Annotated in this window: 96 protein-coding genes and 2 pseudogenes (2 of these 98 running past the window's edge); 54 read left to right on the plus strand and 44 right to left on the minus strand. The window is 62.8% G+C overall.

The annotated features are described in order from the left end of the window. From FJ941_RS04955 to FJ941_RS04965, 3 genes are all read right to left on the minus strand, one after another. Positions 1–127 carry the 5' portion of a YaiI/YqxD family protein gene (locus FJ941_RS04955; protein WP_140503563.1) on the minus strand. It extends 341 nt beyond the left edge of the window, so 127 of the gene's 468 nt are visible here — the first part of the coding sequence; the start codon lies at positions 125–127; the stop codon falls past the left edge of the window. 64 nt (positions 128–191) lie between these two features. Beyond that, positions 192–761, minus strand: a complete 570-nt coding sequence (gene gfa / locus FJ941_RS04960; protein WP_140503565.1) for an S-(hydroxymethyl)glutathione synthase — start codon at positions 759–761, stop codon at positions 192–194. Positions 762–828: 67 nt separating this feature from the next. Next, positions 829–1,956 carry an S-(hydroxymethyl)glutathione dehydrogenase/class III alcohol dehydrogenase gene (locus tag FJ941_RS04965; protein WP_140503566.1) on the minus strand — a complete coding sequence of 376 codons (1,128 nt, stop codon included), beginning with the start codon at positions 1,954–1,956 and terminating at the stop codon, positions 829–831. A gap of 247 nt (positions 1,957–2,203) precedes the next feature. Here FJ941_RS04965 and FJ941_RS04970 point away from each other — a divergent pair, with 247 nt between their 5' ends. The 3 genes and pseudogenes from FJ941_RS04970 (at position 2,204) to FJ941_RS04980 (ending at position 8,708) form a co-directional block, all read left to right on the plus strand. Further along, positions 2,204–4,216, plus strand: coding sequence for an acetyl/propionyl/methylcrotonyl-CoA carboxylase subunit alpha (locus FJ941_RS04970; protein ID WP_140503568.1), 2,013 nt, complete (start codon positions 2,204–2,206; stop codon positions 4,214–4,216). 106 nt (positions 4,217–4,322) lie between these two features. Then, entirely contained in the window at positions 4,323–7,850 is a 3,528-nt protein-coding gene (gene dnaE, locus FJ941_RS04975; RefSeq protein ID WP_140503569.1) for a DNA polymerase III subunit alpha, read from the plus strand. Positions 7,851–7,905: 55 nt separating this feature from the next. Beyond that, a pseudogene (locus FJ941_RS04980) lies at positions 7,906–8,708 on the plus strand (potassium channel family protein). Between the two features lie 9 nt (positions 8,709–8,717). Here FJ941_RS04980 and FJ941_RS04985 read toward each other — a convergent pair. Beyond that, positions 8,718–9,599, minus strand: a complete 882-nt coding sequence (locus FJ941_RS04985) for a DMT family transporter (RefSeq protein ID WP_140503571.1) — start codon at positions 9,597–9,599, stop codon at positions 8,718–8,720. A 185-nt stretch (positions 9,600–9,784) separates the two neighbouring features. Here FJ941_RS04985 and FJ941_RS04990 point away from each other — a divergent pair, with 185 nt between their 5' ends. Beyond that, positions 9,785–10,291 (plus strand): hypothetical protein, encoded by a 507-nt coding sequence (locus FJ941_RS04990; RefSeq protein ID WP_140503573.1) that lies wholly within the window; start codon positions 9,785–9,787, stop codon positions 10,289–10,291. 6 nt (positions 10,292–10,297) lie between these two features. Here FJ941_RS04990 and FJ941_RS04995 read toward each other — a convergent pair whose 3' ends face one another. Beyond that, positions 10,298–11,626, minus strand: coding sequence for a DNA polymerase IV (locus FJ941_RS04995; protein ID WP_140503574.1), 1,329 nt, complete (start codon positions 11,624–11,626; stop codon positions 10,298–10,300). A 65-nt stretch (positions 11,627–11,691) separates the two neighbouring features. Between FJ941_RS04995 and FJ941_RS05000 the strand changes: the two genes are divergently transcribed. Both FJ941_RS05000 and FJ941_RS05005 read left to right on the plus strand, forming a co-directional pair. Continuing rightward, positions 11,692–12,267: a GNAT family N-acetyltransferase gene (locus tag FJ941_RS05000; RefSeq protein WP_140503576.1), complete on the plus strand. Its 576-nt coding sequence runs from the start codon at positions 11,692–11,694 to the stop codon at positions 12,265–12,267. Between the two features lie 260 nt (positions 12,268–12,527). Continuing rightward, positions 12,528–14,087 carry a hypothetical protein gene (locus FJ941_RS05005; RefSeq protein ID WP_246673698.1) on the plus strand — a complete coding sequence of 520 codons (1,560 nt, stop codon included), beginning with the start codon at positions 12,528–12,530 and terminating at the stop codon, positions 14,085–14,087. Positions 14,088–14,147: 60 nt separating this feature from the next. Here FJ941_RS05005 and FJ941_RS05010 read toward each other — a convergent pair whose 3' ends face one another. Together FJ941_RS05010 and FJ941_RS05015 are read right to left on the minus strand one after the other, a co-directional pair. Next, positions 14,148–14,810, minus strand: coding sequence for a hypothetical protein (locus tag FJ941_RS05010; RefSeq protein ID WP_140503579.1), 663 nt, complete (start codon positions 14,808–14,810; stop codon positions 14,148–14,150). Further along, positions 14,807–15,106, minus strand: a complete 300-nt coding sequence (locus FJ941_RS05015; RefSeq protein ID WP_140503581.1) for a DUF3572 domain-containing protein — start codon at positions 15,104–15,106, stop codon at positions 14,807–14,809. Before FJ941_RS05015 ends, FJ941_RS05010 begins: the two co-directional genes overlap by 4 nt. 202 nt (positions 15,107–15,308) lie before the next feature. Between FJ941_RS05015 and FJ941_RS05020 the strand changes: the two genes are divergently transcribed. The 9 genes from FJ941_RS05020 (at position 15,309) to ugpC (ending at position 25,609) form a co-directional block, all read left to right on the plus strand. After that, positions 15,309–15,725, plus strand: a complete 417-nt coding sequence (locus FJ941_RS05020; RefSeq protein ID WP_281405559.1) for a response regulator — start codon at positions 15,309–15,311, stop codon at positions 15,723–15,725. Between the two features lie 33 nt (positions 15,726–15,758). After that, a complete protein-coding gene (locus tag FJ941_RS05025) occupies positions 15,759–17,132 on the plus strand; it encodes a PleD family two-component system response regulator (RefSeq protein ID WP_140503583.1) in 1,374 nt (457 codons plus the stop codon). Between the two features lie 561 nt (positions 17,133–17,693). Further along, positions 17,694–19,247 (plus strand): FAD-dependent monooxygenase, encoded by a 1,554-nt coding sequence (locus FJ941_RS05035; RefSeq protein WP_181169715.1) that lies wholly within the window; start codon positions 17,694–17,696, stop codon positions 19,245–19,247. A gap of 85 nt (positions 19,248–19,332) precedes the next feature. Beyond that, on the plus strand, positions 19,333–20,061 hold the full coding sequence (locus tag FJ941_RS05040) for a FadR/GntR family transcriptional regulator (protein ID WP_140503585.1): 729 nt from the start codon (positions 19,333–19,335) through the stop codon (positions 20,059–20,061). A gap of 1 nt (position 20,062) precedes the next feature. Beyond that, positions 20,063–21,250: a PLP-dependent transferase gene (locus FJ941_RS05045; protein ID WP_140503586.1), complete on the plus strand. Its 1,188-nt coding sequence runs from the start codon at positions 20,063–20,065 to the stop codon at positions 21,248–21,250. 29 nt (positions 21,251–21,279) lie between these two features. Next, positions 21,280–22,557, plus strand: a complete 1,278-nt coding sequence (locus tag FJ941_RS05050) for a sugar ABC transporter substrate-binding protein (protein WP_140503588.1) — start codon at positions 21,280–21,282, stop codon at positions 22,555–22,557. A gap of 208 nt (positions 22,558–22,765) precedes the next feature. Continuing rightward, positions 22,766–23,689, plus strand: coding sequence for a sugar ABC transporter permease (locus FJ941_RS05055; protein WP_140503590.1), 924 nt, complete (start codon positions 22,766–22,768; stop codon positions 23,687–23,689). Next, positions 23,689–24,537, plus strand: a complete 849-nt coding sequence (locus tag FJ941_RS05060; RefSeq protein ID WP_140503592.1) for a carbohydrate ABC transporter permease — start codon at positions 23,689–23,691, stop codon at positions 24,535–24,537. Before FJ941_RS05055 ends, FJ941_RS05060 begins: the two co-directional genes overlap by 1 nt. Positions 24,538–24,541: 4 nt before the next feature. Beyond that, on the plus strand, positions 24,542–25,609 hold the full coding sequence (gene ugpC, locus FJ941_RS05065) for a sn-glycerol-3-phosphate ABC transporter ATP-binding protein UgpC (RefSeq protein ID WP_140503593.1): 1,068 nt from the start codon (positions 24,542–24,544) through the stop codon (positions 25,607–25,609). 105 nt (positions 25,610–25,714) lie between these two features. Here ugpC and rpmG read toward each other — a convergent pair whose 3' ends face one another. The 8 genes from rpmG to FJ941_RS05105 form a co-directional block, all read right to left on the minus strand. Next, a complete protein-coding gene (gene rpmG, locus FJ941_RS05070) occupies positions 25,715–25,882 on the minus strand; it encodes a 50S ribosomal protein L33 (protein ID WP_006201775.1) in 168 nt (55 codons plus the stop codon). A gap of 155 nt (positions 25,883–26,037) precedes the next feature. Beyond that, positions 26,038–26,496: a hypothetical protein gene (locus tag FJ941_RS05075; protein WP_027146692.1), complete on the minus strand. Its 459-nt coding sequence runs from the start codon at positions 26,494–26,496 to the stop codon at positions 26,038–26,040. A gap of 113 nt (positions 26,497–26,609) precedes the next feature. Beyond that, positions 26,610–27,788 carry an MFS transporter gene (locus FJ941_RS05080; protein WP_140503595.1) on the minus strand — a complete coding sequence of 393 codons (1,179 nt, stop codon included), beginning with the start codon at positions 27,786–27,788 and terminating at the stop codon, positions 26,610–26,612. 78 nt (positions 27,789–27,866) lie between these two features. Continuing rightward, a complete protein-coding gene (locus tag FJ941_RS05085; RefSeq protein WP_140503597.1) occupies positions 27,867–28,607 on the minus strand; it encodes an NUDIX hydrolase in 741 nt (246 codons plus the stop codon). Between the two features lie 73 nt (positions 28,608–28,680). Then, the gene (locus tag FJ941_RS05090) at positions 28,681–29,115 is read right to left on the minus strand and encodes a DUF983 domain-containing protein (protein WP_181165998.1); all 435 of its coding nucleotides are present in this window, start codon (positions 29,113–29,115) and stop codon (positions 28,681–28,683) included. Beyond that, positions 29,115–31,421 (minus strand): ribonuclease R, encoded by a 2,307-nt coding sequence (gene rnr / locus FJ941_RS05095; protein ID WP_140503601.1) that lies wholly within the window; start codon positions 31,419–31,421, stop codon positions 29,115–29,117. The genes FJ941_RS05090 and rnr overlap by 1 nt, the downstream gene beginning before the upstream one ends. Before the next feature lie 6 nt (positions 31,422–31,427). Beyond that, positions 31,428–34,064 carry a type I DNA topoisomerase gene (topA, locus tag FJ941_RS05100; RefSeq protein ID WP_140503603.1) on the minus strand — a complete coding sequence of 879 codons (2,637 nt, stop codon included), beginning with the start codon at positions 34,062–34,064 and terminating at the stop codon, positions 31,428–31,430. A 344-nt stretch (positions 34,065–34,408) separates the two neighbouring features. After that, positions 34,409–34,786 carry a hypothetical protein gene (locus FJ941_RS05105; RefSeq protein ID WP_140503604.1) on the minus strand — a complete coding sequence of 126 codons (378 nt, stop codon included), beginning with the start codon at positions 34,784–34,786 and terminating at the stop codon, positions 34,409–34,411. 170 nt (positions 34,787–34,956) lie between these two features. Between FJ941_RS05105 and FJ941_RS05110 the strand changes: the two genes are divergently transcribed. The 4 genes from FJ941_RS05110 to FJ941_RS05125 all read left to right on the plus strand — a co-directional run bounded on the left by FJ941_RS05110 (position 34,957) and on the right by FJ941_RS05125 (position 40,109). Further along, a complete protein-coding gene (locus FJ941_RS05110; RefSeq protein WP_140503606.1) occupies positions 34,957–35,703 on the plus strand; it encodes a cytochrome c biogenesis CcdA family protein in 747 nt (248 codons plus the stop codon). A 159-nt stretch (positions 35,704–35,862) separates the two neighbouring features. After that, entirely contained in the window at positions 35,863–37,239 is a 1,377-nt protein-coding gene (gene glmU, locus FJ941_RS05115; protein WP_140503608.1) for a bifunctional UDP-N-acetylglucosamine diphosphorylase/glucosamine-1-phosphate N-acetyltransferase GlmU, read from the plus strand. Positions 37,240–37,441: 202 nt separating this feature from the next. Further along, positions 37,442–39,265, plus strand: a complete 1,824-nt coding sequence (gene glmS, locus FJ941_RS05120; protein WP_140503610.1) for a glutamine--fructose-6-phosphate transaminase (isomerizing) — start codon at positions 37,442–37,444, stop codon at positions 39,263–39,265. A 91-nt stretch (positions 39,266–39,356) separates the two neighbouring features. After that, a complete protein-coding gene (locus tag FJ941_RS05125; RefSeq protein WP_140503612.1) occupies positions 39,357–40,109 on the plus strand; it encodes a DUF502 domain-containing protein in 753 nt (250 codons plus the stop codon). On the opposite strand, the gene recG is transcribed toward FJ941_RS05125, so the two are convergent. Continuing rightward, complete coding sequence (gene recG, locus FJ941_RS05130; RefSeq protein WP_140503614.1) at positions 40,061–42,169, minus strand: ATP-dependent DNA helicase RecG; 2,109 nt, start codon at positions 42,167–42,169, stop codon at positions 40,061–40,063. The genes FJ941_RS05125 and recG overlap by 49 nt on opposite strands. A gap of 93 nt (positions 42,170–42,262) precedes the next feature. Here recG and FJ941_RS05135 point away from each other — a divergent pair, with 93 nt between their 5' ends. The 3 genes from FJ941_RS05135 (at position 42,263) to FJ941_RS05145 (ending at position 47,650) form a co-directional block, all read left to right on the plus strand. Then, on the plus strand, positions 42,263–42,550 hold the full coding sequence (locus tag FJ941_RS05135) for a succinate dehydrogenase assembly factor 2 (protein ID WP_140503616.1): 288 nt from the start codon (positions 42,263–42,265) through the stop codon (positions 42,548–42,550). A gap of 71 nt (positions 42,551–42,621) precedes the next feature. Further along, on the plus strand, positions 42,622–46,119 hold the full coding sequence (gene mfd, locus FJ941_RS05140) for a transcription-repair coupling factor (protein ID WP_140503618.1): 3,498 nt from the start codon (positions 42,622–42,624) through the stop codon (positions 46,117–46,119). Between the two features lie 157 nt (positions 46,120–46,276). After that, positions 46,277–47,650 (plus strand): 3-deoxy-7-phosphoheptulonate synthase class II, encoded by a 1,374-nt coding sequence (locus FJ941_RS05145; RefSeq protein ID WP_127872585.1) that lies wholly within the window; start codon positions 46,277–46,279, stop codon positions 47,648–47,650. Positions 47,651–47,752: 102 nt separating this feature from the next. Here the strand turns inward: FJ941_RS05145 and FJ941_RS05150 are convergent, their stop codons facing one another. Beyond that, entirely contained in the window at positions 47,753–48,823 is a 1,071-nt protein-coding gene (locus FJ941_RS05150; RefSeq protein WP_140503620.1) for a diguanylate cyclase, read from the minus strand. Between the two features lie 397 nt (positions 48,824–49,220). Between FJ941_RS05150 and FJ941_RS05155 the strand changes: the two genes are divergently transcribed. The 3 genes from FJ941_RS05155 to FJ941_RS05165 all read left to right on the plus strand — a co-directional run bounded on the left by FJ941_RS05155 (position 49,221) and on the right by FJ941_RS05165 (position 50,703). Further along, positions 49,221–49,637: a GFA family protein gene (locus FJ941_RS05155; RefSeq protein ID WP_140503622.1), complete on the plus strand. Its 417-nt coding sequence runs from the start codon at positions 49,221–49,223 to the stop codon at positions 49,635–49,637. A gap of 78 nt (positions 49,638–49,715) precedes the next feature. Further along, positions 49,716–50,075, plus strand: a complete 360-nt coding sequence (locus FJ941_RS05160) for a diacylglycerol kinase (protein ID WP_140503624.1) — start codon at positions 49,716–49,718, stop codon at positions 50,073–50,075. A 40-nt stretch (positions 50,076–50,115) separates the two neighbouring features. Then, positions 50,116–50,703, plus strand: a complete 588-nt coding sequence (locus FJ941_RS05165; RefSeq protein WP_140503626.1) for a hemerythrin domain-containing protein — start codon at positions 50,116–50,118, stop codon at positions 50,701–50,703. A gap of 5 nt (positions 50,704–50,708) precedes the next feature. On the opposite strand, the gene FJ941_RS05170 is transcribed toward FJ941_RS05165, so the two are convergent. Together FJ941_RS05170 and FJ941_RS05175 are read right to left on the minus strand one after the other, a co-directional pair. Then, on the minus strand, positions 50,709–51,296 hold the full coding sequence (locus FJ941_RS05170; RefSeq protein ID WP_140503628.1) for a DedA family protein: 588 nt from the start codon (positions 51,294–51,296) through the stop codon (positions 50,709–50,711). Beyond that, entirely contained in the window at positions 51,293–51,853 is a 561-nt protein-coding gene (locus FJ941_RS05175; protein WP_140503630.1) for a DUF1003 domain-containing protein, read from the minus strand. The genes FJ941_RS05170 and FJ941_RS05175 overlap by 4 nt, the downstream gene beginning before the upstream one ends. Before the next feature lie 88 nt (positions 51,854–51,941). On the opposite strand from FJ941_RS05175, the gene FJ941_RS05180 reads away from it, so the two are divergent. From FJ941_RS05180 to FJ941_RS05200, 5 genes are all read left to right on the plus strand, one after another. Further along, complete coding sequence (locus FJ941_RS05180) at positions 51,942–52,658, plus strand: DNA-3-methyladenine glycosylase I (RefSeq protein ID WP_140503631.1); 717 nt, start codon at positions 51,942–51,944, stop codon at positions 52,656–52,658. 63 nt (positions 52,659–52,721) lie between these two features. Then, entirely contained in the window at positions 52,722–54,398 is a 1,677-nt protein-coding gene (locus FJ941_RS05185) for an NAD+ synthase (protein ID WP_140503633.1), read from the plus strand. A gap of 493 nt (positions 54,399–54,891) precedes the next feature. Continuing rightward, positions 54,892–56,697, plus strand: coding sequence for an ABC transporter ATP-binding protein (locus tag FJ941_RS05190; protein WP_140503635.1), 1,806 nt, complete (start codon positions 54,892–54,894; stop codon positions 56,695–56,697). A gap of 192 nt (positions 56,698–56,889) precedes the next feature. Then, entirely contained in the window at positions 56,890–58,071 is a 1,182-nt protein-coding gene (locus FJ941_RS05195) for a hypothetical protein (RefSeq protein WP_140503637.1), read from the plus strand. 197 nt (positions 58,072–58,268) lie between these two features. Next, a complete protein-coding gene (locus FJ941_RS05200) occupies positions 58,269–59,642 on the plus strand; it encodes a glutamate--tRNA ligase (RefSeq protein ID WP_140503639.1) in 1,374 nt (457 codons plus the stop codon). Here FJ941_RS05200 and FJ941_RS05205 read toward each other — a convergent pair. The 3 genes from FJ941_RS05205 to FJ941_RS05215 form a co-directional block, all read right to left on the minus strand. Next, positions 59,560–60,759, minus strand: coding sequence for a DUF2865 domain-containing protein (locus FJ941_RS05205; RefSeq protein WP_140503641.1), 1,200 nt, complete (start codon positions 60,757–60,759; stop codon positions 59,560–59,562). The genes FJ941_RS05200 and FJ941_RS05205 overlap by 83 nt on opposite strands. 69 nt (positions 60,760–60,828) lie before the next feature. Next, positions 60,829–63,153 (minus strand): NADP-dependent malic enzyme, encoded by a 2,325-nt coding sequence (locus tag FJ941_RS05210; protein WP_140503643.1) that lies wholly within the window; start codon positions 63,151–63,153, stop codon positions 60,829–60,831. A gap of 167 nt (positions 63,154–63,320) precedes the next feature. Continuing rightward, positions 63,321–64,100, minus strand: a complete 780-nt coding sequence (locus FJ941_RS05215) for an SDR family oxidoreductase (RefSeq protein ID WP_140503645.1) — start codon at positions 64,098–64,100, stop codon at positions 63,321–63,323. Between the two features lie 152 nt (positions 64,101–64,252). Here FJ941_RS05215 and FJ941_RS05220 point away from each other — a divergent pair, with 152 nt between their 5' ends. Together FJ941_RS05220 and FJ941_RS05225 are read left to right on the plus strand one after the other, a co-directional pair. Beyond that, on the plus strand, positions 64,253–65,035 hold the full coding sequence (locus FJ941_RS05220; protein ID WP_032936358.1) for a UDP-2,3-diacylglucosamine diphosphatase: 783 nt from the start codon (positions 64,253–64,255) through the stop codon (positions 65,033–65,035). 130 nt (positions 65,036–65,165) lie between these two features. After that, positions 65,166–66,380: an MFS transporter gene (locus FJ941_RS05225; RefSeq protein ID WP_140503647.1), complete on the plus strand. Its 1,215-nt coding sequence runs from the start codon at positions 65,166–65,168 to the stop codon at positions 66,378–66,380. Here FJ941_RS05225 and dgcA read toward each other — a convergent pair. Then, positions 66,351–67,334, minus strand: coding sequence for an N-acetyl-D-Glu racemase DgcA (gene dgcA / locus FJ941_RS05230; protein WP_140503649.1), 984 nt, complete (start codon positions 67,332–67,334; stop codon positions 66,351–66,353). The genes FJ941_RS05225 and dgcA overlap by 30 nt on opposite strands. 77 nt (positions 67,335–67,411) lie before the next feature. Here dgcA and FJ941_RS05235 point away from each other — a divergent pair, with 77 nt between their 5' ends. From FJ941_RS05235 to FJ941_RS05250, 4 genes are read left to right on the plus strand one after another with little or no spacing between them, the layout of a single operon-like run. Further along, positions 67,412–68,599 (plus strand): ABC transporter permease, encoded by a 1,188-nt coding sequence (locus tag FJ941_RS05235; protein WP_140503651.1) that lies wholly within the window; start codon positions 67,412–67,414, stop codon positions 68,597–68,599. Between the two features lie 4 nt (positions 68,600–68,603). Beyond that, positions 68,604–69,413 carry an ABC transporter ATP-binding protein gene (locus tag FJ941_RS05240; protein ID WP_140503653.1) on the plus strand — a complete coding sequence of 270 codons (810 nt, stop codon included), beginning with the start codon at positions 68,604–68,606 and terminating at the stop codon, positions 69,411–69,413. 14 nt (positions 69,414–69,427) lie between these two features. After that, the gene (locus tag FJ941_RS05245; RefSeq protein ID WP_140503655.1) at positions 69,428–70,801 is read left to right on the plus strand and encodes an MlaD family protein; all 1,374 of its coding nucleotides are present in this window, start codon (positions 69,428–69,430) and stop codon (positions 70,799–70,801) included. Positions 70,802–70,838: 37 nt separating this feature from the next. Further along, the gene (locus tag FJ941_RS05250; RefSeq protein ID WP_140503657.1) at positions 70,839–71,489 is read left to right on the plus strand and encodes an ABC-type transport auxiliary lipoprotein family protein; all 651 of its coding nucleotides are present in this window, start codon (positions 70,839–70,841) and stop codon (positions 71,487–71,489) included. A 38-nt stretch (positions 71,490–71,527) separates the two neighbouring features. On the opposite strand, the gene FJ941_RS05255 is transcribed toward FJ941_RS05250, so the two are convergent. Together FJ941_RS05255 and FJ941_RS05260 are read right to left on the minus strand one after the other, a co-directional pair. After that, entirely contained in the window at positions 71,528–72,142 is a 615-nt protein-coding gene (locus FJ941_RS05255) for a 3'-5' exonuclease (RefSeq protein WP_140503659.1), read from the minus strand. Positions 72,143–72,265: 123 nt separating this feature from the next. Continuing rightward, complete coding sequence (locus tag FJ941_RS05260; protein WP_140503661.1) at positions 72,266–78,430, minus strand: kinesin; 6,165 nt, start codon at positions 78,428–78,430, stop codon at positions 72,266–72,268. Between the two features lie 275 nt (positions 78,431–78,705). Between FJ941_RS05260 and FJ941_RS05265 the strand changes: the two genes are divergently transcribed. From FJ941_RS05265 to FJ941_RS05275, 3 genes are all read left to right on the plus strand, one after another. Next, entirely contained in the window at positions 78,706–79,074 is a 369-nt protein-coding gene (locus FJ941_RS05265; RefSeq protein ID WP_140503663.1) for an Hpt domain-containing protein, read from the plus strand. A gap of 145 nt (positions 79,075–79,219) precedes the next feature. Then, complete coding sequence (locus FJ941_RS05270) at positions 79,220–79,540, plus strand: 2Fe-2S iron-sulfur cluster-binding protein (protein WP_027144910.1); 321 nt, start codon at positions 79,220–79,222, stop codon at positions 79,538–79,540. Positions 79,541–79,629: 89 nt separating this feature from the next. Continuing rightward, positions 79,630–80,661 (plus strand): NAD(P)/FAD-dependent oxidoreductase, encoded by a 1,032-nt coding sequence (locus FJ941_RS05275; RefSeq protein WP_140503665.1) that lies wholly within the window; start codon positions 79,630–79,632, stop codon positions 80,659–80,661. Here FJ941_RS05275 and FJ941_RS05280 read toward each other — a convergent pair whose 3' ends face one another. Both FJ941_RS05280 and FJ941_RS05285 read right to left on the minus strand, forming a co-directional pair. Next, entirely contained in the window at positions 80,662–82,143 is a 1,482-nt protein-coding gene (locus tag FJ941_RS05280; RefSeq protein ID WP_140503667.1) for an MDR family MFS transporter, read from the minus strand. Between the two features lie 220 nt (positions 82,144–82,363). Continuing rightward, positions 82,364–82,984, minus strand: coding sequence for a DUF922 domain-containing protein (locus tag FJ941_RS05285; RefSeq protein WP_181169716.1), 621 nt, complete (start codon positions 82,982–82,984; stop codon positions 82,364–82,366). Positions 82,985–83,098: 114 nt separating this feature from the next. Here FJ941_RS05285 and folP point away from each other — a divergent pair, with 114 nt between their 5' ends. The 3 genes from folP to folK are packed head-to-tail and all read left to right on the plus strand — an operon-like array spanning position 83,099 to position 84,806. Next, the gene (gene folP / locus FJ941_RS05290; protein ID WP_140503671.1) at positions 83,099–83,947 is read left to right on the plus strand and encodes a dihydropteroate synthase; all 849 of its coding nucleotides are present in this window, start codon (positions 83,099–83,101) and stop codon (positions 83,945–83,947) included. 3 nt (positions 83,948–83,950) lie between these two features. Then, positions 83,951–84,310 (plus strand): dihydroneopterin aldolase, encoded by a 360-nt coding sequence (folB, locus tag FJ941_RS05295; protein WP_140503673.1) that lies wholly within the window; start codon positions 83,951–83,953, stop codon positions 84,308–84,310. After that, positions 84,294–84,806 carry a 2-amino-4-hydroxy-6-hydroxymethyldihydropteridine diphosphokinase gene (gene folK / locus FJ941_RS05300; protein WP_140503675.1) on the plus strand — a complete coding sequence of 171 codons (513 nt, stop codon included), beginning with the start codon at positions 84,294–84,296 and terminating at the stop codon, positions 84,804–84,806. Before folB ends, folK begins: the two co-directional genes overlap by 17 nt. Positions 84,807–84,918: 112 nt before the next feature. Here folK and FJ941_RS05305 read toward each other — a convergent pair whose 3' ends face one another. Then, positions 84,919–85,464 carry a DUF924 family protein gene (locus FJ941_RS05305; RefSeq protein WP_140503677.1) on the minus strand — a complete coding sequence of 182 codons (546 nt, stop codon included), beginning with the start codon at positions 85,462–85,464 and terminating at the stop codon, positions 84,919–84,921. Between the two features lie 16 nt (positions 85,465–85,480). Next, positions 85,481–87,316 (minus strand): monovalent cation:proton antiporter-2 (CPA2) family protein, encoded by a 1,836-nt coding sequence (locus FJ941_RS05310; RefSeq protein WP_140503679.1) that lies wholly within the window; start codon positions 87,314–87,316, stop codon positions 85,481–85,483. 160 nt (positions 87,317–87,476) lie between these two features. Between FJ941_RS05310 and FJ941_RS05315 the strand changes: the two genes are divergently transcribed. From FJ941_RS05315 to FJ941_RS05325, 3 genes are all read left to right on the plus strand, one after another. After that, on the plus strand, positions 87,477–88,466 hold the full coding sequence (locus FJ941_RS05315; protein ID WP_140503681.1) for an AraC family transcriptional regulator: 990 nt from the start codon (positions 87,477–87,479) through the stop codon (positions 88,464–88,466). A gap of 59 nt (positions 88,467–88,525) precedes the next feature. Next, positions 88,526–89,725, plus strand: a complete 1,200-nt coding sequence (locus tag FJ941_RS05320; protein ID WP_140503683.1) for an MFS transporter — start codon at positions 88,526–88,528, stop codon at positions 89,723–89,725. A 178-nt stretch (positions 89,726–89,903) separates the two neighbouring features. Beyond that, the gene (locus FJ941_RS05325) at positions 89,904–90,170 is read left to right on the plus strand and encodes a hypothetical protein (RefSeq protein ID WP_140503685.1); all 267 of its coding nucleotides are present in this window, start codon (positions 89,904–89,906) and stop codon (positions 90,168–90,170) included. Positions 90,171–90,275: 105 nt separating this feature from the next. Here the strand turns inward: FJ941_RS05325 and FJ941_RS05330 are convergent, their stop codons facing one another. The 4 genes from FJ941_RS05330 to FJ941_RS05345 all read right to left on the minus strand — a co-directional run bounded on the left by FJ941_RS05330 (position 90,276) and on the right by FJ941_RS05345 (position 94,091). Beyond that, positions 90,276–90,827 carry a hypothetical protein gene (locus FJ941_RS05330; RefSeq protein WP_140503687.1) on the minus strand — a complete coding sequence of 184 codons (552 nt, stop codon included), beginning with the start codon at positions 90,825–90,827 and terminating at the stop codon, positions 90,276–90,278. 123 nt (positions 90,828–90,950) lie between these two features. Continuing rightward, entirely contained in the window at positions 90,951–92,036 is a 1,086-nt protein-coding gene (locus tag FJ941_RS05335) for a TIGR01620 family protein (RefSeq protein ID WP_140503689.1), read from the minus strand. Beyond that, entirely contained in the window at positions 92,033–93,511 is a 1,479-nt protein-coding gene (locus FJ941_RS05340) for a YcjX family protein (protein ID WP_140503690.1), read from the minus strand. The genes FJ941_RS05335 and FJ941_RS05340 overlap by 4 nt, the downstream gene beginning before the upstream one ends. Before the next feature lie 76 nt (positions 93,512–93,587). Beyond that, positions 93,588–94,091, minus strand: a complete 504-nt coding sequence (locus tag FJ941_RS05345; RefSeq protein WP_027144925.1) for a histidine phosphatase family protein — start codon at positions 94,089–94,091, stop codon at positions 93,588–93,590. A 276-nt stretch (positions 94,092–94,367) separates the two neighbouring features. Here FJ941_RS05345 and dksA point away from each other — a divergent pair, with 276 nt between their 5' ends. Next, positions 94,368–94,784: an RNA polymerase-binding protein DksA gene (gene dksA / locus FJ941_RS05350; RefSeq protein WP_027144926.1), complete on the plus strand. Its 417-nt coding sequence runs from the start codon at positions 94,368–94,370 to the stop codon at positions 94,782–94,784. A 116-nt stretch (positions 94,785–94,900) separates the two neighbouring features. Here the strand turns inward: dksA and FJ941_RS05355 are convergent, their stop codons facing one another. Next, positions 94,901–95,638, minus strand: a complete 738-nt coding sequence (locus FJ941_RS05355) for a flagellar biosynthetic protein FliO (protein ID WP_140503692.1) — start codon at positions 95,636–95,638, stop codon at positions 94,901–94,903. A 329-nt stretch (positions 95,639–95,967) separates the two neighbouring features. Between FJ941_RS05355 and FJ941_RS05360 the strand changes: the two genes are divergently transcribed. Together FJ941_RS05360 and FJ941_RS05365 are read left to right on the plus strand one after the other, a co-directional pair. Further along, on the plus strand, positions 95,968–98,544 hold the full coding sequence (locus tag FJ941_RS05360) for an ATP-binding protein (RefSeq protein ID WP_140503694.1): 2,577 nt from the start codon (positions 95,968–95,970) through the stop codon (positions 98,542–98,544). 306 nt (positions 98,545–98,850) lie between these two features. After that, positions 98,851–99,553, plus strand: a pseudogene (locus FJ941_RS05365) (purine-nucleoside phosphorylase). Positions 99,554–99,637: 84 nt separating this feature from the next. Here FJ941_RS05365 and FJ941_RS05370 read toward each other — a convergent pair. Further along, entirely contained in the window at positions 99,638–100,045 is a 408-nt protein-coding gene (locus FJ941_RS05370; RefSeq protein ID WP_140503696.1) for a hypothetical protein, read from the minus strand. Between the two features lie 344 nt (positions 100,046–100,389). Here FJ941_RS05370 and urtA point away from each other — a divergent pair, with 344 nt between their 5' ends. The 6 genes from urtA (at position 100,390) to FJ941_RS05400 (ending at position 106,592) form a co-directional block, all read left to right on the plus strand. Then, positions 100,390–101,667, plus strand: coding sequence for an urea ABC transporter substrate-binding protein (gene urtA, locus FJ941_RS05375; RefSeq protein ID WP_246672598.1), 1,278 nt, complete (start codon positions 100,390–100,392; stop codon positions 101,665–101,667). Between the two features lie 120 nt (positions 101,668–101,787). Beyond that, positions 101,788–103,404 (plus strand): urea ABC transporter permease subunit UrtB, encoded by a 1,617-nt coding sequence (gene urtB / locus FJ941_RS05380; protein WP_140503700.1) that lies wholly within the window; start codon positions 101,788–101,790, stop codon positions 103,402–103,404. Beyond that, positions 103,401–104,636 (plus strand): urea ABC transporter permease subunit UrtC, encoded by a 1,236-nt coding sequence (gene urtC, locus FJ941_RS05385; protein ID WP_140503702.1) that lies wholly within the window; start codon positions 103,401–103,403, stop codon positions 104,634–104,636. The genes urtB and urtC overlap by 4 nt, the downstream gene beginning before the upstream one ends. 6 nt (positions 104,637–104,642) lie before the next feature. Beyond that, positions 104,643–105,389, plus strand: a complete 747-nt coding sequence (gene urtD / locus FJ941_RS05390; protein WP_140503703.1) for an urea ABC transporter ATP-binding protein UrtD — start codon at positions 104,643–104,645, stop codon at positions 105,387–105,389. Positions 105,390–105,458: 69 nt separating this feature from the next. Beyond that, positions 105,459–106,154 carry an urea ABC transporter ATP-binding subunit UrtE gene (gene urtE, locus FJ941_RS05395; RefSeq protein WP_140503705.1) on the plus strand — a complete coding sequence of 232 codons (696 nt, stop codon included), beginning with the start codon at positions 105,459–105,461 and terminating at the stop codon, positions 106,152–106,154. Between the two features lie 261 nt (positions 106,155–106,415). Continuing rightward, positions 106,416–106,592 (plus strand): hypothetical protein, encoded by a 177-nt coding sequence (locus FJ941_RS05400; RefSeq protein WP_084636783.1) that lies wholly within the window; start codon positions 106,416–106,418, stop codon positions 106,590–106,592. 46 nt (positions 106,593–106,638) lie between these two features. On the opposite strand, the gene FJ941_RS05405 is transcribed toward FJ941_RS05400, so the two are convergent. The 9 genes from FJ941_RS05405 to FJ941_RS05445 form a co-directional block, all read right to left on the minus strand. Continuing rightward, positions 106,639–107,787: a GGDEF domain-containing protein gene (locus FJ941_RS05405; protein ID WP_140503707.1), complete on the minus strand. Its 1,149-nt coding sequence runs from the start codon at positions 107,785–107,787 to the stop codon at positions 106,639–106,641. Between the two features lie 117 nt (positions 107,788–107,904). Next, positions 107,905–108,138 (minus strand): hypothetical protein, encoded by a 234-nt coding sequence (locus FJ941_RS05410; protein WP_140503709.1) that lies wholly within the window; start codon positions 108,136–108,138, stop codon positions 107,905–107,907. A gap of 156 nt (positions 108,139–108,294) precedes the next feature. Beyond that, positions 108,295–109,101 (minus strand): DUF72 domain-containing protein, encoded by an 807-nt coding sequence (locus FJ941_RS05415; protein ID WP_140503711.1) that lies wholly within the window; start codon positions 109,099–109,101, stop codon positions 108,295–108,297. Between the two features lie 28 nt (positions 109,102–109,129). Beyond that, positions 109,130–109,594: a GNAT family N-acetyltransferase gene (locus tag FJ941_RS05420; protein ID WP_140503713.1), complete on the minus strand. Its 465-nt coding sequence runs from the start codon at positions 109,592–109,594 to the stop codon at positions 109,130–109,132. Further along, positions 109,591–109,998 (minus strand): DUF302 domain-containing protein, encoded by a 408-nt coding sequence (locus tag FJ941_RS05425; protein ID WP_181169717.1) that lies wholly within the window; start codon positions 109,996–109,998, stop codon positions 109,591–109,593. The genes FJ941_RS05420 and FJ941_RS05425 overlap by 4 nt, the downstream gene beginning before the upstream one ends. Further along, complete coding sequence (gene uvrA / locus FJ941_RS05430; RefSeq protein ID WP_140503717.1) at positions 109,998–112,919, minus strand: excinuclease ABC subunit UvrA; 2,922 nt, start codon at positions 112,917–112,919, stop codon at positions 109,998–110,000. The genes FJ941_RS05425 and uvrA overlap by 1 nt, the downstream gene beginning before the upstream one ends. 697 nt (positions 112,920–113,616) lie before the next feature. Continuing rightward, positions 113,617–113,868, minus strand: coding sequence for a hypothetical protein (locus FJ941_RS05435; RefSeq protein ID WP_140503962.1), 252 nt, complete (start codon positions 113,866–113,868; stop codon positions 113,617–113,619). A 137-nt stretch (positions 113,869–114,005) separates the two neighbouring features. Further along, positions 114,006–114,611: an ATP-dependent Clp protease proteolytic subunit gene (locus FJ941_RS05440; RefSeq protein ID WP_140503719.1), complete on the minus strand. Its 606-nt coding sequence runs from the start codon at positions 114,609–114,611 to the stop codon at positions 114,006–114,008. A gap of 22 nt (positions 114,612–114,633) precedes the next feature. After that, positions 114,634–114,882 carry the 3' portion of an SRPBCC domain-containing protein gene (locus FJ941_RS05445; protein WP_140503722.1) on the minus strand. 219 nt of this gene lie beyond the right edge of the window, so the window shows 249 of its 468 coding nt (coding positions 220–468); its start codon lies off the right edge, out of view — the gene reads right to left on this strand; its stop codon occupies positions 114,634–114,636.

The raw sequence follows: 114,882 nt of genomic DNA on the forward strand, positions 1-114,882 counted from the left end.
CGCGCGACGGACGCAGGCCCCCATTGGAGACGTAAGTGACGACGACGCCAAGGCGTTCGGCGACCTTTTCTACCTCGGCCTTGACCGGGCAAGCGTCGGCGTCGACGTAGATGGCGGGTGAGGGCATTGTCTCTCCAGAAACGAGCAGGGGCCGGAAATGTATCCGGCCCCTGCCTGAAAATCTTTGGTGATCAGGCCGGCAAGGCGCCGGACTTCTTCGCCGTCCAGGTGGCAATGTAATCCATCAGGCCAGGGTTGAGGCAATCGTAAGGCTCCAGGCCGATTGTCTTCAGCCTGCCGCGAATGCCGTCCATGCGGCTCGGGTCGACACCCGATTCGATGATCGACGAGACAAAGGCGGTGAAGCCTGGAGGCGACCAGCCGTCTTCCTCGAAGCGCTCGGGGTGAATGAAGGACAGGCCCTTGAACGGATGATCGCGCTCGACCGGTCCATGCATGTGGACGCCGCATTGGGTGCAGGCATGACGCTGGATCAGCGCTGAGGGGTCGACCACCTTCAGCTTGTCGCCGTTCTCGGTGACCGTGACATCGCCGGTACCGGCAACCGCTACCACCGAGAACATAGCGCCTTCGGGCTTCCAGCATTTGGTGCAGCCGCAGGCGTGGTTGTGGGCGATCTGGCCCTTGACCTTCACCTTGACCGGCTTGCTGGTGCAGGCGCAGACCAGCGTGCCGCCGGCAAAGCTCGCGCTTTCCCTGGGCAGCCCATTGTCGATTTTCGGATGCAGTTTTTCCGCCATTTTTCTTTCCTCCCATGTTTCACCACAGGGGTCGCTGGCCGGATGGCCGGCGGCGTGTGGCTGTCTTTTAGTAAACCACGACACTCCTGATCGACTTGCCCTCATGCATGAGGTCGAATCCCTTGTTGATGTCCTCGAGCTTCAGCGTGTGGGTGATCATCGGGTCGATCTGGATCTTGCCGTCCATGTACCAGTCGACGATCTTCGGCACGTCGGTGCGGCCGCGCGCGCCGCCGAAGGCGGTGCCCATCCAGCTGCGGCCGGTGACCAGCTGGAACGGCCGGGTCGAAATCTCCTGGCCGGCGCCGGCGACGCCGATGACGACCGACTTGCCCCAGCCGCGATGCGAGGCTTCCAGCGCCTGGCGCATCACCTTGGTGTTGCCGGTGCAGTCGAATGTGTAGTCGGCGCCGCCGATCTGGTCGGCACCCCGCTTGGTCATGTTGACGAGGTGAGGGACGATGTCGCCGTCGATCTCCTTCGGATTGACAAAATGCGTCATTCCGAATCGCTCGCCCCAGGCCTTCTTGTCGTTGTTCAAATCGACACCGATGATCATATCGGCGCCGGCAAGCTTCAGGCCCTGGATGACATTGAGGCCGATACCGCCGAGGCCGAAGACCACTGATGTCGCACCTTGCTCTACCTTGGCGGTGTTGATGACCGCACCGATGCCGGTGGTCACGCCGCAGCCGATGTAGCAGATCTTGTCGAAAGGGGCGTCCGGATTGACCTTCGCGACCGCGATCTCCGGCAGCACGGTGAAGTTGGAGAAGGTCGAGCAGCCCATGTAATGAAAGATCTTGTCCTTGCCGATCGAGAAGCGCGACGAGCCGTCCGGCATCAGGCCCTGGCCTTGCGTGGCACGGATAGCGGTGCACAAATTGGTCTTGCGCGACAGGCAGGACGGACACTGCCGGCATTCCGGCGTGTAGAGCGGGATGACGTGGTCGCCCTTCTTGACCGAGGTGACGCCCTTGCCGACATCGACCACGACGCCGGCGCCTTCATGGCCGAGAATGGCCGGGAAGATGCCTTCGGGGTCGGCGCCTGACAGCGTGAACTCGTCGGTGTGGCAGATGCCGGTCGCCTTGATTTCGACCAGCACCTCGCCCTCGCGCGGGCCGTCGAGGTCGACCTCCATGATCTCCAGCGGCTTTCCGGCGGCGACAGCAACAGCGGCGCGGGTTTTCATCGGGCATTCCTCCAAAGGCGGTTTTTGCGCAGGCTTTCAGGTTTTGGCCCGCTCTTCAACAGTCAGATGAGACGAAATCGCGGCTTTGTTGGCGCAGATAGCACACCGCTCGACAACCAGCCCGGCTCGGCAGGGAGCGCGACGGCGCGTCGGGAGGGGCGCCCGTCATGTCGTCCACCGCGGTACTTGAGACCTGGCGACATAGTCCATAGAACTGAACCGTCTGCCGGAGGGGAATTCTACCCGCATGTTCACCAAGATCCTGATCGCCAATCGTGGCGAGATCGCCTGCCGCGTCATCAGGACGGCGCGCAAGATGGGCATCGCCACGGTCGCCGTCTATTCCGATGCCGATCGCGATGCCGTGCATGTCGAAATGGCCGACGAGGCGGTGCATATCGGGCCGTCGCCCGCCGCGCAGAGTTATCTCGTTCCTGAAAGGATCATCGCCGCCTGCAAGGCGACCGGCGCCCAGGCCGTGCATCCGGGCTATGGCTTCCTGTCCGAGCGAGCCGCGTTCTGCGAAGCACTGGAAGCGGAAGGCGTCGTCTTCATCGGCCCGAAGCCCAAGGCGATCAAGGCGATGGGCGACAAGATCGAATCGAAGAAGTTCGCCAACGCCGCTGAGGTTTCGACGGTTCCGGGCTGGCTTGGCGTCATCGAAAATGCCGACCATGCCGAAAAGATCGCCGGCGAAATCGGCTATCCCGTGATGATCAAGGCCTCGGCCGGTGGTGGCGGCAAAGGCATGCGCATCGCCTGGGATAGGTCGGAAGTGCGCGACGGGTTTGACCGGGCGCGCTCGGAAGCCAAGAGTTCCTTCGGCGACGATCGCGTCTTCATCGAAAAGTTCGTCGTCGACCCGCGTCATATCGAGATCCAGGTGCTGGCCGACGCGCACGGCAATGCGCTCTATCTCGGCGAACGCGAATGCTCGATCCAGCGCCGCAACCAGAAGGTGGCGGAAGAGGCGCCGTCGCCATTCCTCGATGCCAAGACGCGCAAGGCGATGGGCGAGCAGTCGGTGGCGCTGGCCAGGGCCGTCGATTACCAGAGCGCCGGCACCGTCGAATTCATCGTGGACAAGGACAAGAACTTCTATTTCCTTGAAATGAATACACGATTGCAGGTCGAACATCCGGTGACCGAGCTCGTCACCGGCATCGATCTGGTCGAGCAGATGATCCGCGTCGCCGCCGGCGAGAAACTCGCCATCAAGCAGAGCGACGTGAAGCTGAATGGTTGGGCGGTGGAAAGCCGGCTCTACGCCGAGGATCCCTATCGCAATTTCCTGCCGTCGATCGGCCGGCTGACGCGCTACCGGCCGCCGGAGGAAGGACAGTTCGGCGACATCGTCATCCGCAACGACACCGGTGTCACCGAAGGCTCGGAAATCTCGATGTTCTACGATCCGATGCTCGCCAAGCTGTGCACCTGGGCGCCGACGCGGCTCGAGGCCATAGATGCCATGTCGGAAGCGCTGGACAGCTTTGTCGTCGACGGCATCGAGCACAACATACCGTTCCTGGCGGCTCTGATGCAGCATCCGCGCTGGCGGCAAGGGGAGATATCGACCGGCTTCATCGCGGAGGAATATCCCGACGGTTTTGCCCCCGTCGTGCCGAACAGCGAGGAACGGGCCGTTCTGGCATCGATCGTCACCGCGGTGGAACTGCTGCGCCGCGACCGTCTCGACCGGCTGGGCGGGCGGCTGGCGCCGCATTCGGGAGCGCTCAAGCGCGATTGGGTGGTGAAGATCGGCGAAGATTATCTGCCGGTTTCTATCATTGAAGGCATGATTTCCATCCCGATGGAAATCGACCTGTCCATCGATGGCTGCAAGGCACTGACCGTTTCGTCCGACTGGCGGCCGGGTGACCTCATCTGGCGCGGCACGGTCGGCAAGCGCAGGGTTGCGGCCCAGATCCGGCCTGTCGCCAATGGCCTTCGCATCGCCTGGAAAGGCATGTCGGTGACCGCGCGCGCCATGCTGCCGCGCACCGCCGAATTGGAACGGCTGATGCCGGACAAAGTGGCGCCGGATACGTCGAAACTTCTGCTCTGCCCGATGCCGGGGCTTGTCGTGTCGATAGCCGTTGCCGAAGGCCAGGAGGTCAAGGCCGGCGAGACCTTGGCCGTGGTCGAGGCAATGAAGATGGAAAACGTGCTGCGCGCCGAGCGCGATCTGGTCGTGGCGAAACTCAACGCCAAGCCTGGCGATAGCCTGGCTGTCGACGCTGTGATCATGGAGTTCGCCTGAGCGGCTGGAAGCCTGTGGTCAGTAGTCGTTTGTGCTGGACTGGTATCGCCCGGTCCCGGACGATATATCTCCATCGACTCAAGTCTTACGGACAGCGCGACAAACCATGGCGGATGACAGACTTCCACGCGATCCCCTGAAGCGCGAAGCCGCGATCGCGGCCGCGCGGCCGGAGGTGCCGGCGCGGCCGTTCGTCCATTTGCGCGTGCACTCGGCCTATTCGCTGCTGGAGGGCGCGCTTCAGCTTGGCAAGATCGTTGGCCACGCGGTGAAAGACGAGGCGCCGGCCATCGCCGTCACCGACACCAACAATCTGTTTGGTGCGCTGGAATTCGCGCAAAAGGCGGTGAAGGACGGCATCCAGCCGATCATCGGCTGCCAGATCGCGCTCGCCTTCTCGGGCGAGAACAGCGATGGCCAGCGGGACCGCCGTAGGCAAGGCCCCGATATGCGGCCGGTCGTGCTGCTCGCGGCCACTGAAGCCGGCTATTCCAATCTCGTCCGGCTGGTCAGCCGCGTTTATCTCGAAACGCCGCCCAGTGAAGCGGTGCACCTGACCACCGAAATGATGGACGGCCAATGTGACGGCCTGATTTGTCTCAGTGGCGGGCCGCGCGGCCCGATCGGCATAGCCCTGAAGGAAGATCGCCGCGATCTTGCCGAGGCGCGACTAGTCACTCTCAAGACGATGTTCGGCGACCGCCTCTATGTCGAGCTGGACCGGGTTTCAGGCTACGACCGGATGATCGAGAAATCTTCGGTCGATCTCGCCTATTCCCATGAATTGCCGCTGGTTGCCACCAACGAGGCCTTCTTCTCTTCGCGCGATGAGTATGAGGCGCATAATGCGTTGATCGCCATCGCCGAGGGTTCGGTCGTCGCCGTCGACACCCGCCGCCGGCTGTCGCCGGACAATTTCCTGCGCAGCCAGGCCGACATGGCGAAATTGTTCGCCGACCTGCCGGAAGCGATCGACAACACGGTCGAGATCGCGTTGCGCTGCTCCTATTATCCGAAAACGCGCAGCCCGATCCTGCCGCGTTTCACCGGCGGCGATGCCTCCGACAAAGACGCGGCCGAAAAGGCCGAGGCCGAGGAGCTGGCCCGCCAGGCGCGCGAAGGGCTCGATGCACGGCTTGCCCTGCACGGACCTACACCGGGCTACACGGTCGAGCAGTATCGTGAGCGGCTCGAATTCGAGCTTGGCATCATCGAGAAGATGAAATTCCCCGGCTACTTCCTGATCGTTGCCGACTTCATCAAATGGGCCAAGGCGCAAGGCATTCCGGTCGGGCCGGGGCGTGGTTCGGGCGCCGGGTCGCTGGTCGCCTATTCGACGACCATCACCGACATCGATCCGCTGCGTTTCTCGCTTCTGTTCGAACGCTTTCTCAACCCGGATCGCGTGTCGATGCCCGACTTCGACATCGACTTCTGCCAGGATCGTCGCGAAGAGGTGATCCGCTACGTCCAGCAGAAATATGGCCGCGACCAGGTCGGCCAGATCATCACCTTCGGTACGCTGCAGGCGCGCGCCGTGCTGCGCGACGTCGGCCGCGTGCTGCAGATGCCCTATGGCCAGGTCGACAAGCTGTCGAAAATGGTGCCGCAGAACCCGGCCAATCCGGTCAAACTCGCCGACGCCATCGCCAACGAGCCACGCTTTGCCGAGGAGGCCGAGAAGGAGCCGATCGTCCAGACACTGCTGGACATGGCGCAAAAGCTGGAGGGCCTCTACCGCCATGCCTCCACACACGCCGCCGGCATCGTTATTGGCGACCGGCCTTTGTCGGAACTGGTGCCGATGTACCGTGATCCGCGCTCGGATATGCCGGTCACTCAGTTCAACATGAAATATGTCGAGCAGGCCGGACTCGTGAAGTTCGACTTCCTCGGCCTGAAGACGCTGACGGTGCTGGAGACGGCGGTGAAGTTGATCCGCCGCCGCGGCATCGACATCGACCTCGCGACGATTCCTCTCGACGATCCCGAGACCTACGCCATGCTGTCGCGCGGCGAGGTGGTTGGCGTGTTCCAGGTGGAAAGTGCTGGCATGCGCAAGGCGCTGATCGGCATGCGGCCGGACTGCATCGAGGACATCATCGCGCTGGTCGCGCTCTACCGGCCGGGCCCGATGGAAAACATCCCGACCTACAACGCCAGAAAGCATGGCGAGGAGGAGATGGCCTCGATCCATCCCAAGATCGACCATCTGGTAAAGGAGACGCAAGGCGTCATCGTCTACCAGGAACAGGTGATGCAGATCGCGCAGGAGCTGTCCGGCTATTCGCTTGGCGAAGCCGACCTTCTGCGCCGCGCCATGGGCAAGAAGATCCGCGCCGAGATGGACAAGCAGCGTGAACGCTTTGTCTCCGGCGCGGTCGAGCGCGGCGTGGCAAAGCCGCAAGCCGACTTCATTTTCGACCTGCTGGCCAAGTTCGCCGACTATGGTTTCAACAAGTCGCACGCCGCCGCCTACGCCGTCGTCTCCTACCAGACCGCCTATCTCAAGGCGCATTATCCGGTCGAGTTCCTGGCGGCGTCGATGACGCTCGACATGGGCAACACCGACAAGCTCGCCGACTTCCGCCAGGATGCGCTGCGCCTCGGCATCGAAGTCCTGGCGCCGTCGGTGATGACGAGTTTCCGTGCCTTCGAGGTCGGCGAGAACCGCATCTATTACTCGATGGCCGCGCTCAAGGGCGTGGGCGATGCCGCCGTGGAGCACATTGTAGCCGTTCGCGGCGAAAAGCCGTTCAAGAGCCTGGCCGATTTCTGCGAGAGGGTCGACCCGAAGATCGTCGGCAAGCGGGTTTTCGAAAGCCTGATCATGGCCGGTGCGCTCGACTGCTTCGGCCACGATCGCGCCCAGATGTTGGCTGGCGTCGAGCGGATGATGGGGCTTGCGTCGCTCGCCCAGCAGAACGCCGTTTCGGGTCAGGCCGATATCTTCGGCGCCTCCCTCGGCGCCCAGTCGCAGGCGCTCAATTTGCCGGCGACCGATCCGTGGCTCGCCGCCGACCGCCTGCACCGCGAATTCCAGGTCGTCGGCTTCTATCTCTCGGCGCATCCGCTCGACGAGTACAAGGCGGCGCTGCAGAAGATGCGGGTGCAGAACTGGGCGGAGTTCTCCGCTGCCGTCAAGCGCGGCGCTTCCGCCGGCCGGCTTGCCGGCACCGTCACCAGCAAGCAGGAGCGCAAGACGCGCACCGGCAACAAGATGGGCGTGGTTGCCTTTTCCGACACCTCCGGCCAGTACGAGGCCGTGTTGTTTTCAGAAGGATTGGCCCAGTATCGCGATCTCCTCGAAGCGGGCCGCTCGGTTGTCATCACTGTCGCGGCGGAGGACAGGCCCGAGGGTGTCAACCTGCGCATCAACTCCGTCCAATCGCTGGAGGACGAAGCAAGCCGCATCCAGAAGGCTCTGCGCATTTTCGTCAGGAACGAGGGGCCTGCCTCGATCATCCAATCCCAGCTAACCCAGCGCGGGGAAAGCCAGGTCAGCATTATCGTGATCAAGGAAGAGGCGCAGGGCGAGGTCGAGATTGCCCTGAATGGCGGCTACCGTGTCTCGCCGCAGATCGCCTCGGCGATGCGCGCCGTGCCGGGCGTGGTCGAAGTGGAGCTGGTGTGATCTGCGCGCTTGCCAGGCGGCAACCCGCGGGCCGGCACCTGCCGCTCATGCCTGCATGAAGGCCAAGGGGACGCGCGCATCGCAGGATCTTTCCGCGACGGCGCGTCTACGCGACATGCTGCGCAGGCTCTATCATGGGCGCTCGCCGGCCGCGTTCCGGTTCCAGCTGGTGGCCGTCATCATCGACCTCGCCATCATCGCCTTTTTCATCGCCACGCCGGTCATCCAGCAGTCGGCCTCGTTTCTGTGGCTGGACTATGCCGTGGCGGCTCTGGTCGCCGCCGATCTGATTGCCAGGCTGCTGGCCTCCAACGACATGCTGAGCCTGATGAAGCAGCCGACCTTCTGGGTGAATGCCTTCATCCTTCTGACGCTGCTGATGCCGGCGGCGCTCGCAAGTCTCGGCTTCTGCGAATTCTGCGGCTGTGGTCGCTGTCGCGCAGCGGTTCGACCTGGCGGCATTTCGAGATGCGTGGCCTGCGACCCTGGCGCGAGGCAAGCCACGCGGTCATCAACCTGTTGACCTTTCTCTTTGTCATCACGGGCTTCGTTTACACGTTCTTTTTCCGCAACGGTGCCGGACTGGAAAACTACATCGACGCGCTTTACTTCACCGTCGCGACCGTGACGACAACCGGCTTCGGCGACATCGTGCTGCCGGGCATCGCCGGCAAGCTGACGGCGATCGTGACCATGATCATCGGCATATCGCTGTTCGTCAGGCTGGCGCAGGCGATCTTTCGGCCGGCCAAGGTGTTCTTTCCCTGTCCGCAATGCGGGTTGCGGCGGCATGAGCCGGACGCCGTGCACTGCAAGGCATGCGGCCATGTCCTCAACATTCCAGACGAAGGGAACTGACCGGCAGTGCTATGACGCCGCGACCTCTGCCGGCTTTACAGCTTTGCGCTGCAAGTTGAGCAAATTGCCCATCAGGATCAGCAATGCGCCGCCGGCGGTGAACGCGTCGATCTGCTCCTGATAGAGCAGCCAGCCGATCAATGCCGACAGCGGTACGCGCAGGAAATCCATCGGCGAGATCACGGTCGCGTCGGCATAGGCCAGGGCGCGGGCGAGGCAGAAATGGGACGACATGCCGGTGAAACCGATCAGGATGATCCAAGGCCACAGTGCAAGCGAAGGGTTGCGCCATTCGTAGAGAGCCGGAACAAGGCCGACCACGGACTGGATGACCAGCATCCAGAAGATGATCCGCACGACGCTGTCCGTGCGCGTCAGCGACTTGACCAGCACCAGCGAAACGCCGAAACAGACCGCCGCGCCCAGCACGACCAGATGGCCCACATCGGCCGAGCCGACGCCTGGACGCACGACGACGACCACGCCGATCAGCCCAAGCACGATCGCCGCGAGCCGTGGCCGGCTCAGCCTTTCGCCGAGAAACGTGACCGCCAGGATCGCCGTCCAGATCGGCGTGGTGAATTCGATCGAGATCAGCACCGCCAGCGGAATGAGCGTCAACGCGTAGAGCCAGGCAGCCTGGCCGCTATAGTGGACGACATTGCGCGCGATATGGGCCAGCGGCCGCTGCGTGCGCATCGCGGCAAGCCCACCTGTCGCCATCACCAGCGGCAGCAGAATGAAGAAGCCGATGACCGAACGCAGTTCCAGCACCTGGAAGACATTGAGTTCGGCCGTGGTGGCGCGGCCGGCGACGGACATAGCCAGGAACGACGTGATCGACAGCGCCATCCAGAACGCGGCCTTGGGGATCGACGGGGTGGGTGCCATGTCCGCTATGTCGCAGGCCGTGGCTGTCGGAGCAATCGCTAGTCCATGTATTCTTCTGGGCCAGTCGCGGCGAAGGCTTTGGGAGCAGTCATGCTGCGGGCGGAACCCGATACGGCTAGGGGCGTTGAGCCCCCTAGTATCCGTGCTGTGCAAACGCGCATTCCCGTGTCGACAAGGAGGGTTTCATGAGACGATTCGCGCAAGTGGCGCTTGCTGGCTGCCTGGTGATTGCTGCGAGCGCGGCTCATGCCGACGAGACCAAATTTCTCCAGTCGTTCAAGGGCAATTTCGCTGGCAAGGGCACTGTTCAGGTAACCACGGATGTGCCGAACGTCAGTGTTTCCTGCAGCTTCAAGTCGAACGCGACCTCAACCTCGCTGTCGCTCGACGGCAACTGCCGCGGCCTGATCGTGGTGACACGCGCCATCAGCGCTCGTCTGAAGGTCAGCGGCGGAAAATACAGCGGCGTCTATGTGGGATCGCGCACCGGACCGGCGCAGCTGAACGGAAGCCGTTCCGGCAATGCGATAAACCTCGCCATTCGCTGGGCCAAGGAGGTCAATGGCGATCGCACCGCGCAGCTTACCGTACAAAAAAATGGGGCGGACGGCATTGTTTTGACGGTGGTCGACCGTGATCCCCAAACCGGCAAGAGCGTTGTGACCAGCCGCATCGATCTTCGGCGCAGCTGATCGGGTTCAATCTTCAAGCGGCTCCGGTGGATGGGCGTCGCGGCCGTTGCCGAAGGTGTAGCCGGTTTGCACAGCCTTGCGCCCGAACTTGTCGCGCAACGCATCGATGGCGCCTTCGGCCATGGCGCGCTTGCGCGACTGGACATCGACCAGATCCGGCGGGTCGGCCTTGTCGTCATCGGAGAGGTCGCTGACACCGATGCCGAGCAATCGAAATTTCGTTCCGTCCGTCTCCTTGCGAAGAAGTTCCACGCCAGTCGAAAAGATGCGGTCGGCGAGCCGGGTCGGGTCGCCGAGTTGGCGGTTGCGCGTGCGCAGCTTGAAATCCTGGGTCTTCAGCTTCAGCACGACGGTGCGCCCGGCAATGCCTGACTTCTTCAGCCGCGCCGAGACTTTCTCCGAAAGGCCCCTCAGCACGGAGACCAGCTCTTCCAGCGAGGCGATGTCGGTGTCGAAAGTGGTTTCGGCCGATACGCTCTTGGCGTCCTGGTCGGGGTCGACGCGGCGGACATCCTCACCGCGCGAAAGCCGGTAGAGCCGTTCGCCCATCACCCCATAGCGGCGCATCAGTTCGCCGCGTTCCATCTTCTGAAGCTGGCCGATGGTGCGGATGCCATCCTGTTCGAGCGTGGCGTTGAACGCCTTGCCGACACCCCAGATCATGGTCACCGGCTGCGTTGCCAGAAAGCCGACCGCTTCGGCCTCGCCAATGACGGAGAAGCCGCGCGGCTTGCGGAAGTCGGACGCGATCTTGGCGAGGAACTTGCAATAGGACAGGCCTGATGAAACGGTGATGCCGATCTCCTTCTCCACGGCCAGCGCGAAGCGCGCCAGCACCACCGCCGGCGGCAGGCCATGCAGCCGCTCGGTGCCGGCGAGATCGAGGAATGCCTCATCGATCGACAGCGGCTCGACCAGCGGCGTCAAGGCCTGCATCATGGCGCGCACCTCGCGGCCGACGGCCACGTACTTTTCCATGTTGGGCGCGATCACGACCGCCTCGGGGCAGGCCTCGAGCGCCTTGAACATCGGCATGGCGGAGCGCACGCCGCGGATGCGTGCGATATAACAGGCGGTGGAGACGACGCCGCGCTTGCCGCCGCCGATGATCAACGGCTTGTCCTTGAGCGCCGGGTTGTCGCGCTTTTCGATCGCCGCGTAGAACGCATCGCAATCGATATGGGCCAGATGCAGCCGGTAAAGCTCGGGATGGCGGGCAAGGCGAGGGCTGCCGCAGCGTTCGCAGCGGCGCGTTTCATCGCGCTGAAACATCAGGCAGTCACGACAAAAACCGTGATCGGGATTGTTGACAGGAGCCGCCATCGCTGCGAACATATAGAGAACAGAAGCAATGGTACGACAGCGCAAGGCCAGCGACAAGCCTGGCCTGGGGAGAACGCATGAGCACGACGGTAGTGCCGCTGGCGCCTGAGCTCTGGCCTGAGTTCGAGGACCTTTTTGGCAAGCAGGGCGCCTGTTACGGCTGCTGGTGCACGCATTTCCGGCTGGCGCCGGCGGCGCGGCGCGAGAGCAGCCGTGAACGCAACAAGGACCACATCAAGGCGCGCATCGAGGCCGGCCCGCCGCCCGGCCTGCTGTCTTTCGAGGATGGCAAGGCGGTTGGCTGGATGCAGATCGGGCCACGCGCCGACGTGCCCGAATGGAACAACAAGGGCAGGGGCTCGGCGCCGATCGATCCCGCCGACGCGTCCGATCCGGCCGTCTGGGCGATCTCCTGCTTTTTCATCCGCGCCAAGGCGCGCGGCAGGGGCATCACGCACCGCCTCGTCGAAGGCGGCATCGATTTTGCCCGCAGGAACGGCGCGCGGCTTGTCGAGGCCTGCCCGATCGACCTGTCCCGCGATTCGCGTTCGATCGGCCTGTTTGTCGGCTCATCTGGGGTCTTCGAGAAGGCCGGGTTCGAGAGGCTTGTGGAGCGCAAGGCCGGCCGGCCGCTGATGCGGCTGACATTGTAGGAAAACTTCAGCTTGCAGTTGCATAGTATTTTCTACGGCAAAGTGATTTTGCTCATGAGGAAATAAGGGAGCGGGACGAAACTGAATCCTTTATTCTGCAGCGGTGCCAGATTGCGCGGCTGGTCGACGAACCATTCGCCGCGGCTGGTGTTGAAGCCGAATGCCTGGCCGTCATCGTCTTGCAGTCGTGATGGTATTTCCCTACCAGAGATACGAAACGAATTTTGCCTTCGACCGAACGGAGAATTCCCGTGAACCGTATGTTGCCAATTGCCTTTACCGCGCTGCTACTCAGTGCGCCTGCTTTCGGCCAGACCGTCGACAGCCAGGGCGCCAAGCAATTGTCCGATGACCTATCCCGCTATGTCGGCAAACAGGCGCTCGATAAGGGTATCCTGAAGGTTTCGGCCGAAGGCGACGCCTACAAGATCGTGTTCGATTTCAAGGCGCTTGCCAGCAGCTTTCCCGACCAGAAGCTGATGAAATTCGACTTTGCGCCCTACGCCCTGCTGGTCAAGCCGCGTAGTGATGGGTCCTGGGATGTCTCGATGGATTTTTCGCAGAGCGCGTCCTTTGAATTCAACGGCCCCCAGGGAAAGCAAAGCACGCGGTTTTCGATCAAGGACGGCAAGGGCAGCGGCGTTTATGACCCCAAGCTGGCAGCCTTCACCAGCGCCACGAGCTCAATTGCCGGGATGACGATGTCGTCGCAGGATAGCAAGCAGCAGATGGAGGCGAGCGCTGGTGCCGGCACCGTGACGCTTTCCGCGACCAAGGCGGCCAATGGCGGCGTCGATTTCACGACGTCGCAAAAGATTTCGAACTTCGTCGAAGCGATAAAATTCAATGATCCCGAGAGCGGGCTGAATTTTCCCGTTACCGTGAAGTCGCCGGAATTTTCTGTGAACGCCGGCGGCAAGGGTGTTCAGACCAAGCCTCTGCTTGACCTCCTGGCGTTTGCCGTGGCCAATGAGGACGAGAAGACGCTGAAGGCGAACCAGGCGCAGCTCAAGTCGCTTCTGCTTGCAGCACTTCCCGTTTGGGAGCGTATCGACGGAACCTATGGCTTCAAGGATTTCGCGGTCGACAGCCCGATCGGCACGTTCGGGGCAACCCAGTTCGGCATAGCGTTCGGTTCCGACGGGGTCGCCCAGAACGGCAAGGTCAGCTATGGCATCAAGGCTTCGGGGCTGACCGTGCCGCAGCAGCTCTTGCCGAGCTGGAGCGTGGCGCTGCTGCCCACCGATATCGACCTGAACTTCGGCGGCGCCAACATCGATCTCGACAGCATGGCGAAGAAGGCGATCGAAGCCTTTGACCTCAATCAGAATCCGCCGCTGCCGGCCGAGTTCGGCGACCAGCTCAAAGCCGACTTCCTTGCCAAGACGCCGAAGGTCGTCATCGGCCACAGCACCGTGAAGAACAAGGACATGGAAATCGCGCTGGAAGGCGAGATGACAAGCTTCGGCCAGAAACCTGACGCAAATCTCACTGTCGACGTCGCCGGCTTCGACAAGATCATGGAACATCTGCAGGAAGCAGCGAAGGCGGAGCCGGAGGTCGGGCAGTACGTGCCTGTCGCTCTCATGGCGAAGGGTTTTGCCAAGACGCTGCCGGACGGCAAGCTGGAATGGGTCATCAACACCAAGGCCGACGGCTCGGTCGCCGTCAACGGCGTCATGCTGAAGCCTGCTGACCCAGCGGTGGACGACAGTGTCGACGGTGACGGCTCGGACGACGAGAGCGGCCGCAGCGACAATGGCGGCGGCGACAATGGCGGCAGCTCTAATGGCGGGGCAGGGGCTAAGCTCAATCCTTGAGGTTTCAGCCCTCGACCAATTCCAGGAAAAGTGTAAAGCGGTTTTCCGCGCGGGAGTGCGTCAAAGCGCCTGAAATCCCAGCGCGGTCGCGATCTTCGGCGCGGCTTGGTGCCAATCCTGGACGACGATGACATCGTCCGGGACCGACGGCAGGAACGCGCGCAGCGAATTGTCGGCCATCAGATGGAAAAGATTTGCGTCGGCGACAGATTCCCGCACCGACGCCAGATTGGCCGGTTGGTCGTCGACGAAGACCACCGGCCGCCCGGTATTGCCGCGGAGCCTGGCAACCGCCGGGCCCTTGGCCATTTCGGTGGTCAGCAGCGGATAGCTTAGCCCGAGGGCGTCGAGATGGGCGCGCCGCACGGCACGATGCCTGTGCGGCATGGCCGTCAGCAATATGATTTCCGCGCGGTCTCCAAGCCCCGTCAAAGCTTTCGCGGCTCCATCGGTGATGCTCTGCCAATCGGCTTGCGCATCGAAGAAATCACCCAAAAGTGCCGCGACTTCGGGTTGTTCGATCAGCCGGCCGCTGGCCGTTTCGGCAATGTTGCCGGTCAGCCGGAAGGATGCCAGCGTCAGGCCATAGCCACGCGCCTTGAGGAAATGCGGGAAAGGGCGGATGAATTCGAGCACCACGTCGTCGACGTCGAGCACGAGCAGCGGCCTGTCGTCAGCCGCCAGTTCCTCGATCTGGCGCGCGGTTTCGGGATCATCGCTCATGTGGAACGCTCGTGATTGTCATCGCCAAGCGGCAAGGCGCGCAACGCCTTGCCGACAGCCGCCGGTGGCGTGCCGGTTTCCACGGCGAAGCGCATCAAAGTCGGCTCGTGGGCGAGAATGAATTGCAGGACGCCGGCCAGGAACCCCGGCTCGCCGGCCGCCCGGCGGATCGAATGCGCCTCTATTCCGGTGATCGCCAGAAAGCGCGGTAAAAGCTCCGGATCGGCGGCAACGAAGCCCAATGCCTTCACGGCAATGGTTTCGGCCTCTTCGCGCATTGACGCTGCGTTTGCCATCACTACCTTCGGTGTGTGGAATGAGTCTCTCCCGCAGTAATGGCAAGAGTTGGCCGCGGCAAGCCATTAGAGCGCGGTGCGCCTTTTGGATGCGCGGGAGGCGCGGCGGAATTCGTGCTGCTTTGCAGGCTATGGGTTTCCGTTTCGTCAATCATATTGCCGTATCGTGAAGCATGGTTTGGTGCGTCCAAGGAAAGAGCGCATGACGGCCACCTCCGGGGCGGAGGACGGCCGGGACGGGATTTCGATGCCTAAGAAGGTCATGATCGTCGAGGACAATGAGCTCAATATGAAGCTCTTTCGGGACCTCATCGAAGCAAGCGGTTACGAGACGGTGCGCACCCGCAACGGTCTGGAAGCGCTCGACCTGGCGCGCCAGCACCGGCCGGACCTCATCCTGATGGACATCCAACTGCCAGAAGTGTCGGGGCTGGAAGTGACCAAATGGCTGAAGGAGGACGACGATCTGCACGTCATCCCGGTCATTGCTGTGACTGCCTTCGCGATGAAGGGCGACGAGGAACGCATCCGCCAGGGCGGCTGCGAGGCCTATATTTCGAAGCCGATCTCGGTGCCGCGCTTCATCGAAACCATCAAATCCTATCTGGGCGATGCCTGATGTTCCCTTCCAGCCGAGCCGGAGCCTTGTGAAATGACCGCGCGGATCCTCGTCGTCGACGACATCCCTGCCAATGTCAGGCTGCTGGAGGTCCGGCTGCTGGCCGAATATTTCGAGGTGCTGACCGCCACCAACGGGCCCGACGCGATCGACACCTGCGAGAACGGCAAGGTCGACGTTGTGCTGCTCGACGTGATGATGCCCGATATGGACGGGTTCGAAGTCTGCCGGCGGCTGAAGAGCGATCCGGCGACGTCGCACATTCCGGTGGTGATGATCACGGCGCTCGACCAGGTTTCCGATCGCGTGCGCGGGCTGGAGGCCGGCGCCGACGATTTCCTGACCAAGCCGGTCAACGACCTGCAACTGATGACGCGCGTCAAGAGCCTGGTCCGCCTGAAGTCGTTGACCGACGAGCTTCGGCTGCGCGCCTCGACCACACGCAACATCGGCATCGAAGAACTTTTGAGCCGCAATTTCGCGTCCGAGGACACGACGCCGAAAGTGCTTTTGATCGATGAGCGCAAATCGTCGGTCGAGCGCATCCAGAAGATGTTGCGCGACCGGGCCGACCTCGACGTCACCGGCGATCCGCATGCCGGGTTCTTTCAAGCCGCCGAAACGCCCTATGAATGCGTGATGATCTCGACGGCCTTCGCCGATTTCGATCCGCTCAGGCTCTGCTCGCAATTGCGCTCGCTCGACCGCACCCGTTTCGTGCCGATCATCCTTTTGGCGGAGGAGGGCGAGGAGGAGCGCATCATCCGAGGGCTGGAACTCGGCATCAACGACTATCTGATGCGGCCGATCGACCAGCAGGAACTGACGGCGCGGCTGCGCACCCAGGTGCGCCGCAAGCGCTACAACGACCAATTGCGCGCCAGCGTTACCCAGACCATCGAAATGGCCGTGACCGACGGCCTGACCGGTCTGCACAACCGCCGCTATCTCGACAGCCATCTGCAGACGCTGTTCGACCGCGCCGTGGCGCGGCGCCGGCCGCTGTCGGTGATGATCACGGATCTCGACCGCTTCAAGTCAATCAACGACACGCACGGCCATGACGGCGGCGACGATGTGCTGCGCGAATTCGCACGGCGGCTGCGCAAGAACGTCAGGGGTATCGACCTTGCCTGCCGGTTCGGCGGCGAGGAGTTCGTGGTGGTGATGCCGGACACCGACGGCACCGTGGCCGAGAAAGTGGCCGAGCGCATCCGTGCCGAAATCGCCCAGATGCCGTTCGCCATCGGTGCCGACGGCAAGACGATCGAGGTCACCGTCAGCGTTGGCGTGTCATCAGTGCTGAAGGGCGTGGATACGGTGGCGGCGCTGATGAAGCGCGCCGATCTCGCGCTCTACGAAGCCAAGAGCGGCGGCCGCAACCGCGTCGTTGCCAAGGCGGCCTAACGGTCCGGGCCTGATTATCCGGTCAAGCCAATAGGGTTACCCATTTACCTTAATCCAAGCGATTCGCGAGCCTTGGTTAAGAAACTGTTGATTTTCATAAGCTCTTGCGCAAATGTGCAGGCCAAGACGAAGCCGGCACGAGGTAGATCGCCGGCTCGGTCCCTCAGGAATACCCCATGATGCTCAGGTCCGCCGCATCTCCTGGGTCCGTGGGGTCGGCCGGCCGGCGCTGGCACATAGTGGCCTCCTCGTACCGCTGCCAAACGCCGACCGGCCCCCTTTGTCGATATGACATTAGGAATCTGTGTCAAGCCCCGGAAGTGCCGGGCTTTTTTGTGTGTGCGGCAAGGCCTGAAGAAGGCTTTCCTGGATTGTAACAACATCAGTTACATCTCGCGCGCGCTGTCACTTCACAACGCCGCGACTTTCCACTGCTGTTTGCATAGGGGAGGAGAGGAGCTATCCCCTCTATTTCATAGATATGGCGCACAAGGGGCTTGTGGCAAGACCCGGCTGTTCCCGTAAAACCGCGACCCAGGTTAACGGAAACGGGATGGCGAAATGCCGGAATTGTTGCCAAGAGGCCAGTTGCCAAGAGGCCAAGTGCGTCGGGACCATGCGGTGGTGATCGCCGGAGGCGGTCCGACCGGGTTGATGTTGGCCGGCGAACTCGCGTTGGCTGGCGTCGATTTGGCCATTGTCGAGCGGCGGCCAAATCAGGAACTCATCGGTTCGCGGGCGGGTGGCCTGCACGCTCGCACCATCGAGGTGCTCGACCAGCGCGGAATTGCCGACCGGTTCCTCTCGCAGGGACAGCCTTCGCCGTCCGTGGGATTTCACATGATCCGATTGGACATCAGCGATTTTCCCACGCGGCACAACTATCTGCTGGCGCTGCGGCAAAACCATATAGAGCGGATATTGGCCGACTGGATCAGCGAGTTGGAGGTGCCGATCTATCGCGGACAGGATGTCACGGGTTTCACACAGGATGATGGTGGCGTCGATGTCGACCTGTCTGGTGGCCGGTGCCTGAGGGCCCGGTATCTCGTCGGCTGCGACGGCGGACGCAGCATGATCCGCAAGGCGGCGGGCATCGCGTTCGACGGATGGGATCCGACGATGAGCTGGATGATCGCCGAGGTCGAGATGGCGGAGGAACCTGCATTGGGTTTTCGCAGCGACGCCTACGGTATTCATGCGATCGGCAAGATTGAGGAAAGTGCCCGGGTGGGTGTCGTGCTGACCGAGAGGCAACTGACCACTGGTGGCGAACCGACACTGCGCGATCTCAGCGAGGCGCTCGTCGCAGTGTACGGCACCGATTACGGGGTCCACAGTCCGACCTGGATTTCGCGGTTCACCGACATGACGCGCCAGGCTGCCGCCTACCGCGGCAGACGTGTGCTGCTGGCCGGTGACGCCGCGCACATCCATCCCCCAATGGGCGGACAGGGCCTCAACATCGGCGTGCAGGACGCGGTCAACCTCGGATGGAAACTGGCACAGGTGATCAAGCTGGTATCACCGGACAGCCTGCTCGACAGCTACCATGCCGAACGCCATCCGGTCGCCGCCCGCGTGCTGCGCAACGCGCTCGCACAGGTCGCGCTTCGTCGTATGGATGCACGCACCAAGGCATTGAGCGATACCTTTGACGAGCTGCTCGCCATGGACGGGCCACGCAAACGGATCGCCGCGGAGATGTCCGGCCTGGGTGTCCACTACGACCTCGGGGAAGGGCACGCGCTGCTTGGGCGGCGCATGCCCGATCTCGACCTGCTCACCGCCAAAGGGTCGTTACGGTTGTTTACCTTGCTGCACGACGCGCGGCCGCTGCTCCTCAATTTCGGTGAACCAGGCAGGCTGGACATTGCGCCTTGGGTCGACCGGATCCGGCAGATCGATGCCGGGTATGCCGGCGCCTGGGAGCTTCCTGTACTGGGAACGGTCGCTGCACCCGACGCGGTTTTAATCCGGCCCGATGGCTACGTGGCGTGGATCGGGGTTGGGACGCAACAGGGATTGGCCGATGCGCTGACCAGATGGTTCGGACCGGCTGCCGCGGCCGGGTATTCTTCTGAACGCAGCGCTTCACAACCTTCCATGGGCTGAAGGCTGACTGCCTCCTGACAAGTGATTGACAGGAGAGCCCATCTATGCAGAAATTGGTTGGACCATTGGACCACTTGGAGGAAGTGTGGACCAGAACAGCCTGCCACCCATTCAGACGACGGCGCGCGACGACGCCGTGCTGAAGGCATTGGTGGGTTTCGTTCGCGCCGAGGCCCTGCAGCCAGGCGAGCGACTACCGACCGAGCGCATCCTGGCCGAACGGCTCAAGGTCAGCCGCAACACGGTGCGCGAGGCGCTGACGCGGTGGGAGGGATTGGGCCTGGTCGAACGCCGGCAAGGCAGCGGCACCTATCTCAAGGCGGCCGTCTCGCCCGACATGCTGCATCTGCCGCTGACGCTGGCGGGCGGCAATGACTTCACCAGCCTGATGCAGACGCTGGAAATCCGCCGCGCGCTGGAAGCGGAAGCGGCGGCGCTGTGCGCCGAGCGGGCAAGCCCGGCCGACATTGCCGAGATAGAACACAAGCTCGATATCATGGAGCAGGCGTTTCGCACCCTTGACGGCATGTCGTCGGAAGAGGACTGGGAATTCCATCAGGCGATCTACAGGGTCTCCGGAAATCCGCTGTTCGAACAGATCATCGCCGCCATGCACGAACTGTTCCATCGCTTCTGGGAGCATCCGCTCGGCGTGCGCGATTTCGGCCATGCCAGCTTTCCCTATCACCGCACCATCTACGAATGCATCGCGGCACGCGATCCACGGGGCGCTCGCGCCGAGGCGCTGAAGCTCATCGCCACCGTCGAGGACGACCTGAAGCGCGGTGCGGCCAAACTCAAACTTCGGGCCTGAGATGAACGAGCAGCCAGCCGGTTTCGATCAAGACTATCTCGCCGAGGCGGCGACGCTTTTGGCGCATGACGAGCCGTTCCCAGGCGGCGCCGTCGTGCCGCCGATCTACCAGACCTCGCTGTTCACCTTCGCCAATTATGCCGAAATGGCCGATACGTTTGCCGGCAAACGAAAGCAGCCGATCTATTCGCGCGGCGACAATCCGACGGTGATGGAGTTCGAGTCGCGGGTCGCGGCGCTCGAAGGCGCCGAGGCCGCGCGCGGATTCTCCAGCGGCATGGCGGCGATCAGCGCCACCGTGCTTGCTTTTGTCGGGGCGGGCGAGCGCATCGTTGCGGTGCGCAATTGTTACGGCGATGCCTACCGGCTGTTCGAACGCCTCCTGCCGCGGCTCAACATCAAGGTCGATTATGTCGATGGCTCCGACCCGGATGCGGTCGCGGCGGCATTGCCCGGCGCCAAGCTGCTTTATCTGGAAAGCCCAACCTCGATGGTGTTCGAGCTCCAGGACCTGCCGCATCTGACCCGGTTGGCCAAGGAACAGGGCATCGTCACCACCATCGACAATTCCTGGGCGACGCCGGTGTTCCAGAAGCCGATCTCGCACGGCGTCGACCTCGTGCTGCACTCGGCCTCGAAATATCTCGGCGGCCATAGCGACACCGTTGCCGGGGTGGTGGCTGGCTCGGCCGCGCATATCAAGCATATCAACGAGCAGACCTATTCCTATCTCGGCGGCAAGCTGTCGCCGTTCGAGGCCTGGCTGCTGCTGCGCGGCCTGCGCACGCTGCCGCTGCGCCTGCCGCACCACATGAAGAGCGGGCTTGCCATCGCCGAGCGGCTGAAGGCGCATGGCAATGTCGAGCGGGTCAACCACCCTGTCTATTCGAACCATCCGGGCAAGGCGACGCTTGCCGGCTATGGCGGGTTGTTCTCGTTCGAGGTTACCGAGGATATCGACATTCCCGTCTTCGTCGACGCGTTGAAATATTTCCGCATCGGCGTCAGCTGGGGCGGGCATGAGAGTCTGGTCGTGCCGGCCAAGGCGTCGCTGGAACAGACGCCGGGACTGAATTCGATGGCGCGCTTCGGCGTCAGCCCCCGAACCATCCGCTTCAATGTCGGATTGGAAAGTGTCGAGGATCTCTGGGCGGATGTCGCCCAGGCCTTCGAAAAAGCCAGAAAATAACAAGCGGGTTCAAAATGGGAGTCTTGAACATGAAAAAACTGACCGTCATGCTTGCCACCGTCGCGGGGTTGGCGATTTCCGCCGGAGGCGCGCTGGCCGATTCGACCCTGAAAATGGTCGAAGTGATCACCAGTCCGCCGCGCACCGAATTCCTGAAAAAGCAGATCGCCGAGTTCGAGGCGGCCAATCCCGGGGTCAAGGTCGAGCTCGTCTCGCTGCCCTGGGGCCAGGCCTTTGAAAAATTCCTCACCATGGTGCAGGCCGGCGATACGCCCGATGTGGTCGAGATGCCGGAACGCTGGATGGGGCTTTACGCCAACAACGCCCAACTCGAGGATCTCGGCCCCTATATGGCCAAGTGGGACGACGCCAAGACGCTCGGCGACCGCGCCAAGCAGTTCGGCTCGACCGTGAACAACACCCAGTTCATGATCCCCTATGGCTACTATGTGAACGCGCTGTTCTGGAACAAGAAGCTGTTCAAGGAGGCCGGTCTCGACGGCCCGCCGGCAACGCTCGACGATTTCGTCGCCGATTCCAAGAAGATCTCCGCCATCCCTGGAAAGTATGGCTATTGCCTGCGCGGCGGGCCGGGTGCCTTCAACGGCATGCACATGTTCATGAACATCGCCGCCGGCAAGGGCGGCTATTTCAACGAGGACGGCACTTCGACCATCAATGAAGAGGGCTCGGTCAAGGGCCTGCAGATGCTGGCCGACATGTACAAGAACGGTCTTGCGCCGAAGGATTCCGTGAGCTGGGGCTTCAATGAGACCGTCACCGGTTTCTATTCCGGCACCTGCGCCATGCTTAACCAGGATCCGGACGCGTTGCTCGGCATCGCCGACAAGATGAGCGCCGACGACTTCGCCGTGGCGCCGCTGCCGGTCGGACCGAGCGGCAAATCCTACCCCACGCTGGGCTATGCTGGTTGGGCGATGTTCGCCAAATCCCAGCACAAGGACGACGCCTGGAAGCTGATGGCAACGCTGCTCTCGCCGAAGGACAATCTGGAATGGGCCAAGGAAGTCGGCGTCGTGCCGATCCACAAGGGCGCCGAGCAGGATCCCCATTTCAAGACCGAGCAGTTCAAGGGCTGGTTCACGGAGCTGAGCGACAGTTCCAAATATGAAATGGTGACACCGCCCACGCATCTGGAAAACCTCGGCAACTTCGTCGACCAGGTCGCCATCAAGAACTTCCAGGAAGTGCTGCTTGGCCAGAAGACGGCCAAGGACGTCGCCGACCAATGGGCTGCCTTCCTGACCAAGGAACAGCAGGACTGGCTGGCGAAGAACAAGAAGTGAGCGCCTCCTTCCTTCTCCCCGTTCACGGGAGAAGGTGGCCCGATAGGGCCGGATGAGGGGCAGCGCTGTGTTATGGGAAACTGGCGCCGCCCTTCATCCGCCTGCCCGTCCCCGCAGCAGCTGCGGCTGGACCGGCACCTTCTCCCCGTAAAACGGGGAGAAGGACGCTTGTCGCCAACGCCGTGCCCCCAGAGGACGTCCACAGCCAATGACCTATGCCGTATCCGAAATTCGATCCGCAGGGCGGCCGCGAAAGAGGCGGCTCTCCTACGCGACGATCGAGCCCTGGCTCTATCTCAGCCCGGCGATCATCCTGCTGATCGTGGTGCTGCTCGTGCCGCTGGTCATCGGCATCAGCTACTCCTTCCGCAAATTCTCGGCCTTCAAATCCGAATATGTCGGGCTCGGGCAGTACCAGGCGATGCTGTCGGATCAGGTGCTTGGCCAGGCGCTGATCAACACGCTGTGGTGGACGGTGACCAGCCTGTTCTTCCAGTTCTTCCTCGGCCTTGGCCTCGCGCTGCTGCTCGACAAGCCGTTTCGGGGCCGCAAGGCGGTGCAGGCGCTGGTCTTCCTGCCCTGGGCGGTGCCATCCTTCCTGTCGGGCCTGACCTGGGCCTGGCTGTTCAACCCGATCGTCGGTCCGCTGCCACACTGGCTGTTCGCCTTGGGGCTGAAGGCCGAACCGACCAACGTTCTCTCCGATCCCTCAACCGCCATGTGGGGGCCGATCATCGCCAATGTCTGGTTCGGCATTCCGTTCTTCGCCATCACGCTGCTGGCGGCGCTGAAGTCTATCCCCTCGGAACTGCATGAGGCGGCGGCGATCGACGGCGCTTCGCCGTGGCAGCGCTTCACCAAGGTCACGCTGCCGTTCCTGGCGCCGACCATCGCCATCACGGTGATGTTGCGCACCATCTGGATCGCCACCTTCGCCGACCTGATCTTCGTCATGACCGAGGGCGGACCGGCCGGCTCGACCAACACGGTTCCGGTCTACATCTATGTCAGCGCCTTCAAGTCGTTGGACAAGGGCTATGCCTCGGCTGTGGCTGTGCTGTTGCTCGTCCTGCTCATCGCCTACGCGATCGTGCTGATCGCCATCCGCCGCTCGCTTGTGAGACACGTCTGATGATCGCTGGACGCTCAGCCCCGCAGCGCTTCTTCGGCGGCATCGGCCTGTACGCCGCGATCGCCGCCTATGTGGTCTTCGCTCTGTTCCCGATCTACTGGACGCTGAAGATCTCGGTCACGCCGGAGCGGCTGCTCTATTCCGAAGGCATCACATTCTGGCCGTCGCACATGACGCTACAGAACTTCGTCACCGTACTCGAGGCCACCGACTTCCCACGCTATTTCCTCAACAGCGTCATCGTCTCGGTGTCGACGGCGGCCCTGGTCACGGTCATCGCCACGCTCGCCGGCTACGCCATGTCGCGCTTCACCTTTCGCGGCAAGGCTGCACTGGCGCTGATGCTGCTGTTGACCCAGACCTTTCCGCTGGTGATGGTCATTCCGCCGATCTACCGCGTGATGGGCCAGATTGGCCTGATCAACAGCCTTACCGGGCTGATCATCATCTACACCGCCTTCAACACCGCCTTCGCCACCTTCCTGATGCAGTCCTTCTTCGATGGCATCCCGAAGGATCTGGAAGAGGCGGCGATGATCGACGGCTGCACCCGCGCGCAGGCGATGCGCCGGGTGATCGTGCCGCTGACGCTGCCCGGCATGGGCGCGACGCTGGGCTTCGTCTTTACCGCCGCCTGGAGCGAGCTTCTGTTCGCGCTGATGCTGATTTCCAGCGACGACCAGAAAACCTTCGCCGTCGGCCTGCTCACCTTCATCGGCAAGTTCGCCGTCGACTGGGGGCAGATGATGGCGGCATCGATCCTGGCGTTGATCCCGGTCTGCATCTTCTTCGCCTTCCTGCAACGCTATCTCGTCACCGGCCTGACCGCCGGCGCCGTCAAAGGATAGATCGATGGCTTCTGTCACGCTCGAAAAGGTCCGTAAGGATTATGGCGCGGTGCGCGTCCTGCACGCGGTCGATCTTGAGATTGCCGACGGCGAGTTCGTCGTCCTGGTCGGACCGTCCGGCTGCGGCAAGTCCACGCTTTTGCGCATGATCGCAGGGCTGGAGGAAGCCTCTGGCGGAGAGATCCGCATCGGCGAGCGGCTGGTCAACGACGTGGCGCCCAAGGACCGGGACATCGCCATGGTGTTCCAGTCCTATGCGCTCTATCCGCATATGGACGTGTCGAAGAACATGGGCTTCAGCCTGATGCTGCGAAAGGCCGATAAGCCGGCGATCGATGCTCGCGTCGATGGTGCCGCCAAGCGGCTGGGGCTCGATACGTTCCTGCAACGCTTGCCCAGGCAATTGTCCGGCGGCCAGCGCCAGCGCGTCGCCATGGGCCGCGCCATCGTGCGCGATCCCAAGGTTTTTCTCTTCGACGAGCCGCTGTCGAACCTCGACGCCAAGCTGCGCGTCCATATGCGCGCCGAGATCAAGGCACTGCACCAGCAGTTGAAGACCACCTCTGTCTACGTCACCCACGACCAGATCGAGGCGATGACCATGGCCGACCGCATCGTCGTCATGCATGACGGGCTGATCCAGCAGGTCGGCGCGCCGCTCGATCTCTATGACCGGCCGGCCAACATGTTCGTCGCCGGCTTCATCGGTTCGCCTGGCATGAATTTCCTGCCGGCGGCGGTGAAGAAGGGCGGCAAGGTGGACGCCGTGCTGTCCGATGGCCAGAAGCTTCGGCTGCCGGACGGCCTGCCGCTCAGGGACGGTGACGTCATCACCGTCGGCCTGCGCCCCGAGCATATACGGCTGGCCGATGACGGAGCCCTGCAAGGCGAAGTGGGAGTGGTGGAGCCGCTCGGCCTGTCGACGCAGTTCTACGTCAAGCTGGCCGGCCAGCAACTTTGCGTCTTTGCCATGGGCCGCGCCGGCGTGAAGCCCGGCGACATGGTGCGGCTGGCGGCCGATCCCGCGTCGCTGCATCTGTTCGATCCGAAAAGCGGCGATCGCATCGGCTGAATGAATTCATCCAGGCCGAGGGAACTCAGCCCGGAGCCTTCCGCCTTGTAAACGAAAAACGCCGCCCGATGGGCGGCGTTTCGGCATTCCAGAGGAAAACCCAGATTACTTGATCTTGGTTTCCTTGAATTCGACGTGCTTCTTGGCGACCGGGTCATACTTGCGGAACGACAGCTTGTCGGTCTTGGTGCGGCTGTTCTTGCTGGTGACGTAGAAGAAACCGGTGTCGGCGGTCGACAGAAGCTTGATCTTGATGTTTGCGGCTTTGGCCATGATCTCAGTCCGTTACGTTCGTGGAGTTTTGGCCGCTGGAGCACGGGAAAACACCCGGACGCGGGAAACTTGGCGCGACACATAAAGAACGTGCCTGGAAAGTCAAGCCCGGCGGACGTGATGTGTCCCGCCCAAGCTGCACTGTATGCATATAATCAGGCGTTTTCCACCTCTGATACCGCAACCTTCTTCCAGTCTCCGGTCGTGTTCCACCAGCGATTCGGATTGGCGCGGTCGTCCAGACCCTTGGAGCGGCTGGCAAGGATCGGCTGGATGCGGATCACCGGCTCCTGATAGGAATGCGCCTGGAAAATCGCCTCGACGACGCGGGCCGCCAGCGCCTGGTCATCGGGCAATTCGAATGAAACCTCGACCGTGCCCGGGCGGCGGCGCAATTCGGTTTCGGCTCCGGCCGCGGCTCCTTCAAGCGGCCTGTAGCGTTCGATGCCGTGCGCCGACTGGTAGGCGTTGCGGTCATACTTGCCCATGGCCAGCGGTGCGATCGCGACGACCGCGTCCATGATGCGGTCGACATCGGCAGCCGGAGCCTGGAAGCTGACGAGCAGCAGGAGCGTCATTCGCAGCGAAGTGGTTTCAAAGCCGCTGTCGATCATCGGAGTGTCCTCGGTTCAGGATGTTTTAGGACACCCTTTTAACCGGCGGCTGCTGACACGGTTCTGTCAGCAGCCTGCCGCTGCACGGTGCCGATAAACGATCGGGTTGGGCTCTACAGGAGTATCTTGCGGACGAGCCTGAAGCAGACCAGGGCGATGTAGGCGGCGAAGAACAGGCCGAGCGACCAGCCAAAACCGGAGGGCCCGAAACTGTCCATGCCGATGCCGATCGCCTGCGGGCCTAGCACCATGCCGACGCCGTAGCACAGCACGAAAGCGGCATTGGCCGACGCCAGTTCGTGGCCGGAAAGCTGCGAACCGAGATGGGCGAGGCCAATCGTGTACATGGCGGCAACGACACCGCCCCAGACGAAAAGCAGGGCGGCCATCAGGTGCCAGTTCGCGGCAAAGAACGGCATGAACATCGTGCCGGCGAGACCGACCGTGGCGCAGGCGAGCAGCAGATAGCGCCGGTCCGTGACGCGGTCACTGATCATGCCGATCGGGATCTGCAACAGCACGTTGCCGAGCCCGATCATGGTCAGCAGCAGCGCCGCATCGGCCTCGGAGTAACCGATGCGATTGCCATAGATCGGAAACAGCGCGAAGCCGCCGGTCTCGACCGCGCCGAACACAAGCACGGCGAAAGTCGCGGTCGGCACCAGCCAGATGTAGCGAAGGAAGTGGCTGGTTTCACTGTCGGCCACGATGGTGGGGCTTTCGTTGCGCGCGGCCAGCACCGGTATCGCGGCCAGCGTCACCAAGGCGATGATGACGCCGAACGGCCTGAAGCCGGAACTGCCGAGATGGGCGAACAGCCACGGCCCCGCGGCAAAACCGAGCGACAGAACGGTGGCATAGATGCCAAGCACAAGGCCGCGTCGGTGTGGCGGCGCCGACGTGCTGATCCAGAATTCCGACAGGATGAACAGCACGGTCAACGCGATGTGCAGCACGATGCGCAGGGGAAACCACATCCAGAAATCAGGCGCGAAATGGAAACCGATGAAGGCCAGCGCGCCGGCGGCGATCATGGCGATCATCGTCCTGGCGACGCCGAAGCGCATGGCCAGCGGCGTAGCCAGTGGCGCCCCGGCGATCGAGGCCAGGCCGGCAACGGCCGTGTTGAGGCCGATCATCGAAGCAGAATGGCCGCGTGTTTCCAGGATGACGCTGAGCAGCGGCATGCCAAGGCCGATAGCAATGCCGACGACGCTGATCGACGAGATCGCCGCCACCATCGGCAGCCAGTGTACGCGTTCGTCGCCCTTTGGTTGGGTATCGACCGTCATGAGATGCTGAATACTCTGTCTGTTTGATCTTACGCAATTGCGGACGGAAAACCGCGTCACACTTTTCCTGGAATTGCTCTAGAGAAGTTCGCGGGTGAAGCGGTTGCGGACAAGCCTGTAGAAGGGGACAGGGCCGCCCGGACGCAGCAGTGGATCATTGGCGAGCCGCTTTTCCAATTCATCCAGGATCATTCGGGTGATGTCGGGTATATCAGCCTGCTTGGCCTTGGCGAGCGGCAGCCAGACCAATTCCTCCAGTTCGTTGGTCGGGCCGCCATCGGCCAATTCGACGGCGACGTCGTCACGCCAGGCGCTGAAGAAGCGGGTGTCGAAGCGGCGCACCCGGTTCGGCGGCGTGATGGCGCGCGCGACAAAGCGCAACGCCTCCAGCGACGGCGCCACGCCATGTTCGACGAAAGCCTGCCAATCGCGCCTGGTCGTGGCAAAGGCGCCTTTGCGGCCGATCAGCAGCCCGGCTTCCTCATAGGTCTCGCGGACCGCCGACAAAGCGATGGCACGGGCGCGGGCGTGGCTGGTGCGGCCGGGGCCGGCGCTCAGCTTGGCTTCTTCGTGCTGGTTAAGTGTGGTCGCCGTCGGGATGCGGCTGTCGGCAGGGTCGGTGCGGCCGCCGGGGAAGACGAATTTCCCGGGCATGAAGGCGTGCGCGGCGTGGCGGCGTCCCATCAGCACCAGGATGTCGTCGCCCTTGCGGTCGAGCAGGATGAGTGTCGCGGCGTCACGCGGACGCAGGGGCCGGCCGCCATGCGTGGCAAGACCGTTATCGAGCTTGTCGGCATCCGCCTTGGTCATTGCTTCCATGCGCAGGACCTAGCGGAAACTTCTTGCATGCGAAAGTAGCCCTAACGATTGGCATGTTGCGCCAGCCAACATTTCAGGCCCCGGGATGCGGCTCGATCACATCCTTTTCGCCACCAAACCCGTGCATATAGAACGCCCATTGCAATCCGATGACGGCGCCTTTGACCGGCTGCAGCAGCGCGACCGACAGAAGGATGGTCAAGGGCACCCAGATGAGGATGTGCTCCCCGGTGGACAAGGTCGAGGTCGCCTCGACACCCATGAAGGCGCCGAGCACGATGTGGCCGACGATGACGATGACCAGATAGGCGGGCAAATCGTCGGCGCGATGGTGATGAATCTCCTCGCCGCAGACGCTGCAGGTTTCGACGGTCTTGGTGAAGCCGCGGAAGAGCTTGCCTTCGCCGCAATTCGGGCAGCGGCCCAAGAAGCCCCGCTTCATCGCCGTCCACAATGGGCGGGCAACCCGGCCAGAGTGATGCTCGCCGCCAAAAACCTCTTGTTCCATCATCGTCTCCTGCCGCGCGGCCCCGGTCGCGATTGCGACGCACGGGCGCGGCCCTTAGCCTTGTGAAACGACCTGCTGGAGCCTGGCAGGGGCTTTGGGTCGGTCAACATCTCGAAGCGCATCGCTCCGGCCATTGGCGCCACCTCGACGAGCCGGACCTCGACGCGGTCCGCGAGCTGGTAGCCTTTGCCCGAGCGTTCTCCGAACAGGGAGCGAGCCGTTTCGTCGTATATGTAGTAATCGCCGCCCAGAGTTGACACAGGGATGAAACCATCGGCGCCATACTGCGGCAATTGGACAAAAAGTCCTGATTTGGTGACGCCGGAGATACGGGCATCGAAGCGGTCGTTGATGCGCTCGGCGAGATAGGCGGAGATCAGCCGGTCGACTGTGTCGCGCTCGGCAGCCATTGCGCGCCGTTCCGTGCCGGAGATCAGCACCGCAACGTCTTCGAGGCGAACCTCCTCATCTTGCGTCAGCCCTCCGGGACCAAGGTCGAGCGCGCCAATAAGCCCGCGATGGACGATCAGATCGGCATAGCGGCGGATCGGCGAGGTGAAATGCGCGTAGCGGCTGAGGTTGAGGCCGAAATGGCCGATGTTCTTGGGTGAATATTCGGCCTGGCTCTGCGAGCGCAGCACCACTTCGTTGACCAGCGCCTCGTTGTCGGCGCCGCGTACGCGCTCCAGAATGCCGTTGAACTGGCTGGGCCGCATCTGCGCACCACGCGCCAATGACAGGCTAAGCGTCTGCAGGAATTCGCGCAGCGATTCCTGCTTAGCCAGCGACGGCGCGTCGTGAATGCGATAGACCAGCGCCTGCTTCTTGCCCTCCAGCGTTTCGGCCGCGGCGACGTTGGCCTGGATCATGAACTCTTCGATCAGCTTGTGGGCGTCGAGTCGCTCCGGCACGATGACGCGGTCGACCGTGCCATCCGGCTTGAGCAGGATCTTGCGCTCCGGCAGGTCGAGCTCGAGCGGCTGGCGGCTGTCGCGGCCGCGCTTGAGGATCGCGTAGGCGTCCCACAGCGGCCTCAGCACCGTGTCGAGGATCGGGCCGGTCTTGTCGTCCGGCACGCCGTCGATCGCCGACTGGGCTTGGCTGTAGGCGAGCTTGGCCGCCGACTTCATCATGACGCGGTGGAAGGAATGCCTGATCTTGCGGCCATCGGCGGAGAAGGTCATGCGCACCGCCAGCGCCGGACGGTCCTGACCCTCGCGCAGCGAGCAGAGATCGTTGGAGATGCGCTCGGGCAGCATCGGCACGACGCGATCGGGGAAATAGACCGAATTGCCGCGCTTCATGGCCTCGCGGTCGAGAGCCGTGCCGTAGCGGACATAGGCGGCGACATCGGCGATCGCGACGGTGGCGATAACGCCGCCGAGATTTTTCTCGTCGAGGTCAGGCGTGGCGAACACAGCGTCGTCATGATCCTTGGCGTCGGCCGGATCGATGGTGACCAGCGGCAGGTCGCGCCAGTCCTCGCGATGGGCAAGCGTCGCCGGCTTCACCGCCTCGGATTCGGCAATGACATCGGCTGGAAAAATGTGCGGAATGTCGTGCGCGTGAATGGCGATCATCGAGACCACCTTTTCGCTGGTCAGCGAACCCAGCACGTTGAGCACCTTGGCGCGCGGCAGCCCGTAGCGGGAGGCGCGCGCGGGCTCGACCTCGACAAGATCGCCATTCTTGGCGCCGTTCTGGAATTCCTTGTCGACGATCAGCTCAGGCTGGCGCCGTTCCACCGGTTCGATGCGGAAGCTGCCGTCCTGAAGCACACGGAAGACACCGAGGACGGCATCCGTGCGCTTCTCGAAGATCTTCATCACCCGGCCGGTATAGGCAGGCCCCGACGGATCATCGGTCGGAAATGTCTTGGCCAGCACGCGGTCGCCAATGCCTGGCGCTGGTCCGCTGCCCCCACGCGAAACGCGGATCGAGACCACGGGAGGCTCGCCCGGGCCGACCGCCTCGGTCGGGTGCGCCAGCAAGGTACCATCGCCATCGCGGCCAAAGATGTCGAGCACGGCGACATGGGGCAGGGTGCCGACCCGGGCCAGCCGCTTGCGCTCCTTGGTCAGAACGCCTTCGTCCTGCAGATCGCGCAGGAGATCCTTCAGCCAGACGCGGTCATCGCCGCGCAGTGCGAACGCCTTGGCGATGTCGCGCTTTCCGGCGCGATCCGGGTTTTCGGCGATGTAGCGCAGGATTTCGTCACGCGAGGGCCGGTAGTTGTCCTTAACCTTGGCCCGGGTGTCGGCGGTGCGGGGATCGCCGTGGCTTCTTCCGGTGATCCTGCGCGCCACGCCGTTCTACCCTTTTTTCTTCGCGGCCGGCTTCTTGGCGGCTGCCTTCTTGGTTGAGGTTTTCTTGGTTGTGGGGGTCTTGGCCGCCGCAGCCTTGCGGAACGGTTTCTTGCCGCCGCCGCCCTTGGCTTCCTTCTCGGCTATCAGCGCCAGCGCATCCTCGATGGTCACCGATTGCGGATCCTTGCCCTTGGGCAGCGTGGCGTTGACCTTTCCGAAATTGACGTAAGGTCCGTATTTGCCGTCGCGCACGACGATCTTGCCGCCGCCGTCCGGATGGTCGCCGAGCTCCTTCAGGGCTGCCGGCGTGCCGCCGTTGCGGCCGCCCTTGCCCTTGGACTGCTTCTCGGCAATCACGGTGACGGCGCGGTTGAGGCCGATCGAGAACACGTCCTCGATGCTGTCCAGATTGGCGTAGGTGCCATCGTGCAGCACGAACGGACCATAGCGGCCGAGCCCCGCCGAGATCATCTTGCCGGATTCGGGATGTTTGCCTACGTCGCGCGGCAGCCCCAGCAAGGCGAGCGCCTTCTCGTGATCGATGGATTCAGGCGTCCAGCCCTTGGGCAGGCTCGAGCGCTTGGCTTCCTTGCCCTCGCCGCGCTGGATGTAGGGGCCAAAACGGCCTGAGCGAAGCGTGATTTCCTCGGCGGTGTAAGGATCCTTGCCGAGGATCTTGGTGCCGTCCTCGCCACCGCCATTCTCCCCGTTGGGATTTGCGGCGTCGCCGAGCTGGCGGGTGAAGGAGCATTCGGGATAGTTCGAGCAGCCGACGAAAGCGCCGAACTTGCCGAGCTTCAGCGACAGATTGCCGGTGCCGCATTTCGGACAGATGCGCGGATTGGAGCCGTCCTCGCGGGCGGGGAAAACCAGTGGCGCCAGTTCCTCATTCAGCGCATCGAGCACATCGGTGACGCGCAATTCCTTGATGTCGGCGACGGCGCCGGAAAAATCCTTCCAGAAATCGCGCAGCACGTCCTTCCAGGCGAGCTTGCCGTCGGAAATCTCGTCGAGCTTTTCCTCCAGCGATGCGGTGAAGTCGTACTCGACATAGCGCTCGAAGAAGCTTTCCAGGAAGGCCGACAGCAGGCGGCCCTTGGCCTGCGGCACCAGCCGGCGCTTGTCGATCGTGACATAGTCGCGGTCCTCGAGCGTCTTCAGGATCGCCGTGTAAGTCGAGGGACGGCCGATGCCGAGTTCTTCCAGCTTTTTGATCAGCGACGCCTCGGAATAGCGCGGCGGCGGCTCGGTCGTGTGCTGGGTGGCATTGATTGCACGGCGGGCGAGCTGCTCGCCGGCGCGGATTGCCGGCAGACGGCGGTTTTCCTCGTCTTCCGTGTCGTCGTCCTTCTGGTCGGTATAGGCGGCTATGAAGCCGTCGAAGCGGACGACCGAGCCAACGGCGCGAAGCTCGGCCGTGCGGGCGCCATTCAGCGCCTCGATCTCGACAGTGGTGCGCTCGATCTCGGCCGACTGCATCTGGCTGGCGATGGCGCGCTTCCAGATCAGTTCATAGAGCCGTGCCTGGTCGGCATCGAGATATTGCCGGACCGACGCCGGGGTGCGCATGAAATCCGTCGGGCGGATGGCTTCGTGCGCTTCCTGGGCGTTCTTGGCCTTGGTGGTGTACTGGCGCGGCTTTTCCGGCAAGTATTTCGGGCCGAATTCCTTTGCGACCGCATCGCGAGCGGCGTCGATCGCCTCGGGCGCCATCTGCACGCCGTCGGTTCGCATATAGGTGATCAGGCCGGTGGTTTCGCCGCCGATCTCCATGCCCTCATAGAGCCGCTGCGCCACCTGCATGGTGCGCGTGGCCGAGAAGCCGAGACCCGACGAGGCTGCCTGCTGCAACGTCGAGGTGGTGAAGGGCGGGCCGGGGTTGCGCTTGGTCGGCTTGGCTTCGACGGATAGCGCCTTGAAGGTAGCACCCTCGAGCATTGCCTTGATGTCGTCGGCCTGCGCCTTATTGGAAATATCGAGCTTTTGCAGCTTCTTGCGCTCGAATGCGGTCAGGCGAGCTTCGAAGGTCTCGTTGCGCGGTGTGCCGAGGATGGCAGCGATCTGCCAGTATTCCTCGCGGATGAAGCGCTCGATTTCGGATTCGCGGTCGCAGACCAGGCGCAGCGCCACCGACTGGACGCGGCCGGCCGAACGGGCGCCCGGCAATTTGCGCCACAGCACCGGCGACAGCGTGAAGCCGACGAGGTAATCGAGTGCCCGGCGGGCGAGATAGGCGTCGACCAGCGGCGCATCGATCTGGCGCGGATTGGCCATCGCCTCCAGCACCGACGATTTGGTGATGGCGTTGAAGACGACGCGGCTGACTGGCTTGTCCTTCAGCGCGCGCTTCTGCTTCAGGACTTCCAGCACGTGCCAGGAGATCGCTTCGCCTTCGCGATCCGGGTCGGTGGCGAGGATCAGGCCGTCGGCATCCTTGACCGCCTTGGCGATGTCGGCGAGACGCTTGCCGGACGCGGTGTCGACCGTCCAGGACATGGCGAAATCTTCATCCGGACGCACCGAGCCATCCTTGGCCGGCAAATCGCGGACATGGCCAAACGAGGCCAGAACCTTGTAGTTCCTGCCCAGGTATTTGTTGATTGTCTTCGCTTTGGCCGGCGATTCGACGACGACGACGTCCATGAGGTCTCATATCAGCTGTGATGCGGCAGAAGAATTCCGCTGCGCGCGACGAAATCTCGGTTCTGTTCGTCGCTCACATGGCCGCGCTTTTGCATCCGGTCAAGGGGAAGGGGCCAAATTGCGGAGGTGCCGGCAGCAATACACTCTTAGAGTGTATGGAGAAAATCACAGAATTTCGGTCAAGGCGACGGCGGTCGGGAGTCGGCGGAAACTCCCGCTTCAAACTCCGGGCGAATCGTGGAAAGTCGTTCGCTCGCCTGCCGTCGATCGATGCTGGCCGCCGGCTGGAACAGAGGAATGCGGCGACCAGCTTGCCCGCCCGCAGGCAGGGAGCAGGGGTAAGCCTAATCGGCCTTGACGATGTGCCAGACACCGGCGACGCCATCACCGCTCATGTCGCCGGCCTTCTTGTCCTTGATGAAGGTGTAGACGGGCTTGCCGTCATAGGCCCACATCTTGGTGCCGTCGGTGCGATCGACAACGCTCCATTCGTCGCCGGCCTTGGCGCCGGCCTTGGCCTTCAGCGGCGGCCAGTTGGTGGCGCATTTGTCGTAGCAATTGGTCTTGCCTTTCTCGTCCTTGTCATAGGTGTAAAGCGTCATGCCTTTGGCATCGGTATAAATCTTGGTGCCGCCGACATCGGCTTCCTTCCACGCATCTGCGGCAAAGGAGGCGGCGGTGCTGAGCAGAAGCGCGGCCAGCGCTGCGATTGTCGTTTTCATGGAAATCTCCGTGGCTGTTATTCGCAGGCGCGCGGAAAGTCGCGGCCTCGTTGTGTCAACGCCCTGCGCATGTGCTTTCTTCCCCGGCCCGCGATGACTTGCCACACGATGGTGATTGGCGGACCAACCCGCGTGCAGCTATATCGTCGCCAAACAGTCGGAGCTTTGGAATGGCATTGGATATCGGCTATGTCAGCGCGGTCGGGGCGGGGGCCATCTCGTTTCTGTCGCCATGCGTGCTGCCGCTGGTGCCGCCCTATCTCTGCTACATGGCCGGCGTGTCGGTCGACGATTTTCGCGGCAATGCGGGCGCGACGGCCCGCGAAGGCGCGCGCGGCGCGCTGCTTTATTCCTCGATCGCCTTCGTGCTCGGTTTTTCGACCGTCTTCGTCGCGCTCGGTGCCGGCGCGTCGACCATCGGCCGGTTGCTGCGCGTCTGGCAGGAGCCGCTGGCAATGGGCGCCGGCGTGCTGATCATCCTGATGGGCTTGAACTTTTTGGGCATCCTGCGCATTCCGCTGTTGTCGCGGGAGGCGCGTTTCCAGTCGCAGGGCAAGCCGGCCAGCGCCGTCGCCGCCTATGTCATGGGACTTGCCTTCGCCTTCGGCTGGACGCCCTGCATCGGCCCGGTGCTCGGGCCGATCCTGACGCTGGCCGGCGGCCGCGAAACCGTGGGCGAGGGCGCGCTGCTGCTCGCCGCCTATTCGCTAGGCCTCGGCATCCCGTTCCTGATCGCCGCGCTGTTCTCCGGCGCCTTCATGCGCTTCCTCGGCAAGTTCCGCGTCCACCTCGGCCTTGTCGAGAAGGCGATCGGCGCGCTCCTGGTGGTCGCCGGCGTGTTCTTCCTCACCGGCGGCGTGCAGACGGTGTCCTACTGGCTGCTGGAGAATTTTCCGGTGTTGGGGCGGTTGGGCTGAAGCTTATCGGCGTGGGGCGAGGCACGGGATTGAGCCGCGGACCCGCTGATTAAGGGTCAGCTGCTCTACCATCTCACCGGAATTTAACCGCATTGGTGCAGCATGGCGCCACTGCTAGCATGTCTTGATTCCCAACGCATTTCATATGGTTGCCTTTCCATGAACCAGAGAACCTGCCTGTCCGTCATCCTCGCCGCCGGCGAAGGCACACGCATGAAGAGCGCGCTGCCGAAGGTGCTGCACCAGATCGCTGGGTTGCCGATGGTCGCCCATGTGGTGAAGGCGGCCGAGGCCGCTGGTGCGAGCGGCGTGGCGCTGGTGATCGGTCATGGCGCCGACGAGATGCGCAAGACGGCGGCGAAGTTCGCACCTGAGGCTGAGACCTTCGTGCAGGAAAAGCGCTTGGGTACGGCGCATGCAGTGATCGCTGCCCGCGCAGCGATATCAAAGGGTTATGATGATGTTCTTGTCATGTTTGGCGACACGCCGCTGATCGATGCGGATACCCTGACGGTGGCGCGGCTGAGGTTGGCGGAAGGTGCTGCCGTCGTGGTGATCGGATTCCGCCCACCCAATCCGACCGGCTATGGTCGGCTGATCGAAAAGGGCGGCAAGCTGATTGCCATCCGCGAGGAAAAAGACTGCTCCGAAGAGGAGAGGAAAATCGGCTTCTGCAACGCCGGCATGATGGCGGTGGCCGGCGCGCACGCGCTGAAACTGCTCGACGCGGTCGGCAACAAGAACGCCAAGGGCGAGTATTATCTCACCGACATCGTCGAGATTGCCGGCGCGCAGGGCCTCGATGTCGTCGCCACCGAAGCCAGCTTCGAGAACGCGCTCGGCATCAACAACCGCGCCGAACTGGCGCAAGCCGAAGCCATCTGGCAACAGCGCCGGCGCCATGAGGCGATGCTGTCGGGCGTGACGCTGATTGCGCCGGAAACCGTCTATTTCTCGCACGATACCGAAATCGGCGCCGACACGATCGTCGAGCCCAATGTCTGGTTCGGACCGGGTGTGATGGTTGCCTCGGGTGCCAAGATCCACGCCTTCAGCCATATCGAAGGCGCCACCATCGCCTCCAATTGCGATGTCGGGCCATTCGCACGGCTGCGGCCAGGCGCCGATCTCAGGAACAAGGCCAAGGTCGGCAATTTCTGCGAGGTCAAGCAGGCCGTTATCGAGGAGGGCGCCAAGGTCAACCACCTGACCTATATCGGTGACGCTCGCGTCGGCGCCGGCGCCAATATCGGCGCCGGCACCATCACCTGCAACTACGACGGCTATTCGAAATTCTTCACCGACATCGGCGAGGGCGCCTTCATCGGCTCCAATTCCTCGCTCGTGGCACCCGTCACCATCGGCAATGGCGGCTATATCGCCTCGGGCAGTGTCATCACTGAAACCGTTCCCGACGACGCTCTGGCCTTCGGCCGGGCTCGCCAGAAGACGATCCCCGGTAAGGGGAAGGAGTTGCGCGAACGGTTTGCTTCCGCCGCGGCGGCGAAGAAGAAGGCAGCCGGCGCCGACCATTAGCCATTGGTCGACAAGTCTGCTTTCTTGCCGAAGCAATCGAAAAAAACGGACGATTGCAGTAACCGGATTGCAAGAGCGGTCTGTCATGGTGCATGCGTGCGCAAGTGTCCGTTACACCGGACGAAATGCAATGTGACTTTCGCGGCAGGCCGGCCACCCCTAAATAGCGCTGGTTTTCCATGGGCAATCGGGGACTGTCTGCATGTGCGGTATCGTTGGAATCGTCGGCCACTCGCAGGTTGCGCCGCTCATCGTCGACGCGCTGAAGCGGCTCGAATATCGCGGTTATGACTCGGCAGGCGTCGCCACCATCGAAAAGGGTCAACTTGGCCGCCGCCGTGCCGAGGGCAAGCTGGTCAACCTCGAACGCCGGCTCAAGGATGAGCCGCTCGACGGCACGATCGGTATCGGCCATACACGCTGGGCGACCCACGGCGTGCCCAACGAGAGCAATGCGCATCCGCACTTTTCGGAGGGCGTCGCCATCGTTCACAACGGCATCATCGAGAATTTCGCCGAACTGCGCGACGAGCTGGTCCGCGACGGCTATTCCTTCTCGTCGCAGACCGACACCGAGGTCGTGGCGCATCTGGTGGCACGGGAACTCGCGAAAGGTCTGAAGCCGGTCGAGGCCGCGCACAAGGCGCTGAAGCGGCTGGAAGGCGCCTTTGCGCTGGCCATCATGTTCAAGGGTGACGAGGACCTGATTGTCGGCGCGCGTAACGGCCCGCCACTGGCGGTCGGCCATGGCGATGGCGAGATGTATTTGGGCTCCGACGCCATCGCGCTCGCTCCATTCACCAATTCGATCACCTATCTCGAGGACGGCGACTGGGCGGTGGTGCGCCGCGAGAGCGTCGCCATCTTCGACATCGACGGCAAGAAAGTCGACCGCAAGCGCCAGCAGTCGCTGTCGACCAGCTTCATGGTCGACAAGGGCAACCGCCGCCATTTCATGGAAAAGGAAATCCATGAGCAGCCCGAAGTGATCTCGCACACACTGGCGCACTACGTCGATTTCGTCTCCGGCGTCTCCAAGCCGCTCGACCTGCCATTCGATTTCGCCAAGATCGGCCGCCTGGCTATCTCCGCCTGCGGCACTGCGTATCTCGCCGGCCTGATCGGCAAATACTGGTTCGAGCGCTATGCTCGGCTGCCGGTCGATATCGATGTCGCGTCGGAATTCCGTTACCGCGAGATGCCGCTGTCGGCCAGCGATGCCGCCTTCTTCATCTCGCAGTCCGGCGAGACCGCCGATACGCTGGCTTCGCTGCGCTATTGCCGCAAGGCCGGCATGAAGATCGGCGCGGTCGTCAATGTGCGGGAATCGACCATGGCGCGCGAATCCGACGTCGTGCTGCCGACGCTGGCGGGGCCTGAGATCGGCGTCGCTTCGACCAAGGCTTTCACCTGTCAGTTGTCTGTGCTCGCGTCGCTTGCCGTGCGCGCCGGCGTGGCGCGCGGGGCGATCTCGAAGGAGCAAGAGAAAACATTGGTGCGGGAGCTCTCCGAAGCGCCGCGCTATGCCAACCAGGTGCTGAAGCTCGAACAACAGATCGAACGGATCGCGCGGGAGCTGTCTCGCTACAAGGACGTGCTCTATCTCGGACGCGACACCAATTTCCCGCTGGCCATGGAAGGCGCGCTGAAGCTCAAGGAAATCTCCTACATCCATGCCGAAGGCTATGCCGCGGGTGAGCTGAAGCACGGGCCGATCGCGCTGATCGACGAGAACATGCCGGTGATCGTGATTGCGCCGCACGATCGCATCTTCGAAAAGACCGTGTCCAACATGCAGGAAGTGGCGGCGCGTGGCGGCAAGATCATCCTCATCACCGACGCCAAGGGCGCGGCACAGGTGAGCGTGAAGACGATGGAGACCATCGTGCTTCCGGATGTGCCGGAAATCATCTCGCCCATCATCTACGCGCTGCCGATCCAGATGCTTGCGTATTTCGCCGCCGTGTTCATGGGCACCGACGTCGATCAGCCGCGCAATCTGGCGAAATCGGTGACGGTGGAGTAGGCGCCTACAAACAGGCGCGTTTAAAAACTTCGCAGTTCCAAAGCGCCTTCCGGTTTACTAATGTCGCGCCGCAACCCGTGCCCGGTGAACCATGTCAGACGCTTCGAAGACTTCCGGCATGACCCGGCTGAGGAACTATTTCCTCACGGGCTTCATCGTCTGCGCGCCGCTGGCGATCACCGCCTATATCGCCTGGTCCTTCATCGGCTGGGTCGATTCCTGGGTCAAACCCTATATTCCGGCGCGCTACAGTCCCGACAGCTATCTGCCGTTCCCGGTTCCGGGGTTCGGGCTGATCGTCGCGCTCATCCTGATCACGCTGATCGGCTTCCTGACGGCCAACATTGTCGGCCGCGCCATCGTCGGCTTTGGCGAGCGCCTGCTTGGCCGCATGCCCCTGGTGCGCGGCATCTATGGCTCGCTGAAGCAGATTTTCGAGACCGTGCTGTCGAATAAGGGCGATATGTTCCGTCAAGTTGGGCTGGTCGAATATCCACGCAAAGGCGTGTGGTCGCTGGTGTTTGTCGCCAGCGAGAAGGAAACCGAGATCAACCAGAAGCTCGACCAGGAAGGCGATCCACTGATTGCGGTGTTCATGCCGTGCACGCCGAACCCGACGACCGGTTTCCTGATGTATGTTCTGAAGTCGGATATCGTGCCGCTCGACATGACCATCGAGGACGGCGCCAAGCTGATCGTGTCGGCCGGGTTGGTGGCCCCCGAGGTGAAGACGAAATTGGTGACGCTGAACGGTGAGCCGATCAACGGAACCTTGGCCAATCCGCCGCTAGGGCCTCATCCGGCGCGCAGGAGCCGCACGGCCTCGTCGCGGCCGAACAAATAGAGCAGGAGCCGCAGCGCCTCGCCGCGATCCGATTGCAGTTCGGGGTCCCGCGATAGGATCAGCCTGGCGTCGTCTCGGGCGGCCTCCAGCAGATCGGCATGCACCTCGATGCGCGCCACCTGGAAACCAGGCGTGCCGGACTGGCGGGTACCGAGCAATTCGCCTTCGCCGCGCAGTTTCAGATCCTCTTCGGCGATCAGGAAGCCGTCCTCGGTCTCGCGCATCACCGACAGCCGGCGTTTGGCGGTCTCGCCAAGCGGGTCCTTGTAGAGCAGCACGCAGGATGAGGGCTTGTCGCCGCGTCCGACCCGGCCGCGCAACTGGTGCAACTGGGCGAGCCCGAAGCGTTCGGCATGCTCGATGACCATGATCGTGGCGTCAGGAACGTCGACGCCGACTTCGATGACCGTGGTGGCGATCAGGATGCGCGTCTCGCCTTGCTTGAAGGCACGCATCGCCTCGTCCTTCTCGGCACCCTTCATGCGGCCATGGACAAGGCCGATGCGATCGCCGAACAGCGGCTTCAGCGAAGCGAAACGATCCTCGGCCGACATTAGCTTGATTTCTTCGGATTCCTCGACCAGCGGGCAAATCCAGTAGATCTTCTGGCCATCCGCGACGGCATCGAGCATGCGGCCGACCAGCTCGTCGAGCCGTTCGAGCGGCAGCGTGACGGTGCGGATCGGCTGACGGCCGGCCGGTTTTTCCGTCAGCTTCGAGACATCCATGTCGCCGAAGGCGGTCAGCACCAGCGTGCGCGGGATCGGGGTCGCGGTCATCACCAGCATGTCGGGCGCGTCGCCCTTGGCGGTGATGGCAAGCCGCTGATGAACGCCGAAGCGATGCTGCTCATCGATGACGGCCAGGACCAGATCGTGGAAGCTGACCGTTTCCTGAAACAGCGCGTGGGTGCCGACGATGATATCGATCTCGCCGCTGGCAAGACCAGCCAGTGTTTCGGCTCGCTCGCGGCCCTTTTCACGGCCGGTCAGGATGGCGACGCGCAAGCCGACCTTGGCTGCAAGCGGGGTGATCGTCGCCAGATGCTGGCGCGCCAGGATTTCGGTCGGCGCCATCAGCGCCGCCTGGCCGCCGGCCTCGACGGCGCGTGCCATGGCCAACAAAGCCACGACCGTCTTGCCCGAACCGACATCGCCTTGCAGCAGCCGCAGCATGCGCTCTGGATCGGCGAGATCGGCGTTGATTTCGGCGAGCGCGAATTCCTGCGAGGGAGTGAGCGAATAGGGCAGGGCCGCGCGCAGCTCCTCGGCGATGCGGCCATCGCCGACGAGAGGGCGGCCTGACAGGCGTCGCACCTTTGCCCTCACCAGGGCCAGCGAGACCTGGCCGGCGAGCAATTCATCATAGGCGAGGCGGCGCCATGCAGCCCCTTCGACCGCGACATCGAGCGGATCGCCGGGATAATGGATACGGGTCAGCGCGTTGCCAACGGACGGAAAGCTCTGGCGGCGCATGAAGGCATCATCCTGCCATTCCGGCAGGTCCGGCAGGCGGCCGAGCGCCTGGCCGATCGCACGGCGCAGCACCTTGCCGGATAGCCCCGCGGTCAGCGGATAGACCGGCTCGACCAGCGGCAGGTTCTCGGCTTCGCCGGCGAGTGCGATATGGTCGGGATGGACCATGGTCGGGCGTCCGTTGAACCATTCCATACGGCCTGACACCACGACATGCTCGCCGACAGGCATTGCCTTTTCGAGATAGGCGGCATGGGCATGGAAGAAGGTCAGGCCGATTTCGCCGGTATCGTCATGGGCGTAGACCCGGTAGGGCACCGACCTGTTGCCGCACGGCGGCGGCTGGTGTCGGTCTATGCGCAGTTCGAGCGTCACGATGGCGCCTTCGGCCGCGAGGGCGATGCCAGGCCGATTGCGGCGGTCGATGACGGTGTGGGGCAGCACGAACAGGAGGTCACCGGCGCGCGCGGCGCGATCGCCGAGGTCGGCCGCCACGACCTTCTCGATCAACGCACCGACCTTCGGCCCGACGCCGGCAAGCGAGGTGATCGGGACAAACAGGGGATCGAGTATGGAAGGACGCATGATGTCAGCTTATGTCGCGATGGCCGCAGCGCAAAGGCTGACACCGCCCACTATCCACGCTATATGCGCCGCTTGAAGCGAGGATGCGGCACAATGACCGGAACGAAACGATCAAGCGAGGGGCTGGACGCCCACCGCCGCAAGCTGTTGTTCCGCTCCTGGCATCGCGGCCTACGCGAGATGGACCTCATCCTCGGCACCTTCGCCGATACCGAGATCGGCACCTTGACCGCCGAGGAAATCGACCAATATGAGAAGCTCCTCGATATTGCCGACACAGAATTCCTGCCGCTGGTCACGGGCGAACGCCCGGTGCCGGCGGAGATCGACTGTGCCGTCCTGCAAAAAATCCTGGCGTCACGCCGGACCATGACATTCTGAACAAAAGCAATTCCAGGAAAAGTGCGAAGCGGTTTTCCGTTCGGAATTGCGATAAACAAGACCGTGATTTGATGGCTCTCATCCCCACCATTGGCTTGCCGAAGGGCCGCGCCGGCCAGTTCATCGTCGACGGTGTCGCCGACGGCTACGAGGCCTTCGCGCTGGTACAGACGGCGCTCGAAATCGCACCCGACAAGCCCGTGCTGTTCGTGGCCCGCGACGGCCAGCGCTTGCCTTCCATCATCGAGGCGCTGTCCTTCGTCGCGCCCGGGCTGCCTGTGCTGGAACTGCCTGCCTGGGACTGTCTGCCATACGACCGTGTGTCGCCCGGTTCCGATGCCGCCGCCAAGCGCCTCGATGCGCTGACCGCCATGATCGCGCTGGCGAAGAAACCGCACCGTGCCGTCATTCTCACCACCGCCAACGCGCTGCTGCAGCGCATTCCGCCCGCTGAGCTTGTCGAGGCGCAGACCTTCCACGCCAGACCCGGCAACCAGATCGACATGAATGCGCTGATTGCACGGCTGGAGACGTCGGGATTCGAGCGGGTGCCGACCGTGCGCGGCATCGGCGAATTCGCGGTGCGCGGCGGCATTCTCGACCTCTTCGCACCCGGTTGGACCGAGGCGCTGCGGCTTGATTTCTTCGGCGACACGCTGGAATCGATCCGCGTCTTCGACGCTGCCACGCAGCGCACCACCGGTCAGCGCAAGTCGATGGCGCTGCAGGCGATGAGCGAAGTGGCGCTGACGCCGGAAACCATCAGCCGCTTCCGCCGCTCCTATATCGAAGCCTTTGGCGCGCCATCGCGTGACGACGGGCTCTATGCGGCGGTCAGCGAAGGCCGGCGCTTCGCCGGTATGGAGCATTGGCTGCCGTTCTTCTACGACCGGCTGGAGACGGTGTTCGATTACCTGCCCGACGCACCCGTGGTTTTCGACCATCTGGCACATGAGGCGCTGGCCGAGCGCCATACGCTGATCCTCGATCACTACGAGGCGCGCAAAAAACAGGCTGACGCGGCGCTCAAGGATGCGGTTCCCTACAAGCCGGTGGCGCCGGATCTGCTCTATCTCTCGCCGGAGAATCTGAAGGCTTCGCTTGGCGGGCGCGAAGACATCGACTTTACCGTGTTCGACGCGCCGGACCTGGGGAACAAGAAAGTCTTCCACGCCGGCTCGCGCCATGGCCGCAGCTTCGTCGAGGAGCGAGCCGATCCGAACGTCAATGTGTTCGATGTCGTCGTCCGACACATAGCCGACGAGCGCGCGGCGCGCCGCCGCGTCGTCATCGCTGGCTGGACCGAGGGCTCCCTCGACCGGCTTGGCCAGATCCTGGCCGAGCACCATCTCGGCAATCTCAAGCAGGTCGAGACGCTGGCGGAGGCCGACCAGCTCGAGCCGGGACAGGCCGCATTGGCGGTTTTGCCGCTGGAATCCGGTTTTGAGACTGAAAAGCTGGTCGTCGTCGCCGAACAGGACATTCTGGGCGACCGGCTGATCCGCCGTTCGAAGCGCAAGAAGCGCGCGTCCGACTTCATCGCCGAAGCCTCGGCCTTGTCGGCCGGCGATATTGTCGTCCATGCCGACCATGGCATTGGCCGTTTCATCGGCCTGCGCACCATCGAAGCGGTCGGCGCGCCGCATGACTGCCTGGAAATCCACTATGCCGGCGACGACCGGCTGTTCCTGCCGGTGGAAAACATCGAGCTGCTGTCGCGCTACGGCTCCGACACGGCCGAGGCTACGCTGGACAAGCTGGGCGGCGGCGCCTGGCAGTCGCGCAAGGCGAAGCTGAAGCGGCGCCTGCTCGACATGGCCGGACAACTGATCCGCATCGCCGCCGAGCGGCAGATGCGGGCCGCACCGGCCCTGGTGCCGGCCGAAGGCCTCTATGACGAGTTCGCAGCCCGGTTCCCCTACGAGGAAACCGACGACCAGCAGACGGCCATCGACTCGGTGCGCGGCGACCTTGGCGCCGGCAAGCCGATGGACCGGCTGATCTGCGGCGACGTCGGCTTTGGCAAAACTGAAGTGGCGCTGCGCGGCGCCTTCATCACGGCGATGGAAGGGTTTCAGGTCGCGGTGGTGGTGCCGACGACGCTGTTGTCGCGCCAGCATTTCAAGACATTCTCGCAGCGTTTCTCAGGGCTTCCCATTCGTGTCGCCCAGGCCTCGCGGCTGGTCGGTGCCAAGGATCTGGCCGAGACCAAGAAGGGCATCGCCGAAGGGCAGGTCGATATCGTTATCGGCACCCATGCGCTGCTCGGTTCCGCCATCTCGTTCAAGAATCTCGGCCTGCTGATTATTGACGAGGAGCAGCATTTTGGCGTCAAGCACAAGGAGCGGCTGAAAGACCTGAAGACCGACGTCCATGTGCTGACGCTGTCGGCGACGCCGATCCCGCGCACGCTGCAGCTGGCGCTGACGGGCGTGCGCGAACTGTCGCTCATCGCCACGCCGCCGGTCGACCGCATGGCGGTGCGCACCTTCATCTCGCCGTTCGATCCGTTGGTGATTCGCGAGACGCTGCTGCGTGAGCGTTACCGTGGCGGGCATTCTTTCTATGTCGTGCCTCGTATCAGCGATCTGGCGGAAATCCATGATTTCCTGAAGGAATCCGTTCCCGAACTGAAAGTGGCGGTGGCCCACGGCCAGATGCCGCCGGGCGAACTCGACGACATCATGAACGCCTTTTATGACGGCCAGTACGACGTGCTTCTATCGACCACAATCGTCGAATCCGGCCTCGATATCCCGACCGCCAACACGCTGATCATCCATCGCGCCGACATGTTCGGCCTGTCGCAGCTCTACCAGCTGCGCGGCCGCGTCGGGCGCTCGAAGGTGCGCGCCTATGCGCTGTTCACCCTGCCGGCCAACCGCAAGCTGACCGACACCGCCGAGCGCCGTCTGAAGGTACTGCAATCGCTCGACACGCTGGGCGCCGGCTTCCAGCTCGCCAGCCATGACCTTGACATCAGGGGCGCCGGCAATCTTCTCGGCGAGGAACAGTCCGGGCACATCAAGGAGGTCGGCTTCGAGCTCTACCAGCAGATGCTGGAGGAGGCGGTGGCCGAGGTGAAGGATTCCGGCGAGGTCCAGGATGGCGGCTGGTCGCCGCAGATCGCCGTCGGCACCGCCGTGATGATCCCGGAAGGCTACGTGCCGGACCTGCAGCTCAGGCTGGCGCTCTACCGCCGTCTCGGCGATCTCGAAAACACCGAGGAAATCGACGCCTTCGGCGCCGAGCTGATCGACCGTTTCGGCCCGCTGCCGGAGGAGGTGAAGCATCTCCTCAAGATCGTCTTCATCAAGGCGCTCTGCCGCAAGGCCAATGTCGAGAAGCTCGATGCGGGGCCGAAGGGCGTCGTCATCCATTTCCGCAAGCGCGAATTTTCGAACCCCGTCGGACTGGTCAAGTACATTGGCGAGCAGGGTTCGCTGGCCAAGATCCGGGCCGACCAGAGCGTGGTCTTCATCCGCGACTGGCCGACGGCGGAGAAGCGTCTGGCGGGCTCGGCTGTCGTCATGACGCAACTGGCGAAGTTGGCTGAGAAGACGGCCTGATCTCGCCTTTCGGGGCGTCCCGGGGGCGTCAAGCCATTCGCCAGCGCCGAAATTCCGGTCTAGAATAGGAAATCGGCTTCGTGTATGGAGCCGCCACCCCATTTAGGGGCTGGAAATGGCGGGCAAGGTGTTGCCGGAAAGAGCGTTGGGTGCAGCGATGACGAAATGGTCGCCGAATTCGTGGAGAGCAAAGCCGATCAAACAGGTTCCCGCTTATCCGGACCTTGCCGCGCTGAAGAACACGGAAGCCCAACTCGCCACCTTTCCGCCGCTGGTCTTCGCCGGCGAGGCGCGCAAGCTGAAGAAGCAGCTGGCGACTGTTGCCGCCGGGGAAGCCTTCCTGCTCCAGGGCGGCGACTGCGCCGAGAGTTTTGCCGAACATGGCGCGGACAACATCCGCGACTTCTTCCGCGTCTTCTTGCAGATGTCGGTCGTGCTGACCTTCGCCGGTGCGCAGCCAGTGGTGAAGGTTGGCCGCGTCGCCGGCCAGTTCGCCAAGCCGCGCTCGTCCGACAACGAGACCAAGGGCGAGGTGACGCTGCCGAGCTATCGCGGCGACATCATCAATGGCATCGAATTCGACGCGAAATCACGCATTCCCGATCCTGCCCGCCAGGAAATGGCGTATCGTCAGTCGGCGGCGACGCTCAATCTTCTGCGTGCCTTCGCGCAGGGCGGCTATGCCAGCCTGGAGAATGTGCATCGCTGGATGCTCGGCTTCGTCTCCGACAGCCCGCAGGGCGAGAAATACGAATCGCTTGCCAACCGCATCACCGAGACTATGGATTTCATGCGCGCCGTCGGCATTACGTCGGAAACCAATTTCGCGCTGCGTGAAACCGACTTCTACACCAGCCACGAGGCGCTGCTGCTCGGCTACGAGGAGGCGCTGACCCGTGTGGATTCGACCTCCGGCGACTGGTACGCCACGTCGGGCCATATGATCTGGATCGGCGACCGCACGCGCCAACCCGATCACGCGCACGTCGAATATTGCCGCGGCATCAAGAACCCGCTCGGCCTGAAATGCGGTCCGTCGCTGACGCCGGACGGCCTGCTGGAACTGATCGATCTGTTGAACCCCGAGAATGAGCCGGGGCGATTGACGCTGATCGCCCGCTTCGGTTCGGACAAGGTTGCCGACCATCTGCCGAAGCTGGTGCGCGCGGTGCAGAAGGAAGGCCGCAGCGTGGTCTGGTCGTCGGACCCGATGCACGGCAACACGATCGAAGCGGCCGGCTACAAGACGCGGCCCTTCGACCGCATCCTGAAGGAGGTGCAGACCTTCTTCGAGGTGCACCGCGCCGAAGGCACTCATCCAGGCGGCATCCATGTCGAGATGACCGGCAAGAACGTCACCGAATGCACCGGTGGCGCGCGCGCCATCACGGCCGAGGAGTTGCAGGACCGCTACCACACCCATTGCGATCCGCGCCTCAATGCCGACCAGGCAATCGAACTGGCGTTCCTGGTCTCGGACCTGTTGAAGAAGAGCCATCCGGTGCAGCACAAGCAGGTCGCGAACGGCTGAGCCGGGTCAATTGGATCGATGAAGCAAAGGCGCCTGGGAAACCCGGCGCCTTTTCCGTTTTCATCTTTTGCCTCCGACAGTGCCGGTGCAACCGCAAAAGCTTCAGTCTTGCTTGTAGAGCAGCCAGCTCTTGCCGGCGCGCCCTGCCATGGCCGAATGCCTGGTAACGCGGTTGCGGCCACTGACTTTCGAGCGGTAGAGCGCCCGATCCGCCTTGGTGTAGAGGTCCTCGGGGCCTTCGGCCTCGGACGCCATGCAGATACCCATCGATACCGTCACCGTGCCGTAATTCATGCCGGTCTGGCTGCTGGTGAACGGCGTCTGCTCGATCAGGGCGCGAATGCGTTCCGCGATCTCGTAGGTTGCGTCCTCGCTGGCGCCCTCGATGATCAGCGCGAACTCCTCGCCGCCGGTGCGGGCGACGAACATGTCGCCACGAATGCTGGTCTGGAAAATCTCGGCGATGATCTGGATGATCTTGTCGCCGACAGGATGGCCGTAGCGGTCGTTGATGTCCTTGAACCGATCGATGTCGACGAGGATCAGGGCATTGAACAGGATACCCTTGTTGCTGTTGTAGATCCTGGTGATTTCCTTGTCGAAGGCGCGGCGGTTCCAGATCTTGGTCAACGGATCCGTGTCGGCCAGCCGCTTGTATTCCTCGAGCTTCGACTTGACGCTCTCGAGTTCTGCCGTCTTGTCGCTGAGCGTCGAGGCGATCTGCCGGCCGTGATCGATCGTCGAATTGGTCGCGATGGTCATTGCGTTGGCGATCTTTTGCAGAAGGTCCTGAGAGAGAAGGCTGCGGTTGCTCAGGCCGCTTGATGTCTCATCGAGGATCCTGCCGTATTTTTCGATGTGGCTGCGCTCGCTGCGCAGGAGCGACGCGACCTCCTCGAGTTCTCGGGCGATGACATCTCTGGCATGCTCGACAATGCCGGGACCATGGTTATGGGCGAAGAAGATGCGCCCGATCTGATCGAGTTCGTCCTGCGTCGGCCGGTTGCTCAACGACACGACGGCGAGGCTGAGCTCGCGATTGGTGCCGCTCAAGGCCTCATAGAAAATCTCGTAGTTGCGTGGCAGGCCGAGTACGCCAAGCTGGCGCATGGTCGCGACAACGGTGGTTGCGATGTCGGTGCTTCGTTCGGTCGAGGCTGCTGCCGGCTGCATGTCTGATTCACTCTTCCCCTCGGATCCCGACGCAGAATTCGCGGGTCCATTGATCGCCGACCTGGGGAGCGCTACCCAATGCTCCAGAACATCTTGCGAAGAGCGCGGCCCCATCCGCACCCTTCGCTTGTGAGATCATAGTTGCGTCGGCGCTAAAGTTTCCTTAATTCGCACGACTTCCACAGGTTTTCTCTAGCTGTGACTGTACGCGCGTAAAGTTTTGCATCGCGATCCCGGGATAACACCCTATTTGGCGCTTTGAATTTGAAACTGCTGCAAATGAAACTGAATTTCGAATTCGTTACGCCAATCGATGTCGTATTTGCTTGCGCGTAACCACCGCGAAGCTGGAATCTTGACAGTGATGCCGGACGAAGTTTCTTCGAGGAGTGCGGAAATGAGCGACAACCACCATGGATCATGTCTGTGCGGAGCGGTCCGCTTCCGGACAAGTGGGACGTTGCGTGGCGTTGTCTACTGCCATTGTTCGCAATGCCGCAAACAGAGCGGGCATTTCTATGCAGCGACCAATGTTGCCGACCCCGACATCGTGATCGACGGTACGGAAAGCATCACCTGGTACGAGGCTTCTTCCTTTGCCAAGCGCGGCTTTTGCAAGACATGCGGCTCGCTGCTGTTCTGGAAGCCACGGGACGAGGCTTATACCTCGGTTCTGGCGGGATCGTTCGACACGCCGACAGCGCTCAAGGGCGAATGCCATATCTTCGTCGGCGACAAAGGCGACTACTATTCGATCGACGACGGCCTGCCGCAGTTTGAAAAGTCGACGCCATCCATACCGGTCGCTGAATGAAATTTGGACGATCAGCCTTATTCCATTGATCGGGGCATTGCTTTATCCCGGGCCGGTGATTCCGAGAGGGGCCTTGGCATGCAGCGGCTGATCGATGCATTTATCAATTCGGTGCGGGCATTTCGCAAGCTTGCGGTCAGCGAGAAGGCTTTCCAGCAGGAACTGATGCTGCTGGTGCTGGCGTTGCCCGCTGGCTGGTTCGTTTCGGTGTCGTGGCGTGGTTACGCGCTGCTGATCGGCGCGGTGCTCCTCTTGATCATGGTCGAAGTTCTGAACACCGGCATCGAGGCGGCGTGCGACGCAATTTCTCGTGAGTTCCATATCGACATCCAGCTCGCCAAGGATTGCGGCTCGCTGGCGGTGCTGATTTCAGTCGTGATTGCCGGCGGCGTCTGGGGCATCGCTCTCATCGAGCGCATAGCGGGGGTGCAGATCTGAAACTTTGATCCCTGTATGACAGTCACCAAAGGAGACCGTCATGGCAGAGCTCACGAATTCCTCGCTTCTCGAACGGCTGGGCCTGCCGGAAGACCTGCGCTGGCTGGCCGAAAAGTATCCGCGCGAGAACTGGCAGGCCCACGCCAACATTCATGGCATGGCCAATATGTGGCTGCAGCGGCACGACATGTTCCGCGAACTCGGCGGCATGCTCGGCGTCGGCATTGGCAACTATCGCGAAGGCAGACTGACGGCCCCCGATTTCGCGCGCTGGTTCGCGCCGCGCCTCAACCATTTTCTCGGGCATCTCGACGGCCACCACAATGTCGAGGATTACCAATATTTCCCGGCTTTCACCAAGGCGGAGCCCCGTCTGAAACGTGGCTTCGACATTCTCGATGCCGATCACCACACGATCCACGAAGGACTGGAGCGCAACGCCGAGGCAGCGAATGCCTTCATCCGTACACTTCAGGAGAGTGAGGACAAGCAGCGCTTCGCCGCCGATGCTTATGCCGACGAAAACAGCCGACTGATCGCAATGCTGACCCGGCATCTCGCCGATGAGGAGGATCTGATCATCCCGCTCATTCTCGATCGGGGTGATCAGGGGCTCGGCATCGACTAGTCAGGTCAAAACTCCTTGGCGCGTTCCCGCTTGGCGATGTGGCGGGCGACAAGCCATGCAAGCACGGCCACGGCAAGGCCGATGCCAAGCCCGACGAACAACCGCTCGTGGCGCATCAGCGCCTGGCCAACCAATTCTTCGGCCCCCAATCCGAAGACATAACCGATCGTGCTGAACAGCACCGCCCAGATCACCGATGAGATGGCGTTGAGGATAACGAAGCGCGGCGCCGCTATGGTCGAAAGGCCGGCCGCCACGCCGCCGACCAGGCGCATGCCGTAGACGTAGCGGTTCGACAGCACGAAGATGTTGGGATGAGTGTTGAGCAGGCGGTAGGCGCGGCGAAAGCCGGGCCGCCGGCGCAGCCTGACGACATGGCGATTGTCGGCGAAACTCCTGCCGAGGGTGAAGAAGAAGGTGTCGCCGGCGAAGGCACCCAGCGCTGCCGCGACAAAGGCATGCCACAGTACGAAAACATGCTGGTGAGCGAAGAAGCCACCCAGGATTGCGGCACTTTCGCCTTCGGCCACGCAGCCGAGAAAAACCGCCAGCAACCCGTATTGTTCAATGAAATGGTGGATCGCGTCGGTCATGAAGCTGACTGCTGTGACAGTCTTTCATCGATCCGCTTGACCATTTCCGCCAGCCGCACGATCTCGTCGCGCATGCCCATGATCTCGCTGTGGCGCAGTTCGTCCAGTTTCTCATGCAGCGCCATGATCTCGATCTCGGCCTTCAGATTGACCTCGTAGTCATGGGCGGCATCGATGCGGTCGCGCTCGGTCTGGCGGTTCTGCGCCATCATGATCACCGGCGCCTGCAGGGCGGCGACCATCGACAGCACCAGGTTGAGGAAGATGAAGGGGTAGGGGTCGAACGCATCGCGCGACAACAGCCAGACATTGCCTGATGTCCACACGATCAGGAAGGCGACGAAGGTCAGGATGAACGACCAGGAGCCACCGATGCGGGCTATCGTATCGGCAAGGCGGTCGCCAAAGGTCTGGTGGAAGGCCACGGCCTTGTTGGTGTCCCTGGTGATGGTGGTACGCTCGATGGTGCTTTGCAGCACCCGGCTCTCCAGCTGGCTCAGCCCATCCGGCTTTCGCCTCAGCCAGCGGTTCGCCAGATCGTCGATCGTCCTGTTCATGGTCGTCTCCAAGCGCTTTGCTGCGCTAGAGGTAGAGGCTGCCGGCCCGGGCGGGAAGTGCTAGATTGAGGCGAAACGAGGGGGACCGATGGCCGACTTCAAAAAAATTCGTGCTCGCGCGGCAAATCGCAAGGGCGGTGAGGCGGAACTGACCTCCCTGTTGGGGCCGATGCCCGACAATGCGGTGGTGGCCGACATCACCGATGACCGTATCCTCTCGACGATGGCCGAGCGCGTCTTCGCAGCCGGCTTCGTCTGGCGGGTCATCGAGCAGAAATGGCCTGGATTCGAAGAGGCGTTCCTGCGCTTCGAGCCCAAGCGGCTGTTGTTCCAGCCTGACGATTTCTGGTACGACCTGGCTTTGGATCAACGCATCGTGCGCAATCCGCAGAAGATCAAATCCGTTCGCGACAACGCCGCTTTCGTTGAACGCGTGTCCAGGGAACATGGCGGCTTCGGCAATTTTCTCGCCGAATGGCCCGCCGACGACCAGATCGGGCTGATGGCCTATCTGGGCAAGCATGGCAGCCGGCTCGGCGGCAACACCGGCCAGTATTTCCTGCGCTGGCTGGGCTGGGATGCTTTCGTCATTTCGGCCGACATGGCGGCCGCACTTCGCGACGCGGGCCTCGACATCGCCGAAAATCCGACATCGAAGAAAGACCTCGACAAAGTCCAGATCCAGATCAACCGATGGGCTGACGAGACAGGCCTGCCGCGCCGGCACATCTCGCGCATCCTGGCGATGTCGATCGGCGAAAACCACTCTCCGCAATCGTTGCGCGACTATATGGGCGACGATTGACGGTCTGAATTGGTCCAAACAAACGCCATTGCGAGGTGAATTCCGCCGCGCTAAGTCAGCAGCATGACCAAGAAGCTCGACATACTGCGTATCGCCATCGCCCAGCTCAACCCGACCGTCGGTGACGTCGCCGGCAACCTCGCCAAGGCACGCGAGGCGAGGGCGGATGCCGCCCGCCAGGGCGCCGATCTCGTGCTCTATACCGAGCTTTTCCTTGCTGGCTATCCGCCGGAGGATCTGGTGCTGAAGCCGGCCTTCCTCAGGGCATGCGAGCGCGCCGCCGAGGACTTTGCCGCCGATACCGCCGACGGCGGTCCGGGCGTCATCATCGGCACGCCGCTGAAGCGCAAGAGCGGCACGCATAATTCCATCGTCTTCGCCGATGGCGGCAAGATCATTGCCGAACGCTACAAGCTCGACCTGCCGAATTACGGCGAGTTCGACGAGAAGCGCGTCTTCCAGGCAGGGCCCGAGATCCAGGGACCGGTCAACTTCCGCGGCGTGCGCATAGGCATACCGATCTGCGAGGACATCTGGGGCGAGGTCGGCATCTGCGAGACGCTGGCCGAAAGCGGCGCGGAAATCCTGCTGGTGCCGAACGGTTCGCCCTACTATCGCGCCAAGATCGACGTTCGCCACCAGGTCGTTATCAAGCAGGTCATCGAATGCGGATTGCCGATGATCTATGCCAACCAGCTCGGCGGCCAGGACGAGCTGATCTTCGACGGCGCCTCCTTCGCCATCGGGGCGGACAAGACGCTCGCCTTCCAGATGAGCCAGTTCGAGGACGCGGTCGACGTCACCATCTGGAAACGTACGGATAACGGCTGGGTCTGCTCGCAAGGACCTATGTCGAAAATCCCGGACAAGGAGGAGGCCGACTACCGCGCCTGCATGCTCGGCCTGCGCGACTACGTCAACAAGAACGGCTTCAAGAATGTGGTGCTCGGTCTGTCCGGCGGCATCGATTCGGCGATCTGTGCCGCCCTTGCGGTCGATGCGCTCGGCGAGGAGCGGCTGCGTGCCGTCATGATGCCTTATCGCTACACCTCGAAGGACTCGCTTAGGGATGCCGAGGACTGCGCCCGTGCGCTCGGCTGCCGCTATGACATCGTGCCGATCTTCGAGCCGGTCGAAGGATTTTTGCACACGCTGACGCAGTTGTTCGAAGGCACCAAGGAAGGCATCACCGAGGAGAATTTGCAGAGCCGTGCGCGCGGCACCATCCTGATGGCGATCTCCAACAAATTCGGCTCCATGGTAGTGACCACGGGCAACAAGAGCGAGATGTCGGTCGGCTACGCCACGCTCTATGGCGACATGAACGGCGGCTTCAATCCGATCAAGGACCTTTACAAGATGCAGGTGTATGCGCTGTCGCGCTGGCGCAACAGTCATGTGCCGCCGGGCGCGCTCGGACCTTCGGGCGAGGTGATCCCGAAGAACATCATCGACAAGGCGCCGTCGGCCGAATTGCGCGAGAACCAGACAGACCAGGATTCGCTGCCGCCCTATCCGGTGCTGGACGATATTCTGGAATGCCTGGTCGAGAACGAAATGGGCGTCGACGACATCGTCGCGCGTGGCCACGACCGGGCGACGGTGACGCGCATCGAACATCTGCTCTACATCGCCGAATACAAGCGCCGGCAGGCGGCACCGGGTGTGAAGATCACCAGGAAGAATTTTGGCCGCGACCGCCGCTATCCCATCACCAACCGTTTCAGGGATGGTGGATAGGCGTCTTTTCGCTTGCTGAGCGAGAGTGCGCGATGTTGCGGGCGCAAGCATGGCGACTGTCGCGGATCGATTTCCGAGCGACCTCCGGCCTGTTGATGGCCTGCCGGGTGAAAACCATGCGGCGACGATAGACACAGGTCCGACTGTTGCAAAATCGCCTCATCGGCTGGATCAGAAGTGCTTTTGGCCATGGCTTGCCTTGGCGAACGATCGAAGCGTCCGTATAACGGCGTCTCCGCGATTCCCTTCAGGGAGGACCGAATGCCAGGATTTGACATCGTTATGCGAGGCCGCGAGGCCTAGGTCTGCGCCGGTGTTCCGAAGTATCGGAACCACACCGGACGCAGGAAAGGCATTTGCCGCTGCCGGTCGCCGCCCAAGGGCAGGCGACCAACCATAGCCGAACCTCCGCATTCAAGGGCAATTCGCTCCGGCGCGGTTTTTCAATTTTCGACCTTACTGGGATCGGGCTCGTTTGCGCCCGAATGACATCATGGCTCGTTTCAAGATCGATTTGCGCGCCAGCGCCTTTCGCAGCGTTCTTGGGTTCACGCTCATACATTGGCGGCGTCAGCCCTGGCGGCTCTCGCTGATCATGGGCGGTTTCCTGCTGTCGACGCTGGCCGACGTGCTGACACCGCTCTATTCCGGCCGGCTGGTCGACGCCGTCGCCAGCAGCGCCGGCGCGGACGCCATTGCCTGGAATGCAGCGATGACGGCATTCTTGATTCTGATGGCGCTGGCGCTCACCGGGGTCGTGCTGCGCAACCTTGCCTTCATGGGTATCGTTGAGTTGACACTCAAGATGATGGCCGACATCGCGGCCGACGCCTTCCATCGCGTTCAGCGCTTTTCGACCGATTGGCATGCCAACAGTTTTGCCGGCTCGACCGTGCGCAAGGTGACGCGCGGCATGTGGGCGCTCGACCTGCTGAACGACACCATCCTGATCGCGCTGCTGCCGTCCGTTGTCATGCTCGCCGGCTCGACGCTGCTGCTCGGCTGGTTCTGGCCGCTGATGGGCGTGGTCGTCGCAGCCGGCTCGGTGCTGTTCATCATGGTGACGGCGATGCTGTCGCTCGGCTATGTCGCGCCGGCGGCAAGGCTCGCCAACACCTGGGACACGCGTCTCGGTGGTTCGCTGGCCGACGCGGTGAGCTGCAACGCCGTGGTCAAGGGCTTTGGCGCCGAGGAGCGCGAGGAGCGCCGCCTCGCCAGGGTGGTTGCCAAATGGCGCGCCCGCACACGGCGCACCTGGGTGCGCGGCACCATCAACGGCACCACGCAAGGGGCGCTGCTGCTGGTCATGCGCGCCGCGGTGATCGGCCTGGCGCTGATGCTGTGGTCGTGGGGGCAGGCGAGCGCCGGCGATGTCGCCTTTGTGCTGACCTCGTTCTTCGTGCTGCAAGGCTATTTGCGCGATATCGGCACGCACATCCGCAATTTGCAGCGTTCAATCAACGACATGGAGGAACTGGTCGATTTCCAGTCGGAACCGCTCGGTATCGAAGATCGGCCCGGCGCCGGACCGATTGCCATCACGCAAGGTCACATTGCCTTCGACAACGTCACCTTCCACTACGGCAATCACCGGTCGCCGCTCTACCGCGACTTTTCGGTCGACATCGCGCCAGGCGAACGTGTCGGGCTCGTCGGTCACTCGGGTTCGGGCAAGACGACATTCGTTAAGCTCATCCAGCGGCTCTATGACGTTAACGCGGGAAAGATCGTGATCGATGGCCAGGATATCTCTCAGGTCGCCCAGGCGTCGCTGCGCGGCCAGATCGCCATCGTCCAGCAGGAACCGATCCTGTTCCACCGTTCGCTGGCCGAAAACATCGCCTATAGCAGGCCAAGCGCCAGCCAAGAGGAGATCGAGCATGCCGCCAGGCTGGCGAGCGCGCACGACTTCATCGCCAACCTGCCGAAGGGCTATGGCACGCTGGTTGGCGAGCGTGGCGTGAAACTGTCGGGCGGCGAGCGCCAGCGCGTGGCCATCGCCCGCGCTTTCCTGGCCGATGCGCGCATCCTGATCCTGGACGAGGCGACGTCGAGCCTCGATTCGGAATCCGAGGTGCTGATCCAGCAGGCGATGGAACGGCTTATGGTCGGCCGCACGACGCTGGTCATCGCGCATCGGCTTTCGACGGTGAGGGCACTCGACAGGCTGCTGGTCTTCGATCGCGGCAAGATCGTCGAGGAAGGCTCGCATGACGAGTTGATCCGCCTGAAGGGCGGCATCTACCGCCGCCTGTTCGAGCGCCAGGCGCTGGAGCTGACCAAGGGCCTCGTCGACTGACCTGAGATGGCCTCCGGCTTTGGCCGGAGGCCATCCGGAGTGCCTATCACTTGGCGTATGCTGGCTGAGCGAACCTGCCAGTGAAGCCCTTTTCAGACATCGATTTGCGACGTCTGTTTACGTTACCGACCGAAATTCGTTTCTCTACTTTTGGTTGTTGTATACCAAAGAAGCAATCTAAGCGGTCTCACAATGCGTCTTGATTCCGAAACTACCGGTGTGGAAAAGGTGGCTGCGCCATCGGTGCTGGAATCTCAGCACGGCTCGGTTCGGCCGCTTGCCGCCGAAGATCTCGAGCGCGTCGCCGCACTCTTCCTGACGAAGTTTCGCCGGCGTCGGCGTCACCTCCTCGATCGCGCGATCGCGGAAACGGCGGAGTATATGGGGAAGATCTATCTTGACCCTGCCGGCCAGTCCGGTGAGAGCAACGCTCTTGTCCAGATCAACCCGCAGGGCGATCTAGGTGGGTTCCTTGGCGTCCTGAAAGCCCGTTACGAGCTCAACGGAGCGACATTGAATGCGGCGATCATCGGTCCGTTCATGGCCGACCCTGGCGCCGATCACGGCTCGGCCGGACCGCAATTGCTGCGTGCCTTGCATCAAGGCGAATTCGATCTGCAGCTGACCGATTCGGCCAACCGGGTATCTCTGGCCTTCGCTCGTCCGATGAAATACCAACTCCTGCCGGTCCATTGTTTGGAATGGACCTATGTTTTCCGACCGGCCGCGATGGCCGCCGCCGCATTGCACCGCAAATGGCCTCGCCTGCCTCGCCTGGCACTCGATCCCTGCGCGAGAGCATTCGACGTTCTCGCGAAACGAAGGTTCGAACCGTCCGTCCAGCATTTATCGTCGCAACGGGTCCATGCCGAGCCGATCAATGCCGGGCAATTTGCAGAGCGGCTGCCGACCCTCCTGTCCGATTATGCCCTTCGCCCGAGTTGGAAGGATGGCGAACTGCCCCGGCTGCTCGCACTGGCGACTGAGAAGCGGGCCGACGGCCCCCTTCATTTCGGCGGGACTTACGACGCGACGGGCAAAATGCTCGGTTGCTACGCCTTCTACGGTCAAGCCGGCGACATAGCGATCCTGTTGCAAATCCAGGCTTCCGGACACCACTGGGGCGCGACGCTGGAAGGCCTTGTCGCGGCTGCGCGGGATATGGGCTGCGTGGGTATCACCGGACAGACCCAGAGCAGGTTCATGCCTCACCTCTTCGGCTACAGGAATCTCTTCTTCCGTTATGCCGGGGGGACGATGGTCCGCTCGCGAATCCCCGATGTCACGGAAGCGGTCCGCTCCGGCGACATCGCTATCGGCGGGTTGATGGGCGACCGCTGGACCCGCCTCAGTTCCGACGACTTCGGCCGCTGATCGTCTTCAACGACCTTTTCGTCGACTCCGCCGGTTGGCTGCACCCTCTTATGGCGGTGCCGCCAGGCTGGCCGCCGCCATCCGCCGCTTGAGGCTGCCCGGCACGGTCTTTTCATTCCAGTCGCCATGTTCTATGTCTGCGGCACGGCGCGGGGGCGCGTCTTGTCAATCACAAAGGCATACGGTACGCCCCGCTCATGACAGTTACCGTTCGTTTCGCCCCGTCACCAACCGGCCGCATCCATATCGGCAATGCGCGCACAGCTCTGTTCAACTGGCTGTTTGCCCTCAACAACAAGGGCCGCTTCATCCAGCGCTTCGACGACACCGACATCGCCCGCTCGAAGCAGGAATTCGCCGACGCCATCCTCTACGACCTGCACTGGCTGGGCATCTTCCCGGATGTCACCGATTATCAGTCGCGGCGCTTCGAAGTCTATGACGCTGCGGTCGAGCGGCTGAAGGCGGCGGGTGTTCTCTACGCCTGCTATGAAACGCCGGAAGAACTCGACCTCAGGCGCAAGGTGCGCCGCACGCGAGGCCTGCCGCCGGTCTATGGCCGCGAGGCATTGGCGCTGACGACAGAGCAGGTGGCCGAATATCAGGCCGACGGGCGCCGGCCCCATTGGCGTTTCCTGCTGCCCAATTTCTCCAGCGATCCGCGGCAGCCGGAGCGCACCGAGATCCACTGGGACGATCTGGTGCGTGGCGAGGAGACGGTGGATCTGGCTTCGCTGTCCGATCCGGTGCTGGTGCGTGAGGATGGCACCTATCTCTACACGCTGCCCTCCGTTGTCGACGACATCGAGATGGGCGTCAGCCACGTCATCCGCGGCGACGATCATGTCACGAACACCGGCGTGCAGATCGCCCTGTTCAAGGCGCTGGGTGCCGAGCCGCCGGTCTTCGGCCACCACAATCTCCTGACCACCGTCTCGGGCGAGGGGCTGTCGAAGCGCACCGGCGCACTTTCCATCGAGAGCCTGCGCGAAGACGGCATCGAGCCGATGGCCGTCGCTTCGCTGGCCGTGCTGGTCGGCACGTCGGAGAATGTCGCGGCCGCGCATGACCTGGCCGAACTTGCCGGCCATTTCGATCCGGCCGCGACCTCGAAATCGTCGTCCAAGTTCGATCCGGCCGAACTGTTCGTGCTCAACCGGGTGCTGCTGCAGCGTATGCCGTTCGACGAGGCGCGGGACCGGCTGATGGTGCTGGGTATTTCAGGCGAACACGCCGAACCGTTCTGGCTGGCGGTGCGCGGCAATATCGACCGGTTGGCCGATGCGGTTGCCTGGTGGCGTGTCCTGCGCGAAGGGCCGCAGGAGAAGCCCGAGTTTTCCGATGACGACCGCGATTTTCTGCATCAGGCACTCGATCTCCTGCCTGAGGAACCGTGGAACGGGACGGTCTGGAAGGATTGGACCGGCAAGATCAGGGAAGCGACCGGCCGCAAGGGCAAGGCGCTGTTCATGCCGCTCAGGCTTGCCCTTACTGGACTGCCTTCGGGGCCGGAGCTCGCAGATCTATTGCCGCTGATGGGTCGGGAAGGAACGATGGCCCGACGACCCTGACCTTGCGCTGTTCCGGAGGCAGGGCCGAAACCGGCGATGTCACCGGCTTGGCCGAAAGGCGCTTGATGGCTTCACGGTCGAGTCCGCCGTCTCTATTGGCCAGGGTCTCGGGGTCGGCACCCGGATCAGGCTTCGAGGCCGCAATAGTCGGCGCCGCATCTGGTTCGGGCTGTGATTGTTGCTGACTTGGCGGGTTGCCGCCAATGATCTGGAAATTCTGCGCGGCATTGCAGCCGCAAGCGGGCGGCCGCGACATGTTGGGTTGTTTGTAGAGATAGGCGGTTGACAATTCGCCATAGGGCCTGCCGGTGACCGATGACGTCATCGATGCCGAATCGTCGTCCATGCCGCGCGAATAGAAAACCTGCATCTCGGTGCCGGGGCAGGCCGATTCGCAATTCTTCTGGTCGCGCTCGAAATCGCCGGCCGAGGCGGCGTTCGACATGGGGAAGAAATATCCATCGCAGGTGCGGACGCAACTGGTGTGGAATTCGCCGCCGCTGCTCGCAACGTCCGGAATGCCGGGCTGGTTGAGGACGCGGCTGACGTCGCGTTCCTCGCCGGAATCGTCAGGCTGGTCCAACGTATCGATCTGCCGGTTGCCGCCGCCGAAAAGCTGATCGAAGAGATTGGCATTGGCCCCATCTTCACGATTGGCTTCCTGCGGAGGCGCGCGGCGGGGTGCCACTGCATCGTCACGGCAGTCATTGGCATCGAGCGCCGCCAGAATACGGCCCCGGTCGCGGCGTGAACCGCCGCCGCCGGCGAGTTGGGCACGCTTGGCCTGCAGACTGTCGAGATTGGCATTCATGCGCTCGATAGTGGCGTTCAGCCTGGCACACTGGTTGATGTTGCGCGAAAACAGCGAGAACCCACAGCCGGCACTGTTCGCCTGGCCGCGAGCCTTCGAGATCTGTTCGCGCTGCCTTTCGATCGCGGCGTCGTATTTCCGGACCAGTGCCGGGCCGCCGCCACCGCCGCGTGAGGCCGCGGCGAGATCGGCCTCCAGTTGACGGCAGACCCGTGAAGCGGCCTGCGGCTCGCCGACCGCTGCGCCGGACAGCAGAAGGCCAAGCAGCACGGCAGCATGGGCCTGCTTCAAACCTCCGCTTGCCATCCGCCTCGATCCCGCTTGCCTCTGGTCGCCAAGGCTAACCCGTTCGCGGTTAATCGTCCATTTCGGAAGTCAGTCCAGATTGGCGATCGCCTGCGCCTTGTGCGCGGCTTCGACCACCGCCAGCGCCGTCATGTTAACGACGCCGCGCGAGGTCACCGAGGGCGTCAATATGTGCGCCGGCTTGTCGGTGCCGAGGAGGATGGGGCCGACATGCAGGGCATCCATCATGGCCCGCAGCGCCGTCAGCGTGATGTTGGCCGAATCGAGGTTCGGGAACACCAGGAGGTTGGCTTCGCCCTTCAGACGCGAATGCGGATAGACGCGCTGGCGCAGATGCTCCGACAAAGCGGAATCGGCATGCATTTCGCCGTCGCACTGCAGCTCCGGCGCGATGCGCGCCAGAATGGCCGCTGCCTGACGCATCTTCAGCGCGCTCGGCGAATCACGCGAGCCGAAATCCGAATGCGACAGCAGTGCCGCCTTCGGCTCGATGCCGAAACGCTGGATTTCTTCCGCCGCCAGCACGGTCATCTCGGCGATTTCGTCGGCCGTGGGGTCGACGGAGACGTGAGTGTCGGTAAGGAAGATGATGCCGCGCTGCGAGATCAGCATGGAAAGGGTCGACAGGTCCCGATCCTTGATGCCGGTGCGCGGCCCAATGATTAGCGTCACGTTGCGCAGATGCCGCTCGAAACGGCCTTCGAGGCCACAGACCATGGCGTCGGCGTCGCCGCGCTTCAGCGCCAACGCCGCGATCACCGTGTTGTCGGTGCGCACCATGGTACGCGCGGCCTCTGTCGTCACGCCGCGGCGGCCGGCGAGTTCGATCAGGAGGTCGACATAGTGGCGGTAGCGCGGATCGTCCTCCGGGTTGATCAGGCCGAAATCGACACCGGGCTTGATGCGCAGGCCATAACGCTTCAGCCTGACCTCGATGACGTGCGGGCGGCCGATCAGGATCGGCTCGGCGATACCTTCCTCAAGCACAACCTGGGCGGCACGCAGGACACGCTCGTCCTCGCCGTCGGCGTAGATGACGCGTTTGGCGCTCGAGGACTTGGCGGAGGAGAACACCGGCTTCATCACCAGACCGGAGCGGAAGACGAAGCGATTGAGCTTGTCGATATAGGCGGCGAAGTCCGTGATCGGCCGTGTCGCCACACCGGTGTCGCAAGCTGCCTTGGCGACGGCCGGCGCGATGCGCAGGATGAGGCGCGGGTCGAAGGGCGAGGGGATCAGGAATTCGGGTCCGAAGATCGGCGTTTCGCCCGAATAGGCGCGCGCGGCGACATCGGAAGGTTCTTCGCGGGCGAGGGCGGCGATCGCCCGCACCGCCGCCATCTTCATCTCCTCATTGATGGCGCTGGCGCCGCAGTCGAGCGCTCCCCTGAAGATATAGGGGAAGCAAAGCACGTTATTGACCTGATTGGGAAAATCGGACCGGCCCGTGCAGATCATGGCGTCCGGACGCGCTGCGCGCGCCACTTCCGGCATGATCTCCGGATTGGGATTGGCAAGCGCCAGGATCAACGGCTTCGCCGCCATGTGTTGCAGCAGCTCCGGCTTCAGCACACCGGCGGCCGAGAGGCCGAGAAAGACATCGGCGCCCGCTATGACGTCGGCGAGCGTGCGCGCCTCTGTGTCTTTTACATAAGGGTCTTTCCAGCGGTCCATCTCGTCGACACGACCCTTGTAGGCGACGCCGAAACGGTCGGTGACCCAGATGTTCTCGACGCGCACGCCGAGCGAAACGAGCAGATTGAGGCAGGCAAGGGCGGCAGCACCTGCGCCGGAAGTGACGACCTTGATGTCCGAAATGGTCTTGCCGGCGAATTCCAGCCCATTGAGCACGGCGGCGGCGACGATGATGGCGGTGCCGTGCTGGTCGTCATGGAACACCGGTATGCTCATGCGAGCTTTCAGGCGTTCTTCGACTTCAAAACACTCCGGCGCCTTGATGTCCTCGAGGTTGATGCCACCAAAAGTCGGTTCCAGCGCGGCGACGGTTTCGACCATGCGCTCGATTTCCGGCGCGTCGATCTCGATGTCGAAGACGTCGATGCCGGCGAACTTCTTGAACAGGACCGCCTTGCCCTCCATCACCGGCTTGGAGGCCAGCGGCCCGATATTGCCTAGGCCGAGCACGGCCGAGCCGTTCGACACGACGCCGACCAGGTTGGCGCGCGCCGTGTAGTCGGCGGCAGTCGCCGGATCGTCGCGAATCTCCAGGCAAGGGGCGGCGACGCCGGGTGAATAAGCGAGCGCCAGGTCGCGCTGGTTGCCGAGTGGCTTGGTGGCCTGGATCTCGAGCTTTCCCGGCGTCGGGTGCTTATGGAAGTAGAGGGCGGCTTCGTCGAGGTCCGAACGTGCCGTTTTCTTGTTCTCGCCTTCCATGCGGCCGCTCCTCAAACCTGCTTCGAGAGTCCTTTTAGCATGAGGCCAAGATTTTTCGCGACGCTAATTGACGCGCCGGAAGCTTTAAATGCCGGCGCGGGAAAATCCAATAGTTCTCAGCTAGTTACGGTTGTTTCATGCGAAATCAGGTTGCCCTGCTTCGCAGGTCAAAAGGCGCTGACGTAGAGACCGCCGTCGACGGGTATGTTCTGCCCGGTCAGATAGCCGGCGTGGACAGAGCACAGGAAGGCGCAGATCTGGCCGAATTCCTCCGGAGTGCCGAGCCGCTTGGCCGGTACGTCGGCACTGATGCGGGTCTTGCGCGCCGCGGCCGCCTTGGGATCCTCTGGCGTGCCGGCCTCATGCGGGCCGCGCAGCCGGTCGGTATCGAGCTTGCCCGGCAGCAGGCTGTTGATAGTGACGTTGCGCTCGATCACCGTGCGCGCTACCCCGGCGAGGAACGACGTCAGGCCGGCGCGCGCACCAGATGACAGGTCAAGCCCGGGGATGGGGACATAGACCGACAGCGAGGTGATGTTGACGATGCGCCCGAAGCCGCGCGCCGCCATGCCGTCGATGACCGCCTGCACCAGTTCGATCGGCGTCACCATGTTCTGGGTAACGCCTTCGAGGATCTTTCCACGATCGAGCTCGCGGAAATCGCGAAGCGGCGGCCCGCCATTGTTGTTGACGAGGATGTCGGGCTCCGGACAGGCGGCGAGCAACGCTTTCTGTACCTCCGGCTTCGAAACATCGCCGACGACCTCCGTCACCGTCACACCATGGCGCTGGCGCAGCTCCGCGGCGGTTTTGGCGACCAGCTCCGCATTACGCCCATTGACGACGATGTCGCAGCCTGCCTCGCCCAGCGCCATGGCGCAGCCACGACCAAGCCCCTTGCTCGAAGCGCAGACGATGGCCTTCTTTCCGCGGATACCGAGATCCATGATGATTTTCTCCTTGATTTGCCCGGCAGGCTAGCGCCAGCGCTGGACCAATCGCAACCGTCATACGGTTGTTGCATGAATCGGGGCATAGGCTGCTCGAAAGCAAGGGTGAATCCGCGATGCCAGGCCAAGAGCCCCGCACTTTCCGCAGCATGTTCATTTCCGACGTCCATCTCGGATCGAAGGCGGCGAAGGCTGATTTCCTGATCGATTTCCTTCGCTACCACGATGCCGACATCATCTATCTGGTCGGCGATATCGTCGACGGCTGGCGCCTGAGGCGCAGCTGGCATTGGCCGCAAAGCCACAATGACGTCGTGCAGAAACTGCTGCGCAAGGCGCGCAAGGGCGCCTCGATCACCTATATCGCCGGCAATCACGACGAATTCGCCCGCCAGTTCCAGGGCGTGCATTTCGGCGGCATCGTCGTTGCCGACCGCGCCATCCACGAAACCGCCGATGGCCGGCGACTGCTGGTCATCCATGGCGACCAGTTCGATACCGTCGTCCACAACCAGCGTTGGCTCGCCTATCTCGGCGACCATGCCTATGACGCTGCCATGCAGGTTAACCGGGTGATCACGCGGTTGCGCCAATTGCTCGGCCTGCCTTACTGGTCGTTTTCGTCCTGGGCCAAGGTCAAGGTCAAGAAGGCGGTGAACTTCATCGGCTCGTTCCAGACGGTGCTCAGCGAGGAAGCGCGACGCTCGCATGTCGACGGCGTCATCTGCGGGCACATCCACCATGCCGCCATCGAAAGCTATGGCGACGTGCAGTATATCAACACCGGTGACTGGGTGGAGAGTTGCACCGCCGTGGTCGAGCATTTCGACGGCCGCATGGAAATCCTGACCTGGGCGCATATCCTGCCTGAAGCGCCTGACGAACCCTTCATCCCGATGCTCATCGAAGACAGGGTGGTGCAGGCCGCCTGAGGCGGAAGCCGGACCTGCACTTTCTGGTGTTAATCAGCTGGTCCAGCCGGTTTCGCCCGGTTTTTCCTCATGTTAAGGATCGGTTCTCGCTGCTCGCCGGTCGTTGAGCGCAGCGTCATTGGATCGATTCATGCTGCTGCCGCCGCTTTCGCCCGAACAACTCGTGAAGCCGGGCCGTTTTGAGCTGCGCATGAGCCTGATCTTCGGCACGCTGTTCATATCGCTTGGCACCCATTTGCCCTATTTCCCGCTTTGGTTGCAGGCCAAGGGATTTCACGCCGAACAGATCGCCGTCATCCTGGCAGCGCCGATGTTCCTGCGCGTGCTGACGACGCCGCTGCTGACGACACTTGCCGATCGAGCCAGGGACCGCGCCGACGTCTATGTCGTACTGGTCGCGGCCTCGCTGCTGCTCTCCGCGGGGTACTTCCTGACACCGACCTACGCGACTGTGCTGGCGGTGTCGTTGTTGCTGACCGTTGTCTGGACGCCGCATTCGCCGATCGCCGATTCGCTCGCGCTTTCGGGCGTGCGCCGCTTCGGTTCCAATTATGCGAGCATGCGTAAATGGGGGTCGGTCTGCTATCTCCTGGCCAATGTCGCAGGCGGCTTCATTCTGGCGGCCAGCGGCCCTCAAGCCGTTCCGGTGATCATATTCCTTGCCCTTGGCGCGGCACTCGCCGCAGGCCTGCTGGCGCCGCGCATGGGGCGGCCGCGCAAAGCCTCGCCACTGTCGGCGGCGGAAATCCAGCACGCGGCGCCGGGGCTATTTAATGCTTATTTCCTCTATTTCACGCTTGGCGTCGGCATCATCACCGCCAGCCATGCCTTCCTTTACGGCTTCGTCTCGATCTACTGGAAATCGATAGGCATCAGCGATTCCGTCGTCGGCCTGCTGTGGGCTTGGGGCGTCGTCTCCGAAGTCTGCATGTTTTTGTTGTTCAATCGCATTTTCGCCTCCGTATCCGTCGTCCGGGTAATGCTCATTGCCGGCATCGGTTCGATCGTGCGTTGGTTCGCCTTTCCGCTGGTATGGCCGCTCGGCCTTGGCGTCGGCGGGTTCTTCGCCGTGCAGTCGTTGCATTCGGTGTCTGTCGCGATGGTGCTGATCGGCCTGCAGAAGATGATCGCCGAAACCGTGTCCGAAGAGCGCACGGGTGCCGCGCAAGGCATCGCCTATTTTTTCAACGGTTTCTTCATGGCCGCCGTCACGCTTGCGTCCGGTCCGCTCTACGACCGTCTGGGCGTCGACGGGTTCCTTGCGATGATCCCGATCGCGATCATTGGCCTCGTGCTGATCGGGCTTGCCGCGCGCTCAGCCCCACAGCGCCCGGTCCGGCGGTGAGACGAGCGATCCCTGGTAAACGAGGCCCGGCACACGGTCCCGGGCAAGCAGCAGCGGCCCGTCGAGGTCGACGAAATCGGCTCCTTGCGCAAGCAGCACAGCCGGCGCCATTGCCAGCGACGTGCCGACCATGCAGCCGACCATGACGCCAAAGCCCAGTTCACGGGCGCGGTCGCGCAAGGTGAGCGCCGCCGTCAGCCCGCCGGACTTGTCGAGCTTGATGTTGACGGCGTCGTAGAGACCGACAAGCGCTTCGAGGTTCCCCGCTTCGTGAACGCTTTCGTCGGCGCAGACCGGCACCGGATGCGCGATGTGGCGCAGGATGCCGTCCCGGCCCGCCGGCAGCGGCTGTTCGATCAGGGCGATGTCCTGTTCGCCGGCAAAGGCGAAGTTCGCGACAATGTTGTCGTCGGTCCAACCTTCATTGGCATCAAGGATCAGTCGGCTCTCGGGTGCTGCCTGTCTCACCGCCCGGATGCGGGCGATGTCGTTGTCGCCGCCGATCTTGACCTTGAGCAGCGGCCTGCCGGCATTGGCGCGGGCCTGCGCCGCCATCGCTTCCGGTTCGCCGAGCGACAGCGTGTAGGCGGTTTCGAGCTGATGCAACGGGGCCGGCCAGATTGCGTTCGCCACCGGATTGCCGCTGATCTTGGCTTCAAGGTCCCAAAGGGCACAGTCTATGGCGTTACGCCCCGCCCCAGCAGGCATTGCGTCGAGCAGGGCGGTGCGGTCCATCCCGCTGGCGATCCGGTCGCGCATCGCCTCGATAGCATCGCGAACACCCTCCATCGTCTCGCCATACCGCTTATAAGGAACACATTCGCCGCGCCCGACATCGCCACCCTGGCTGATCGTGCACGTGATTACCTCGGCCTCGGTCTTGGAGCCGCGCGAAATGGTGAAGGTTCCGGCGATCGGAAACCGCTCGGCCTCGACCGAAATGACACGCGCCATATTTTTCTGCTCCGGCTATGCGAGAAGGGTTGTCGGCAAATCGACAAGGTCGGACCCATCGGGCTAAACAGGACGCCATGTTGACCATAGGCAAGCGCGACGCAAGCGGCACGACCGCCTCGGGGGGTGACCACGACCCGCGCGTGGCAGTCGGCGAGGAAGGTGGCGTCCTCGGCTGCGCGTTCTCCGGAATCTGGACGACACGGACCGTGGCGCTGATCGACGCCGACATGCGCAAAATCGAGAAACGAAGCGGTTTCAAAACTTTGGCGCTTGATCTTTCAAAAATCGAGAAGATCGATACCGCCGGCGCCTGGCTGATTGACCGGCTGGTCAGCGCCTTCGAGAAGAAGAACGTCGAGGTTCGGCTGCAAGGCCAAAGCGAGATCGCCTCCATCCTGCTCGACGCGGTCGGCGAAGCTGTCCGGCGCGAACCCGAATCCGGACCGGCGCGGCCGCCCAACATTGTCATTCGGGCGCTGGAGGCGGTTGGCCGGCGCGTCTACGAGATGCGCGACGATTTCCTCGCTTCGATGAATATATTGGGCGCCACCATCCGCGGCGCGCAGATGAAGCTCGGCCGCGGCCATGCCGTCAACCCGGCGGCGATCTTCAACCAGATCGATCGCATGGGCGTCGGCGCAATCCCCGTGGTGGTGCTGATGTCGGCGATCGTCGGCGCCATCGTTGCCCAGCAGGGCGCTTATCAGCTCAGCTATTTCGGCGCCGACATCTTCGTCGTCGATCTCGTCGGCGTGCTGATCCTGCGCGAACTCGGCGTGCTGATGACGGCAATCATGATCGCCGGCCGCTCCGGCAGCGCGATCACCGCCGAAATCGGCTCGATGAAGATGCGCGAGGAGGTCGACGCGCTGAAGGTCATCGGCCTCAATCCGATCGGCGTCCTGGTCTTTCCGCGCCTTGTAGCGCTGGTGATCGCCTTGCCCTGCCTGACGATCATCGCCAATTTCGCCGCACTCGGCGGCGGCATTGTCGCTGCCTGGCTTTACTCCGATATCCCACCCGCTGCCTTCATCGACCGGTTGCGTGTCGCAATCGATCTCAGCACGATTTTCGCCGGGCTGATCAAGGCGCCGTTCATGGCCATGATCATCGGCACGATCGCCTCCGTCGAGGGCATGAAGGTCGGCGGCAGTGCCGAATCGCTCGGCCAGCACGTGACCGCTTCGGTGGTGAAGTCGATCTTCGTCGTCATCATCCTCGACGGGCTTTTCGCCATGTTCTACGCAGCGATCGAGTTCTGACAAGATGGCGAAGGGCAACGGGATAGAGGTGAAGGGCGAGGACGACAGTGAAATCGTCCTCTCGGTGCACGACGTCACCGTTGCCATTGACGACAAGCTGATCCTCGACAAGCTGTCGCTCGACATCACGCGCGGCGAGATACTGGGGTTCGTCGGAGCCTCGGGCGCCGGCAAGTCCGTGCTGTTGCGCACCATTCTCGGGCTGATGCCCAAGCAGTCGGGAACAATCAAACTGTTCGGCGTCGACGTCGACAAGGCAAGCGATATCGAGCGGCTACGCATCGACATGCGTCTTGGCGTACTGTTCCAGCATGGTGCGCTGTTTTCGGCGCTGACCGTGATGGAGAACGTGCAGGTGCCGATGCGCGAATATCTCGACCTGCCCAGGAAGCTGATGGACGAGCTGGCGCTGCTGAAGATCGAGCTGGTCGGCCTGCCGCCGGACGCGGCGCAGAAATTTCCCTCCGAGCTCTCCGGCGGCATGATCAAGCGTGCCGCGCTTGCCAGGGCGCTGGCGCTTGATCCGGACATCGTCTTTCTCGACGAGCCGACGTCGGGCCTCGATCCGATCAGCGCGGCCGAGTTCGACGAGCTCGTCGTCAAGCTGCGCGACACCATGGATCTGACCGTTTACATGGTGACCCACGACCTCGACACGCTGTTTACCGCTTGCGACCACGTGGCGGTGCTCGGCAAGAAAAAGGTGCTGGTCGAAGGCAGTATCGACGACATGCTGAAGAGCGAGGAACCGTGGGTGAAATCCTATTTCCGCGGAAAACGCGCCCGGCAACTTGATCTTGCCGCACGTGCATAGCCATAAGTGAAGCAATGGAAACCAGAGCCAACTACGTCATTGTCGGCATTTTCACGCTGGTTGCGATCCTGGCGGCTTTCGGCTTCGTCTATTGGACGGCCGCGATCGGCGACAGGGGCGAGACGACGCTGCTGCGGGTGCGCATTCCGGGCTCGGCTTCCGGTCTTGGCCGCGGCAGCTTCGTGCTGTTCAACGGCGTCAAGGTTGGTGACGTCAAGCGCGTCTATATCGACGTCGACAATCCAACTGTTGCCATCGCCGACACCGAGATTGACCGGATGACGCCGATCACCAAGTCGACGCAGGCCGATATCGGCCTCGCCGGCCTCACCGGGCAGGCCAATATCGAGCTCAAGGGCGCCGATCCCAAGGAAGTGAAGCTGCTCGACCAGGCCGAAAAGGAAGGCAAGGTCGCCGAGATCGTCGCCAACCCTTCGGCCGTGACCAATCTGCTGCAGACGGCGCAGAACATCTTCACCCGCGCCGACAAGGTGCTGACGGAGCTGGAAGGCTTCACAAAGGATGTCCGCGGGCCGCTGACGCAGACCGTGCACAATGTGCAGACATTTTCCGATGCACTGGCCAGGAATTCCGAGGGCATCGACAAATTCCTGTCCGCCGTCAGCGCGCTGTCCGACGAGCTGAAAGGCGTTTCAGGAAAGCTCGACGGCACGCTGAAGGCGGCGGAAGGCCTGCTCAATGCCGTCGATAAGGACAAGATCAAGAGCATCGTTTCCAACGTCGATACGGTGACAGGCAACCTCAAGGAAACCTCGCGGCAGCTCGACGGCGTGATCAAGAACGTCGATACGGCGGTGGGATCGGTCAACGACTTCGCCAAGCAGACGCAAGGCACGTTGGCCAAGGTCGATGGCGTGCTCGACGGCATCGACCCGGCACAGGTGCGCGAAGCGCTGGCTAACATCCAGAAGGCCAGCGACAGCGCCAACAAGGCGGCGGCCGACATCGCGGAGGTGACCGGCAAGATAGCCAATCGGGCTGACGACATCGACCAGACAATCAAGGACGCCAGGCACCTGGCGCAACGGCTTAACGACGCCTCGGTGCGGGTCGACGGTATCCTCGCCAAGGTCGACAAGCTGCTCGGCTCGGGCCAGGCCGACGGCGTGATGGCCGACGCAAGGGAAACGCTCAAATCCTTCAAGCAGGTCGCCGATACGCTGAACGCCCGCCTTGGGGTCATTACCGACAATCTGGCGCGCTTCTCCGGCCAGGGGCTGCAGAATGTCGAGGCGCTGGTGCAGGACAGCCGTCGCTCGATCAATCGCATCGAGGAGGCGGTGACGGATCTCAGCCGCAATCCGCAGCGCATCCTTTCGGGTGGCGAAGGCGAGGTTCGGCAATTCGACGGCAGGGCGCGGCGTTGACTTCGGCGCCGGCCCGCCGCAAGAACATAGCTCGTGAATGCGGGTTGATCTTACGATCCGGGGACAACGGGGATCACGGGTGACGTTGAGTAGGCTTGGAACGGGCGGGTTGAAATCAGCCGCGGCGCTGCTTGTCCTGACGGTTACCGGTTGTGCGGTGCTGGGCGGCAAGCCGGCACCGCTCGACACGTTCGAACTATCGGCGCCGATGGTCGACGCGCATGGCCATAGCCGCCGGCAGATTCTGATCGCCCAGCCCTCGGCGCTGAAGGCGCTGGACAGCCAGAACATCGTCATCAAACCTTCCGACCGCTCGATCCAATATCTGAAGGGTGCGCAATGGGCTGACCGCCTGCCGCTGGTCGTGCAGGCGCGGTTGGCCGAGACGTTCCAGCGCTCGGGCAGCTTTGCCGGGGTGGGGAAACCGGGCGAGGGGCTGGCGATCGACTATCAGGTGATCGTCGAGGTTCGGTCCTTCGAGGTGCGCGTCGATGGCGGCGAACATGCCGAGGTCGACCTGTTCGTGCGCTTGCTCAACGATCGCAACGGCGAAGTGAAGGCTTCCAAGAGCTTCACCGCATCCGCGCCCGTATCGGGCAGCGGGAACCCCGCTTATGTCGGCGCTCTCGACGCAGCCTTCGGTGATGCCGCCAAGCAGATCGTCCGCTGGACGGATTCGGCGATCTGAGCGCCAGGCGCGCAGGGATTCAACCAAACTCTTTCGGGCTACAGACGTTCGAAGGCGTCCGGCCGCAGCTTTCCAGTCTTCATCAGGTGCTGCAGGGTGTAGGTCACGGACAGCGCGTCGTCCAGCGCGTCGTGCCCCTGCAATGGCGGGTGTTCGACGCCGTAGTAATCCGCAAGCTTGTTGCTCGGCGTCCTTGCCAAATCCTCGATCGGCATGCCGGCCGCGATCAGCAGCTTGACGGCGTTATCGAACCGGGTGGCCGGGATGGGCGGCTTGATGCCCGCGACATAGCAACTGATGGCGATCATGTTCAGTTCGTCCTTGCCCCAGGACCAGAACCGAGCCCCATCTGAGAAACGATCGATGCCTGCAAGGGCATCTTCCAGCTCGACGCCCTCGGCTTCGATGATTTCTTCTGTGATGCCCGTCAGTCGGGTGAAGAACGGATCGAGCCCGTATCTCTCGCCAAATCGGTCGGTCGGCCTGATATAGGCGTTGTACGTGCCCAGCACGGGGAAGTCGCCTTCGAGGCCGAGCCTTGCCGCGCCGATCTGGGCGATGACCGGATCGGGGTCATGGGCCGCGCACCAGAATCTGCGTTGCGAGCCCTCAAGGCAGAGAAACTCGCAGTCGAAGATGATTGTCGTCTTCACAACTCAGGATCCGGTTCCGGAAAACGAGATAAAACCCGGATGCGTCTTCCGGATAGCGACGTCAGTCCCTTCAAGAAAAAAGGCGGGAGTCCCCCGCCTTTTTCGTTTTGGCTTGTCGACCGCCTAGTGCAGGCGACCGCTGGCATGGGCCAGCATGGTGTAGACCTTGCCGGTGTCCGACGTGAGATAGGTCTGCGCCATGATGTTGTCGCGGTCATTGCGCGAGACATCCTTGAGCAGCTTCTCGAAATCGTCGCAATAGCGGTCGACGGCGGCGCGGAATTCGGCCTCCGCCTGGTATTTGCGGCGGATTTCGTCGAACGTCTGCTGGCCTTTCAGCGTGTAAAGCCTGCGCGTGAACACGTCACGCTCGCCACGCCGATAGCGGTTCCATAGCTCGATCGAGGCATCGTGGTCGATAGCCCGGGCGATATCGATGGACAGCGAGTTCAGCGATTCCACGACATGCAGCGGCGAACGCTGGGCAGGGGCCGGGTGCGGTGCTTCCGCAGGCGCCTGGGGGGCCGCCGGCCTGAGCTCGGCATCGTTCGACGCGGCGGTCAGCAGATCGCGCACCCAACCGCCTTGCGGCGCGCGGGCAGTGGCGTCGGCGGCACGCTGACGCGGTGCCGCCTCCGCCGGACGCTCCAGATCGAGCGTGCCACGCAGTCCCGCGCCACCCAGCGGTGCCTGTGGCGGGCGCAGATCCGCCTGCGGCTGTGCCGGGGCACGACCGGGCGGCTCGGCGGCGCGTGCCGCCGGTGCCTGCGGCGCCGGGCGCAAGGGACGCGGTTCCGAGGAGTCGCCACCACGACCGGATTTCGCAACGATATCCGAAAGCTCCTTCAAGGCGTTGATCTGCTCGGAAACGGCGCGGCGGATGGCCGAGGTCGATTCCTTGGCCTCTTCCGGCATCTCGATGACGCCTTTCTTGAGCTCGGCGCGGGTGAGGTCGAGTTCGCTCTTGATCGAGCCCGCCGTGCGCCGCATCTCCTCGGTCGCATCGGCGAAGCGCTTGGTTGCCGACTCGACGACATCGGTGATGGCGTTGCGGATCTTGTCGGCCGATTCCAGCGTCTTCCCTTCGGCGTTCTGCAGCGTCTGGCCCACGAGGTTTTCGAAAGAACGCATGACCCGTTCGAGATCTTCCGACTTCTTGACCAGGCCGACGGCGAGATCCTCGAGCGACGACTGTCTTTCCAGCGTGTGTTCGAGGTTGCTCTGGGCCGAGCTCAGGAGGTCGGAAGCGCCGGCGAGCAGACGGCTGTGTTCGTCGAACTTGGTGGCGATCGAGGCGACTTCGCGCAAGGTCGACGACGACAGTTCCGTCAGCCTTGTCGTGTTAGAATCGACCAGACGCGCCGAGCTGGCAAAGGTCTGTGCCGCCTTTTCGGTGGTCGCAGCGAAGCTTTGCGTACTGCCGGTCAGACGTTGGTCGACCTCGCCGAGGTTGACCGCGGCCTGCTCGATCAGCTGACCGAGCTGCGAGCTGGATTTGGTCATGCGGCCGATGAGATCGGCGACGCTGTCGGACAGCGAAGAACGGGCGCCTTCGACCGCCGACAAGGTTTCGGCGGTACGGTTGGCGAGCGCGTTGACCAGGGTCGCATTCTCGCTACGCAGCTTCTCGGTGGCGCGTTCGGTGACTTCTTCCATGCTCTTTTGCAGTTCCGAGCCGCCCTGGGCGAAGCGCTCGACCAAAGGCCGCGCGGTTTCGTCGAGGATCTTCGACATCTCGGCGGACCGCGCCGCGAGCATGGTGTTGAGCTCGCGGGTGTTGGCACCGATCGTTTTGGCGGCGTCGTTGGTGCTCTGGCCGATATGCTGGCCGACCGCGGTGAAGGTTTCCGCGATCACGTTGGCACGCGATACGAGTTGCGCCTCGGCAGTCGATACCTGCTCGTTGAGCCTCTGGCCCATCGTCTCGGCAGTGTTGGCGAGCCGGTTTTCGACGCCGGCGATCTGCTCCTCGACACGGGCGGCGGCGGCCGCCGCGCTCGACGCGAGACGCTCGTCGGCGCCGGCAAGCGCCTGCTCGATTTCGCGGGCATGCACGGCCAGTTCCTGGCCGGTCTGGCGCGCGCGATCGGCAACCCTCTGTTCGGTGCTTGCGAAGGCGCCGACAATGGTCTGCGCATGCTCGCCGATCGTCGAGGTGCTGTCGGCGATGCGCGAAACCAGGCGCTGGTCGGCGTCGTCGAAGATGCGGGCGATTTCGGACGCCCGGCTGGACAGCGCGCCCGAACCCTCTGCGATGCGCGAGACCAAATGCTGGTCGGCTGCATCGAAGATGCGGCCGAGGTCCGACGCGCGGGCGGCGAGCGCCTCGGCGGATTCGCCGATGCGCATGCCGAGCCGCTGGTCGGCGCTTTCGAAGTTGCGCAGGATGTCGCCGGCGCGGGCGGCCAGCGACTGCGCAGTTTCCACGGCCCGGGCGACGAGCTTCTGGTCGGCCGCGTCGAACGTGCCGGCAATCTCGCTTGCGCGGGCGGCCAGCTGATCGGCGGTCTCCTGGGCACGGGCGGCGAGCTTCTGGTCCGCCATGTCGAAGGTCCCTGCGATCTCGCCAGCGCGAGCGGCGAGCTGATCGGCGGTTTCATGGGCGCGGGCCAGCAGCGAGCTGGAGGTGTCGTCGGCGCGGGCGAGCAAGGCGTTCGACGTATCTTCCGCCCGGGCGTGCAGGCGACGGTCGGCCTCCTCGAAGGTGCGGGCGATGTCTTCGGCCCGTGCCAGCAGGGCGGCGGACGTCTGTTCGGCGCGCTCGGCGATCTTGCGATCGGCGTCACTGAAGGCGGCACCGGCCTGCTCGTGCAGCGTGCTGGTGACTTCCAGGACCTTTTCGCGCAAGGCGCCGGCGACGAAGACCGCGCTCTTCTCGAGTACGTTGCGGACGTTATCGACACCAGTCGACAGCGCGCGCTCCATGGTGCCGGCGCGTTCCTCGATGATGCCGGTCTGGCGGCTGAACGCCTGCTCGATCTTGTCGACATCGGCAGCAATCGCGGCGGAAATGTCCGTGCTCCTGGCCGCGATCTGGTCGATGTGGCCGGACAGCGAGCGATCGACGTCCTTGCGGGTCTCGGCGAGCTTGCCAAGATCGTCTTCCAGCGCGCGGCTGAGCATATTGCGGCCTTCGGACAACTTGCCGACATGTCCAGCGATGATGTCGTCGATATCGCCGCGGCTTTCGGCCAGCCTCTGCAGGTCGGCTTCGAGAGCGCGCTTGAGAATGTCGCGGCCCTCGGCGAGCTTCTCGACCTGGCCGGCGACCAGACCATCGATGCTGGATCGGCTCTCGGCCAGCTTGGCAAGATCGTCCTCCAGCGCCTTCGATAAGGTCGAACGCTCCTCGACAAGCCGTTCCGCGTGATTGTTGACGTGCCCGCTAACGGTCAGCAGGTCGGCCTCAAGCGCCTTCGACAGTGTCGAACGCTCCTGGACAAGCCGGTCCGAATGGCTGTTGACAAGGCTGTTGACGGTTTCGAGATCAGCCTCCAGCGCACGGGCGAACTGGGAGCGATCGTCGACCAGTTTCTGGGACTGGTCGGCAACGGAGTTTCTGACCGTGTTGAGGTCGGCCTCCAATGCGCGGCGCAGAATGTCGCGACCTTCGGCCAGCTTCTCGACCTGGCCGGCAACCAGCCCGTCGATGCTGGAGCGGCTTTCGGCCAGCTTGGCGAGATCGTCCTCCAGCGCTTTCGACAAGGTCGAGCGATCCTGAACCAGCCTGTTCATGTGATCGGCGATAACGCTGTTCACATTCTGCAGATCGGCTTCCAGAACGCGCGAGAGCTGTCCGCGATCCTCGGCCAGTTTGTCCGACTGGCTCGATATGACGTTCTTGATCGTGTTGAGGTCGGATTCCAGCGCACGCTTGAGGATGTCGCGGCCCTCGGCCAGCTTCTCGACCTGGCCGGCGACCAGCCCGTCGATGCTGGAACGGCTTTCGGCCAGCTTGGCGAGGTCGGCTTCAAGCGTCTGCGACAGCAGGCTGCGGTCTTCTGCCAGACGCCCGGAATGGCTGTCGATCAGGCCGCGTATGCCCGACAGGTCGCTTTCGAGCGAACGGCCGAGCTGCGAGCGGTCTTCGGCCAGTTTTGCCGAATGCGCCTCGATGAGGTTCTTGATGCCGGCAATATCGTTTTCCAGTGCCTTGGCGAGCACCGCGCGGCCCTCGGCGATCTTCTCGACCTGGCCGGCGACAAGGCCGTCTATGTCGGCGCGGCTGTCGGACAGTTTGCCGAGATCAGCTTCCAGGGCGCGCGACAGGATGTTGCGGCCTTCAGCCAGCTTTCCGACATGTCCGGCGACCATTTCATCAATGATCGTGCGAGCTTGCACCAATTTACCAGAGTCTTCGTTGAGAGCCAGAGAGAGCCGGTTGCGGCCTTCTTCCAATCGTTCGAGATGACTGCCGAGCGACGCATCGATGGCGGCGCGCGATTCGTTGACCTTGCGCAGGTCTTCTTCGAGCGCACGCGCTATCAGGCCGCGGCCTTCGGCCAGCTTCTGCACCTGGTTGGTCACGGCGGCATCGATGCCGGCGCGGCCCTCGGCGAATTTCTCCAGGTCCGCGTGCATGGCGGCCGCCATGCGCTCGCGGCTCTCGGAGAGCTTGCGGCTGTGGTTTTCGACGGCTTCCTCGATACCGACGCGCGCATCGGCAAGCCGCTGAATGTCGGCGTCGAAGGAGCGCGACACGACGTGGCGGGCTGCCTCCATGCGGCCGGCGAAATCGCTGGCGCGTGCTTCGAGCATGGATGAGGTCGAGGTGACGATGTCGGCCATGTCGGCGCCGATCTGGGTCTTGCCCTGATCGATCATAGCCGAAAGCGTGTCCTTGCTCTCGGCGAAGGTGTGGGCGATTTCACGCGCACGCTCGACCAGCGTTTCGTTGATCTGGCGGGCACGGGCCTCAAGCGCGGCATTGAGCTTCTGGGTGCCGGTATCCAGCGCTTCTGCGCGGGTCTGGAACTCGCTGATCAGCGCCTGGCCCCGTTCGGCCAAGGTGCGCTCGATGCCGTTGAGGCTGGCTTCGAACTCGGAATTGAGGGTGCGTGCGGCGCCGCCGAGCAGCGACACCATGCCGGTGGTGCGGTCGTCGAGCAGGTCGGTCAAGGAACGGGTCAAGCCGTCCGTGGTGTCCGTCAGCTTGGCGATACGGGTGTCGAGCAGGCTGGCGAAAGCCTCACCGGAGGTTGAAAGCCGGTCGGTGATGTTGTCGAGGCGGCCCTCCACGGAGTCGAAGATCGACATCGAGCTTTCGTTGATGCGGTCGATCAGCGTGTCGCCGGAATTGGTGATCGTCATCGACAGTTTGGTCGACGCATTGAGGATGCTGTCGCGGATGATGTCGCTTGCCGCGCCGATTTCATCGCGCAACGTCTCGTGCGCGCCGGAGATCGAGGCGCGGACGCGTTCGGCATGGGTGACCACCGCTTCGCGTTCGCTGCCCAGTCCGTCGACCAGCGACCTGATCCGGGTTTCGTTTTCCGAATAGGAGCGCTCGATCTGGTTGACCTCGCTGTGGACCAGCGTTTCCAGTTCGACGGCACGGGCAAGGGTGCGTTCGATGCCTTCGCCCATTGCGGCCACTTCGCGGCGGACGGCCTGGCCGATCATCATGACGCGATCCTGAGCCATGTTTTCCGGCTCGGTCAGGCGGAAGGCCACTTCCGTCATCGATTGCGCGGCGATGCGCATGTCCTGGGCGCGGCGAATCATCGCCGCGAAGGCCCAGAACAGGATGACGGGCACGATTGCCGCGACGGCGAGGCCGATCAGTTCGGGGCGGGCAAAGAACTGGTCCAGCGTGCGTATCCGCCAGATGCTCGGTCCAAAAAGCAGGTTGGCCAATCCGCCGGCGCCGGCGATCCAGGCGAGCGAGACAAAGGCGATGACCCAGTAGATGGTGTTGGAGGCGCGCCTGTTCAGGCTGTGCAGAAGGGTCTTGTAGTCTTTCTGGCGATCATCGTTGGCTGGGGCGAAGCCGGCGGGCTGGCCACCATTGCGCGTCTCCACCGGGCGAAGTTCGGCCGGCTTGGCCATTGGCGCGGGCTTGGCGCCCTGAGCCTGATTGACGACGGGCGCCGCCGGCTGCTGATTGCGTCCCTCGCGTGCCAGCTCGTCGGCGGCCTGGGATATCTGCGCTTCCAGATCTTCCATCGAAGCCGCGATATCGAGGTCGCCGCTGTCGGCATCGCCGCTCAAGTCGAGATCGAGTGCTTTTTCGAGTTCCCTGGCTACGTCGCTGTCGAGATTTCTGGTCGTCGTTGGTTTCTTCGCCATGCCTTCGCTACCCTGTACTAGCTGCCGCGGGGGCTTATAATTCTGTTTGTCTTACCCCCGCGCAGGAGGCTGAAAATGGACCCTCGTATCGTAATGACACAGGGGGGTAAAGAAAACATGCATTCCGCGGGATACGTAAAACTTTAAATATAAGGTTAACGCAACCGTGATTTGGGCGCCGCTTTCGCAACATTTTTCCCGGCCATTCATTAACCCGTTGTCCACTGGAATCGCCTAGTTTTTCAGGGCGGCCGAAGAAAATGGAGTTCGAGTTCATGCGTGGCGAAAGCGGCATTGCCTTCTCAATGCCCGGGGGCGACGTATCGGGAACGAGGCAGTCCCGGCCGGTCGATTTGGCACACCTTGCCCGGCAAACGATGGGCGACCGCGCCCTCGAGCAAGAGGTGCTGGCGCTATTTGTACAGCAGGCACTATCGGTGCGCGACAAAATAGTCGATGCCGACATCAAGGACCGGCTTCTGCTGGCTCACGGCTTGAAAGGGTCGGCCCGCGGTGTGGGCGCCTTCGCCATCGCCGATTGCGCCACCGATATCGAGCACCGGCCGGAGGATGTACAGACCCTCAAGCGGCTCGGCGGGCTGATCGACGAAGTGCGCGACTTCATCGCCGCCATCAGTCGCTGATTCCGGTTTGCGACAAAAACGTCACGGAGCGCCGCTTTCGCGCGGCAGTTGACTTGTTTGCCGGAGTGATTATCTCGGGCGAAATTCCCTTTCGTCTCGGGCGAAACTCCCCTTCGTCCCGGGCGAAACTCCCTTCAGGTGATAAATGACCAAACTGACCTTCATCGCCCATGACGGCACACATTTCGACGTGGATGCCGAAAACGGTTCGACGGTCATGGAAAACGCCATCCGCAACGCCGTGCCGGGCATCGAGGCGGAGTGCGGCGGCGCCTGCGCCTGTGCGACCTGCCATGTCTATGTCGACGAGGCATGGACGGCTGAAGTCGGCGAGCCCGAGGCGATGGAAGAAGACATGCTGGACTTCGCCTATGAGGTCCAGCCGAACTCGCGCCTGTCGTGCCAGATCAAGGTGCGCGACGCTCTCGACGGCTTGATCGTGCGGGTTCCCGAACGTCAGGGCTGAAATCCAACATCGGCGATTTTTCCCACTGACGCTTGGCAGCGGGCCAACGGTCATGCAGTCTCGCCTGGACTTTCGCAGCGAGGCGCATCATGACCGGCATCATCAGCACTGACGTCCTCATTGTCGGGGCAGGACCGGTCGGCCTGTTCGCGGTATTCGAGCTCGGCCTGTTGGACCTGAAGTGCCATCTGATCGACATTCTCGACAAGCCCGGCGGCCAATGCGCGGAACTCTATCCGGAAAAGCCGATCTACGACATTCCCGGCTGGCCCTCGATCTCGGCGCAAGGGCTCGTTGACAAGCTGCTCGAGCAGGTTGCGCCGTTCAAGCCCGACTTCACCTACAACCGCATGGTCTCCAGTCTCGAAAAGTTGGACGACGGCGGCTTTCGCGTGACCACCGACGAGAACGAGGTGTTCGAGGCCAAGGTGGTGGTGATTGCCGCCGGCGGCGGCTCATTCCAGCCGAAGCGCCCGCCAATTCCAGGCATCGAAGCCTTTGAGGGCACGAGCGTCTTCTATTCGGTCCGCCGGATGGAGGATTTTCGCGGCCATGACCTGGTCATCGTGGGCGGCGGCGATTCGGCGCTTGACTGGACGCAGAACCTGCAGCCGGTGGCAAAGAGCGTGACGCTCGTTCATCGGCGGCCAGAGTTTCGCGCGGCGCCCGACAGCGTCAACAAGATGTACGCCATGCAGGAGATGAAGCAGCTGGAATTCAGGGTCGGCCAGGTGGCCGGACTTACCGGGGCCGAAGGCCAGCTGGCATCGGCCACGATCAAGGGCGGCCCGGATGGCGACATCGAGGTGCCTTGTACCCGTATGCTGCCGTTCTTCGGACTGACCATGAAGCTCGGCCCGATCGCGGAATGGGGGCTCGATCTCCACGAGAACCTGATCCCGGTCGACACCGAGAAATTCCAGACATCGGTGCCCGGCATTTTCGCGGTGGGCGATATCAACTCGTATCCGGGCAAGCTGAAGCTGATCCTGTCGGGTTTCCACGAGGTGGCGCTGATGGCGCAGGCCGCCAAGCGCGTCATCAGCCCTGGCGAACGCATCGTATTCCAGTACACGACTTCGTCGACCAGCCTGCAGAAGAAGCTCGGCGTCTCGGGCTAATTATTCCGACAGGATCGGCGCCGGATCGTCGACGTGGCCTCGAAGTTCTTTCTCGGGCATCAGGGTCAGCGCGATGAGGCCCAGTCCCAGAGTGCCGGCCGCGACGAGGAAGATCATCGCGAAGGGTTTGGCCGATACGACATGTCCGGCCACCTCAACGCCTTCACCGGCCAGCGGCAATCCGAAGCCCAGAGCGACGGCGCCGAGCATCGCGACCCCCAATGCACTGCCCAGCGAACGCAGAAAGGTAAGCACCCCAGTCGCTACGCCGAGATGCATTCGGTCGACGGCGTTCTGCACGGATACGGTGGTTACCGGAAACGTCGTACCGGTTCCCAGCCCGATACAGATGGTCAGGACTTCGACGAGGAGCAGCGATGAATGGCCGGCGACAAAGGCCAGCAGGCCCATGCAAAGGATGGCGAAGATGACGCCGACCATGGCGATGCGCTTGTAGTGGGTGAAGCGCGGTATCAGGCGGCCGCTGGACGCGGCGCCGCCCACGGTTCCAAGCAGTAGGCCAAGCATTGCAATGCCCGACTCGCTCGCCGTCAGGCCAAGTATCGATTGCAGATAGACAGGCAGATAGACCGCAAGGCCGACGCTGGCGGCCTGGAGCAGGAACATCGATAGAGTGCCGGCCAGGACGATCGGGTTGCTTAATACCTCAAGCGAAATGAGCGGTTCGCCCGCCCGCGTCAGCCGCAGGGCAAAGGCGCCCCAGAAAAGCGCGGAGCACGCCAGGACGCCAACGACTTCCGGCGATAACCAGGGATAGGCGCTGCCGCCCCAGTTCAGCGCCAGCAGCAACAGCGCTGTGGCGACGATGAGCAGCAATGCGCCGAGACCATCGATGCTGTGATTCTTGGCCGCGATCGGCAGCTTCTTGAGCGGCTTGTTGATGATCGCCATCGCAACAAAGCCCAGCGGGATGTTGATCCAGAAGATGAGGGACCAGTGCAGATGTTCGGCAAAAGTGCCGCCCAGCAGCGGCCCGGCGACGCTGGCAACGGCCCAGGTGCCGGAGAACCATGCCGCATAGCGCGCGCGCTCGCGCGGCGGGACAAGGTCTCCGACCACGGTCTGCGTCAGCGCGAAGAGGCCGCCGCCACCAGCCCCCTGGATCGCGCGCCCCAGGATAAGGACGAACATGTTGGGGGCCAGTGCGCTGACCAGTGATCCGGCGAGAAAGATGAGGATTGCCGCATAGACGGTCGGTCGTCGTCCATGGACGTCGGAAATCTTGCCGTAGAGCGGTGCCACGGCGGTTGCGGTCAAGAGGTAACCGGTGACAATCCATGGCAGGTATTCGGCATGGCCGAGCGAGCGCCCGATGGTCGGCATGGCGGGCGCGACGATGGTCTGGTCGAGGGCTGCCAGCAGCATCGACAGGAGGACGCCGCCGATGATGGCGTTCTTTTCGCTTTCGGTCAGCGGCGCGTTCGCCGCCGCGATGACCTGCTTGTCGACAGCCTGGTCCATAATTCTCGTCCATGCGCTTTGCGCTGCCGCATCGGGTCTGTCTGGTGCATCCGCGGTGCGATCGATCGTGATGCTCGTGCTTCCAGCTTGTGCGCGTAGCAACCCTGGATATGTCGTTCCGTATAGGCCTATTTCGACTAGCGCTCGAAAAAAATCGAAACTGGCACTACGCTTCCACCCGGTTGGCTTGCATCCAGACCAACGGAAGCGGTGAGGAGATTCAGGTCGGCGGCGGCAATTGGCCACTTCCGATGCGTTCCATCCGGTAGCGCATCAGCCGCAGGATGCGGCTTTCGAAATTGGCGCCTTCGACAAGGTCAAACCGCAGCTGATCCTGATCGTGTCTGGCAAGCTCAACTGCCGTGATCTTGGCGGCCTTGGCCTTTGCCGCATCGCAATCCTTCTGCGGATAGCTTGCCTTCAACGCGTCTTCGAGTGCACGGCCGTGGTTCTTGGCGATCTCGACATGGCGGTCTTCATGGCGCTTGATGTCGGCCGACAATGTATCCCAGAACAGCCGCACGTCGGCATCGGCTTTGCGCGGCCGGCGCCATTCGGGGAGGATCACCTTGACCTTGACGGTCACGACCGCGTCGGCGATCCGGCAGGAGCCGGACTGGCTAGCGTAGCTGATGCGTGTCGTGAAGGCCATCTGGGTGGCGCCAGGGTGGCGCGATCCCGTGCTTTTGACCTGCGGCCCGTGTTTGGCGAGTTGCTGCTCGATATCCTCCAGCGTTCTGCCGCCGATGGCGAAATAGCTGTATGTCTTCACCAGATTGGCCGCATCCGCCGGAACGGCGGCGGAAAGCAGCAGTGCGCAGAGCAGGGATCGTGTCATCATGTTGCCTCTTCTGTCACCTTGCTTTACGGCCTTTGCCGACGCAACGGAACTGATCCGATGCGGATCACACATCGTTGATGACCTCTTGGTTGATGAGCCCATGGTTGATGCGCAATGACGGCGGGGCGATGGCAGCTGGCGCATGGGCGCCATCTCGGGCTTGGCGGCAAGGCCGTGGTGGTCGGCATCCTCAATGTCACGCCCGACAGCTTCTCCGATGGCGGCCGGTTTGATGCTCCCGAAACCGCGCTGGTCCAGGCGCGCCGCATGATCGGGGAGGGCGCCGCAATCATCGATGTCGGCGGAGAATCCACCCGGCCGGGCGCCGCCGCGATCTCGGCCACCGAGGAGCAGGCCCGTATCCTGCCGGTGATCGAGGCGCTGGCGCGTGCGGGCGACATGCTGATCTCGGTGGACACCTATCGTGCGGAGACAGCGCGGCTCGCCGTGGCCGCCGGCGCGCACATCGTCAATGATGTCTGGGGTCTGCAGCGCGAGCCCGGCATTGCGCGAGTGGCGGCCGAAACCGGCGCCGGGCTCGTCATCATGCATACCGGCCGGGATCGCGAGAAGCTTCCCGACGTGATCGCGGACCAGCTGGCGTTCCTGGGGAAATCGCTGGAGATCGGGCGCGGGCAAGGTGTCGCCGACGACCAGATCGTGCTCGACCCCGGCTTTGGTTTCGCCAAGGAGACGGCTGAGGAAAACCTCGACCTGATGGCACGGTTTTCCGAGCTTGATGCACTCGGCTTCCCACTGATGGCCGGTACGTCGCGAAAGCGCTTCATCGGCACCGTCACCGGTCGCGATGCAGCCGACCGGGCAGCCGGGACGGCGGCGACCAGCGTCATTCTCCGGCTCAAGGGCGCGCATCTGTTTCGCGTCCATGATGTCGCAATCAACGTGGACGCGCTGGCCGTGGCGGATGCTATGCTGGCGCGGGAAACCGGATCGGAACGCTGAGCCATGTATGTCATCCGCATGAAGAATTGCGCCTTCTTTGCCCGGCACGGCGTGCTGGACGAGGAAGAAGCGCTCGGTCAGCGCTTCTATGTCGATGCCTCGCTCACCGTCGAGCCCGGACGCGCGCTCGTCGATGACGCCATCGGGGAAACCGTCAATTACGGCGTCGCCTTCACCGTCATTGAGGAAATCATCACTGGACACAGGCGTTTCCTGATCGAGGCCTTGGCCCTGGAAGTCGCAAAGGCTCTCGCCGGGCGCTTTCCCCAGATCCGCAAAGCCGAGGTTACCGTTCGCAAGCCGAATGCCCCGGTGCCTGGCGTGCTCGATTACGTCGAGGTGACCGTTGTCTGGCCCGAGTAACACCGTCTATCTGAGCCTCGGCGGCAATCTCGGTGATCCGGCCAAGTCGATGGGGGCCGCGTTGCGCCTGCTCGACGCCGATACCGACACTGACGTGGCCGCCGTTTCTTCGCTCTACCGGACGCCGCCCTGGGGCAAGCTCGACCAGCCGGACTTCCTCAACGCGGCCGCCGAATTGTCGACACGGCTGTCGCCGCGGACATTGCTCGACCTCTGCCTCGATGCCGAGCGAAAGCTCAAACGTGTGCGCGAGGAGAGGTGGGGGCCGCGCCTCATCGACATCGACATCCTGGTGTTCGGCGACCGCATCATCCATGAAACAGGCCTCGAAGTGCCGCATCCGCGCATGCTGGAGCGCGCCTTCGTGCTGGCGCCGCTGGCCGAGATCGCGCCGGACCTTACCGTAGACGGCAAACGCGTTGTCGATCGCCTGGGCGCGGTCGATGCGGCCGGCATCGAGCGGCTGCCGTCCGGCCGCGACTGGTGGCTGCGCTAGAGCAATTCCAGGAAAAGTGCGTAGCGGTTTTCCATCCGGAATTGCGTGAAAACAAAGAGTTAGAGCGGTTCGGCGATTCCAACAATCACTGAACCGCTCTAGACCGGCGGTATCAGCCGGAGAAACCACCGTCATCCAGGAACGCTTTTTCCTCAGCAGTCGTCTCGCGGCCGAGCATTCTGTTGCGGTGCGGGAAACGGCCGAAGCGCTGGATGATGTCGCGATGTTCCAGCGCGTATTTCAGATTGAACTCGGCCCTGGCGGTGTGAAGTTCGACGGACAGTTCCTGGTCGGCAAGGTTTTCCGAATGTTCGAACGGCAAATAGAGGAACACTCGGACCTCCGGTTCCAGCACGATATCATGGCCGGCAGCGACCGCCTTTTGCGCAAAATGCTTTGCCAACGGGTCGGTCGCGTACATGTGGCCGGTGCCGCGAAAGCAATTGCGCGGAAACTGATCGAGCAGGATCATCAGCGCCAGCGAGCCTTCGGCATATCCTGACCAGTCGTCGTATTCACGGCGCGCGGCGGCGTAATGGAGGTCGAGGAAGCCGTCGCGGAAATCGGCATCGAAAGCGTTGTTCTTCTCGAACCACGCATCCTCGCCGGCGTCGCGCCAGAATTTGGTGACCGACAGGGCTCTGCTGTCCAGTTCCATTGCCTGATTCCCCAATTCAATTCGCCGGTTCGGATTTATGCAGGACGCCGGCCGTTTCCTCGTTGAGCGCCTGACCGGGACGGCGGGGCGTGGAAAGCGGGGCCGGGATCGGCGTGCCGATATTGCCTTTCAGGAAACGCTGTCCCGAGCGGATGCCTTCGGCGAGCTGGGTCTCGAACCGGGCCGTGTCGCGGCGCCTGACGTCCTCGATCGTTTCGGCGACGTCTTCGGGATCGACGCCCAGCGCCTCGAGGGTCGAGCCACCAAAGACGAGCGCCGATTCGAAGGTTTCGCGCAGCTGATAGTCGACGCCGGCGCGAATGAGTTGCAGTGCCGTGCCGCGGTCGAACGCACGTGCCAGCACCGTAAGCAAGGGAAACTCCGCCTTGACGAGTTCGGCGATCCGGATGGCGGCGTCGGGCTTGTCGACACAGATGAGCACGGCCCGCGCGCGGCCGGCCCCGGCCGCGTGCAGGATGTCCAGCCGCGTGCCGTCGCCATAATAGACCTTGAAGCCGAAATCGGCGGCCGCCTGGATCATCTCGACATCGTTGTCGATGATCGAGACGTCGATGCCGCGCAAGAGCAGGGGTTGGCTCGCGATCTGGCCGAAGCGGCCGAAGCCGATGACCAGCACGCTGCCGGTCAGGCCGTCGGCGACTTCGACGCCATCCAGCGACTGCTCGTCGCGCGGCGTGAAATAGCGCAAGGCAATGATCGCCAGCGGCGTCAGCACCATGGAGATGATGACGATCGCCGTCAGCGTCGCGTTTGCCTGGCCATCGATGATACCCACGGCGGCGGCCGCGGAATAGAGCACGAAAGCGAATTCACCGCCTTGCGCCATGAAGATCGCGCGTTCCAGCGCCTCGCGGTGGCCTGATTTCAGAATGCGGGCGACGATGTAGATGTCGAAAGCCTTCATCACCATGTAGGCGACGACATAGGTGGCGATCAGCTTCCAGTTCGCGGCCACCACATGCAGATCGAGCGACATGCCGACCGCAAGGAAGAACAGGCCGAGCAGGATGCCGCGGAACGGCTCGATGTCGGCTTCGAGTTGATGGCGGAAGGTCGATTCCGAGAGCAGCACGCCGGCCAGGAACGCGCCCATCGCCATCGACAGGCCGCTGAGCTGCATGGCGAGCGCCGACCCGAGTACGACCAGAAGAGCCGCGGCCGTCATCACTTCGCGCGCACGGGCATCCGCCAGGATGCGGAAGAAGGGGTTGAGCAGATAGCGTCCCGCCACCACCAGTCCCACGATCGCGGCGAGGCCGATGCCGACCTCGGTCAGCCGCTCCGACAGGCTGGTATCGGCACCGCCGGGCGCCAGGAAAGCGATCAGGGCGAGCAGAGGCACGATCGCCAGATCCTCCAGCAGCAGGATGGAAACGATGCGTTGGCCCTTGGGCGAGGCGATTTCGCCGCGTTCCTCAAGAAGCTGCATGACAATGGCCGTCGAGGTCAGCACGAAACCGGCGCCGGCGACGAAGGATTGCGCGATCGGAAACCCTCCGGCCATGCCGACGCCGGTCAGCAGCACGGCGCATACCCCGACTTGAAGCGCGCCAAGCCCAAAGATCTCGCGGCGCAGGCCCCAGAGCCGCGACGGCTGCATTTCCAGGCCGATGATGAACAGGAACATGACGACGCCGAGTTCGGCGACGTGGAGGATGGCTCCCGATTCAGAAAAGACACCGATGCCGAATGGGCCGATCACCACGCCGGCGGCCAGGTAACCGAGAATCGAACCGAGACCCATGCGCTTGAAGATCGGGACGGCCACCACACCCGCCGCCAGCAGCGCCACCACCTGAATGAGATCGCTGCCTGATGCTTCCGCTGCCATGCCTCTTGTCCCTGTGTCCGACATCACTCCTTGCATGCAGTTGGAGGGGGAGGCAAGGGCGGGGAGCCTGCCAGGACGGGTAGGTGCCGTTGAAGCGATTCCCCTGGTGGAACAACGGTCTCCGCTTGCCTGTCGGACGACTGGTATCTACATAAGCCAGATGCTTGACTATTCGTCCCGGCCGAGTCCCCCGCCTCACATCCCGATGGATGCGCTCAGCGAAGTTCTACAGGACTTTCGCTTGAGTGGCGTCAATTATGGTCGCTGCGAGCTCCGACATCCTTGGAGCATAGAATTTCCGCAACAATCGCTGCTTCGTTTTCACTTTGTTGGTCAGGGTCCATGCTGGATTTATACCGAAGCGCAAGGCTGGCAGGAGTTGCGCGATGGCGATCTGGTGCTGCTGCCGCAAGGTATCGCCCATCGGCTGGCGAGTGCGCCGGACGTCGTGGGCGACTCGCTCGAGCGTTGCCAGGTGACCAAGTTGGGGGGCAACGTCTGCGAAGTGGTGCGGGAAGGCACAGGCGCGACAAGCACCCTTTTCTGCGGCTCCATGGCCTTGAGTGCCTGTGCGCTAAACCCGCTAATTACGTTGATGCCGCCCATCATCAGGGGTTGCGACGTGGCCGGCAATGACGCGATCGTTGGTCCTTTGCTGGCGGCTATGACCGCGGAAGCCGCGCAACCGCAGATGGGCAGCGCCACCATCTTGTCTCGTATGGCGGACTTGCTGACAGCCCGGCTCATTCGCTGCTGGGTCAATTGCACGGGGGCTTCGACCACCGGATGGCTCGCGGCCATCCGCGACCCCCATATTGGCCGCGCTCTGGCAGCCATGCACAGAGACCCCGGCCATAACTGGACGCTCGAAAGCCTCGCCGGCCTGGCAGGCCAATCTCGCTCGATTTTCGCGAAGCGCTTCAGTGCCGTATTGGGAGAAGGCGCGGCACGCTATCTCGCCCGTCTGCGCATGCAGCTTGCCCGCGATTTGTTGGGGCAAAACGGCTTGTCGGTGGCCGAGGTTGCTACCCGCTTGGGCTATGATTCCGAGGCATCCTTCGCTCGCGCCTTCAAGCGCATCACTAATGTCTCGCCGGGCGTTGTGCGTCGCACAATTCCCGGACGAATAGACATGAATTTCGGATTTTGAGATACATATCATCCGAAAAGACTTGTTTATGAAGATCTCCAAACTTTGGAGATCCTTCCGTGACTGACACAACATTACAGCTTGAAGACGCGGCGATAGACGCCGCGCCGACCACGTGGAGCGCAACCACATGGTTCGCGGTCCTTTCGTTGGCGGCCACCAGCTTTGCGTTGGTGTCCGCCGAATTCCTCCCGGCAGGTCTGTTGACGCCGATGGCGCGCGATCTCGGCATCAGCGAGGGGACAGCCGGGCAGGTGGTCACCGCCACCGCTTCCGTCGGCGCCTTGACGGCCATGTTGAGCAATGTCCTCATCGGCCGATTGAACCGCAAGACGGTGCTTGTCGGCCTCATGGCCTTGGCGGTCGGTTCCAACATTCTTGCGGCGCTGGCGCCCAATTTCTGGCTGTTATTGTTGGGCCGGGCCGGGCTGGGGATCGCTCTCAGCGCTTTCTGGGCCCTTTCGGTAGCCGTCGTGGCGAGGCTGGTTGGCGCAAATGCGACGGGGCGGGGCATGGCTATCGTCACCCTCGGCGTCTCGCTCGCAACAATCGCCGCACCGTCGATGGGCGCGTTGATCAGCGACTGGCTGGGTTGGCGCAGCGCCATGGCCATGACGGCGGGGTTGGCCTTGCTTGCCATGCTGCTGCAGTTACTCAGCCTGCCGACCTTGCCTGCAACGGCAAGCAATAGTCTTGCAGACGTCCTTCGGCTGACACGGCGACGTGGCATTCAACTCGGTATGCTTGCTATCCTTTTGCTGATGACGGGGCATTTTGCCGGCTCGGTCTATGTACGTCCGTTTCTCGAACACGTGACGCTCCTTGCGACCGGGCCAATTGCCCTGGCGTTGCTCGGATTTGGCATCGCGGCTGTGATCGGCAATATTGCCGGTGGCCGCATGGCCGACGCCAATATCCACGTGGCGCTCGTGGTTACGGCCGCATTGATGGCGTTCGCGGCGCTGGCATTGGTGCTTTGGGGCGTGCACATCGGCGTTGCCTTTGGCTTCGCCACGCTATGGGGCTTCGCCTTCGGCATGGCGCCGGTGGTGCTGCCGACAAATCTGTCTCGCGCGGCGCCGGACGCGCTGGAAGCAGCGGGCAGCCTGATGGTCGCGTCCTTTCAGGTCGCGATCACCATCGGCGCGGTTGTCGGCGGTTATGTTGTGGATACTTATGGCCCGACAGCGCCTTTGACTGCGACTGCCATCCTTGCCGCATCGACGGCCGTCTTGGCACTGCTACAACCGCGCAGCTGAACTTTGCGCCACCGACACAGTAGCCTGAATCCGGCCGTTGGCAATGTTGCAGGCGCGTTACACAAGTTGACGTCGGTAACGCGTTGCTTGTTGCCGCAATCGAAGGCTAAGCACGCTCGGCTTCGGCCATTGGGGGTGCGCGGCGATCATGTCCCACCCTTTTGAGGAGATGACTGACATGAAGAAGTTCTTGCTCGTTGCCGTCGGGCTGGCGGTGCTTGCCGGTTCCGCCTGTTCGAAGGCGCCGGAATGCACGACCGAGATGGCGACCAAGAAGGCGCAGGATATGGCCGCCGCGCTGCAGGAGGCGATCACCAAGGATCCCTCCAAGGCGGCTGACCTGACCGCCAAGGTCCAGGCGGTGACGACCAAATATCAGGGCTCTACGACCCTGGCCGACGCCTGCAAGGCGTATGACGAGGTGACCGCCGCGATCAAGGGCTGACGCCCGACTGTTTCAAAGGAGGCGGTGGCGATGGGCTGCCGCCTCTTTGGTTTTTTTGGGGTGTATTCGAGCAATTCCAGGAAAGTGTGAAGCGATTTTCGTCGCTCAGTTCGGCGAGATGGAGCCGACTTCGACGGCATCGACCCGCTTAAGACTCATGCCGATGACCGGCACCAACTGGTCCTGAACGCGCACGGCGATCGTCACCGTCATCGAATTGTCGTCGGGAATGCGTGCCTGCATGACGCCGCGCAGTTGGTTGCGGTTGATGGTGAAGACGACCTTGCGGGCGTCGACGACATTGCCGCCGATGATATCGAGGCCGGCACCGGCCGCGCCACCCATGAAGGAACCCTTGTAGTCGCGGCCCTTGCGCTCGATCTTGGCCGACATCGGCTGGGTGAACATGCCGACCCGGCAACCGCCGTCAAGCGTCATGCCCATCTTGCCGTCGGGAGTGGCGCCGGTGAAGCTGCAGTTGAATTTCGTGCCCTTGTACTTGCCGGCGACGATCTCGCCGGGGCCAATCCACTTGCCTTCGGCCGAGTGGAAAAACTGCTTGTCCGGCTCTCCGGCGCAGGCCCCGGAGGCAATACCGGCGACCGCTGTGATCGCCGCCGCCAGGGGCAGGATGCTGGACAGAATTACGCTTTTCATCGACGACACCCGGCAACAACGAGACTGTTTGAAACCGGTTTGACCATGAAGAAGATTGGTTAATGCTTCGTCACCGGGAGCCTTCGAAACCGCAATCCGAGCACCGTCCCAAAGAGCTGGACGCTATTTGGCGGAGCCGGCTGTTTCGGCGTCTTTCTTGGTCGCGAACGATGTCAGGGCGGCGAGAAAATCGCCCAGTCCCGGGCGCTTGGCGGCGCTGAAGGGCAGGGGGCGCGCCGTCTCCATCGCCGCGATGCCGATGCGCGCCGTCATCATGCCGTTGACGACGCCCTCGCCGAGCTTTGCCGAGAGGCGCGCCGCCAGGCCGTGGCCGACGATCTGTTGGACAAAGCTGTCGCCGATGGCAATCGAGCCGGTGACCGCCAGATGCGCCAGCACACTGCGCGCCAGATGGAAGAAACCCAGCGTTCCGGGCCGTCCGCCATAGAGTTCCGACAGCCGGCGGATGAGGCGCCCGGCCTCGAAGACGACATAGGCGACATCGACGAGCGCGCGCGGGCTCACCGCCGTCACCAATGAGACCCGCTTGGCGGCCTCGAGAATCATCACCTTGGCCCTGACATCGAGGGGACCGAGGATTTCCGCTTCCGCCAGGCGCACCAGATTGGCGCCGTCGATGATCTCGCCGCGCAATTCGGCCAGCGCGCGCCGGCCAGCCGCGGTCTCGGGTTTGGCCGCGACAAAGGCCGACAGTTCATCGACCACCGCGCGTGCCGCCTTCGGATCGTCACGCGCGATGGCATTGAGCGCGCGCTTCTGCAGCTTTTCGACCTCGGCGAGGCGGGCGATCGCCAGGAATTCGCGGATCAGGATCACCAGAAGCGCCAGCAGCGCAATCGCCGCCATGCCGGCGGCCAGCCAGCCCAGCCATTCGGCGCGGGCAAAGAGATCGTGTATCAACTGGTCGGTCCACAGGCCGACAGCCAGCGAAACCAGCACGCCGAAGGCGCCGAAAAAGATGCTGCCGAGAACCGAGCGCCTTCTGGGGGCGACCGCCGGCGGTGGCTCGGCGGCAACAATGTCCGGTTCGTCGAAAACGTCGACCTCCGCCGGGATGACCAGCGCCACATCGGCCTTCATCGGGCGCGGTTTGCGCGGCGGTTCGGCCTGGCGCGCTTGCGGCGCGTCTTGTTTCGGCGCGGCTTCCGGCTCGATACGGAATGCCGCCGGTTTGCGGGGCGCGGTCATGCCAGATGGTCTCCGATCAGGAACTGCAAGGCGCGATCGAGCCTGATATGCGGCAGCGACAGCGTGACACCTTCGGCAGTGCGTTCGAGTTTCGGCGGACGGAACCGGACGAAGCGGATTGCCGGGTCCGTGGGGTCCTGCCTGTGGTCCGACCCCGAAAGGTCAAAAACAGCATCAATGTTTTCCGGTAAATCACCAGGAAATATAGCTGTTTCCGTCTTTCCATCGAATGTTTCGCCATTGATCTTCTCGCCGGCGATCGGCGTGCCGATGATAACAGGCAATGTCTCGCGGCCCTGCTTTACGGTACCCTCGCGGGTTGCGCGCACCGCCGCCATGGCGACCACGTCGACATCGGCGCCGGTGAAATTCGCCCGCGCCACGGCGCGGTCAGCCAGGCGCCGCACGATGGCCTGCAGCCGCTCATGACTTTCGTGGTGCAGATGATCGGCCTTGGTCGCTGCGACCAGGATGCGGTCGATACGCCGGGAGAAAAGGTCGGTGAGGAAGCTGCCCCGGCCAGGACGGAAACAGCTCAGGATCTCGGTGACGGCGCGCTCCAGGTCGGCCATGGCACCAGGCCCGGCGTTCAGCGCCTGCATGGCGTCGATGAGCACGATCTGGCGGTCCAGACGCGTGATATGCTCGCGGAAGAACGGTTTGACGACATGCGTCTTGTAGGCCTCGTAGCGCCGTTCCATCATGGCGTGCAGCGAGCCGTTGCGCGCGCGCCTGTCTCCGAGGCCTGCCAGCGGCGCGAAGGTCAGTGCGGGAGAGCCTTCGAGGTCGCCGGGCATCAGGAAACGTCCGGGCGGCAGGGTCGAAAGCGCCCGCTCGTCGAGCTTGCATGCCTTGAGATAGGCGGCGAAGCTATCAGCCAGCCGGCGTGCCGTCATTTCGTCGGCGTCGGCATTCGGGTCGATTTCCGCCGAGATCGCTCGCCAGGCCCGCGAAAGGTCCTCGCGCACTGGCAGCGTGGCCATTTCGAGGGCTTCGCGCGAAAAATCGGCGAAGGATTTGCCGAGCAGCGGCAGGTCGAGCAGCCATTCGCCGGGGTAATCGACAATGTCGACCGACAGTTTGCCTGACGAAAACATGCGGTTCCAGCCGGAGGCCGATTCATATTCGATCGTCAGCCGCAGTTCCGAAATGGCGCGGGTCGAGTCCGGCCAGATGCGATCGTTGACCAGAGCGGCGATGTGGTCCTCGTACTGAAAACGCGGCACGGCATCGTCGGGCTGCTGTTCGAGGAAGGCGCGCGCGATCCGCCCCGATTTTTGCGCCTCGAAGAGCGGCAGGCGTCCGCCGTGGATCAGATTGTGGACGAAGGCCGAGATGAAGACGGTCTTGCCCGCGCGGGAGAGACCCGTGACACCCAGACGCAGCGATGGAGAAAAAAGTCCGGTGGCACGTCCCGACAAAGTGTCGAGGGCAATTCTTGCCTCGTCGGTGAAGGTGGTCAGCGATGATGCCAAAATGTGCTCTCTCGGACTTGCGTCCGTCCGATATAGGCGCTGGAACCAGGCTTTGAAATGGTGCTGGAAATCGGCATCAGAGATCGGCAGGTGTCAGGAACGCTTCGAGATAACCCGCTCCCTGGGCCGCTTTCGCCAGATTGCCGGGGAAACGGACGACGGCGAGACCCGAGGTCGGAAAGCCATGATTGAGCATTGCCCGCTCCGTCTCGCCACCATCGCCCGAAACCGCCATGGCGAGATCCTCAGTCATCGGGTTGTGGCCTATGACCAGCAATGACCCGGGTCCGCCATGATCCCGGACGAGCCGGAGATAGCCGGCCGCGTCTTCGCTGTAGAGCGTGTCGAAAAACAGCACCTTGCCTGTGTCGGTCTGGCCGGCCAGTCCCTCGAGCGTTTCCCTGGCGCGTTTGGCGTTGGAGCACAGCGTCAGGTCCGGAACATAGGAGCGGGATCGCATCGCGGTCCCCATCTTTTCGGCATCGGCGCGGCCGGATGCGTCGAGTGGACGATCGAAATCACGCATGCCTGGCAAGGCCCAGCCGGCCTTGGCGTGTCGCAACAGATAAAGCCTGCTCACACAACCTCCAATGACGCCCGAAAAGCCGAAGTCCTGCCGCGATTAGCCACGAGAAAAGCTTCGCGCACAATGGTGCGCGTTCTTCGGCACGGCGAATCACTTGCAGGGCGATCGGCGAGCATCGTCGTACTTTCGCCATCAAAACAGATTTATCCCGCTCCGGCGAAGGCCGGAGACACACTTTAACAATTGCGTGAGTCGGCGGTTGATTGCGCTTGTGCAGGCGTCTGGCGGCGAATATATAAGCGCCAAATTTGGGGCTGTTGGGTGAGTCGAATGAACGACATCGTTACCGCCGATTACGTACCCTCCGAAGACGAGCCGTTCATGAACGAACGGCAGAAATCCTACTTCCGCTCGAAGCTCGTCACCTGGAAAAATGACATCTTGCGCGAAGCGCGCGAAACACTCGAAATCCTGCAGCAGGAAAACGCCAACCATCCCGACCTCGCCGACCGCGCCTCTTCGGAAACCGACCGCGCCATTGAGCTCAGGGCCCGTGACCGTCAGCGAAAGCTCATCTCAAAGATCGATTCGGCGCTGCAGCGCATCGACGAAGGCACTTATGGCTATTGCGAGGAGACCGGTGAGCCGATCGCGTTGAAGCGGCTCGACGCGCGCCCGATCGCTACCTTGTCGATCGAAGCGCAGGAGCGGCATGAGCGCCGTGAAAAAGTCTATCGCGACGACTGATAGATCGCCTCTGCATTGATTGCCAAATGGCCGGTTCTCCGGCCATTTTTGTTCGATGTCGGCGCGCGCTTGAACGTCGACTGGTTCAATTCACTGGCAGGCGGCCCGGGCGCAAATCATCTCTTCTGGCTCGAGAGTTCGCCCAAAAGCCTGGTCATTTCATCGTCGAGCGACGGCGGCGCCTTGGCTGCCGGTTTGTCGGCCGGCCCGCCGGACTGGGGCTGGTCTAGCGAAACTTCGAGTTCCTTCATCAGCGTGTCGTCGATGCTGTCCTGCCTCGGCGGCGGCTGTGGCGCGTGCCTGACGGCATTGGCATTGGCGGAGCCATAGGCAGGCAGCGGCGTGACATTGGTCGACTGATAGGGTTGCGCCGCTGGTTTCGGTGTGGGAGCCGGGGCCGGTGGCGGCGCTGCCGGGCGCTGGCGGGCGGGTCCTGCCACCGGCTGTGGAGCGGGTGCTTGTCTGGGAGGCGCGGGAGCGGGCTGCGGCGGCCGCGGCTTCGCGGCCGCCGGGACAGGCTGCAGGCCGCCATCTCCGGTCAACGCAGGACGACGCGGCGCGGCGAGGCGGATGTCGCGTTCGACAACAACGTCGGTCGGGCCGCCGATCAGGAGCAGATGTTCGATGTCGTCGCGTCGCACCAGCACCAGTCGGCGATGGCTGTCGACGGCGGTGGCGTCCATGACAGCGAGCCGCGTCTTGCGGTTGCGGCCCCCCGCGACAAACGTGCCGAAGGTCAGGTTGCGCACGAGCCTGACGATGATGAGAACGATGACCAGCAGGATCAGCGCCGCGAAGGTCCACAGGAGTGCCGCCGCATAACCGGGACCCGCTACGCTATCCAGCCACTGCATTGGTTTCCCCTGATCGGTTTTGGAAAGTGACGCGACACTAGACCGTTGCGACTGGCCACCGCAAGTTGCCTTTCACTCATCGTGAACAGCTTGAAACACAGGGAAGGCCGGCCGACATCATTTTTATCTGACATTTGCCGCCCGGGCCTTTTCCGGACTAGGAGAATGTGATTCAACCGGCTAAAGCGCGTCGCGCTGAAGCAGATTCATGCGACGCGCTTTAGGTCCTTGTTTTTCATGCATGTCGTTTTCGCGAAACCGAAGTCACTTTTGGGCGACATGCATTAGGGGCGGGTGTCGGAAACTCGGATTTCACGAGCAGGGGGCATATGGCCAAGGAAGCGCGCGGCGATTTCTATCCGGTACCGATCGTCGACCAGAATACGCGACCGGGCGCGGTCACCCGGCTTATCATCTTCATCGTCGTTCTGACGGGAGCGGCAATCGTCTTCGGCCTTTTCCGGGAGCGCCTCGGCGATCCCTTCCTGCTCGGCATGCTCGGCGTGCTGGCGATGATCGGCGTCGGCTTCCTGTTCGCGACCGCGATCGGCTTCGTGCAGATCACACCGCGCTCGACGGGCGACGAACTGTCCAAGGCTTTCGTCGACTCGATGTCACAGGGCCTGCTGGTCACGGACACCAAAGGCCGCGTCGTCTACGCCAACCGGGCCTATGCCGATATGACCGGGGCCTCCTCGGCCGCAGACCTGAAGACGGTCGAAGGATTGCTCTCCGATATCCCCGAAGCCTCGGTGACCATCTACCGGCTGGCGTCCGGCCTGCGTGACGGGCAGCCGGGCGACGGCGAGTTCCGGCTCGCGCAATCGATCCGGCCCGGCGCTGAACCGGGCGCCCGCTGGTATCGGGCACGCGCCCGCACGTTCAGCGTCCCGGGCCAGCGGCTGCCGATGCTGGCTTGGCAGCTCGCCGATATTTCGCAGGAGCGGGCCGAGCAGGAGCGTTTCTTCCTCGATCTGCAGAAGGCCATCGATCACCTCGACCACGCACCGGCCGGTTTCTTTTCGGCCGACCAGGACGGCCGCGTCACCTATATCAACGCCACGCTCGCCGGATGGCTGGGCATCGACCTTGCCAGCTTCACGCCCGGCGCCGTCACCTTGCCAGATATCGTTGCCGGCGACGGCATGGCGCTGGTGCGCTCCGTCAAGGCGGATCCCGGCACGACGCGCAATGCGGTCATCGATCTCGACTTGACGACGATGACCGGCGAGGCGCTGCCGGTACGCTTCATGCATCGCGTTTCGGCCAGCCGGGAGGGCGTCGGCGGCCCAACACGCACCATCGTGCTCAACCGCACGCAAGGCGAGGATGCCTCGGCCGATCTGCGCGCTTCGGAAGTGCGCTTCACCCGCTTCTTCAATTCGACACCGATGGCGATCGCCGGTGTCGATGCCAGCGGGCGCATCCTGCGCACCAATGCACCTTTTCTTTCGCTGTTTTCCTCGGTCGTCGACCGCGATGCCGTGGATCGCCGCGTGCGGCTCGACACCGTGATCCATGACCGCGACCGGCCGGCCTTTGCAGCCGCGTTCGAGAAAGCCCGGCAGCGGCAGGCCGACATCGAACCGATCGACACCGTGCTGCCCGGCAATGAAGAGCGGCACATCCGTTTCTACGTCAACGCCGTTGCCGACGGCACCGGCGGCGAAGGAGCCGAGGAATCGGCCATCGTCTACGCCGTCGAGACGACCGAGCAGAAGGCGCTCGAAGGGCAGATGGCGCAAAGCCAGAAGATGCAGGCCGTCGGCCAGCTCGCCGGTGGCATCGCACACGACTTCAACAATGTGCTGACCGCCATCATCATGGCATCGGATCTGCTGTTGACCAATCACCGGCCGTCGGATCCGTCCTTCCCAGACATCATGAACATCAAGCAGAACGCCAATCGCGCGGCCTCCCTGGTGAGACAGTTGCTGGCCTTCTCGCGCAAGCAGACGCTGCGGCCGGAAGTGCTGAACCTCACCGACGTACTCGCCGATCTCAGGATGCTGCTTGCCCGGCTGGTCGGCAACGACATCAAGCTCAAGGTCGACCACGGCCGCGACCTGTGGCCGGTCAAGGTCGATATCGGCCAGTTCGAGCAAGTGGTGGTTAACCTGGCGGTCAACGCGCGCGACGCGATGCCGACCGGCGGCGATCTCACGGTGCGCACCCGCAACGTGACCGCCGAGGAGTGCAAGAACTTTGCCTATCGCGAACTCACCGCGGCCGACTATGTGGTGGTCGAAGTCGAGGATACCGGCAGCGGCATCGCGCCCGACGTGCTGAAGAAGATCTTCGAGCCGTTCTTCACCACCAAGGAGGTCGGCAAGGGCACGGGCCTTGGCCTGTCCATGGTTTACGGCATCATCAAGCAGACCGGCGGCTTCATTTTCTGTGATTCCGAACTCGGCAAGGGGTCGACTTTCCGCATCTTCCTGCCACGTCACATCGCTGAAGCGAAAAACGCAGCTGAACCCGGCGAAGCGCCGGCCACGGCGCCGGCCAAACCGGTCGACAATGCCAAGGACCTGTCCGGGTCGGCCACGGTGCTGCTGGTCGAGGACGAGGACGCGGTTCGCATGGGTGGCATGCGGGCACTGACCTCGCGCGGCTACACCGTTCACGAGGCGTCCTCGGGCGTCGAGGCGCTGGAAGTGTTCGAAGCGCTCGGCGGCAAGGTCGATATCGTTGTTTCCGACGTGGTGATGCCGGAAATGGACGGGCCGACGCTGCTCGGTGAATTGCGCAAACGCCAGCCGGACATCAAGTTTGTCTTCGTCTCCGGCTATGCCGAGGACGCATTCGCCAGGAACCTGCCGGCGGAGGCGCATTTCGGCTTCCTGCCAAAGCCGTTCTCGCTCAAGCAACTGGCCACGATCGTGAAGGATGTGCTTGAATCCTAGTGGTTCGGACCTGACGGAAGAGTGCCTGTCGCGGGCCGGACCGGTATTCGCCGGAGGGAATATCCAACAAGCCTCAAGCGCGGCGCCTTCAAAAGCATCGTCGATCTCCAAACCGCCATCAACCGCTACGTGGTGTCGAGGCCATTCTTCTGAACTCGGGACCCGCGAAATCATTGCAGCGGTCAGACGTGGGCACCAAGTGTTAGATTCTATCCACTAGGTATTTCTGATGCCGCGCCCTTGCACAACGCCGTAACAACGCCATGATTATTGACAATATGGCAGGCGGGCTTGGGGGAGCAGCTGTTGACGCCACACATCGAGGCAGACAAGGGCGACTACGCCGACACGGTTTTGTTGCCGGGCGACCCGCAGCGCGCGGAGTGGATGGCGCAGACTTTCCTGGACGCGCCGCGCTGCGTCAATCGTCGACGCGGCGCTCTTGGTTTTACCGGCCTGTTTCGCGGCAAGCCCGTTAGCATTCAGGCGACGGATATCGGTGTTTCGTCGTTCCTGATCTATGCGCATGAATTGCTTGACTATTATGGTGCCCGAACACTGATCCGTACCGGCACCTGCGGTACCCTGAGCGCCGAGGCAAAGCTGCGCAGCATTGTGATCTCGCAATCGGCACGGCCTGAAGACACCGAGAGCGGTAGGGTCTTTGGTCTTTACGAAGCTGATGTCGGCCCGGATCCGGCGCTGCTCGCTTGCGCATTGGCTAAGGCAACCGAACTCGGCATCGACCACCACGCCGGCCTGACAGCCTGCACCGACATATTCTACCATCCTGAAGCGCCCGCCCGCTATGCCGATGCAAGGGCGCTCGGAGCGCTGGGAAACCAGCGCGCTCTATCGCATCTCGGCGCATTTCGGCGCGAGGGCATTGTCGCTGCTGACCGTCGTCGACAATCTTATCACAGGCGAACAGGCCGACTATTCCGAACGCCAGGAGCTTTTCACCGACATGAGCCGCCTGGCGCTCGACATTGCCACGCAAGGGCGCTAGGCGGCCTCGCGCTTCAGCACCTCCGCCATGGATGGCCGGTGGCCGCGAAGACGTGCAGACCGCTGGGCCAATGGCGGCGAGGGCCTACTGGTTGCCTCCCCGGGTGCAGGTCGAGGCTGTGAAGGCGCCATCAGGCTGCTTCATGATGATGTCGAAGGAGGGCGGGCTCTGGCCGTCGAGCGTTGCCTGGGTCATCGAGAGCGCGTTGCCGCCAGTGGTGTAGCCGCCCAGCGGGCCCAGCCACGAGATCACACCGTTTGCGTCCATCTGGTAATTGTAAGCCTGTTTGGCGGTACCGAAGGTGACGGGCCCCGTGTAGACATTTCCCTTGATGGTGATGTCGCCGAGATTGAGGAACAGGCCGAGCAGGTAGACTTCGCAGTGATAGGTGCCATCGGGCATCTTGCCGTCACTGAAGTCGGCCCGCGCCGCTGCGGTTGCCGCCGCCAGAGACAATATGCCGATGAATATGCGTGAGATGCCCGATGTCATGATGCCGTCCGCTTGAACGACAAGCTTGCCCTATTTTTGCGCCGCGCCGCAACATTTGTTGCCCACGACGCGTGTGCTACGGCCAAAATATAGGCATTTGGAGAAAATGGGCTAAAATTAGGCAAACGCGCTCTACACTGCGCAATTTTCCGTCAGTCAATTTTCAACCGGTTCTCTTCTATCTGTTCATTCTAATATAACAACCCTCTGATAATGCTGTGATATTTCCCTATTTTCGGCATACCTTCAGCGGTTGGCATGGGGGTTGCATTGCATTGTCGCGGTGCAATCAACCAGCTTGGGAGTCTTCCGTAATGAGGGGTAATTTCTCGACAATAGCAAAAATGTTCACGGCGAGCGTGGTTGCCGCTGGTCTGATGGCCGCTCCGGCCAGGGCTGCCGACGACACGATCAAGGTCGGCATTCTCCATTCGCTGTCGGGCACGATGGCGATCTCGGAAACGACGCTGAAGGACGCCATGCTGATGCTCATCGACGAGCAGAACGCCAAGGGCGGCCTGCTCGGCAAGAAGCTCGAAGCTGTCGTGGTCGATCCGGCATCCAACTGGCCCCTGTTCGCCGAAAAGGCGCGCGAGCTCATCTCGAAGGACAAGGTCGCGGCGGTGTTTGGCTGCTGGACCTCGGTGTCGCGCAAATCGGTGCTGCCAGTATTCTCGGAACTGGACAATATCCTGTTCTATCCCGTCCAGTATGAGGGCGAGGAGAGCGAACGCAACGTGTTTTACACGGGTGCCGCGCCGAACCAGCAGGCGATTCCAGCTGTCGACTACCTGATGAGCGAGGATGGCGGCTCGGTGAAGCGCTGGGTGCTCGAAGGAACCGACTACGTCTATCCACGCACCACCAACAAGATCCTCGAAGCCTACCTGAAGTCGAAGGGCGTCGCTGCTGAAGACATCATGGTCAACTATACGCCGTTCGGCTTCGCCGACTGGCAGACCGAGGTTTCGGCGATCAAGAAGTTCGGCTCGGCCGGTAAGAAGACGGCCGTTGTCTCGACCGTCAATGGCGACGCCAACGTGCCATTCTACAAGGAACTCGGTAACCAGGGCATCAAGGCCGAGGACATCCCGGTCATGGCCTTCTCGGTCGGCGAGGAAGAGCTGGCCGGTCTCGACACCGCACCCCTGGTCGGCCATCTTGCCGCCTGGAACTACTTCGAGAGCATCGATACGCCCGAGAACAAGAAGTTCATCGCCGACTGGCACAAGTTCATCAAGAACGACAAGCGCACCACCAACGATCCGATGGAAGCCCATTATATCGGCTTCAACATGTGGGTGAAGGCGGTCGAGAAGGCCGGCACCACCGATCCGGACAAGGTGATCGACGCCATGGTCGGCGTTTCGGTGCCCAACCTGACCGGTGGCTATGCGACGATGATGCCGAACCACCACATCACCAAGCCGGTGCTAATCGGCGAAATCCAGGCCGACGGCCAGTTCGAAACGGTTTCGCGCACACCGGGCCTGGTGATGGGCGACGAATGGTCGGACTATCTGCCGGACTCCAAGGAGCTGATCTCCGATTGGCGCAAGCCTCTGTCCTGCGGCAACTTCAACGTTGCCACGGGCAAGTGCGGCGGCAAGGGCACAAACTGATCCTCCCAGGTCTGCCGGGCTGGGCCCTCAGGCCCATGCCCAAGACCGCGCGCGTCCGGGCCGTTTTTCCTCCACAGTCCGGACGCCTAATTTCAACCCTCCAAGGGTCCACAAAAGCCGATGACCTTGATCCGCACGATTGGCCTGACGCTGTTGTGCCTGCTGGCGATGCTGTCGTCGTCGGGGGCAGGCGAAGCCGATCTGCGCGCCACCATCGCCAAGTTCGCTACTGCCAAGGGTTTTTCGGACATCGGAGCAGTGGTGCATGAACTAACCGCCACAGGCGATCCAACGGTCGAAAGGCCGCTCTCGGCACTCGCCGACGGCAACCTCTATATCCGCAAGGCCGATTCCCTGGTTTTCGTCGGCAAGGAAGCCGGCGAAAGCATCCAGCTTTTCGACCCGCTCGGCAGCGACGCATCAGGCGAGGCTGCCAAGGACGACGTCACCAAGATCAAGGTCAACAACACGCTGCGTCGCGTCATCCGCGACGCGCTGGGCACGTTGACGCTTGGCGCCAAGGATTCGGCCGCACGACTGGCCGCGGCCGACACTATGTTCAAAACACCCGATGCCTCGAACATAGAGCCACTCGACACGGCGATCGCCAAAGAGACCGTGGCTGGCGTCAAGGCCCTGCTCGAACAGGCTCGTGCGGCCTCGGTGCTTGTGTCCGATAGGCCTGAGGCTGACAAACTCGCCGCAGTCGCCTTGATCGGTACGCGTGGTGACCGCGATGCGGTTTCGCTGCTCACCTCGGTCGAAGCCAGTGCGTCGGGCGCGGTCAAGGACGCGGCGACGGCGGCGATCGCCAGCATCAATTCGACGCTGGCCTTGTGGGATGCCGGCCAGAACATCTGGTACGGGATTTCGCTGGGTTCGGTCCTGCTGCTGGCGGCGATCGGGCTTGCCATCACCTTCGGTGTCATGGGTGTCATCAACATGGCGCATGGCGAGATGGTGATGCTTGGCGCCTACACGACCTTCGTCGTCCAGCAGGTGATCCGGACATCCTTTCCCGGATTGTTCGACTGGTCGCTGGTGATCGCGCTGCCGCTTGCCTTCCTGGTCGCGGCGTTCGTCGGTCTCATCATCGAGCGCGGTGTGATCCGCTTCCTCTACGGGCGGCCGCTGGAGACGCTGCTGGCGACCTGGGGCGTCTCGCTCATCCTGCAGCAGGCGGTGCGCTCGATCTTCGGGCCGACCAACCAGGAGGTCGGCAATCCGTCCTGGATGTCCGGCTCCTTCGACATCGGGCAACTGGCCATCACCTGGAACCGTCTGTGGATTCTGGTGTTCGCGCTCACGGTGTTCGGCATGTTGCTCTACGTGATGAAGCGCACGCCCTGGGGCCTGCAGATGCGCGCCGTCACCGCCAACCGGCGCATGGCCGCCTCGATGGGAATCAGGACGCCGTGGGTCGACGCTTTGACTTTCGCGCTAGGATCGGGAATTGCCGGCATTGCCGGCGTCGCGCTCAGCCAGATCGACAATGTCTCGCCCAATCTCGGCCGCGGCTACATCATCGACAGCTTCATGGTCGTCGTCTTCGGCGGTGTCGGCAATCTCTGGGGTACGCTGGTCGGCGCCTTTTCGCTCGGCATCGTCAACAAGGTTCTCGAGCCTTATGCCGGCGCCGTCCTCGGAAAGATTGTCGTGCTGGTGCTGATCATCCTGTTCATCCAGAAGCGCCCGCGAGGCCTGTTCGCGCTCAAGGGCAGGGCGGTGGAAGCATGATGTCAGGACGCTTCTTCGCCGCGGGTGCCGACCGCCGTATCGCTATCACCATTTTCGTCCTGCTGGCCGTGGCCGTCATCGTGCCGCTGCTCAACCTGGCCGTCTCGCCGACCAGCGCCTTCTACGTGCCGTCCTACATCGTGGCGCTGACCGGCAAATATCTCTGCTACGCGCTGCTGGCGCTCTCGCTCGACCTGGTCTGGGGCTATTGCGGCATCCTTTCGCTCGGCCACGGCGCCTTCTTCGCGCTCGGCGGCTATGCGATGGGGATGTATCTGATGCGTCAAATCGGCTCGCGCGGCGTCTACGGCAATCCGATCCTGCCCGATTTCATGGTGTTCCTGAACTACAAGGAGCTGCCCTGGTTCTGGACCGGCTTCGACCATTTCTGGTTCGCCGGCCTCATGGTCCTGGCAGTGCCCGGTCTGCTTGCCTTCATCTTCGGCTGGTTCGCCTTCCGAAGCCGTGTCACCGGCGTCTACCTCTCGATCATCACTCAGGCGATGACCTATGCGCTGCTGCTCGCCTTCTTTCGCAATGACATGGGTTTCGGCGGCAACAACGGCCTGACCGATTTCAAGGATATTCTCGGCTTCAACGTGCAAGCCGATGCGACCCGTTCGGCACTGTTCGCGGCCAGCGCCATCATGCTCGCACTCGCCGTCTTCATCACCTGGGCGATCGTCGGCTCCAAATACGGCAAGCTCCTGATGGCCGTGCGCGACGCTGAAAGCCGCACGCGCTTCCTCGGCTGGCGGGCGGAGAACGTAAAACTGTTTGCCTTCACCGTCTCGGCCGTCATGGCCGGCATTGCCGGCGCGCTCTATGTGCCGCAGGTAGGCATCATCAATCCCGGCGAGTTCGAGCCGTCCAATTCGATCGAGGTCGTAATCTGGGCGGCCGTCGGCGGGCGCGGCACAATTGTCGGGCCGATCATCGGCGCGCTGCTGGTCAATGCCGGGAAATCCTGGTTCACCGGCGTGCTGCCGGAATTCTGGTTGTTCGCGCTCGGCGGCCTGTTCGTCGCCGTCACCTTGCTCTTGCCCAAGGGCATCATCGGCATGTGGGACAGTTGGCGCGGCAATGCCAGGGCGTTGCGCGCGGCTTCCCTCGCTGAAGAAGCCGGCACCGAGGTTGGGACCGCGTCCGCGACGTCGAAGCCCGCTCGCTCGCCGGCGCGAAATCCGGGCGAATGGTCCTGGTCCGACTCCGAACCGCAGGCGGCGGAGTAAGCGACCATGAGCAAATCCAACACCATCCTCTATCTCGACGGCGTCTCGGTCTCCTTCGACGGCTTTCGCGCCATCAACAATCTGTCGCTGGTGCTCGACAAGGGCGAGATGCGCGCCATCATCGGCCCCAACGGCGCCGGAAAGACGACGATGATGGACATCGTCACCGGCAAGACGAGGCCGGATGAAGGCGAAGTGTTCTTCGACGGCCAGGTGGACCTCACCAGGCATGACGAAGCCGAGATCGCCATGATGGGCATCGGCCGCAAATTCCAGAAGCCGACCGTCTTCGAAAGCCACACGATCGAAGAAAACCTGATGCTGGCGCTGAAGGGGCCGCGTTCGATCTTCCCGGCGCTGTTCCACCGCCAATCGGCCGCCGAGGCGCGGCAGATCGATGACATCCTTGGCATTATTCGGTTAGGCGACAAGCGCCGCGAGCTCGCCGCCAATCTCAGCCACGGCCAGAAGCAGTGGCTCGAGATCGGCATGCTGCTGGCGCAAGACCCGAAACTGCTTCTGGTCGACGAGCCGGTCGCCGGCATGACCGATGCCGAAACCGAGGAAACCGCACGGCTGCTCAGGGATATCGCCCGCGACCACTCGGTCATTGTCGTCGAGCACGACATGAATTTCGTCCGCGAGCTCGGCGTGAAGGTCACCTGCCTGCATGAAGGCTCGGTGCTGTCGGAAGGGACGCTCGATTTCGTCTCGGCCGACGAGCGCGTCGTCGAAGTCTATCTGGGGAGATGAATATGGTCTGGCGGGTGCAATTCCATCACTTCGACATGTCGTTTCTTCGCTTCTGGAGAAGGCGCTGACATGCTCGAAGTTTCCAATGCCATGCTCCATTACGGCGCCGCCCAGGCGCTGCGCGGCGTGTCGCTGAAGGCGGGTGCGGGCAAGATCACCTGCGTGCTCGGCCGCAACGGCGTCGGCAAGACAAGTTTGATGAGATCGATCGTCGGCCATCACCGGCTGACGAGCGGAAGTGTTGCCTTCGAGGGGAAGGCGCTCGACCGGAGCGCGGCGTATGACCGCGCCCGGTCGGGCATCGCATTCGTGCCGCAGGGCAGGGAGATCTTTCCGCTGCTCAGCGTGCGGGAAAATCTCGAATCCGGTTTCGCGCCCTTGAGGCGCGCCGACCGCAACGTGCCGGCGCACGTCTTCGAACTGTTTCCGGTGCTGAAGCAGATGCTTGGCCGCCGTGGCGGAGATCTTTCCGGCGGTCAACAGCAGCAGTTGGCCATCGGCAGGGCGCTGGTGATGCGGCCGAAGCTGCTAGTGCTCGACGAGCCGACCGAAGGCATCCAGCCCTCTGTTATCAAGGATATCGGCCGCGCCATACACTACCTGCGCGACCAAGCCGGCATCGCGGTACTTCTGGTCGAACAGTATCTGGACTTCTGCCGAGAACTCGCCGACGAGGTCAACATCATGGACCGCGGCCAGATCGTCCACACCGGCCCAGCGGAAGATTTGGACCGGGCTGATGTTCGCAAATTCCTTACGGTCTAGAATCGGCGCTGAACTTCATTTGAAGATTTGAAGTCCTTGGCAAGTCCAATATTTCTTCCGTCCATCATCTGCGTCTCTGGCACACGCAATATCGCATGCTAGTCTTTTCCAGGCTTTGTGAGTCGGCCGCTTCCGTATCAGTCTGGTATCGCAGATCGAGGCGCGGCGAAGGTTCTGCAAGTTCCGCGCAAGCAAGGCTTCCTAGCTTCCCGATCTGATTGTCGTTCAAACGCGTTTGGGCACACAGGCTAAGGGACAGCCATGGAACGTTACGTCGAGGACTACCAGAAGCGGCGGCTTACCGAACGCGTCGACATCATCGCCGCCATCAACATCCTGAGATCACAGGGCTGCGATTACGACGATCTGATCGAGGAGATCACCAAGGTCTTCTATGTCGACCTCGATGCCTTCAATGAAATCGTCATGGCGGCCTAAGGGCAGCCTTCGCTATCCAACAATCACAGCCTCACCATGCGCGTGATCAGCTCACGCGTCGGAAGGGAGAGGCGGTCACGCGGTTGCGGCCTCCGCGCTTGGCATCGTAGAGCGCCTTGTCGGCGGCGTTGAGCACCTTGTCGAAGCTGAGCCCTTCCTTGCTGCCAAAGGCAAACCCGGCGCTGACCGTGCAGGTGAGCAAACCGCTTTCGGTTTCTATCAGCCGCGTCGCGAATACGGCCCGGATTCGCTCTGCCGATTGCTCGACCGTTTCCGGCAGAGTGCGTTTCAGCACCAGTGCGAATTCTTCGCCGCCCATGCGCGCGGCGACGTCGGTCTGGCGAAGATTGCCGGCGAGTTCCCTGGCGAACACCCTCAGCACCTCATCGCCCGCCGCGTGACCGAATTCGTCGTTGATGGTCTTGAAGTTGTCGAGGTCGAAAACGACCACCGCCGTAAAGGCACCGACCGGGACGTCGCCGTGCATGTCGAACAGAGCGCGCCGGTTGAGCAGGCCGGTCAAGGGATCCGTCAGGGCGTTGCGGTGGTGGTACCTCGCCAGGCGCCCCTGGTTAAGGGCAAGCGAAAGCGCGCCGATGCCTGTCATGCTGGCGATAACCACGATGAGGCTGAGCTCCTCGGCCCAGTTGCTTGGTGCGTGTCCCAGAACCAGTTTGCCATCCCACGCAAGAACCATGGCGCAGAGCGCGAAGGATGTGGCCGTGGCCGAATAGAGCGCGGTGATGCCGATCGTCAGGGCGGGTGCCTCATCGCGGCCTCGCCAATATTCGAATGCCGTGGCGAACAGCAGCAAGGCGGCGAACATGTTCTCGAACATGAAGCCGAGGCCATCATAGCCCAAAGCCATGGGAGGCAACGCAATCGCCAACGAAACGCAACCCGACAGCGCCCGCGGCAACGGCGAGCCGCCGGTTCGGAACTGATAGGCGGCACCCAGCATGGCCGAAAAGCCGATCAGCAGGAACGCTGAAGTGGCGATGCCGAGCAGACGCCCGGGCATGTCGATATAGGCGTCATAGATGAAAATATCGCCGACCACGAACACCAGGCTGATTGCCCATGTCAGCAGGAATTTTTCCGAGCGGGCGGTCAGCCACATGCCGAACAATGTCAGGCTGAGGCAGGCGGCGGAGAACCCGACGGCCAGCAGGAGTGAAGTGTAGTCGAGCGACATGCCCCTCTTTCCCTGCCGGCGGCGGTTCCAGCTCTGCGGCCTGGCGTCGGCGCATTCATGCGGCAAGGAAGTGTCAATAAGGTTACGACGGGCCGAGAATGCCAGGATTTCTCCGTGTCAGAGAATTGCCACCGCCAACAGCATGAGGATGCCGACCCCCATCATCAGCAAGCCCGGCCAATCTTGCGAGAGGCCTAGGAAACGAAGGCCACGCCGGGGTGGCTCAAGCGTCGGACCCGTCGAGCCCGCAGGGGCCGAGCCGCCGCTCAACTGGCCGCGCCTGATGGCTGCGCCCGCCATGTACACAAGGCCGGCTATGGTCAGCAACGCTCCGATGAGGATGATAGCCATCTCTCCTCGCTTTTGCCCAACGCCCCGGGCGCCATGGAAACCGGCTCTCGGCTAGATAGGCAAAACGGTCAAGATGCCCCGCGGGTTCCGAACACGCAGCAACACCCGACCTCGAAGCCTCGTCAAAAGACATGGCCGCGGTGCAAGCTTGCCATTTTAATCGGCCACACGCTTCATCAGCGCCATCGCCCCGAACGGCGCACGCACTTTGCCCTCGGTGATAAAGTAGACGAACACGTCGCGCGGCTGAACCGGGGCGTCGGTGGCGGGGTCGGCGCGGCGCAGATCGGACGGCTGCTCGCCTTTCGCCCAAATCTTTGCCCGCGCCGCCCATTCGTCGAGGCCCTTTGGCGTGTAGCAATCGGGATTGTCGTCGCTGCCGGTCTGCAGCCGCGCATAGACGAAATCGCCGGTGATATCGGCGATATCGGGATATTTGGCATGGTCGGCATAGACGATCGCCGCCTTGTATTTGCGCGCGAGCGCGGCGAATTCCGGCACGATGAAGCTGTCGTTGCGGACTTCGAGCGCGTGGCGCAGCACGACGCCGTCCTGCTTTTCCGGCAGCAGCTTCAGAAACGCTTCGAAATCGTCCGGATCGAACTTCTTCGTCGGCGCGAACTGCCACAGGATCGGCCCGAGCTTGTCGCCGAGCGCGGCAACGCCGGAACCCAGGAAACGCATCATCGATTCACCGGCTTCACCGAGAACGCGCCTGTTGGTGACGAAGCGGTTGCCTTTCAGCGAATAGACGAAACCGTTCGGCGCCTCGTTGGCCCATTTGACGAAGGTCGGCTCCTTGAAGCTCGAATAATAGGTGCCGTTGACCTCGATGCTCGGCACCTGCCGGGCGGCATATTGCAGTTGCTTCGCCTTCGACAGTTTTTCGGGATAGAAGGACGTGTCCCAAGGCTCGAAGGTCCAGCCGCCCATGCCCGCGCGGATTGTTCCCGATGTGCTCATTGTCGTTCTCCCGGATTTCTAAAAGCGATCAGACCTCGGTGGGCCTGTCGATGGGTTTGGCCATGTCGACCAGTATCCACCCTGGCCGATAGGGATTGGGCCGGCGACCCGTTTCACGGTAGCCATAGGCGGCGTAGAGCGCGATGTTCCGTTCCATCTTGGCGTTGGTGTAGAGCCGCACCTCCGGCAAACCCCACAGACGCGCCTGTTCATCCGCGTGATTGAGCAGTGCTATGCCGAGTTTTTTGCCCTGAAAAGCAGGGGAGACGGCGACGCTGAAGATCATGGCGTGGTCTTCGTGTCGTTCAAGAACAATAAGCCCGGCGGGATCATTGCTGCTCTCAAGTAGCCAGACCTCGCCGCGCTCGATACGGGGCGCATAATCCTCGGTAACGGGGATCGGTGGCGCGTCGAGTATGGCGTTGTAGGAAGCATAGGCCGCTTGCGTCAGCGTCACGATCGCGGCGAGATCTTCTGGGCCAGCGAGCCTCATGATTGATCCATTCCGGCAGCGGCCGCTATCACCTTTTCCATGCCAGCGGCAATTGCGGCGACGGCATCGCGGCTGGCGTCACGGAGATCGTGGCGTTCGGCGATCCAATGGACGTCAGTGTAGGAAAGCCAGACCTTGCCTTCATCCTCCCAGGCCAGCGCCTTCACCGGCAGGTCGATGCCGGCAAGCTGTTGGTCCTGCATCAGCGGTGTGCCGCCCTTCGGGTTGCCGAAAATCAGAAGCTCCGTCGGCCGCAGCGCAGTGCCGACATCGCGCGCGCCGGCCTGGTGATCGATGCGCGCGAACACAAGCAGTCCCGCGCGCTTGACCACCTCAGCCAGGCGGTCGATGGTTTCGGTCACGCCAAAGCGGCTCTGGACCGTGATGAGACCATCCTCTGTCATCACTCCGCCGCTTCGCGCTTGCCTCCAGGGCGCCGCTCCAGAAGCTCCTTGAGGAACTGGCCGGTGTAGCTGCGCTTCTCGCGCACGATGGCTTCCGGAGTGCCGGAGGCGACCAGTTCGCCGCCGCCATCACCGCCTTCGGGCCCGAGGTCGAGCACCCAGTCGGCGGTTTTTATCACTTCGAGATTGTGCTCGATGACGACCACGGTGTTGCCCTGGTCGACCAGTTCGTGCAGCACTTCCAACAATTTGGCGACATCGTGGAAGTGCAGGCCGGTGGTCGGCTCATCGAGGATGTAGAGCGTCTTGCCGGTTGCCTTGCGCGACAGTTCTTTGGCCAGCTTGATGCGCTGCGCCTCGCCGCCGGACAGCGTCGTCGCCTGCTGGCCGATGTGGATGTAGCCCAGCCCGACCTGCTTCAGCGTCTCCAGCTTGTCGCGCACGCCAGGCACGGCGGCGAAGAAGTCGACGCCTTCCTCGACGGTCATGTCGAGCACGTCGGCGATCGACTTGCCCTTGAACAGGACGTCGAGCGTCTCTCTGTTGTAGCGCTTGCCGTGGCAGACGTCGCAGGTGACGTAGACGTCGGGCAAAAAGTGCATCTCGATCTTGATGACACCGTCGCCCTGGCAGGCCTCGCAGCGGCCGCCCTTGACGTTGAAGGAGAAACGTCCCGGCTGATAGCCGCGCGCCTTCGCTTCGGGAAGACCCGCGAACCAGTCACGGATCGGCGTGAAGGCGCCGGTGTAGGTGGCGGGGTTCGAACGCGGGGTCCGCCCAATCGGCGACTGGTCTATGTCGATGACCTTGTCGAGGAATTCCAGCCCCTCGATGCGGTCATGCTCGGCCGGATGCTCGCGCGAGCCCATGATGCGGCGCGAGGCCGCCTTGAACAGTGTCTCGATCAGGAAGGTCGACTTGCCGCCGCCGGACACGCCGGTGACGGCGGTGAACGTGCCGAGCGGGATTTCGGCGGTGACGTTCTTCAGATTGTTGCCGCGCGCGCCGACGATCTTCAGCCGCCGGTTCTTCTTGGCTTCGCGGCGCACGCCAGGCGTTGCCACTTCGAGTGCGCCCGACAGATATTTGCCGGTGATCGAATTGGGGTTGGCCATCACCTGCTGGGGCGTGCCCTGGGCGATGATCTCGCCGCCATGGATGCCAGCGGCGGGGCCCATATCGACGACATAGTCGGCATGCAGGATGGCGTCCTCGTCATGCTCGACGACGATCACCGTGTTGCCGATGTCGCGCAGATGCTTGAGCGTGTCGAGCAGCCGCGTGTTGTCGCGCTGGTGCAGGCCGATCGACGGCTCGTCCAGCACATAAAGCACACCGGTCAGCCCAGAGCCGATCTGCGAGGCCAGCCGGATGCGCTGGCTTTCGCCGCCCGACAGCGTGCCGGAATTGCGCGACAAAGTGAGATAATCGAGCCCGACATCGTTGAGGAAGCGCAGGCGCTCGCGGATTTCCTTCAACACGCGGACAGCGATCTCGTTCTGCTTGTCGTTGAGCTGCGCCGGCAGGTCGGTGAACCATTTGTCGGCGTTGCAGATCGACTGTTCCGTCACCTCGCCAATGTGCTTGCCGGCAATTTTCACCGCCAGCGCTTCGGGCTTCAGCCGGTAGCCCTTGCAGACCGGGCAGGGCGTCGCCGACATGAAGCGCTCGATTTCTTCGCGCATCCAGGCGGATTCGGTCTCTTTCCAACGCCGTTCGAGATTGGGGATGACGCCTTCAAAAGTCTTGGTGGTCTTGTAGGAACGCAGGCCGTCATCATACTGGAAGGTGATCTCGCGCTCGCCGGTACCGCGCAGGATCGCCTCCTGGGCTTTCGCGGAAAGATCCTTGAACTTGTCGCCGAGCTTGAAGTCGTACGCCTTGCCCAACGCCTCGAGCGTCTGCGAGTAATAGGGCGAGGTCGATTTCGCCCATGGGCTGACGGCGCCGTCGCGCAGCGACACGTTTTCGTCGGGCACCACGAGGTTGGGGTCGATGGCGCGCTGGCTGCCGAGACCGTCACAGGTCGGGCAGGCGCCGAACGGGTTGTTGAAGGAGAACAGCCTGGGCTCGATTTCCGGAATGGTGAAGCCGGACACCGGGCAAGCGAACTTTTCCGAGAACAGGATGCGTTCATGCGTCTCGTTCTTCGACTTGTTGACCGAATCCTCGCCGGTCTGGCTGGCGTCGAGCGGCTTGTCGGCGAACTCGGCCACCGCCAGCCCTTCGGCCAGCTTCAGCGCCGTCTCGATGGAGTCGGCGAGACGCGTGGCAAGGTCGCCGCGCACGACGATGCGGTCGACGACAACGTCGATGTCGTGCTTGTATTTCTTGTCCAGCGCTGGAACGTCGGCGATTTCATAGAAGACGCCGTCGACCTTGACGCGCTGGAACCCTTTCTTCTGCAATTCCAGCAGTTCCTTGCGGTACTCGCCCTTGCGGCCGCGCACGATGGGCGCCAGCAGGAACAGGCGCGTGCCTTCCTCGACCGCCAGTACCCGGTCGACCATCTGGCTGACCGTCTGGCTCTCGATCGGCAGGCCGGTGGCCGGCGAATAGGGCACGCCGACACGGGCAAACAGAAGCCGCATATAGTCGTAGATCTCGGTGACGGTGCCGACCGTCGAACGCGGGTTCTTCGACGTGGTCTTCTGCTCGATGGAGATGGCCGGCGACAGGCCGTCGATCTGGTCGACGTCGGGCTTCTGCATCATTTCGAGGAATTGCCGTGCATAGGCCGAGAGGCTCTCGACATAGCGGCGCTGGCCTTCGGCATAGATGGTGTCGAAGGCCAGCGACGATTTGCCGGAGCCCGACAGGCCGGTCATGACGATCAGGCTGTCACGCGGCAGGTCGAGATCGACGTTCTTCAGATTGTGTTCGCGCGCCCCGCGAATGGAAAGGAATTTATGGTCGGCCATCGCCGGTCGCCGCCTCAGATCTGGAATTCGTGGGATTGGCGGGTTTTCCCAGCCATCCCCTATGTAGGTCTTTTTGCCGCCACGTCGAGAGACGCCACAACTCCCGACAGAAGTCGTTTAACCGTCTTTCGCGCGAAGGGGCAAGCGGAAAGAACAAAGGCCGAACATGCTCCTGACAAAACTGTGCGGAAACTGACCTGGACGTAACCTCCCGGTGATCACATTTTTTCCGTAACCGGCTATTGATGGTTGACGCGGCCAACTCACGGGAGCAGTCTTCGGAAGTCAGCGAAGCTGGCCGTCTTTCGATGGCCTCGCCGCCCCAAGGCGGCCTGCGAGACGCCGCAGGCATTTGCGATTTGCGCTTCGCCACGACGATGTCGCAACGGACACAGGAGCGGAGCATGACGCCACCGGATAGTCCCCCAGGGCTTCAGTTGTCACTGGAGCCGCGGCAGGCATAAGTGCCAGAGCAGGCGTTTGCGCCACCCGAACCGTGACCTGCCGTATTCGTCAAAATCAGAGACTATTGGTCGGATCGTCGGCTGAATGCCGCGAAGCATCCGAGATCAAACGCCGGCAGTACACTCCCGGCAAGCATGGATTAAGAATCCAACAAAAAGCCCCGTCCGTTTGCCCAAGGCACGGCGGGGCTGTTTTTGGGCGGGGCTTGAGTTCGCAGGCCTCCGACCTCGGCCTACCTTGGCGGCTTGATCCCGCCAACTCCGACATCGACCGTGATGCTGCCGGAAATCCTGACATCCGTATTGCCGATCTTGAACTGCCCATTGCCGCTGCTGGGGAACGCGTCGTCGGGTTCGGGCACCGGAGCCGGCTTGGCGATGCGATAGTCGCCGGCCACGCCGGGCAGGGCGCTCTTTTGCGCTGACGATGAAGCGTCGTCGGCAAGTGCCGAACTGGACGCAAGGCCGACGATTGCGAGCACCATGGCGCCGGTGACACGGTGCGATGTTCTGGGTCGATGAGTGTCGGTCATTCCTCTTTTATAGGGACCTGCCGCCACCGGAACCAGACCGATATCGTCAAATCTTCGACACCTAGCAGGATTTGATCTGGGGCTCTGCCTCACGCCGCTTTCTTGCGGGTGTCGAAAACATGGTCGACAATGCCCCATGCCTGGGCCTCGCGGGCAGTCATGAAATGGTCGCGGTCGAGCGTGCGTTCGACCTCTTCATAGCTGCGGCCGCAATGCTGGGCGTAGAGTTCGGTCATATGGCGTTTGGTCTGGCCGATGCGTTCGGCGTGCCGCTGGATGTCGGAAGCCTGGCCCTGGAAGCCGCCCAGCGGCTGATGCAGCAGGATGGTGGCGTTCGGCAGCGCGATGCGGCGCCCGGCCGAGCCTGCCATCAGCAGGAACGATCCCATCGATGCGGCAAAGCCCATGCACACGGTCGAGACCGGGCAGCTGATATATTGCATCGTGTCGTAGATGGCGAAGCCGCTGGTCACCATTCCGCCCGGCGAGTTGATGTAGAGCGAGATCTCCTTCTCGGGATTGTCCGATTCCAGCGACAAAAGCTGCGCGCAGACCAGCGCCGAGACGTCGTCGTTGATCTCGCCGTTGATGAAGACGATGCGCTCGCGCAGCAGTCGCGAAAAAATGTCGAAGGCACGTTCGCCGCGGCTCGATTGCTCGATCACCATCGGCACAAGGCTGGCAACACCACTCATTTCTCTTCTCCGATTTCCGTGTTCAGGCCGCGCGCGGCAGCAGAAGGCGTGGTGTGTTCGCGGCAATAGGCTTTCCGGCCCCGCGCAGCGAAAGCCGGCAGCCGGCCCCCGCCATCGCAACAGCGGGCATCGCCTTGCGGGCAAAGCCGTCATGGACGATGCGCAGATGCGTGCCGCCGGAAATGGTACGGGCGAGTGTGAAGGTGACGGTGCTGTCGAGCGGTTGCGCCGCATTGTCGGACTGCTCCCGCCAGGAATAGCGCAGCAGGCG

This window comes from Mesorhizobium sp. B2-3-13, from assembly GCF_006442195.1.
Taxonomy (GTDB): domain Bacteria; phylum Pseudomonadota; class Alphaproteobacteria; order Rhizobiales; family Rhizobiaceae; genus Mesorhizobium; species Mesorhizobium salmacidum.

What these genes read in the sequence shown, in the direction of transcription:
- gfa (WP_140503565.1), bottom strand. Translation starts at nt 761, where the DNA reads ATGGCGGAAAAACTGCATCCGAAAATCGACAATGGGCTGCCCAGGGAA.
- FJ941_RS04965 (WP_140503566.1), bottom strand. Translation starts at nt 1,956, where the DNA reads ATGAAAACCCGCGCCGCTGTTGCTGTCGCCGCCGGAAAGCCGCTGGAG.
- FJ941_RS04970 (WP_140503568.1), top strand. Translation starts at nt 2,204, where the DNA reads ATGTTCACCAAGATCCTGATCGCCAATCGTGGCGAGATCGCCTGCCGC.
- dnaE (WP_140503569.1), top strand. Translation starts at nt 4,323, where the DNA reads ATGGCGGATGACAGACTTCCACGCGATCCCCTGAAGCGCGAAGCCGCG.
- FJ941_RS04985 (WP_140503571.1), bottom strand. Translation starts at nt 9,599, where the DNA reads ATGGCACCCACCCCGTCGATCCCCAAGGCCGCGTTCTGGATGGCGCTG.
- FJ941_RS04990 (WP_140503573.1), top strand. Translation starts at nt 9,785, where the DNA reads ATGAGACGATTCGCGCAAGTGGCGCTTGCTGGCTGCCTGGTGATTGCT.
- FJ941_RS04995 (WP_140503574.1), bottom strand. Translation starts at nt 11,626, where the DNA reads ATGTTCGCAGCGATGGCGGCTCCTGTCAACAATCCCGATCACGGTTTT.
- FJ941_RS05000 (WP_140503576.1), top strand. Translation starts at nt 11,692, where the DNA reads ATGAGCACGACGGTAGTGCCGCTGGCGCCTGAGCTCTGGCCTGAGTTC.
- FJ941_RS05005 (WP_246673698.1), top strand. Translation starts at nt 12,528, where the DNA reads ATGTTGCCAATTGCCTTTACCGCGCTGCTACTCAGTGCGCCTGCTTTC.
- FJ941_RS05010 (WP_140503579.1), bottom strand. Translation starts at nt 14,810, where the DNA reads ATGAGCGATGATCCCGAAACCGCGCGCCAGATCGAGGAACTGGCGGCT.
- FJ941_RS05015 (WP_140503581.1), bottom strand. Translation starts at nt 15,106, where the DNA reads ATGGCAAACGCAGCGTCAATGCGCGAAGAGGCCGAAACCATTGCCGTG.
- FJ941_RS05020 (WP_281405559.1), top strand. Translation starts at nt 15,309, where the DNA reads ATGACGGCCACCTCCGGGGCGGAGGACGGCCGGGACGGGATTTCGATG.
- FJ941_RS05025 (WP_140503583.1), top strand. Translation starts at nt 15,759, where the DNA reads ATGACCGCGCGGATCCTCGTCGTCGACGACATCCCTGCCAATGTCAGG.
- FJ941_RS05035 (WP_181169715.1), top strand. Translation starts at nt 17,694, where the DNA reads ATGCCGGAATTGTTGCCAAGAGGCCAGTTGCCAAGAGGCCAAGTGCGT.
- FJ941_RS05045 (WP_140503586.1), top strand. Translation starts at nt 20,063, where the DNA reads ATGAACGAGCAGCCAGCCGGTTTCGATCAAGACTATCTCGCCGAGGCG.
- FJ941_RS05050 (WP_140503588.1), top strand. Translation starts at nt 21,280, where the DNA reads ATGAAAAAACTGACCGTCATGCTTGCCACCGTCGCGGGGTTGGCGATT.
- FJ941_RS05055 (WP_140503590.1), top strand. Translation starts at nt 22,766, where the DNA reads ATGACCTATGCCGTATCCGAAATTCGATCCGCAGGGCGGCCGCGAAAG.
- FJ941_RS05060 (WP_140503592.1), top strand. Translation starts at nt 23,689, where the DNA reads ATGATCGCTGGACGCTCAGCCCCGCAGCGCTTCTTCGGCGGCATCGGC.
- ugpC (WP_140503593.1), top strand. Translation starts at nt 24,542, where the DNA reads ATGGCTTCTGTCACGCTCGAAAAGGTCCGTAAGGATTATGGCGCGGTG.
- rpmG (WP_006201775.1), bottom strand. Translation starts at nt 25,882, where the DNA reads ATGGCCAAAGCCGCAAACATCAAGATCAAGCTTCTGTCGACCGCCGAC.
- FJ941_RS05075 (WP_027146692.1), bottom strand. Translation starts at nt 26,496, where the DNA reads ATGATCGACAGCGGCTTTGAAACCACTTCGCTGCGAATGACGCTCCTG.
- FJ941_RS05080 (WP_140503595.1), bottom strand. Translation starts at nt 27,788, where the DNA reads ATGACGGTCGATACCCAACCAAAGGGCGACGAACGCGTACACTGGCTG.
- FJ941_RS05085 (WP_140503597.1), bottom strand. Translation starts at nt 28,607, where the DNA reads ATGGAAGCAATGACCAAGGCGGATGCCGACAAGCTCGATAACGGTCTT.
- FJ941_RS05090 (WP_181165998.1), bottom strand. Translation starts at nt 29,115, where the DNA reads ATGGAACAAGAGGTTTTTGGCGGCGAGCATCACTCTGGCCGGGTTGCC.
- topA (WP_140503603.1), bottom strand. Translation starts at nt 34,064, where the DNA reads ATGGACGTCGTCGTCGTCGAATCGCCGGCCAAAGCGAAGACAATCAAC.
- FJ941_RS05105 (WP_140503604.1), bottom strand. Translation starts at nt 34,786, where the DNA reads ATGAAAACGACAATCGCAGCGCTGGCCGCGCTTCTGCTCAGCACCGCC.
- FJ941_RS05110 (WP_140503606.1), top strand. Translation starts at nt 34,957, where the DNA reads ATGGCATTGGATATCGGCTATGTCAGCGCGGTCGGGGCGGGGGCCATC.
- glmU (WP_140503608.1), top strand. Translation starts at nt 35,863, where the DNA reads ATGAACCAGAGAACCTGCCTGTCCGTCATCCTCGCCGCCGGCGAAGGC.
- glmS (WP_140503610.1), top strand. Translation starts at nt 37,442, where the DNA reads ATGTGCGGTATCGTTGGAATCGTCGGCCACTCGCAGGTTGCGCCGCTC.
- FJ941_RS05125 (WP_140503612.1), top strand. Translation starts at nt 39,357, where the DNA reads ATGTCAGACGCTTCGAAGACTTCCGGCATGACCCGGCTGAGGAACTAT.
- recG (WP_140503614.1), bottom strand. Translation starts at nt 42,169, where the DNA reads ATGCGTCCTTCCATACTCGATCCCCTGTTTGTCCCGATCACCTCGCTT.
- FJ941_RS05135 (WP_140503616.1), top strand. Translation starts at nt 42,263, where the DNA reads ATGACCGGAACGAAACGATCAAGCGAGGGGCTGGACGCCCACCGCCGC.
- mfd (WP_140503618.1), top strand. Translation starts at nt 42,622, where the DNA reads ATGGCTCTCATCCCCACCATTGGCTTGCCGAAGGGCCGCGCCGGCCAG.
- FJ941_RS05145 (WP_127872585.1), top strand. Translation starts at nt 46,277, where the DNA reads ATGACGAAATGGTCGCCGAATTCGTGGAGAGCAAAGCCGATCAAACAG.
- FJ941_RS05150 (WP_140503620.1), bottom strand. Translation starts at nt 48,823, where the DNA reads ATGCAGCCGGCAGCAGCCTCGACCGAACGAAGCACCGACATCGCAACC.
- FJ941_RS05155 (WP_140503622.1), top strand. Translation starts at nt 49,221, where the DNA reads ATGAGCGACAACCACCATGGATCATGTCTGTGCGGAGCGGTCCGCTTC.
- FJ941_RS05160 (WP_140503624.1), top strand. Translation starts at nt 49,716, where the DNA reads ATGCAGCGGCTGATCGATGCATTTATCAATTCGGTGCGGGCATTTCGC.
- FJ941_RS05165 (WP_140503626.1), top strand. Translation starts at nt 50,116, where the DNA reads ATGGCAGAGCTCACGAATTCCTCGCTTCTCGAACGGCTGGGCCTGCCG.
- FJ941_RS05170 (WP_140503628.1), bottom strand. Translation starts at nt 51,296, where the DNA reads ATGACCGACGCGATCCACCATTTCATTGAACAATACGGGTTGCTGGCG.
- FJ941_RS05175 (WP_140503630.1), bottom strand. Translation starts at nt 51,853, where the DNA reads ATGAACAGGACGATCGACGATCTGGCGAACCGCTGGCTGAGGCGAAAG.
- FJ941_RS05180 (WP_140503631.1), top strand. Translation starts at nt 51,942, where the DNA reads ATGGCCGACTTCAAAAAAATTCGTGCTCGCGCGGCAAATCGCAAGGGC.
- FJ941_RS05185 (WP_140503633.1), top strand. Translation starts at nt 52,722, where the DNA reads ATGACCAAGAAGCTCGACATACTGCGTATCGCCATCGCCCAGCTCAAC.
- FJ941_RS05190 (WP_140503635.1), top strand. Translation starts at nt 54,892, where the DNA reads ATGGCTCGTTTCAAGATCGATTTGCGCGCCAGCGCCTTTCGCAGCGTT.
- FJ941_RS05195 (WP_140503637.1), top strand. Translation starts at nt 56,890, where the DNA reads ATGCGTCTTGATTCCGAAACTACCGGTGTGGAAAAGGTGGCTGCGCCA.
- FJ941_RS05200 (WP_140503639.1), top strand. Translation starts at nt 58,269, where the DNA reads ATGACAGTTACCGTTCGTTTCGCCCCGTCACCAACCGGCCGCATCCAT.
- FJ941_RS05205 (WP_140503641.1), bottom strand. Translation starts at nt 60,759, where the DNA reads ATGGCAAGCGGAGGTTTGAAGCAGGCCCATGCTGCCGTGCTGCTTGGC.
- FJ941_RS05210 (WP_140503643.1), bottom strand. Translation starts at nt 63,153, where the DNA reads ATGGAAGGCGAGAACAAGAAAACGGCACGTTCGGACCTCGACGAAGCC.
- FJ941_RS05215 (WP_140503645.1), bottom strand. Translation starts at nt 64,100, where the DNA reads ATGGATCTCGGTATCCGCGGAAAGAAGGCCATCGTCTGCGCTTCGAGC.
- FJ941_RS05220 (WP_032936358.1), top strand. Translation starts at nt 64,253, where the DNA reads ATGTTCATTTCCGACGTCCATCTCGGATCGAAGGCGGCGAAGGCTGAT.
- FJ941_RS05225 (WP_140503647.1), top strand. Translation starts at nt 65,166, where the DNA reads ATGCTGCTGCCGCCGCTTTCGCCCGAACAACTCGTGAAGCCGGGCCGT.
- dgcA (WP_140503649.1), bottom strand. Translation starts at nt 67,334, where the DNA reads ATGGCGCGTGTCATTTCGGTCGAGGCCGAGCGGTTTCCGATCGCCGGA.
- FJ941_RS05235 (WP_140503651.1), top strand. Translation starts at nt 67,412, where the DNA reads ATGTTGACCATAGGCAAGCGCGACGCAAGCGGCACGACCGCCTCGGGG.
- FJ941_RS05240 (WP_140503653.1), top strand. Translation starts at nt 68,604, where the DNA reads ATGGCGAAGGGCAACGGGATAGAGGTGAAGGGCGAGGACGACAGTGAA.
- FJ941_RS05245 (WP_140503655.1), top strand. Translation starts at nt 69,428, where the DNA reads ATGGAAACCAGAGCCAACTACGTCATTGTCGGCATTTTCACGCTGGTT.
- FJ941_RS05250 (WP_140503657.1), top strand. Translation starts at nt 70,839, where the DNA reads ATGCGGGTTGATCTTACGATCCGGGGACAACGGGGATCACGGGTGACG.
- FJ941_RS05260 (WP_140503661.1), bottom strand. Translation starts at nt 78,430, where the DNA reads ATGGCGAAGAAACCAACGACGACCAGAAATCTCGACAGCGACGTAGCC.
- FJ941_RS05265 (WP_140503663.1), top strand. Translation starts at nt 78,706, where the DNA reads ATGCGTGGCGAAAGCGGCATTGCCTTCTCAATGCCCGGGGGCGACGTA.
- FJ941_RS05270 (WP_027144910.1), top strand. Translation starts at nt 79,220, where the DNA reads ATGACCAAACTGACCTTCATCGCCCATGACGGCACACATTTCGACGTG.
- FJ941_RS05275 (WP_140503665.1), top strand. Translation starts at nt 79,630, where the DNA reads ATGACCGGCATCATCAGCACTGACGTCCTCATTGTCGGGGCAGGACCG.
- FJ941_RS05280 (WP_140503667.1), bottom strand. Translation starts at nt 82,143, where the DNA reads ATGGACCAGGCTGTCGACAAGCAGGTCATCGCGGCGGCGAACGCGCCG.
- FJ941_RS05285 (WP_181169716.1), bottom strand. Translation starts at nt 82,984, where the DNA reads ATGATGACACGATCCCTGCTCTGCGCACTGCTGCTTTCCGCCGCCGTT.
- folP (WP_140503671.1), top strand. Translation starts at nt 83,099, where the DNA reads ATGACGGCGGGGCGATGGCAGCTGGCGCATGGGCGCCATCTCGGGCTT.
- folB (WP_140503673.1), top strand. Translation starts at nt 83,951, where the DNA reads ATGTATGTCATCCGCATGAAGAATTGCGCCTTCTTTGCCCGGCACGGC.
- FJ941_RS05305 (WP_140503677.1), bottom strand. Translation starts at nt 85,464, where the DNA reads ATGGAACTGGACAGCAGAGCCCTGTCGGTCACCAAATTCTGGCGCGAC.
- FJ941_RS05310 (WP_140503679.1), bottom strand. Translation starts at nt 87,316, where the DNA reads ATGGCAGCGGAAGCATCAGGCAGCGATCTCATTCAGGTGGTGGCGCTG.
- FJ941_RS05315 (WP_140503681.1), top strand. Translation starts at nt 87,477, where the DNA reads ATGCTTGACTATTCGTCCCGGCCGAGTCCCCCGCCTCACATCCCGATG.
- FJ941_RS05325 (WP_140503685.1), top strand. Translation starts at nt 89,904, where the DNA reads ATGAAGAAGTTCTTGCTCGTTGCCGTCGGGCTGGCGGTGCTTGCCGGT.
- FJ941_RS05330 (WP_140503687.1), bottom strand. Translation starts at nt 90,827, where the DNA reads ATGAAAAGCGTAATTCTGTCCAGCATCCTGCCCCTGGCGGCGGCGATC.
- FJ941_RS05335 (WP_140503689.1), bottom strand. Translation starts at nt 92,036, where the DNA reads ATGACCGCGCCCCGCAAACCGGCGGCATTCCGTATCGAGCCGGAAGCC.
- dksA (WP_027144926.1), top strand. Translation starts at nt 94,368, where the DNA reads ATGAACGACATCGTTACCGCCGATTACGTACCCTCCGAAGACGAGCCG.
- FJ941_RS05355 (WP_140503692.1), bottom strand. Translation starts at nt 95,638, where the DNA reads ATGCAGTGGCTGGATAGCGTAGCGGGTCCCGGTTATGCGGCGGCACTC.
- FJ941_RS05360 (WP_140503694.1), top strand. Translation starts at nt 95,968, where the DNA reads ATGGCCAAGGAAGCGCGCGGCGATTTCTATCCGGTACCGATCGTCGAC.
- FJ941_RS05370 (WP_140503696.1), bottom strand. Translation starts at nt 100,045, where the DNA reads ATGACATCGGGCATCTCACGCATATTCATCGGCATATTGTCTCTGGCG.
- urtA (WP_246672598.1), top strand. Translation starts at nt 100,390, where the DNA reads ATGTTCACGGCGAGCGTGGTTGCCGCTGGTCTGATGGCCGCTCCGGCC.
- urtB (WP_140503700.1), top strand. Translation starts at nt 101,788, where the DNA reads ATGACCTTGATCCGCACGATTGGCCTGACGCTGTTGTGCCTGCTGGCG.
- urtC (WP_140503702.1), top strand. Translation starts at nt 103,401, where the DNA reads ATGATGTCAGGACGCTTCTTCGCCGCGGGTGCCGACCGCCGTATCGCT.
- urtD (WP_140503703.1), top strand. Translation starts at nt 104,643, where the DNA reads ATGAGCAAATCCAACACCATCCTCTATCTCGACGGCGTCTCGGTCTCC.
- urtE (WP_140503705.1), top strand. Translation starts at nt 105,459, where the DNA reads ATGCTCGAAGTTTCCAATGCCATGCTCCATTACGGCGCCGCCCAGGCG.
- FJ941_RS05400 (WP_084636783.1), top strand. Translation starts at nt 106,416, where the DNA reads ATGGAACGTTACGTCGAGGACTACCAGAAGCGGCGGCTTACCGAACGC.
- FJ941_RS05405 (WP_140503707.1), bottom strand. Translation starts at nt 107,787, where the DNA reads ATGTCGCTCGACTACACTTCACTCCTGCTGGCCGTCGGGTTCTCCGCC.
- FJ941_RS05410 (WP_140503709.1), bottom strand. Translation starts at nt 108,138, where the DNA reads ATGGCTATCATCCTCATCGGAGCGTTGCTGACCATAGCCGGCCTTGTG.
- FJ941_RS05415 (WP_140503711.1), bottom strand. Translation starts at nt 109,101, where the DNA reads ATGAGCACATCGGGAACAATCCGCGCGGGCATGGGCGGCTGGACCTTC.
- FJ941_RS05420 (WP_140503713.1), bottom strand. Translation starts at nt 109,594, where the DNA reads ATGAGGCTCGCTGGCCCAGAAGATCTCGCCGCGATCGTGACGCTGACG.
- FJ941_RS05425 (WP_181169717.1), bottom strand. Translation starts at nt 109,998, where the DNA reads ATGACAGAGGATGGTCTCATCACGGTCCAGAGCCGCTTTGGCGTGACC.
- uvrA (WP_140503717.1), bottom strand. Translation starts at nt 112,919, where the DNA reads ATGGCCGACCATAAATTCCTTTCCATTCGCGGGGCGCGCGAACACAAT.
- FJ941_RS05435 (WP_140503962.1), bottom strand. Translation starts at nt 113,868, where the DNA reads ATGGTGCTCGCAATCGTCGGCCTTGCGTCCAGTTCGGCACTTGCCGAC.
- FJ941_RS05440 (WP_140503719.1), bottom strand. Translation starts at nt 114,611, where the DNA reads ATGAGTGGTGTTGCCAGCCTTGTGCCGATGGTGATCGAGCAATCGAGC.